This is a genomic window from Gardnerella sp. c12Ub_1 (assembly GCF_055804375.1).
Window position 1 is genome coordinate 922,741 of sequence record NZ_JANUZC010000001.1, and the last position, 115,343, is coordinate 1,038,083.

General features: G+C 44.9%; 76 protein-coding genes, 3 rRNA genes, 1 other RNA gene and 1 riboswitch (2 of these 81 only partly in view). Of the genes, 21 read left to right on the top strand and 59 right to left on the bottom strand.

The window, feature by feature from the left end; all coding sequences use genetic code 11:
* Positions 1–932, bottom strand: partial view of a GntP family permease gene (locus tag NYP65_RS03585; protein WP_004132249.1) — the 5' portion only. Its footprint begins 409 nt before the window's first position; 932 of the gene's 1,341 nt are visible here — the first part of the coding sequence; it begins with the start codon at positions 930–932; the stop codon falls past the left edge of the window.
* Positions 933–1,113: 181 nt separating this feature from the next.
* Complete coding sequence (locus NYP65_RS03590) at positions 1,114–1,641, bottom strand: gluconokinase (protein WP_004132207.1); 528 nt, start codon at positions 1,639–1,641, stop codon at positions 1,114–1,116.
* A 161-nt stretch (positions 1,642–1,802) separates the two neighbouring features.
* Between NYP65_RS03590 and NYP65_RS03595 the strand changes: the two genes are divergently transcribed.
* Positions 1,803–2,543 carry a FadR/GntR family transcriptional regulator gene (locus tag NYP65_RS03595; protein WP_473410621.1) on the top strand — a complete coding sequence of 247 codons (741 nt, stop codon included), beginning with the start codon at positions 1,803–1,805 and terminating at the stop codon, positions 2,541–2,543.
* A 57-nt stretch (positions 2,544–2,600) separates the two neighbouring features.
* On the opposite strand, the gene NYP65_RS03600 is transcribed toward NYP65_RS03595, so the two are convergent.
* From NYP65_RS03600 to NYP65_RS03640, 9 genes are all read right to left on the bottom strand, one after another.
* Entirely contained in the window at positions 2,601–3,461 is an 861-nt protein-coding gene (locus NYP65_RS03600) for an HD domain-containing protein (protein ID WP_415694893.1), read from the bottom strand.
* 133 nt (positions 3,462–3,594) lie between these two features.
* On the bottom strand, positions 3,595–6,093 hold the full coding sequence (locus tag NYP65_RS03605; RefSeq protein WP_102705147.1) for a KUP/HAK/KT family potassium transporter: 2,499 nt from the start codon (positions 6,091–6,093) through the stop codon (positions 3,595–3,597).
* 200 nt (positions 6,094–6,293) lie between these two features.
* A complete protein-coding gene (locus NYP65_RS03610; protein ID WP_473410622.1) occupies positions 6,294–7,274 on the bottom strand; it encodes a TatD family hydrolase in 981 nt (326 codons plus the stop codon).
* A gap of 54 nt (positions 7,275–7,328) precedes the next feature.
* The gene (locus NYP65_RS03615) at positions 7,329–9,125 is read right to left on the bottom strand and encodes an ABC transporter ATP-binding protein (protein WP_473410623.1); all 1,797 of its coding nucleotides are present in this window, start codon (positions 9,123–9,125) and stop codon (positions 7,329–7,331) included.
* A 1-nt stretch (position 9,126) separates the two neighbouring features.
* The gene (locus tag NYP65_RS03620; RefSeq protein WP_473410624.1) at positions 9,127–10,953 is read right to left on the bottom strand and encodes an ABC transporter ATP-binding protein; all 1,827 of its coding nucleotides are present in this window, start codon (positions 10,951–10,953) and stop codon (positions 9,127–9,129) included.
* A 242-nt stretch (positions 10,954–11,195) separates the two neighbouring features.
* A complete protein-coding gene (locus NYP65_RS03625; RefSeq protein WP_473410625.1) occupies positions 11,196–12,944 on the bottom strand; it encodes an ABC transporter family substrate-binding protein in 1,749 nt (582 codons plus the stop codon).
* A 325-nt stretch (positions 12,945–13,269) separates the two neighbouring features.
* Positions 13,270–15,165: an ABC transporter ATP-binding protein gene (locus tag NYP65_RS03630; protein ID WP_016795340.1), complete on the bottom strand. Its 1,896-nt coding sequence runs from the start codon at positions 15,163–15,165 to the stop codon at positions 13,270–13,272.
* A gap of 19 nt (positions 15,166–15,184) precedes the next feature.
* Complete coding sequence (locus NYP65_RS03635) at positions 15,185–16,132, bottom strand: ABC transporter permease (protein WP_004132192.1); 948 nt, start codon at positions 16,130–16,132, stop codon at positions 15,185–15,187.
* Between the two features lie 26 nt (positions 16,133–16,158).
* Positions 16,159–17,142, bottom strand: coding sequence for an ABC transporter permease (locus NYP65_RS03640; protein WP_415694886.1), 984 nt, complete (start codon positions 17,140–17,142; stop codon positions 16,159–16,161).
* Between the two features lie 485 nt (positions 17,143–17,627).
* Here NYP65_RS03640 and NYP65_RS03645 point away from each other — a divergent pair, with 485 nt between their 5' ends.
* Complete coding sequence (locus tag NYP65_RS03645) at positions 17,628–19,070, top strand: C1 family peptidase (RefSeq protein ID WP_473410626.1); 1,443 nt, start codon at positions 17,628–17,630, stop codon at positions 19,068–19,070.
* 971 nt (positions 19,071–20,041) lie between these two features.
* Here NYP65_RS03645 and metG read toward each other — a convergent pair.
* The gene (gene metG, locus NYP65_RS03650) at positions 20,042–21,907 is read right to left on the bottom strand and encodes a methionine--tRNA ligase (RefSeq protein WP_020757829.1); all 1,866 of its coding nucleotides are present in this window, start codon (positions 21,905–21,907) and stop codon (positions 20,042–20,044) included.
* Between the two features lie 383 nt (positions 21,908–22,290).
* Here metG and NYP65_RS03655 point away from each other — a divergent pair, with 383 nt between their 5' ends.
* Entirely contained in the window at positions 22,291–23,052 is a 762-nt protein-coding gene (locus NYP65_RS03655; protein ID WP_128832168.1) for a hypothetical protein, read from the top strand.
* Positions 23,042–23,320, top strand: coding sequence for a variant leucine-rich repeat-containing protein (locus tag NYP65_RS03660; protein WP_020757442.1), 279 nt, complete (start codon positions 23,042–23,044; stop codon positions 23,318–23,320). Before NYP65_RS03655 ends, NYP65_RS03660 begins: the two co-directional genes overlap by 11 nt.
* A gap of 88 nt (positions 23,321–23,408) precedes the next feature.
* Here NYP65_RS03660 and rsmI read toward each other — a convergent pair whose 3' ends face one another.
* Positions 23,409–24,314, bottom strand: coding sequence for a 16S rRNA (cytidine(1402)-2'-O)-methyltransferase (gene rsmI, locus NYP65_RS03665; protein WP_020757443.1), 906 nt, complete (start codon positions 24,312–24,314; stop codon positions 23,409–23,411).
* A 185-nt stretch (positions 24,315–24,499) separates the two neighbouring features.
* On the opposite strand from rsmI, the gene NYP65_RS03670 reads away from it, so the two are divergent.
* Complete coding sequence (locus tag NYP65_RS03670; RefSeq protein ID WP_473410627.1) at positions 24,500–25,342, top strand: alpha/beta hydrolase; 843 nt, start codon at positions 24,500–24,502, stop codon at positions 25,340–25,342.
* A 172-nt stretch (positions 25,343–25,514) separates the two neighbouring features.
* Here the strand turns inward: NYP65_RS03670 and NYP65_RS03675 are convergent, their stop codons facing one another.
* From NYP65_RS03675 to NYP65_RS03705, 7 genes are all read right to left on the bottom strand, one after another.
* Complete coding sequence (locus NYP65_RS03675; protein ID WP_473410628.1) at positions 25,515–27,032, bottom strand: formate--tetrahydrofolate ligase; 1,518 nt, start codon at positions 27,030–27,032, stop codon at positions 25,515–25,517.
* Positions 27,033–27,219: 187 nt separating this feature from the next.
* A complete protein-coding gene (locus NYP65_RS03680; RefSeq protein ID WP_473410629.1) occupies positions 27,220–28,827 on the bottom strand; it encodes a C69 family dipeptidase in 1,608 nt (535 codons plus the stop codon).
* A gap of 194 nt (positions 28,828–29,021) precedes the next feature.
* Positions 29,022–29,573, bottom strand: a complete 552-nt coding sequence (locus NYP65_RS03685) for a YbhB/YbcL family Raf kinase inhibitor-like protein (protein ID WP_004574553.1) — start codon at positions 29,571–29,573, stop codon at positions 29,022–29,024.
* A gap of 537 nt (positions 29,574–30,110) precedes the next feature.
* Positions 30,111–31,310 carry a DNA polymerase III subunit delta' gene (locus NYP65_RS03690; protein ID WP_473410630.1) on the bottom strand — a complete coding sequence of 400 codons (1,200 nt, stop codon included), beginning with the start codon at positions 31,308–31,310 and terminating at the stop codon, positions 30,111–30,113.
* A 26-nt stretch (positions 31,311–31,336) separates the two neighbouring features.
* Positions 31,337–32,053, bottom strand: coding sequence for a dTMP kinase (gene tmk, locus NYP65_RS03695; protein ID WP_415704775.1), 717 nt, complete (start codon positions 32,051–32,053; stop codon positions 31,337–31,339).
* A 21-nt stretch (positions 32,054–32,074) separates the two neighbouring features.
* Positions 32,075–34,969 carry a type I DNA topoisomerase gene (gene topA, locus NYP65_RS03700; RefSeq protein ID WP_421781984.1) on the bottom strand — a complete coding sequence of 965 codons (2,895 nt, stop codon included), beginning with the start codon at positions 34,967–34,969 and terminating at the stop codon, positions 32,075–32,077.
* A gap of 192 nt (positions 34,970–35,161) precedes the next feature.
* Positions 35,162–35,806 carry a phosphatase PAP2 family protein gene (locus tag NYP65_RS03705; RefSeq protein ID WP_473410631.1) on the bottom strand — a complete coding sequence of 215 codons (645 nt, stop codon included), beginning with the start codon at positions 35,804–35,806 and terminating at the stop codon, positions 35,162–35,164.
* Here NYP65_RS03705 and NYP65_RS03710 point away from each other — a divergent pair.
* A complete protein-coding gene (locus NYP65_RS03710) occupies positions 35,793–36,200 on the top strand; it encodes a hypothetical protein (RefSeq protein ID WP_415694878.1) in 408 nt (135 codons plus the stop codon). The genes NYP65_RS03705 and NYP65_RS03710 overlap by 14 nt on opposite strands.
* A 285-nt stretch (positions 36,201–36,485) precedes the next feature.
* Here the strand turns inward: NYP65_RS03710 and NYP65_RS03715 are convergent, their stop codons facing one another.
* The 5 genes from NYP65_RS03715 to NYP65_RS03735 form a co-directional block, all read right to left on the bottom strand.
* A complete protein-coding gene (locus NYP65_RS03715; RefSeq protein ID WP_473410632.1) occupies positions 36,486–38,222 on the bottom strand; it encodes a cellulosome anchor protein in 1,737 nt (578 codons plus the stop codon).
* Between the two features lie 215 nt (positions 38,223–38,437).
* Positions 38,438–39,982 (bottom strand): CAP domain-containing protein, encoded by a 1,545-nt coding sequence (locus tag NYP65_RS03720; RefSeq protein WP_421781980.1) that lies wholly within the window; start codon positions 39,980–39,982, stop codon positions 38,438–38,440.
* Positions 39,983–40,469: 487 nt separating this feature from the next.
* Entirely contained in the window at positions 40,470–41,639 is a 1,170-nt protein-coding gene (locus NYP65_RS03725) for a hypothetical protein (protein ID WP_415697346.1), read from the bottom strand.
* 910 nt (positions 41,640–42,549) lie between these two features.
* Positions 42,550–42,646, bottom strand: an RNA gene (gene ffs / locus NYP65_RS03730) — signal recognition particle sRNA small type.
* A gap of 110 nt (positions 42,647–42,756) precedes the next feature.
* Complete coding sequence (locus NYP65_RS03735; protein WP_421781976.1) at positions 42,757–43,899, bottom strand: inositol-3-phosphate synthase; 1,143 nt, start codon at positions 43,897–43,899, stop codon at positions 42,757–42,759.
* 206 nt (positions 43,900–44,105) lie between these two features.
* Between NYP65_RS03735 and NYP65_RS03740 the strand changes: the two genes are divergently transcribed.
* Entirely contained in the window at positions 44,106–46,475 is a 2,370-nt protein-coding gene (locus NYP65_RS03740; RefSeq protein WP_421781974.1) for a transglycosylase domain-containing protein, read from the top strand.
* A gap of 123 nt (positions 46,476–46,598) precedes the next feature.
* Here the strand turns inward: NYP65_RS03740 and NYP65_RS03745 are convergent, their stop codons facing one another.
* The 10 genes from NYP65_RS03745 to NYP65_RS03790 form a co-directional block, all read right to left on the bottom strand.
* Positions 46,599–47,291 (bottom strand): HAD family hydrolase, encoded by a 693-nt coding sequence (locus NYP65_RS03745; RefSeq protein WP_421782259.1) that lies wholly within the window; start codon positions 47,289–47,291, stop codon positions 46,599–46,601.
* A gap of 262 nt (positions 47,292–47,553) precedes the next feature.
* A complete protein-coding gene (locus NYP65_RS03750; RefSeq protein WP_101889821.1) occupies positions 47,554–48,162 on the bottom strand; it encodes a heat shock protein transcriptional repressor HspR in 609 nt (202 codons plus the stop codon).
* Positions 48,163–48,252: 90 nt separating this feature from the next.
* Positions 48,253–49,296, bottom strand: a complete 1,044-nt coding sequence (locus NYP65_RS03755; RefSeq protein ID WP_473410633.1) for a DnaJ C-terminal domain-containing protein — start codon at positions 49,294–49,296, stop codon at positions 48,253–48,255.
* Between the two features lie 221 nt (positions 49,297–49,517).
* Complete coding sequence (gene grpE / locus NYP65_RS03760) at positions 49,518–50,357, bottom strand: nucleotide exchange factor GrpE (RefSeq protein ID WP_473410634.1); 840 nt, start codon at positions 50,355–50,357, stop codon at positions 49,518–49,520.
* Entirely contained in the window at positions 50,357–52,240 is a 1,884-nt protein-coding gene (gene dnaK / locus NYP65_RS03765; RefSeq protein WP_473410635.1) for a molecular chaperone DnaK, read from the bottom strand. The genes grpE and dnaK overlap by 1 nt, the downstream gene beginning before the upstream one ends.
* Positions 52,241–53,216: 976 nt before the next feature.
* Positions 53,217–60,458, bottom strand: coding sequence for a peptidase (locus tag NYP65_RS03770; RefSeq protein WP_473410636.1), 7,242 nt, complete (start codon positions 60,456–60,458; stop codon positions 53,217–53,219).
* 628 nt (positions 60,459–61,086) lie between these two features.
* Entirely contained in the window at positions 61,087–63,876 is a 2,790-nt protein-coding gene (locus tag NYP65_RS03775; RefSeq protein WP_473410637.1) for a glycoside hydrolase family 31 protein, read from the bottom strand.
* 69 nt (positions 63,877–63,945) lie between these two features.
* A complete protein-coding gene (locus NYP65_RS03780; RefSeq protein ID WP_004113800.1) occupies positions 63,946–64,779 on the bottom strand; it encodes a carbohydrate ABC transporter permease in 834 nt (277 codons plus the stop codon).
* Complete coding sequence (locus NYP65_RS03785) at positions 64,776–65,711, bottom strand: carbohydrate ABC transporter permease (RefSeq protein ID WP_016798349.1); 936 nt, start codon at positions 65,709–65,711, stop codon at positions 64,776–64,778. Before NYP65_RS03785 ends, NYP65_RS03780 begins: the two co-directional genes overlap by 4 nt.
* A 70-nt stretch (positions 65,712–65,781) precedes the next feature.
* Positions 65,782–67,170 (bottom strand): extracellular solute-binding protein, encoded by a 1,389-nt coding sequence (locus NYP65_RS03790; protein ID WP_004133338.1) that lies wholly within the window; start codon positions 67,168–67,170, stop codon positions 65,782–65,784.
* A 257-nt stretch (positions 67,171–67,427) separates the two neighbouring features.
* Here NYP65_RS03790 and NYP65_RS03795 point away from each other — a divergent pair, with 257 nt between their 5' ends.
* Positions 67,428–68,444: a LacI family DNA-binding transcriptional regulator gene (locus NYP65_RS03795; RefSeq protein ID WP_415704768.1), complete on the top strand. Its 1,017-nt coding sequence runs from the start codon at positions 67,428–67,430 to the stop codon at positions 68,442–68,444.
* Here NYP65_RS03795 and NYP65_RS03800 read toward each other — a convergent pair.
* Both NYP65_RS03800 and NYP65_RS03805 read right to left on the bottom strand, forming a co-directional pair.
* Positions 68,428–69,201, bottom strand: a complete 774-nt coding sequence (locus tag NYP65_RS03800; RefSeq protein WP_415704767.1) for a TraX family protein — start codon at positions 69,199–69,201, stop codon at positions 68,428–68,430. The genes NYP65_RS03795 and NYP65_RS03800 overlap by 17 nt on opposite strands.
* Before the next feature lie 247 nt (positions 69,202–69,448).
* Positions 69,449–71,164 carry an alpha-amylase family glycosyl hydrolase gene (locus NYP65_RS03805; RefSeq protein ID WP_473410638.1) on the bottom strand — a complete coding sequence of 572 codons (1,716 nt, stop codon included), beginning with the start codon at positions 71,162–71,164 and terminating at the stop codon, positions 69,449–69,451.
* Between the two features lie 628 nt (positions 71,165–71,792).
* On the opposite strand from NYP65_RS03805, the gene NYP65_RS03810 reads away from it, so the two are divergent.
* The 6 genes from NYP65_RS03810 to malQ all read left to right on the top strand — a co-directional run bounded on the left by NYP65_RS03810 (position 71,793) and on the right by malQ (position 82,583).
* Positions 71,793–73,022, top strand: coding sequence for an extracellular solute-binding protein (locus NYP65_RS03810; protein WP_016798848.1), 1,230 nt, complete (start codon positions 71,793–71,795; stop codon positions 73,020–73,022).
* Between the two features lie 158 nt (positions 73,023–73,180).
* Complete coding sequence (locus NYP65_RS03815) at positions 73,181–74,584, top strand: carbohydrate ABC transporter permease (RefSeq protein ID WP_004131369.1); 1,404 nt, start codon at positions 73,181–73,183, stop codon at positions 74,582–74,584.
* The gene (locus NYP65_RS03820; RefSeq protein ID WP_004131368.1) at positions 74,581–75,501 is read left to right on the top strand and encodes a sugar ABC transporter permease; all 921 of its coding nucleotides are present in this window, start codon (positions 74,581–74,583) and stop codon (positions 75,499–75,501) included. The genes NYP65_RS03815 and NYP65_RS03820 overlap by 4 nt, the downstream gene beginning before the upstream one ends.
* 113 nt (positions 75,502–75,614) lie before the next feature.
* Positions 75,615–77,612: a type I pullulanase gene (gene pulA / locus NYP65_RS03825; protein WP_415688321.1), complete on the top strand. Its 1,998-nt coding sequence runs from the start codon at positions 75,615–75,617 to the stop codon at positions 77,610–77,612.
* A gap of 419 nt (positions 77,613–78,031) precedes the next feature.
* Positions 78,032–80,074: a zinc ribbon domain-containing protein gene (locus NYP65_RS03830; RefSeq protein WP_473410639.1), complete on the top strand. Its 2,043-nt coding sequence runs from the start codon at positions 78,032–78,034 to the stop codon at positions 80,072–80,074.
* Positions 80,075–80,318: 244 nt separating this feature from the next.
* Positions 80,319–82,583, top strand: a complete 2,265-nt coding sequence (malQ, locus tag NYP65_RS03835; protein ID WP_473410640.1) for a 4-alpha-glucanotransferase — start codon at positions 80,319–80,321, stop codon at positions 82,581–82,583.
* A gap of 216 nt (positions 82,584–82,799) precedes the next feature.
* Here malQ and NYP65_RS03840 read toward each other — a convergent pair whose 3' ends face one another.
* The 3 genes from NYP65_RS03840 to NYP65_RS03850 all read right to left on the bottom strand — a co-directional run bounded on the left by NYP65_RS03840 (position 82,800) and on the right by NYP65_RS03850 (position 85,260).
* On the bottom strand, positions 82,800–83,414 hold the full coding sequence (locus NYP65_RS03840) for a DUF624 domain-containing protein (protein WP_427898195.1): 615 nt from the start codon (positions 83,412–83,414) through the stop codon (positions 82,800–82,802).
* A 161-nt stretch (positions 83,415–83,575) separates the two neighbouring features.
* Positions 83,576–84,409 carry a carbohydrate ABC transporter permease gene (locus NYP65_RS03845; protein WP_004131359.1) on the bottom strand — a complete coding sequence of 278 codons (834 nt, stop codon included), beginning with the start codon at positions 84,407–84,409 and terminating at the stop codon, positions 83,576–83,578.
* Positions 84,406–85,260, bottom strand: a complete 855-nt coding sequence (locus NYP65_RS03850) for a carbohydrate ABC transporter permease (protein ID WP_016805905.1) — start codon at positions 85,258–85,260, stop codon at positions 84,406–84,408. Before NYP65_RS03850 ends, NYP65_RS03845 begins: the two co-directional genes overlap by 4 nt.
* A 344-nt stretch (positions 85,261–85,604) precedes the next feature.
* On the opposite strand from NYP65_RS03850, the gene NYP65_RS03855 reads away from it, so the two are divergent.
* Entirely contained in the window at positions 85,605–86,624 is a 1,020-nt protein-coding gene (locus tag NYP65_RS03855; RefSeq protein ID WP_016805907.1) for a LacI family DNA-binding transcriptional regulator, read from the top strand.
* 267 nt (positions 86,625–86,891) lie between these two features.
* On the opposite strand, the gene NYP65_RS03860 is transcribed toward NYP65_RS03855, so the two are convergent.
* Both NYP65_RS03860 and NYP65_RS03865 read right to left on the bottom strand, forming a co-directional pair.
* On the bottom strand, positions 86,892–88,235 hold the full coding sequence (locus NYP65_RS03860) for an ABC transporter substrate-binding protein (protein ID WP_115761992.1): 1,344 nt from the start codon (positions 88,233–88,235) through the stop codon (positions 86,892–86,894).
* Between the two features lie 152 nt (positions 88,236–88,387).
* Positions 88,388–89,146, bottom strand: a complete 759-nt coding sequence (locus tag NYP65_RS03865; protein WP_415704761.1) for a histidine phosphatase family protein — start codon at positions 89,144–89,146, stop codon at positions 88,388–88,390.
* A gap of 183 nt (positions 89,147–89,329) precedes the next feature.
* On the opposite strand from NYP65_RS03865, the gene NYP65_RS03870 reads away from it, so the two are divergent.
* Positions 89,330–90,154 (top strand): nitroreductase family protein, encoded by an 825-nt coding sequence (locus NYP65_RS03870; RefSeq protein WP_473410642.1) that lies wholly within the window; start codon positions 89,330–89,332, stop codon positions 90,152–90,154.
* Positions 90,155–90,210: 56 nt separating this feature from the next.
* Here NYP65_RS03870 and NYP65_RS03875 read toward each other — a convergent pair whose 3' ends face one another.
* The gene (locus NYP65_RS03875) at positions 90,211–90,477 is read right to left on the bottom strand and encodes a hypothetical protein (protein WP_016797389.1); all 267 of its coding nucleotides are present in this window, start codon (positions 90,475–90,477) and stop codon (positions 90,211–90,213) included.
* A gap of 622 nt (positions 90,478–91,099) precedes the next feature.
* Here NYP65_RS03875 and NYP65_RS03880 point away from each other — a divergent pair.
* Entirely contained in the window at positions 91,100–92,626 is a 1,527-nt protein-coding gene (locus NYP65_RS03880; protein WP_473410643.1) for an aminotransferase class I/II-fold pyridoxal phosphate-dependent enzyme, read from the top strand.
* Between the two features lie 144 nt (positions 92,627–92,770).
* Here NYP65_RS03880 and NYP65_RS03885 read toward each other — a convergent pair whose 3' ends face one another.
* The 6 genes from NYP65_RS03885 to NYP65_RS03910 all read right to left on the bottom strand — a co-directional run bounded on the left by NYP65_RS03885 (position 92,771) and on the right by NYP65_RS03910 (position 98,683).
* A complete protein-coding gene (locus tag NYP65_RS03885; protein ID WP_004131343.1) occupies positions 92,771–93,826 on the bottom strand; it encodes a LacI family DNA-binding transcriptional regulator in 1,056 nt (351 codons plus the stop codon).
* Between the two features lie 29 nt (positions 93,827–93,855).
* On the bottom strand, positions 93,856–95,235 hold the full coding sequence (locus tag NYP65_RS03890; protein ID WP_004131341.1) for a glycoside hydrolase family 13 protein: 1,380 nt from the start codon (positions 95,233–95,235) through the stop codon (positions 93,856–93,858).
* Between the two features lie 32 nt (positions 95,236–95,267).
* Positions 95,268–96,089, bottom strand: a complete 822-nt coding sequence (locus tag NYP65_RS03895; protein WP_004112888.1) for a carbohydrate ABC transporter permease — start codon at positions 96,087–96,089, stop codon at positions 95,268–95,270.
* Positions 96,089–96,994 carry a carbohydrate ABC transporter permease gene (locus NYP65_RS03900; RefSeq protein ID WP_004118115.1) on the bottom strand — a complete coding sequence of 302 codons (906 nt, stop codon included), beginning with the start codon at positions 96,992–96,994 and terminating at the stop codon, positions 96,089–96,091. Before NYP65_RS03900 ends, NYP65_RS03895 begins: the two co-directional genes overlap by 1 nt.
* An 84-nt stretch (positions 96,995–97,078) precedes the next feature.
* Positions 97,079–98,350, bottom strand: coding sequence for an ABC transporter substrate-binding protein (locus NYP65_RS03905; RefSeq protein WP_004131339.1), 1,272 nt, complete (start codon positions 98,348–98,350; stop codon positions 97,079–97,081).
* A gap of 207 nt (positions 98,351–98,557) precedes the next feature.
* Complete coding sequence (locus NYP65_RS03910; protein WP_020758047.1) at positions 98,558–98,683, bottom strand: hypothetical protein; 126 nt, start codon at positions 98,681–98,683, stop codon at positions 98,558–98,560.
* 290 nt (positions 98,684–98,973) lie between these two features.
* Between NYP65_RS03910 and NYP65_RS03915 the strand changes: the two genes are divergently transcribed.
* The 4 genes from NYP65_RS03915 to NYP65_RS03930 all read left to right on the top strand — a co-directional run bounded on the left by NYP65_RS03915 (position 98,974) and on the right by NYP65_RS03930 (position 102,861).
* Entirely contained in the window at positions 98,974–100,242 is a 1,269-nt protein-coding gene (locus NYP65_RS03915) for an MFS transporter (RefSeq protein ID WP_032819544.1), read from the top strand.
* Positions 100,243–100,499: 257 nt separating this feature from the next.
* Positions 100,500–101,171 (top strand): response regulator transcription factor, encoded by a 672-nt coding sequence (locus tag NYP65_RS03920; RefSeq protein WP_115761996.1) that lies wholly within the window; start codon positions 100,500–100,502, stop codon positions 101,169–101,171.
* Positions 101,168–102,328, top strand: coding sequence for a hypothetical protein (locus NYP65_RS03925; protein WP_060785710.1), 1,161 nt, complete (start codon positions 101,168–101,170; stop codon positions 102,326–102,328). Before NYP65_RS03920 ends, NYP65_RS03925 begins: the two co-directional genes overlap by 4 nt.
* 161 nt (positions 102,329–102,489) lie before the next feature.
* Positions 102,490–102,861, top strand: coding sequence for a hypothetical protein (locus tag NYP65_RS03930; protein WP_115761997.1), 372 nt, complete (start codon positions 102,490–102,492; stop codon positions 102,859–102,861).
* Between the two features lie 181 nt (positions 102,862–103,042).
* On the opposite strand, the gene NYP65_RS03935 is transcribed toward NYP65_RS03930, so the two are convergent.
* The 10 genes from NYP65_RS03935 to NYP65_RS03980 all read right to left on the bottom strand — a co-directional run.
* Positions 103,043–103,444: a transcriptional regulator gene (locus tag NYP65_RS03935; RefSeq protein WP_004131321.1), complete on the bottom strand. Its 402-nt coding sequence runs from the start codon at positions 103,442–103,444 to the stop codon at positions 103,043–103,045.
* Between the two features lie 117 nt (positions 103,445–103,561).
* Positions 103,562–104,086 (bottom strand): hypothetical protein, encoded by a 525-nt coding sequence (locus NYP65_RS03940; protein ID WP_115761998.1) that lies wholly within the window; start codon positions 104,084–104,086, stop codon positions 103,562–103,564.
* A 27-nt stretch (positions 104,087–104,113) separates the two neighbouring features.
* Positions 104,114–105,325 (bottom strand): ABC transporter permease, encoded by a 1,212-nt coding sequence (locus NYP65_RS03945; RefSeq protein ID WP_101896702.1) that lies wholly within the window; start codon positions 105,323–105,325, stop codon positions 104,114–104,116.
* The gene (locus NYP65_RS03950) at positions 105,309–106,019 is read right to left on the bottom strand and encodes an ABC transporter ATP-binding protein (protein WP_004131316.1); all 711 of its coding nucleotides are present in this window, start codon (positions 106,017–106,019) and stop codon (positions 105,309–105,311) included. The genes NYP65_RS03945 and NYP65_RS03950 overlap by 17 nt, the downstream gene beginning before the upstream one ends.
* On the bottom strand, positions 106,016–106,918 hold the full coding sequence (locus NYP65_RS03955; RefSeq protein ID WP_101889842.1) for an efflux RND transporter periplasmic adaptor subunit: 903 nt from the start codon (positions 106,916–106,918) through the stop codon (positions 106,016–106,018). Before NYP65_RS03955 ends, NYP65_RS03950 begins: the two co-directional genes overlap by 4 nt.
* Positions 106,919–107,602: 684 nt before the next feature.
* Positions 107,603–109,300 (bottom strand): bifunctional hydroxymethylpyrimidine kinase/phosphomethylpyrimidine kinase, encoded by a 1,698-nt coding sequence (locus NYP65_RS03960; protein ID WP_415702257.1) that lies wholly within the window; start codon positions 109,298–109,300, stop codon positions 107,603–107,605.
* Positions 109,301–109,305: 5 nt separating this feature from the next.
* A complete protein-coding gene (thiM, locus tag NYP65_RS03965; protein WP_473410644.1) occupies positions 109,306–110,823 on the bottom strand; it encodes a hydroxyethylthiazole kinase in 1,518 nt (505 codons plus the stop codon).
* Positions 110,812–110,903, bottom strand: a riboswitch (TPP riboswitch). (Overlaps the previous gene by 12 nt.)
* A 96-nt stretch (positions 110,904–110,999) precedes the next feature.
* A 5S ribosomal RNA gene (gene rrf / locus NYP65_RS03970) occupies positions 111,000–111,116 on the bottom strand.
* Positions 111,117–111,283: 167 nt separating this feature from the next.
* Positions 111,284–114,341, bottom strand: a 23S ribosomal RNA gene (locus NYP65_RS03975).
* Positions 114,342–114,716: 375 nt separating this feature from the next.
* Positions 114,717–115,343 (bottom strand): 16S ribosomal RNA (locus NYP65_RS03980); it runs 901 nt beyond the window's last position.
* Together the 16S, 23S and 5S rRNA genes form the textbook arrangement of a ribosomal RNA operon.

Below are 115,343 nucleotides of genomic sequence, written 5' to 3' on the forward strand. Positions count from 1 at the left end.
GCAGCAACTATCAACAAGATACTTGCAATTGAGGAGAACGAAAGACCTACCAGAGAATTCAATGTATCTCTACTCCATTTTGCGCGAATAGCAAATAATATCATCGCAAAAATAGTAGTGATTGTAAGAGCTTCAAGTGGTGTTCCAATCCATGCGATTACACTACCAAATGTAGATTTTGATTGCCCCGTAATATCAACAACACTGGCTGCAAGCATAAGAATTACTGGAAGTAAAATTACGCTAGACGCTTCCGCGAATGTAGGACGATTTTGTGGCTTATCTTCCTTCTTATTGTCTTCTTCTTGCTTAGCTTGAATAGGAACCATTTTTACCATCCAATGAACCATTAGAGGCCCTGCGATTGCTACAGTTGGTATGGCGATAATCAAACCAAAAGCCAAAGTCAATCCAATGTTTGCATGCAAAGCATCAATAGCAACAAGTGGTCCAGGATGTGGCGGTACAAAAGCATGCAAAGCCGATAAGCCTGCGAGCGCTGGTATGCCGAGAGCAATTACTGGCATTTTTGTACGACGCGCAACAAGAAGAATAATTGGTATAAGTATCACTACACCAACTTCAAAGAACAGTGGAATTCCAACAATAAATGCGCTCAGAGCCATGGCCCATGGAAGCTTATGTTCTGGAGCTTTCTTCAGTATGGTGTCACAAATCACGTCTGCTCCACCTGAACGTGTAAGAAGAATTCCAATAATTCCGCCTAAAGCAATGAGTAATCCAACTCCTGATGCTGTGGAACCAACTCCATTAGTAAAGCTTGTAAGACTTTTATCATATGGAACTCCTGCAATGATTGCAGTTGCAATCGAACCAATCATTAACGATAGGAAAGGATGTACTTTTACCACTGCAATAAGTACGACAATAAGCGCTATACCTAATATTGCCGCAAGAATTAACCCACTCATAAATCCTCCATGATTTTGTGAATTGTTTTAATTATTGTGATGCTTTGTTTATAATTCCTTGTGATCTTTTGTTTACGATCAATGCGCTAACAACTTTGTTATTTGCGTTAGTAATTTTTGAATGTATATTTTTGTGCTGCTTTACAATTGTTATGCTTTACAATTGCGACTATTTTTACATTTACAATTGTTTTTGCAGCTGCGATTGTTCATATGTTTTCACTGCTTTGATAGCTCTATGAACCATATCTTCAACAGAACCTTCAATCGATATAACGGTTCCGTTTTCTTCTTTACCTAGAGGCTCCAAAATTGCGAACTGACTTGGCAATAAAGATGGTGGCATAAAGTGTCCTTTACGATCTTTTAGCCTCTGCGCTATTAACTCATGGCTTCCGTTTAAATGCAAGAAGTACACGTTTAGATTTTTAGAAAGAACTTCGCGATATGACCGTTTTAATGCAGAGCTTGAAACAACTGTGTTTTCTCCAAGACTTTCACGCGCAACCATCCATTTGTTAATAAGATCCAACCAAGGCCAACGATCTTCATCTGTTAGCGCAATTCCTGCGGACATTTTATCTATATTAGCTTTTGGATGAAAATCATCACCTTCTGCCAGAGTGTAACCAAGTTGATCACGAATTGCCTCAGAAACAGTAGACTTGCCGCAACCAGCAACGCCCATCACTACAATGTGAATCGCCATAATAGCTCCTTTGTTATTGACAACACTATAAGAATACCACACAAAGACTCTTTGTCAAAGAATTAAGAGTCTTTAATGTGTTATTTTTTGAGCATAACTATATTTTCATTTTCTATTTGCTAGGATGAAACCATAAATATACATAAAACTGCGAGGCAAATATGGTGTCTAATACCACACAAAGTCAAATTTCTAGTGACTTAGTGACCGAAAACGCTCCTTTACATCTATCTATATCAGATTCTCTCGCAGATGAAATAGTAAATAACAAATGGGAGCCAAAAACTAATCGAAAACTAGAAGATATTCAAAAACAATATAGAATATCTAGAACAGTAGCTCGAGAAGCAACAAGACTATTAGCATCTTTGGGTTGCGTACAATTTCAACGCGGAACAGGCGTAATAGCTTGCAATCCAGAAAATTGGGACGATTTAAATACACGAGTAATCACATGGAAACTACATTCACCATACAGAGAAAATGAACTACGAGCATTAACAGAACTTCGTCTTGTTGTAGAACCTGCCGCAGCAGCTGGATGTGCATTACGCGGAGATGTAGAAATACGCTATAAATTGGGCGTAATTGGTCACGATATGGTAAAAGCGGTAGAAGAAAATAGACTGGCAGATTTTCATGAATTAGATATCCAGTTCCATACTCTTTTGCTTGCAAATAGCGGTAACCCGATTTTTGCAAAACTTAGTTCAATAGTCGAAAGCGTATTACGAGGCAGAGTTGAACTTAATCTTTATCCACAAAAACCAAACAAAGAAGCGATATTAAACCATAAAAAGGTAACACAGGCAATTATGGAAGGTGACGCAGCTGCAGCAAGCGCTGCTATGCACGATATTGTAGCCGAAGTAAACACTGCACTTGGATTAGCGGCTTTATAGCCATAAAAGCAAAGCTTAATCAACCTTGCTTAATCAACCTTGCTTAATCAACCTTGCTTAATCAACCTTAAGCCCAAAGAAATCTGCAAGCTTGCAAACACTCGGCCTGCCGTATTTATTAACCAAGCACATCCATCGCTTTGCGTTCTCTTCACCAAAGCGCGCAGCCTTACGCCTATACGTATCTACAGTTAAAAATCGCGGCGGAATCGACTTACTGTTGTATTTATCAGCAACCATCACAATTTCTTGCTCAACTGTACGCGGAACATAATCGCCAGCAGGAAGCGGCAAATTTTGCGCAACAACTTGCTCGCGAGTTAGTCCAACGCCCGTATGATTACGCGCAAATTGCGCAGTATCTTCGCTAAAGCCGTTATCAATCAAATAGTTGTAGCCGCGCAAACCGTGCAAAATATAATTCGGCCCGTCAAACTCCAACTTGCCATTCGCTGCTTTTGAACCGTCTTTAGCTAAAACAAAATACGTTCCAATATCGTGCAACAATCCGCCAGCAAACGCCGCATACTCGTCTACATAATCTTTCGGCGCGATTCCGCCACTAACTTTAGGAAGCTCAAGCAGATTTGCGTCAATCAACTTTTTAAGACACGACTTTGCTAAATCACACCTGTTTTTTAAATCTTCATTGATTTTAGACATTTGACTAAGCATAATTTGCTCAACATCTGCTTGCGACTTATCCGCAAAATCAGCAAAATCCGCAAAATTCTCAAAATCATTATTCAAATTAAGCTGCTTAAAAGCCAACATCTGATTTTGGTGTCTTGCGATCATCCAAGAAATCGTAGCAATAACAACACAATGGCAATGAATAAGATTATAAGCGTCTTCGCTAGGCGAGGCAGCGCGATGCAACTTTTCAATCGTATTAAAATCAGGAATATTTGCAAGCATAACAATCGCACTCCTTAAATCCCATCAATCACAAAACGGCCGTTATTGCAAGCAAGCACACAAGCAAACATAAGCACATGCGCAAGCCAACGCAAACGGCCGATTAGCAATAAAGCAATAATATGGATTTTAGCTATTTTTTAACTGCTTTAATCTGACCAGTATCTATTCTAGCGATTTTGCCAGTATTAGATATTTTAGTCTCCTTATTTTCGGACTTGCTTCCAGACTTATTTTCAGACTTTACTTCTGCAGAAACATTCGCTGCAGCAATATCTCTAGCGTTCATAATCGCAGTTTGCTCGGCATCAACCGAAGCTTGTGCAGCAACATCGTTGCCTTGCAAAGACTGAACAGCTCTAGAAGAAGCAACCTCTTCTCGCTTTAATCGAGGAGGTCTACGAGTGGAAACAAACAACGGCTGAACTTCTACAACAGGATTATACGGAGCTAAGCCAAACCACTTAACTGGCGTTCCAGCAATATGGCGAATCGCATACTTCATTTTTAGCGACAATGCGCCACGCAAAGAAATATTCGACTCCGGCATTAACGCCTTGTGCAAAAGAACGTAACGAATTGGGCCAATATCTGGATCCGCATCTACCTTAGGATACACAGACTGCTGCTGCGGAAGCTCGCCCGTGTGCGACAAATCGTGCATAATTTGATGCAAATATGCAGGAATCGAAGGAGAAACCTTAAATCCAAGCTTGATTTTAACGCGGAACAAATAATCCGTTCCAAAATTCTCCACGCAATATTCGCGAGTAAACGGAGCATCATCCGTTTCTACAGAAACAGCCCACCACGCGCGAGCGCGCTTAGGATGATCCGCAAAAATCGAGAAGAAAATGCCAGTATCTAGGCGCTTCATCTCCTTATCGGAAGTCAAATAAACAATGTTATCTGCAAAATAAGGGATTCTAAAATCACTGTGCAACTTATCTAGAACAGGCAAAAAGTCCTTAGGCTTCATGTGCAATCGCTGCGAGCGCTCAATCTTAGTGCCATCTTTCCAAGTGAGCATAATAATCAAAATCGAAGCGCCAAGAAGCATGGTAAACCAGCCGCCGTGCATAAACTTTGCCATAGATGCTATAAAGAACAAAATCTCAATAATCAGGAAGACTACAGCAAATACTAAAGCGCCAAGCTTCTTATTTTGATACCACATGTGAACCGTAAGAAGTATTGTTGTTGCAATCATGGTAAGCGTAAGCGCAAGACCGTACGCTCCAGATATATGCTCAGAATCCTTAAACACAGCCAAAACTGTAAGAGTTGCAAGACAGAGCACAAAATTAACAACAGGAATATAAAGCTGGCCGCGAGTTCGCGCAGGGTATCGCACTTGAAGATGAGGCATCCAGTTAAGGCTGGTAGCTTCCGAAACCATAGTAAAAGCACCAGTAATCAAAGCCTGGGATGCAATAATGCCCGCTGTTACAGAAAGCACAACAGCAACGTAGCGCAAGTTTGGGCCAAGCATCTGGAAGAACGGGTTTAAGCCTTCTATAGACCACAATGCTTTATTGTTTTGATGCTGAAGCATCCAACTGCCTTGACCGAAGTAGTTTAGAATAAGCGCAACTTTAATAAACGGCCACGTAACATAAACGTTTCCGCGACCAACGTGACCCATATCGGAGTACAAAGCTTCCGCACCAGTTGTAGAAAGGAAGATAATGCCCATTAAGGCCATTCCTTGCATATTGTGCGAGCTAAACAAGAACTTTAGGCCGTAAATTGGGTTCAAAGCTTCAAAAATCGCCAGATTCTCGCCAATATTCATGATTCCAACAAGCGCTAGGAATCCGAACCAAATCATAACGACTATGCCGAAAACTTTTCCAATTCTTTCGGTTCCGCGCTGTTGAACAGAAAACAGAATCACAATAATAATTACCGTGATCATTAAAGAAAGATTGTCGTTTTCTAAGAAGATAGGCCTAAACGCAGATATTGTGCGCAAGCCTTCCACTGCGGAAGATATTGAAACTGCTGGAGTTAGAACAGAATCCGCAAGGAACGCTGCGCCACCAATCATTGCTGGAATCGCAAGCCATGCGCCTTTTCGCCTAATAAGCGAGTAGAGAGCAAAAATTCCGCCTTCGCCCTTGTTGTCTGTTCGCATTGCAACAAATACGTATTTTACTGTTGTGATTAGCGTAATTGACCAAAACACAAGGGAAAGCATGCCATAAACCGCTTCGCGACTAATGTTTTGTAATCCGCCTTGACCTGCCAAGAATGTTTGAGCAGTGTACAAAGGAGACGTTCCAATATCTCCATAAACAACGCCCAATGCCACAATTGACATACCCAAAGTAAATTTATCGGAGCTGGTTTGTATCTTTGCCCACCATCTTCCAAGCGGGCCTCTAACCGCACTATCCGCAAGCTTTTCGGCCTCTTTAACCTCTTTAGCCTGCTGATACGCCAACGCCTCTCGTTCTTCGCGAGTGGTGGTTTTCTGAGAAACTTTTGGCGCTTTTGTAAAAGAAGCGGCCTTTAGAATCGCCTCTTTAGGGTTCGTTACTCCCTTAGCAGCCTTCTCAGACTCCTTCGCCCCGTTGCGAAGATCCTTAGCGTTATCGTTAGATAGCGCTGAAACGCGTGACTTAGTCATGCTTGATTTTTCCTCCAAAAAGTAAGACCTCTTCTTTGCAATAATCTGCCATAATAAGAAGTCGCATACGGTCTTACTGCTTACAGTTTTATTTATTTGTACCTAAATATTGTATACAACAACAGATATATAAAGCAAAATAAGCGTAGAATCCTTGGAAAATAAGGCTTAATCAAAGAAAGAATATAAGACTAAATCGTCTAAAAACCGTAGATTTCTTTCGTTGTTTTTAAGGTTGATTCTGCTACTTCCTTCAAAGAACAGTCAAGCACATTTGCTAACGACTCAAGAGTGTAAGGCACCATATAAGGCGCGTTAGGCCGCCCGCGGTAAGGCATTGGAGTAAGGTACGGAGCATCCGTTTCAACAGTTATGTGGTCTTTTCCAATGATTCGCGCAGATTCTTGCAAATCCTCGTTACCCTTATAGCTAATCGTTCCAGAAAAGCTGGCGTACCATCCGTTTTCTTTTAGCACTTGAGCTAAGTCTTTTCCGCCAGAATAGCTGTGGAAAACTGTGCGCTCTGGCGCTCCGTCTTTTAGCAAAATTTCTACAACATCGCTATGCGCATCTCTATCGTGAATTTGAAGCGGCAAATTAAGCTCTTTTGCAAGCGCTATATGCGCGCGGAACGAGTCACGTTGGTAAATTCTTGCGCGTTCGCCTGTGCGGAAATAGTCTAATCCTGTCTCTCCAATCGCCACTACTTCTTTTGGATGCTCCATTACTAGCGAGCGCAAGCGTTGCATTGCTTCGTCAAATGGAATATCGTGATACGGCTTATAAACTACTGGCAAGCCGTCTGGCCCTTCTGCTCCTCTATGGCCATGTAAAGGCGCTTCGTTTGGGTGAATCGCTATTGCAGCACGTACGCAATCCGCGTGATCTGCCGCAAAGTCTATTGTTGATTGCCAATCTGGGTATTCGCATCCAACTTCAATCATTTTGAAAACGCCTGATGCTTTTGCACTATTTACTAAATCGCTTGCGCTAGGCTCAGCTATTAAATCTCGACCTTTTTGCTCTAATTCTTGATTAAGATTTTTTGCAAAATCCACTACGCTTAGCATATGCGTGTGGTCGTCTGCAATTGTTATGCCTTCTTTAATTAGATTCTGCCATATTTCAGACTGCTCTGTTAAAGAAGGCGCCCAATTGTGCTCGCGATGATGCTTACTCATGATTTACAAGTGTAGTCGCATATTTAACGCGACTTACAATGTGACTTTTTGCGCTTATTGAATCGCCGCACTAATCGCAGCGTATTGCGATTCCACAAGCCTGTAATACGCACCTTTTTGCGCCATAAGTTGCTCATGGCTTCCGCGCTCCACGATTTGCCCATGGTCAATCACGCAAATCAAATCCGCATTCTCGATTGTAGAAAGCCTGTGTGCAATCACAAAAGAAGTGCGATTTTTAAGCAATTGAGCTAATCCTGCTTGCAAAGCTTCTTCTGTACGCGTATCTATATTGCTTGTTGCTTCGTCTAGGATTAAAATTCGCGGGTCTGCTAAAAGAACGCGCGCAAACGATATAAGCTGCCTTTGTCCTGCAGAAAGAGTGGCTCCTCGCTCCTCAATTTCCGTATCGTAGCCATTAGGCAATTCTTCAATAAACTCGTGAGCGTTAACTACTCGAGCCGCAGCCTCAATCTCTTCGTCCGTTGCGTCAAGCTTGCCGTATCGAATGTTTTCTTTAACAGTTCCGCTAAATATAAAGCTATCTTGAAGCATAACTCCCATTTGCTTTCGCAAAGATGCTAACGTTATTGAACGCACATCGTAGCCATCAATGGTGATTGAGCCTTCGGAAACGTCGTAGAATCTAGAAAGCAGGCTTACAAGCGTTGTTTTACCTGCTCCAGTAGGGCCTACAAGCGCAACCGTTGTTCCAGGCTCAACATGCAAGTCAACTAAATTCAAAATCGGCTTTCCACCCTCTTCGTAGCGAAAAACAACATCGTTTACGTCAACCTTGCCTTTAATCTGCGGCAATTCTTTTGCATCTGGCTTATCTACAATATTTGGCTTAATGCTTAGAGTCTCAAAAATACGCTCCAAATACACTGAGCATGTTACAAGTTGCGTGTAGAAGTTACCAATGTTTACAACTGGCTCCCAAAAAGTGCTCGAATACCACACAAATGCTATAAGCGTACCCGTGCTTATGTTCATACTGCTTGCGTTTGTTATGCCAACATAGTAGAGCAGCGAAATTGCTGCACTTTCAATAATCGAAGCTCCTGGCCAAAGAAGCATTTGCACTCTAACGTTTCGCATCCACGCTTTTCTAACTCCCGACTGCTGATCTTGGAATGTAGCGTATTGTTCTGATTCGCGCGCAAAAGTCTGAGTGGTTTTTACGCCTGCGATTGATTCGTGCAAATATGCGTTAAGATTGCTTTGCTTATTCGACAATTTTTTAGACGCTTTTCGTTGCAAAATCTGTAAAGTGCGAGTCCAGATTATAAAAACTGGGAATAATACAAGACTCCACAACGCCATTCGCCAATCTATAGAAAACATTGCGATTAACGTAATGATTAGCACAAAAACATCGGAAAATACGTTGATTAAACCAGACGAAAGCGTGTCGGAAAGCGTATTAATGTAATTTACTATGCGAATCAAAATCTTGCCGTGTGGGCGCGAATCGAAGTAATCAAACGATAACGATTGCACGTGCGTAAAAATATCGCGACGCATATCTTTAATTACCATTTGACCAAGTCGCGTAATAGCAAGCGTTCTGTAGGCTAGCCCAAGCTCATACAGCACAATAAGCACGCCAAACAATGCAATAAGCGCGTACAAATAAGAAACGTTTTTATTAGGCAAAACTACGTCTATAAGTGTTTTTGTAATCATTGGAGTTACTGTCATAATGCAGCTTCCGCTAATAACAACTAAAACTATTTTGACTAATTGCCATGCGTACGGCTTTATGTATTTGCGAACGCGCATAAGCTCGTGTAAATTTACGTGCTCTTCTTGGCTTTCGTCTTCTCTATAAGTGTTGCGCTGCGCCATTCTACTCCCCCTTAGCCTCGTGTGAATCTTCAAATCCCAAAGCTTTGCCTGTTTGCATACCAAGCTGCTTTTTATAGATTTCCCAATATCTTCCATGCGACGCAACAAGCTGCTCATGCGTTCCGCGCTCTACAATTTTGCCGTGATCTAGCACAACAATCATGTCTGCGTCTTTAACAGATGAGATTCTGTGCGCAATTGTGATTACTGTTCGCAAGCCGTCTAGCTTTTTTAGCTCTTTTTGAATATGCTCCTCAGTTTCCATGTCTACTGCAGAAGTTGTATCGTCCATAATCAATATTGCAGGATTGTTTGCTAGCGCGCGAGCAAGACTTAAGCGCTGCTTTTGACCGCCCGAAAGGCCAACTCCTCGTTCTCCTACAACAGTTTCGTAGCCTTCTGGCATGCTCATAATAAAATCGTCTGCATCTGCGATTCTTGCCATACGCCTAATCGTGCTATCTAATTCTTTGCAATTTTCCTCGTTTTGAGGCAAACCAAAGCCAATATTTCCTGCAATCGTATCGGAAAACAGGAATGTTTCTTGCGCAACTATGCTAACTTGATTTCTAACAATTTCTAGAGGCCATTCGCGCACGTCTTTTCCATCAATTAAAACGCGGCCGCGCGTAGGATCATAGAATCTTGCTATAAGACTTACAAGCGTTGACTTTCCAGACCCTGTTTCTCCTAAGATTCCAAGCTTTGTGCCTGCTGGAACATCTAAATCAATATCGCTTAAAATTGGCGAATCAAGATCGTCTGGGAACGCAAAATCAACGTGTTCAAAAGTTACGCGCCCCTTAACTTTAACGTTTTTTGCAGATGTAGATGGCAAATCAATATGCGATTCTTGCGTAAGAAGCTTACGAATATTTACGCATCCTGCGTTGAATCGCTGCCAATCATTAATAAGCCACCCAACCATTCTTACTGGCATGTGGAGCATCCAAAGAAAACTGTTAAACGTTACAAACGCGCCTAAAGTCATGCTTCCATTAAGCACAAGCCATCCGCCAAATCCTACTGTTACAAGCTCCAGCGCAAAGCCCATACCGTCCAGCCATGGCATGTATTTTTGCGTGTTTTTTGCAAGCGTAATATTGCGATTAAAGTAGTCTTCGTTGCAATCGTCGAATTTCTTTGTTTCAAAAGGTTCGCGAACAAAAGCTTTTACAACGCGATTGCCTTCAATGTTTTCTTCTACCATTGAATTCATGCGCGCAAACGATTCGCGAATCGCAAGGAACTTCGGCCTAGCATTCTTGCCCATAAGCTTTGCAAGCCAGAACAAAAATGGCGTAATCGCCATAAGCGCTAGAGCTAGCTGCCATTGGATTGAAAACATTATAATTAGCGCAAACACAAACATCACTACGCAATCCAGCGCCATATAAGATACCCAGCTTAAAATGTGGCGAATCGCATCCGTATCCGAAGTCATGCGGCTCATAATGTCGCCTGTGCGCGTGTGATTAAAGTACGTAAAGTCAAGTGAATGTAGCTTCTCGTATTCGTCGCTTACAAGGCGATACACGGCGTTTTGGCCGAATCTTTCCATTTGAAGCTGGTAAATATATCTTGAACCTACGCGAACAATCATCATTGCAACCATTAGCACGCATACGTTAAGAAGCAAGTCATGCTGTTTTCCAATAATGACTTTGTCTACAATAAAGCCAGAAAGCAGAGGCATTGTCATTGCCATTGTGTCGTTGATAGTAAAAAGAACTAGCGATACGCCTACTCTCCACATATCTGGCTTACAATATTGTAAAACCCAGCGCACATTGCTCGCGTCTTTGCGTTTACTTGGATTTACATACATGCGCTAGATTCTCCCTTATTTTTGACTTTGCGATTTATTTTTTTTATTAAGTTTTATTAAGTTTATACTATTTTTCTGAGTTTATTTTTGCGCGACTATTTTTGCGCGATTATTTGCTGCGGATTACACGCACGCGACTACGCGCAAAAGCATGTGGCGTGCAGCCCAAAGACCACACGCCACATGCTATAAGTTAAGCAATCAGCTTAGTAAACTTGCGCGAGTTATCGCTACAAATTTACTCACTTCTGCCAACCAATGTTTTCAACAAAAACGTTAGCATATCCAGCAGGACCGCCGTTAGCGAAGCCCTTCTTGTATGCCTGATAGGTTGGAGGAGCAGAAACTGGGAGTGTACCATACTCGGCGAAAGCCATGGACTCACCCTTGTTGGCCAATGCAGTCTGTTCCTTGTAATCGTAGGTCTTGCCAATCTTGGCTAGAACGGCATCAATCTTCTTGCTGCCAGTGCCAGTAAAGTTGGAATCGCTCTTAGAATCGTATACCTGGGAAGCGGATGCCAAGAAGCTCAATGGAGATTGGGAAACCCAAGCCATTGGAAGAACCTGGAAGTCGAAGGAAGCAACAGCCTTAGAGAACTTAGATGCAGGCTTGTTTACAGTCTTGCACTTCATTCCAGCCTTCTTCATCATGGCCTGGAATGCGTTAGCAAGAGCTGCCTGAGTGGAGTCATCGCCGAAGAAGGTAAATGTGAACTGAACGGTCTTACCATTCTTAGCGTAGTAACCGTCTTTGCCCATCTTGTAGCCAGCGGCCTCAAGAGTCTTCTTAGCGTTTTCTACGTTGAACTTACCATCAGCTGGGAGGTTGTTCTTGTAGCCAGCCTGGAACATGGAGAGAAGCTCCGAACCTGGCTGCTCGCTCTTCCAGTTCATACCCTGGAACTGAATCTTGTTGTAGGTGGCAACGTCGAATGCCTGGACAACGGCCTTACGCACGGCCTTGTCTTTGAATGCGCCAGCCTTTGCGTTTAAGTTAATAACACGAATCTTGGTGCTGTAGCCGTAACGGAGCTGAGCGCCCTTAACGCTACGAGCAGCCTTAACCTTATCCTTGGTGGAGATGGAATCCACGGAATCGATTTCGCCGTTCTGGAAGGCGTTCATTGCAGCGGTATCTTCCATACGCTTTACAACAACCTTGTCAAGCTTTGCCTTCTTGCCCCACCACTTTGGATTGCGCACGAAAACAACCTGATCTTCGGTTGCGGACTGAATCTCGAATGGACCTGCGCCCCACTCGTTGTGAGGATTACCTACCCAACCCTGGTTGAATACGGTTGGATCGGTTGCCTTTGGATGAACCAATGGAGCGAAAAGCAATTCCCAAGTTGCGCATGGCTTATTGTACTTAACGATTACTTGCTTAGGATTTGCGCCCTGCTCAACGGACTCAATGCAATCATAGCCTTCGTGAGATGGAACGGAGTATGCTTCGTTCTTGCCATTCATAACTTCCCAAGTGGCCTTGAAAGCAGTGTAATCAATGTCTGTGCCATCGTTCCACTTAGCCTTTGGGTTCAAATCGTACTGAACTACGAGTGGCTTGTCGCTAACCTTCTTAACAGAAGTAATGTAATCAGGGTTGTACTTAACCTTCTCGCCCTTAACGGTATCGTAATAAGGAAGCGATGGCTGGTAGAAGCCCCACAAAGTAGCCATGTAAGCAGTGTTACCATCGTTGGAAGCGTAGTTCCAGTTTGGACCCATGTCGGAAAGCGAGAACGTGTAAGTACCGCCATCCTTAACATTGTCACGAGGTTGTGGATTGTCGTAACGCTTGTCAACCTTAGGCATTGGAAGAGCGCCAGTGTAGGAAGTATCTACACCTGCGGCTGGCTCTTCGGTCATTCCGCCCTTAGCTTTATCTGCCGTAGTGGCGGTTGTACCACCACAAGCGCCGAGCAGCATTGCAACAGAAAGTGCAGCTGCGGCGAATACAGTTAATTTACCTGCATTAGTTTTTTTCATGATTCCTCTCATTCCCCAGAAATGATGTCCACTTTCTGGTATGTGTGTAGAGTATATCTAATCTTTTGACATTTTGTGTTACGACTTTTTTAACAAATGCTGAATTTAAACTTTTGTTACTTAAGATTTAATCCAGAAAAAAGAAAATTAAACACAGAAAACCGCAAAACAGAAAATTTTTTAGTTTATTTTGATTAAAAAACAAAATATATTACTTTTTTTAGAATTTATGCGCCTGTAACAAAAAATCGCGTGTGTCTTGCATAACACACGCGATCAAACTTGCCCTAAACAAAAGTTTAGGCGTATTCACAAAAGATTAGAATCAGACGCTTGCAACGTCATCAAACGAATCTTCTTCGTTGAGAATAATACGCTTGCGATTCTTCTCAATAACAGGATCTGGAATTGGCACAGCGCTAATCAAAGCCTTAGTGTACGGATGCTTAGGATTATCGAATACCTCATCCGTTTCGCCAGATTCAACAATGCGTCCGTGGTACATAACAGCAATTCGGCTAGAAATATGACGAACAACCGCCATGTTGTGAGCCACAAACAAGTAGGCAACGCCCAGCTTATCTTGCAAATCTTCAAGCAAGTTGATAATTCCAGCCTGAATAGAAACATCCAAAGCCGAAACAGGCTCATCAAGAAGAAGAAGCTTAGGGTTTACAGCCAAAGCGCGAGCAATAGCAATACGCTGACGCTGACCACCAGAGAACTGCGTTGGGAAGCGATCAACCTGATCTGGATTCAGCTCAACAAGCTGCATAAGCTCCGCAATACGCTGACGAATCTCTTCCTTCGACTTCTTTTGAACATGAAGAGGCTCTGCCAAAATATCGTAAACAAGCATACGAGGATCAAGAGAGCTCATAGGATCCTGGAACACGTATTGAATCTTAGAACGAAGCTCGCGACGCTGCTCTTTAGTCAACTTATCGTTAAGCTCGGTGCCGAAGACGGTAATAGAGCCAGCTTCTGGCTTCTTTAAGCTCATGATTTCCATCAAAGTAGTTGACTTACCAGAACCAGATTCGCCAACAAGAGCCACAGTTTCGCCTTCGCGAATCTCAAGGTCAATGCCATCAACAGCGCGAACTTCGCCAACCTTGCGTCGCAAGAAACCGCCACCTGTAATTGGGAATGTTTTAACTAAGCCCTTAACATCCAAAACAACCTTGCGATCCTCGCGAGGAATGCCTTCAAACATTGGCTTAATCGTTTTTTCGGTTTCTGCATGAAGCATCGCGCGAACAGTTTCGCTTTCTGCCTCAAGGCCCATCATATCGCTGGTATCTCCACTCTTTTCTTCTGCAATCAACATATCCATTGTTGGCTTAGAGATTGGAGTTAAGCGGCGAGTACGCTTTTGATCAACGCGCGGAACAGCGCCAAGCAAGCCGATTGTGTATGGCTGAGTTGGGTGAGCAAAAATCTCCTCAACGCTATTATGCTCAACCAAATGACCCGCATACATAACAATAACTTCGTCTGCAACGCCAGCAATAACGCCCAAATCGTGAGTAATGAAGATCATTGCGGCGCCAGTTTCTTTCTGAGCCTTCTTCAAAACATCCAAAACCTGAGCCTGAATCGTAACATCCAAAGCGGTAGTAGGCTCATCAGCAATAATAATATCTGGGTTATTCGCGATTGCCATTGCAATCATAACGCGCTGACGCATGCCACCAGAAAACTCATGAGGGAACGCCTTTAAGCGCTCAGCTGGCTTAGTAATACCAACCAAGTTAAGAAGCTCAATAGAGCGATCACGAATCTGATCTTCGGTCATATTTGGATTATGAATAACCAAAGCTTCCTTAAGCTGATCTCCAATAGAGAACACTGGAGTTAAAGCAGAAAGAGGATCCTGGAACACCATTGCAATGTTCTTACCGCGAATCTTACTCATCTCTGCATCAGACTTTGTTAAAAGCTCTTCGCCCTTATAAACAACAGAACCCTTAACAGAAGCATTCTTATCTAGCAAGCCCATAACAGCCAAAGAAGTAACAGACTTACCAGATCCAGATTCGCCAACAATACCAATTGTTTTGCCGCGATACAAATCAAAGTTCATATTGCGAACAGCGTGAACTGTACCAGCTTCCGAAGCAAAGCTAATTTGCAAGTTGCGTACAGAAAGAAGTGGTTCGTTGTTCTGATTTTCCATTGCAAAGTCTTCCTTATTTGCGTTATTACCCATATCAGTCATGTTTAAACCTCCACAAGCCTTACTCGGCCTTACCAACAGACCTAGAATATGGATCAATCGCATCGCGCAAGCCATCTCCAATAAGCTGAACGGAGAAAGTCAAAACAACCAAAACCGCAGAAGGAACCAAAAGAACCCAAGGAGATGTCATAACGCTACTTTGACCAACGTTAAGAAGAGTACCCAAAGAAGTATCTGGAGCCTTAATACCAAGACCCAAGAAGCTCAATGCTGTTTCGCCATTGATTGCGCCGATAACACCAAGAACCGTGTTAATAATCAAAACGGAACCAAGATTTGGAACAAGATGGCGAACAATAATGCGGAACGAAGAAACGCCTTCAAACTTAGCGGCACGCACATATTCGCGTTCGCGCAAGCTCAAAGTCAAAGTTCTAAGCGTACGAGCGTAACCAATCCAGCCAAAGGAAGTCATGCCAAATGCAAGCCACAACCAATCGTTGCCGCCAGTAGCAGAGCTAACAATCAAAGCAATAAGCAAGAAGGATGGAACAATCAAAAGCATGTCTAGAAGCCACATGCCAACCTGCTCAAACCAACCTTCAAAGTAAGAGATAGCAGTACCAACCAAAGCAGCAATAATCGTAATCGAAATGGAGCTTACAATACCAATAGAAAGCGAGCGACCAAGTCCGCGAACAACCATTGCATACATGTCTGATCCGCCAGGCGTTGTGCCAAGCCAATGTTCGGCGCTAGGAGGAGTTGCAAGAGCTGTAAAATCAGGCTCGTCGTAACCCCACTTGCTAATCTTAGATCCAAACAAAGCAAGAAGAATCAAGAGAACAAGTAAAACTAAGCCAACAACAGCGGATGGACGCCTAAAGAAGCGGCGCGTATAAAGCGTTATTTTGCCTGTGCGCTTAAAATTACCCCAAGAATTAGCAGTTGCCTTCTTATCAGCAGCAGACTCTTGAGCCTTTGAAGATACATCTTTTTTACTCATATCAATACACCTACACTATTGCGCAATTAGCTCAAACGAATACGAGGATCAAGCCAAGCGGAGAAGATATCTGCCAACAAGGCCCCGGCCAAAGTACACACGGCTCCGAACGCAGCAATAGCAACAGAACCATTAATGTCGTTATTAGAAATAGTTTGTACGAAGTAGCTACCCAAACCGTTAATTGCAAACACGGTTTCGGTAATCACAGCGCCCGTAAACACGCCTGCAATAGAGAAGGCAACGTCTACGGCAGTAGGAATCAAAGAAGTACGCAAAGCGTGACGACGAATAGCCACATTTAGAGGCAAACCCTTAGCGCGAGCAGTACGAACGTAATCAGCATTCATAGTGTCGAGCAAATAGGTGCGCTGCGTAAGATGGTAGCCAACCATGCCAGGAACAGTCATAACAATTGTTGGCAAAATCAAATGTTGCAAGAAGTCAAGAATAAAAGCAACAGGATTAGAACCCTGGTAGGAATGTAATCCAGTAACAAAGAATAAACGAGAACCAGCAGCGTTGTTAATGCTAATCGCAGCTAAAACAATAAGTAATCCAAACACGGCGGCTGGAACAACAAGCAAGAACGTAGCAATAGAGTTAAGAACCCTGTCTTGCCACTTATATTGGCGAATAGCAGTATAAACGCCAACGCTAACGCCTAAAACAATGCCAAGAACAGTTGCGCAAGTAACCAGCTGCACCGATGCGCCGATTCGCGCTGCAATCGCAGGACCAACAGGTGCTTGTTCTGGGCTTAATCCCCAATCCCAACGAGTAAGAACACCAGTAATCCAACGCAAATACCTTGTAATAACTGGAGTTTGGTCATTAATGTTTGCCAAATCCAAAGAACGGTTAATTGAAGGAATTGGTGGATGCGGATGCCTAGACATATAGTTCGATCTCGGATCCATAAATGCACTTGCCAAGAAATACGTCATGGATACGGATACAAACAGCATCACAACATAATTCAGGCATCGTTTAACGATGTATCGTATCATTGTGACTCTTTTCTACGTCTAAACATTGTTACCTCCATCTGGTAACTGCAAACTTACGCTTGCACACTGCCATCATTTAATCACTAATTAAAAAGGCAAATCATAAGCGTTTAAGGCACACTTAAGCAAGCCCTAATAATTTGGACGTGTAATTAGTATATTTTTAGCTAACCTATGTACATTGCTTAAAATAAACATGTAATAACACGTAATAAATAGTAATCTTAACCAAAATTAATACATAAAATTAGCAAAATATCAAAATATTTAACGAAATTACTTAAAATTTACGAAAATTAGTCGCGCAAATCGCCATAAACGCATAAAAATAGCATGTTTTACATAAACGAAACGCGAAAACTCACGAAAACTAGCGAACACTCACAAACACTCGCGAACAATTGGAGCCGCGCAAAACGCGACTCGTGCATTGAGCAAGCTACAATAACGCTTATTCACTGTTTTTAACAAAATAAAGGAGATATATGTCTGAAAACGTAAAAGCCGTTACACTAAACGACGTGCGCGAATATTCTAAGCATTTTAACGAACAGCGCGCAAATCGAGTAGCAGCAAACGCTTCGGTATCGAGCGGCGTTCTTAAAGCAGCAACAAGCTACCAGGGTCAGCGCGAGCTTCCACGCGAATTTTCTGTAGAACTAAAGCAAGGAACAATAACAAACCAACAGCATTCTGGACGTTGCTGGATGTTTGCATCGCTTAACACTTTGCGCTACGAGCTTATGCATAAGTGGAATCTAGAAGACTTTGAGTTTTCCGAAAGCTACTTGTTCTTCTGGGACAAGATTGAAAAAGCAAACGCATACTTGGAAAACGTTTTGGCGACTTTAGATGAGACATTAGATAGCCGAATTTTTGAGAGCATTAACTACGGTCCGATTGACGACGGCGGATGGTGGCAAATGTTCGTTAACTTGGTAAACAAGTACGGACTTATGCCAAAGAGCGCATACCCAGATTCGCAAAACGCTACCGATTCCGAAGCATTCGTGCAATACATTAATAGCAAGCTTCGCGAGTTTGCATGCGAATTGCGCGAGGCACACAAGAATGGCACTTCTATGGAAGAGTTGCGAAAAATGAAGATTCGCGACTTGGAAACCGTATACCGCATGACTGCAATCGCACTAGGCGAGCCACCAGAGCGTTTTGACTTCTTTGCGCGCACTAAAGATGACGACGACAAGAAGGACGATAAAAAGAGCGGCGAAAATAGTGAATCTAAGGGCGGCGAAAAGAAGGACGATAAGCCAAAGAGCGGCAAAGACGATCGCCCAATGATTTGCGAATACGGCATTACACCCCTCGAGTTTGCAAAGAAGTACGTGCCGGTAGACGTAAACGACTTTGTAAGCTTGTGCAACTCCCCAATGGAACGCACTCCGTTCAACAAGCTCTACCAACTCAAGTACACAACAAACGTTGCGGAGACTAAGGAAATGGAGTTTGCAAACGTTGCGCTAGAAGTGTTCCGCAAAGCCGCTGTGGATCAGCTAAAAGACGGACACCCAATTTGGTTCGCTTGCGATTGCACGCAATTCTCGCTAAGGCAAGAGGGCTTCTTTGACCCAGCAGTTGTGCGCGTAGACGAGCTATTCGATGTAGAGTTTACATTCGACAAAGCTAAAGGTTTGGAGTATATGGATTGCCCAGGCAACCACGCAATGACCTTTACTGGCGTAAATCTTAACAAAGATGGCGAGCCAGACCGCTGGAAGATTGAAAACAGCTGGGGCAAAGATAACGGCGAAGACGGATACTACGTTGGATCCGCTCAGTGGTTTGACCGCTACGTTACCGAAATCATTATTAACAAGAAGTATCTTGATGAAGCAACGCGAGCCATACTGGATCAAGAGCCTGTAATGCTTGACCCATGGACGCCACTTACAAAGCGCTGCCGCTAAACTTTATTTAGCACACGCTGATTTACAAACGTAGATTGCATTCGCAAATTACAAATGCAATCTGCGTTTTTTGTTTTATTCGCTTCCATATTTGGGGTTGTGCGCTTCCCTATTTGGTGTGTAGGAGGGCTGCGAATCGACTTGCATGGGCGCTTTGACTGAGCTTGAAATTGCATAACGCATTTCAAGCTCCTTCAAAGCGTGATTTGGCTCAAATGTAAAGTCCACTGGACTTTACATGCCAAATCAGCCGAACGGCTACTAATAGCCGTGAGGAATAGCGTAGCGCGCGAATGCACTTCGATTCGCTGAGCCGCTCAAGGCAGAAGCACTGCTTCTGCGCGGCGAAGACGTTCGCGCGCTTAGACCGCGCGAACGATTGCCTGCCTGAATACAATTCCTTACCTGGTATTGCGCGAGGTTTGAGTATTTCTCTCCTCGCAAATCCCGTCGCTACGCTCCTCTTTTATTGCTCGTAGAGAAATACATCAAACCTTCTGAATGTCTAGAACTTTTGCGTGGTTTTTATCACCGAGATTCTCGATTTTTCTTCTTCATTCGATGAATCACCATCAAAGATGCTGAGGTTCATCTCATTCAGTGCGAAAAATCTCGAATCTCCACCTAGCTTTGCGTAATCATGTAGTGCGTTTGTAGCTGATTCACAGAGTTTTGAGCAACATTTTCGGGAAGTGTGAGTAAGCAGCAAGAGCTTGAAAAAGATAAAAAGAAGCCCGGTGGGAAAGAGAAAACCCACCGGGGCAGAGAGAAAGAGAGAAGAAGGTTTCAGTTATGGGGTTCGCGAACGAACCTCACTGATGGAAGAACCATCAGCAATATTCATTATAACCACATTTTTCTCGCAAAACACGCATATAAACTAAAAATTTCCTGAAAATTTTTTCGTATTCCTGGCAGTATGCCAATTTTTTGTTACATACGTCACTATGCCTTAAAATTTTCCGCTAAAATCACTCAGATTCCAACGATTTTTTAGCTGCAGCCAATCTTTCTTCGTCAGCTTTACGACGAGCAGCAAGAGCAGACTCAAAACGCTCAAGCTCCTCATCAATCGCCTCTTTAGGAATCTTGGCAAAAATCGGAGTTGGCTTAGCAACAGGAGTACCAGTAACCAACGGCTCACTTTCCCATGGATGAACAGTTTTTCCAAGCTCATAGTCGCCAGTAATAATCGGGTACTTAAAATCTGGATTATCTAAGTCGCTCACCTCTTCGATTCTTGGAAGCGGCGAGAACACTCCCGTTCCACCAAGAGCTTCCCAAACTTTTTGCGCAGAATGAGGCAAGAATGGAGCAAGCAAATGATTAGCGTCCGAAACAGCTTGTGCAGCAACATGCAAAACCGTTCCAAGACGAGACTCGTCATCCTTAATCTTCCAAGGCTCCGTAGCAGAAATATACTTGTTGATATCCGACACAACGCGCATAGCCTCATTAAGAGCATTCTTTTGATGATGACGCTCAATCAAACCACCAACAATCTCAAAAGCATTAGAAGTTTGATCCAAAAGCGCACGGTCCATATCTGTCATTGAATTTTCATCCAACGGCGGAATCTCTCCAAAATTCTTATTAATCAAATTTGCAACACGATTAACAAGATTGCCCCAACTTGCTGCAAGCTCCTCGTTATTGTGACGAACGAACTCTGCCCAAGTAAAGTCGGCGTCAGAATTTTCTGGACCCGCAACGGAAATGTAGTAGCGCACAGCATCCACTGGGTAGCGCGCCAAAATGTCTTTAACATAAATCACGATTCCGCGCGAAGAGCTGAACTTCTTGCCTTCCATGGTCATAAACTCGGAAGCAACAACCTGCTCTGGCATGTTAAGTGGGCCATAAACGCCAGCCTCGCCACCTTTAGAGCCAGCGCCGTTATACGCAAGCATCTCTGAAGGCCAAATTTGAGAATGGAAAGTAATGTTATCTTTGCCCATAAAGTAGTAGCCAGGAGACTTAGGATCGCACCACCAATCGCGCCAAGCGTCTGGCTTGCCCTGCCTACGCGCCCACTCAATGGATGCAGACAAGTAGCCAATAACGGCGTCAAACCACACGTACAAGCGCTTATTTGGGTTATCAATCCAGCCTTCTACAGGAACTGGAATGCCCCAATCAATGTCTCGCGTAATTGCTCGAGGCTTAACTTCCTTAAACAGACCAATTGAGAAGTTAATAACATTTGTACGCCAACCATCCCTGGAATTAAGCCACTCCAAGTTTGCGTTTGCTAAAGCAGGCAAATCGAGGAAGTAATGCTCTGTTTCTTCAAATCGCGGAGTTTCGCCGTTAATCTTAGAAACAGGATTAATAAGCTCGTCTGGGTCTAGCTCGTTCCCGCAAGCATCGCACTGATCGCCTCGCGCGCCGTCCGCTCCACAAATCGGGCAAGTGCCCTCAATATAGCGGTCTGGAAGAGTGCGGCCTGTAGAAGGCGAAATCGCAACCTTTTGAGTCCCCTTGTAAATATAACCATTCTTAAGGCACTGGCGGAACATCTCTTGAACAACATGCTCATGATTTGCCGTTGTTGTGCGCGTAAATAAATCATAGCTTAAGCCTAAATCGCACAAATCTTTAGTAATCACGCGATTATATCGGTTTGCAAGCTCTTGCGCACTCACGCCCTCTTTATCTGCCTCAACCAAAATCGGCGTGCCGTGTTCGTCTGTTCCAGAAACCATAAGCACGCTGTTTCCCTTCATGCGCTCGTAACGCGCGTATACGTCGGAAGGTACACCAAATCCTGCAACGTGACCAATATGACGAGGGCCATTTGCGTAAGGCCATGCAACATTCACCAAAATATGACTCATAGCCAAATATTATCTTGTTCAGCGAGGACACATTAAATAATACACAGAAAAATCACACTAAAAAATCGCTATAAAAATCACATAGCAAAGTAGATAAATCAAGAATAATCACGTGTAATCAATCACAACTACACACAATCGCAAGCCACATTTAATCACATATGATTTAGTCACATATAGTCACATTTTTTTATGTAAAAAACTAAAAATCCACTTTTCCACAATTACAAAAAATCGAGTAGACAAAAAAGTAAAACACGATATTGTGTATAAAACTTAGAAAATTAAAACCTAGAGCAGCAGAACACTACAGAATTACAGCACTAAAACATTACAGCACTAAAGAGTTGGCACATTAAGCACATTACACAGAAAGGAGAAACATGAGCACTTCAACGTTGAACAAAAAACGCACAATACACAATGACGAAAAAAATAAAAAAGCAATAAAAGACTACAAAAGACGCAAAGAATACAAAACTCGCGAAGAATACGAAGACTACAAAAACTACAAAGACTACAAAGACTACAAAAACGAAGAGATGATTTTATTTTCGGAAAAACAAAACGAGGAGCTGCCTATTCTTATAGACACAAAACACCTACCAGGGCCACTAAGCATGAAGAAACTGTGCAATTTTGGAGCATTCAACAACGTTTCAATACGCACTGGATTTACGCAATCTACCGCAAAAACCCCAGAAGGACGATGCAACGTGCTAAAAAATCTGCTTCCAAACGGAACGGTGGCATGCGCATTTACAGCATCTTGGATTTGGCTTGGCGGAAAAATCCCAAACATACTAGAGATAATATCCAAAAGTCATTATCGAATAAAGCCGTACGATCACCGACTACAAGTGTTTAGAAGAAAACTAATGAAAAAAGAACAAAGGGTGATTAAAGACTTGCACGTAACTTCTCCAGCGCGAACTATTTGCGACATTGCACTAACGCCATCAAAAAACATTTACGAAGAAATAAGAAGAGTAGATACTGTGTGCGAATTGGCGCAAAAATACAACACCAGTTTTAAAGATTGCGAAAAAATCATAGACAGCAATCCTTATTTTCCAGGAGCTGCGAAGGCAAAAGAGTGGATTAAATACATAATAGACAAGGACAATATTCTTTATGACTATTAGAGAAAATATTAAGAATTATAAAGCGAGCGCAATGCCGCCAAAACCGCCAATTGTGCTCACTGCGCAAGTCGCGTGCTGTGAAAACACAAGCAAAGACGTGCTATGGCATATTGCTAAGAACGTGCCTGAATTAAGAAAATGGGTTGTTGCAAACCCAGTCGCGGACGCAAAAATGCTGGAATACATATCTCAGCAAGGAGGGCCAGGCGTTAAACAAAGTCTAGATGTGCTTTTAGAAGCATACGAATATGCAAAAAATGGGGATTAATTGCTGCTTAATTTTCCACATTTGCACATTTTTTGCTTTTATTGATACAACTTTTGCACATTTGCACATTTTTTGCTTAATTTCCTATTTAGTTGTCCACATTTTCCTTGATTTTTAAGCAAGCTGCATAAACTTCTTTACGATTAGCAAAAGAGCCGTCTGAAAGAGGATTTTGTGAAACAACTCGAGTTATAGCATCTTTGATTCGCAAGCCCTCGTTTTGTGAAAGATCGCAAGCCATTTTAGCAAGCTGATCCACGCTTAAATCGACGCTTTGTTGCGCAACATCACTTTCGCTAGCGCCCGAAAGTACAAGCACAATCTCGCCACGAGGAGGATCATTTTCTACGCTTTTTGCAATCTGCTCAATAGTTCCACGACGCACTTCTTCAAAATCCTTAGTAAGCTCGCGGCACAACGCCATTTTGCGATCTGCTCCAAAAACTGCAAGAAGAGCTGCCATTGACTCCGCAATCCTGTGCGGCGCCTCGTAAAACACGATTGTTCGCCTCTCTAAAAGAAGCGAGCGCAAATGCTGCATGCGCTCCCCCGACTTGCGCGGCAAAAAGCCTTCGTAGCAAAAACGGTCTGTTGGCAGGCCAGAAAGCGCCAAAGCATCCAACACGGCACTCGGTCCAGGCGCGCAAGTAACAGGCAAATCGCGCTCTATTGCGCGGCGAACAATCGCAAGCCCTGGGTCGTTAATCGTAGGCATGCCAGCGTCGGAAACAACAAGAACAGTGCTGCCTTGCTCAACCTTGTCTAGTAAACCATCTGCCTTATTGCGCTCATTGTGATCGTGATACGCAACAACTTGCCCAGAAACGTGCACGCCAAGGCGATTTGCAAGGTCGTAAAGCCTACGCGTATCTTCTGCTGCAACAATATCCGCAGTTTCTAGAAGATTAATTAAGCGCGCAGAAGCATCTCCCATATTTCCAATCGGAGTGGCCGCAAGAACAACTTTTCCTAAATTATCTTCTTCACTGCTCATCTTAAATCTCCTTATAAAACCTCTTAAGACTCTACACGAATTTATAAAATAACGCACATAATGCACACTAAAAATAAGATATTTGATTAGAATTATGCTTAAGTTTATGCTTAGTAATGCTTAAGTTTATGCTCAGTAATTATGCTTAACATAAATTGCAATCGCGCAAAACGAAAAGAGATACCATGAAGATTATAGAACGCCAAATTAAAGGCATTGATGGCAGTAACGCGCTTCTAACTGCATACGTTTTAGACGATAATTTAGATAGCGAAGGAGATCAAACGCGACCAGCAGTGCTGATTTTGCCAGGCGGCGGATTCTTGCGCGTTTCTAATCGAGAAGCAGAGCCTATTGCTATGAAGTTTGCTGCCGCTGGATTCCACGCTTTTGTTTTGCGATACTCGCTTGTGCCTAGCGCGCACCCTACTCAGCTTTTGGAAGCCGCAGAAGCGATGAGCTTAATTCGCGAAAACGCAAAAGAATGGCATGTAGATGCGCAAAAAGTGGCGATTATTGGATTCTCTGCAGGCGGCCATGTTGCAGCAAATCTTGCCACTAGCGTTAGCGACGATGTTGAAGAAGCAAATGGATATAACGCAAATAGCGTTCGCCCAAACGCTCTTATGCTTGCTTACCCTGTGATTTCTGCTGGCGAATACGCGCATAAGCCAACTTTCGACCGTCTTTTTGGAGACGTAGATTCCAGCACTCGCGCGCAACTCGTGGAGCAGCTTTCGCTTGAAAATCACGTTGATTCTAAGACTCCACCTGTGTTCGTTTGGCAAACGATTACAGACCAGACGGTTCCAGTTCAAAACTCGATTATGTTTATTAATGCTTGCGTTAAAGCTGGCGTAAGCGTGGAAGCACATTTGTTCCCTAAGGGTCCGCATGGCTTGGCTTTGGCGGTTAAAGAAACAGCTAAGCGCGATGAAAATGGCGCAGTGCTGCCTGAGTTTGTTCAGCCAGAAGTTCAGCAATGGATTGATCTTGCTTGCGATTGGCTGAATCGCACTTTTGCATAATCTAACTTCGATGCGCGCTTAGACCGCGCAAACGATTACCTGCCATGTAGTGCGTTTGTACCTAATTTACGGCGTGTCGCGATACAAACACACTACACAAACACACAAAACTGTAGTGTGTTTGTATTTGATTTTGATGTTTTTTGATACAAACGCACTACAGAAATTTTAATCACACGATTTTTGGCATAGGAGTTGTTAGTGAAGCTGTAAGGTTGACTTGCACAACCCCAGCTCCAGCATGAACTTCTACTTTTTTAAGCGTTACAGTGCGAGAATCCGCAGGCGCGTGATCGTCATCTGTCATGGTTGCTGGCGACTTTACAGCAACAAGAGCTAAGCTATCAAAATCAACACCAGCCTTATTGCACAAATCCTGCGCTTCCTTCAACGAATCAGCAAAACCTGCTTTGTCGATTACGCGCTCAACAGGCACACCATACGCCTCGGAGCAAAGCAGATTAATACGCTCGCGAAGCGACTTTCCGCGGCGGCTTTGCGGAACTTTCGTTTCAGCATCCGCAGTGATTACAGACACAAAATCGTCTAGCTGATCTGCCAATCCATCTCCGCCGTCTCGGAAAAGATTGCCAACAATCGGCTTACGGAATCCCAAAGTCTTAGCCTGCTCAAGCAAATCTGGAACCTGCCCATCTTCACCTTCCCACAAATTAATAAGAGGGAACGTAGGAATATTAAGCGACTCAAGGCGCGAAACGTGGAACGGGTAACGCCATGCAAGAGTTTCGTCATCTTGCCAAGTAGTTGCTCGAGTAACAACAACCGCAGCAGCAGGCCACTTTGCGCCAAACTCGCGAGCAGCAATATCTAGCCACTTTTGCGCACCAGCATCCGTTCCATACCCTGCCTCCACAACAACAACATCGTGTAGCGCGCAAGCCATCTCAACGCTCACAAGGCTTGGAATACCAAGCGAAACGTTGGCAAATGGCCCGCAATGAACGTAAATCGGAGAACCATTAATCGTCTCAGTTTTTGCAGGCTTTACAGCATCTGCAAGAATATTTGTGATTCGCCACAAGTCAACAAAATCACCAAATTTAACAGGATTCCCGTCTTTTGTACCAGCAATCATTGCAGCAACGCGATTTGCAATCTCTTCCATGCTTCTAGAAAGCACTACGATTTGCATAAGCTCACAAGTTGGCGTTAACACAACGCGCTCCGCAACCGTGCCCTTGCCAAAGTCAACAGCAATACTACGCAAAGACCTTGAAGGCACTTCGCTTACACGTGGCACTAAAATCGTGTCTAAAATACCCTCGTCAATCGCCTTTTCTGCAAAAGAAACAAGCAAATTTTGCGCGCATTCAATAGCCGCCATTTCTCCGCACAATCCCCAGTCAATCAACTCTGGGTGCGAAAGCGAGGACTTTCCGCCGCCGCTAGCGCCGCCTTTTGAACCAGCTGCAGTAATGCCCATGCTTGGCTGCCTCAAAACAGCCGCAGCATCTACTCCACGTTCGCGCAACGCGTCTACAAGCGCAATAGTGGTGGTTGTTTTGCCCTCTCCTCTAGAAGCCTTAAGAGGAGTATCAGCTGTAACGAGCAACACTTTACCGTGCTTTTTTTGCTCGCTTGGATTCTTCTTTAGATAATCCATAAATCCAAAAGCGTCGATTTTTTTAACCAATCCAAATTGTGCAGTAAACGAATCAAGAATGCTCATATTCCCCACTTTCATAAGCGAAAAGCCTAGTTGATGCCGATAGTGTTCAATAACAGACGTTCAATAATAAAACGCGCATAGCTAATGTAAATGAACAATTTTTATACTATACGATTGCATAGGCGTGGTATAGCAATATTACATTAAAACTATGCGCGTTATTAGTAACGTCTATAACGGCTTGCGATTAGTGATCGGAGCGATTAAAACCATTCTTCATACGCATGCTAGTTATGTACAGAACTGTATCGAGCAAAGAATCGGTTTCTTTCTTCAACTTTGCAGCCATATCTTCGTTTGCTTTAGCCAAAGTCGCGCGCACTTTGTCGTTACGAAGCTCTGCAATAATAGCTTCAGGATCGCGAACTAAATCATCGCAATCATCGCCTTCATCACCTTCGCGCTCTGGCTCGTAATCAGCCAAATCAACGCCAAGAAGCTCTGCTACAGCAGCATCCGTAGCCTTAACCATTGCGTGACCAAGCGAACCAACAACTTCTTGGTAGCGCTCAATTGCATTTGCAGTGTCGTTAAATGCGGCATCCGCAAGAGCTGCAATAATGCGATTTTCCCAATAGAAGTTTTCGCTTGTTACGCGAGTAGTTGTATCTTCCAAATACTTTGGAGTTTCGTTTACATTTGCGTAGAACGGAACTAAAGCATTAAACGGGTTAGAGCCATACGCCATCCACTGAATTGCGCGCATTGGCTCTGGCATGTAAGGGCGGATTTGCATAACAGCAAGCTGGCTTTGGCGATTAATGCCGATTGGGCGGAAAAGATGACGCGTATGCTCATCGCCAAGCTTGCCGTAAGGATCGTACTCGGTTCCCTGATAGTGCGAGCTAAGCACATACTTAACGTCTTCAACAGTCACTTTGCGCTCAGGCTGACGCGCCCACGGAATGTCGTTGCTATCTGGCTTATGATCCGCGTCTTTACCATCCCACACTTCGTCATACGGATTCAAGAAACGCTCCATAAACCATGCACGAGGCGTGTTATACACGTGGTCCGCATCTGAATGGGATCCAAAAGCATCTCGAGGATTAAACGGCGAAGCGTTTTCCACCGCCAAATCCAAGTGATTTTCTTCAATAAACTCAAGCAAATCAGCCGAGCACATGTGCTCTTCTTGATTTCCCAAAGCGTCTTCCAAATCAAACTCATCAATTCCAAGCTGGTTTGGCATAACAACATACGCCTCGTCTGGCACGCGCTTAGCAATCCAGTGGTGTCCGCCAACAGTTTCCATCCACCAAATCTCGTTTACATCCGAGAACGCAACGCCGTTCATCTCGTAAGTGCCGTACTTTTCTAGCAACGCACCCAAACGCTCAACGCCTTCGCGAGCGCTACGAATATAAGGCAAAACAAGCGTTAAGAAGTCTTCTTCGCCAATTCCGCCAGGCACTTCTGGCTTATAATCAGCGTCGCCTTCTTTGCCTTGCGCTTTTTGAAGCTCCACCATTGGGTCTGCGCCCAGCACGCGCTCGTTGGATGTAAGCGTTTCGGTAGCGCTCATTGCCACGTTTGCTTCGTTAACGCCAGCTTCTCCCCAAATTCCTTCGCGCAAGTCTGCGTTTGGAACGCTTGTGTATTGCATTGGATTATCTGGAAGCTCTACTGTTACGTGGCTAAGCACAGACTTATAAACACGAGGCTGGTCTTGTGGCTTTACTACCACTAAGCGCTTTGGGTTAAACTCTCCATTTGCGGAGTCTTCGTTACGCGCAATAAGCGTGGAGCCGTCGTAGCTCGCTTTGCGTCCTACTAAAATTGTTGTGCATGCCATATTTGCATCCTCATTTTTCTAATTTTTGATTATTTTGGTTATTTGATTATTTTAGATAATTTTGTTTGTTTTGCTTAGTTTTGCTTAGTTTTGACTATTTTACACACGCGCATCTAGTCGTAAGCTGCTTGCGACTTGCCAGCGCGAAGTCATATAAATCCTAAACCTAAACTCTAAACTCTAAATCTTAAGCTCTAAGCTTTTCCTCGCAAATATAATCCGTTAACGTCTACATACGAATCATAATGCCTGATTTCATTCATCATTTCGTTAAGGTAAAAGCCCTCTTTAAGATTTGCAAGAGGCTTTTGCGTGCCGAACACTTCTAGCATGTAGTCGTGATCCTTGTCTGGCGGCTGCGGGCCATTGTAGCGCATTGTAATCGCAGGGTCCGTGCATCCCACAAATCGGCTAGCTTGCGAGTTTCGCCCTTGTACAACTTCTGGAATCATGGTTGGCATTGTGCGAGAAAAGTCTTGCGGAATTTGCAAAGCGCGCGAGTCGTTAAAGTCAAACATAAGCGCTTCCACTGGAACATTTGCTACAACCCAATGAATCCACTGGAATCCGCACACTGGTATAGCGTCGTCGTCTACAAATCGCCAATGCAAGTAGTGCACAAAATCAGGCAACTTGTCTACATAAAATGGAAAAGATACGACTGGAACGCCGTTAATCTTGTTTTCTTCCGGCGCAGCTTTTGCAAAGTTGTCTGGAATAGTGGTGAAATCTGTAGAAATATTCATAATTTAAGTATCTACTACCGCTGTGACTATACGAAATAATTCATTTTTACACAAATGCACTTCCGCACTTTGTACCATATTTGACCTAAATCACGTACAAAAAGCGGAGTTATTTTCCGCACTTTGTACCAAATTTGACCTAAAAATGGTACAAAACCCGGAATTATTTTCCGCACTTTGTACCAAAATCCACACAAATTTGGTACAAAACCCGGAAAATCGTTCGAGCGCGGTTACGCCAAGCTAGGTAGAGATTCGAGATTTTTTGCAGCGGATGAAGCGAACCTCAGCGCCGAAGGTGGTGATTCGCTGAAGTAGCAAGAAAAATCGAGAATCTCGGCGATAAAAGCTACGCAAAAGTCCTAGATATCCAGAAGGTTTGATGTATTTCTCTACGAGCAATAAATAGCGCCGTACTAAAACCTAAAACCTTAGAATATTAACGTTCATAAACTATACGCAAAAGTGCGCGTCACTTGCGAGGAGAGAAATACTCAAACCTCGCGCAACACCAAATAGGAGAATCACTCGCGCGCGTTAAAGCGAGCAGAAAAGCGCTTCAAAAACAAGCGTTGCGTTTCCATTGCCAGCAAGCCGCTTTTTTGCCACCGCAAGCGCATCAAGGCATTTAAGCGCGCGCTCTGCTGTAATTTTTTTAGAAAGCTGCATAATCTCTGCTTTAAATTCTTGATTCACAAGCGGCGTTTGTAATTGCGCATTGTTTAGCACAACAAGCACATCTCTATAAATGCTGCAAATCGCGTCTATTGCGCGGTTTAGAACATCTCTGCTTACGCGAGTCACTTTGCGCTTAACGTCGTCTTTTTTGCCAATCGCATTGTATGCGCTACGAATTTTAGGCGGAATTTTATCTGTTGGCTTAATGCCATTTATGCGCAAAAACTCGCTTTGCTCTTCTTCCACGCACTTTTGCACTTCGTCTTCTGCCTGCGCTTTAGCATCTTCGATTAGCGTTTGCGCAAGCATAATCGCATCTATTGCGCTGCTAATGCGCAAAACGCTAGCAACAAGCTCTTCCCGCCCGCTTCTAGCACGCTCGCTTGTAGCATAAAGCATTGCCAAATCAACGTTTCCTTGCGCTATGCGAGCCACATTTTCCGCTGTTTTTGCATCCACGTTAGAGCGTTTTTGCACGTATTCTTGCACATCTTGGTCGTTTGGTTGCACCAAATTCACTATTTGAGACCTAGACCTAATTGTTGGCAAAACATCTGCTGCACTTGCTGCGCAAAGAATCCAGATTGTGCGAGGTGCTGGCTCTTCGATTTCTTTTAGCAAAACGTTTGTTGTGCGCTCAAGCATGCGCCCAACGTCTTCGATTATTATGATTCGCCACGGTGCAACACTTGGCATTTGCTCCGACATGGACACTATTTCGCGCACTTCGTCAATGCTTACTGTAACTTTGTCTGTGCTTAAAATGTTTACGTCTGGGCTTGTTCCAGCCAATACTTCACTTGCGATTTTATCTGGATTTATTTGAGTATTTATTTGAGCATTTATTTGAGTTGCGGAATTTTCGGCAGTACGGTTGCTGGCGACTTTTCCGCGCGATTGCAATGCTGCTGCAAACGCTCTTGCCACTTTTGCGCACCCAAATCCAGCTGCACCGCAAATAAGCCACGATTGCGCGATTTTGCTTGAATCGCCTTGCGCTACTTTTTTAAGACGCTCAACAACTTGCGATTGACCAACTACCGATTCCCAAACGTCCATTGCTAAAATCCTAGAGTCCTAAAGTCCTAAAATCCTTGATTTTCTGGCGATTCTGACGATTTTTCGCAACAGTAACGCACGCCAGCATTATCCATCAACTCGCACACGTCTTTAGCAATCAACTTCGATAAATCGCAAGCTGGCAAAGTGGCGTCTAAAACGCAAAATCTTTGCGCGTTTTGTTTAGCAAGATCCAAAAACGATTCACGCGTGCGCTTCGCAAAATCAAGCCCTGCACTTTCCATGCGATCCGCCTGCCCATGCAATCGCACAGCAGCGTCCTTCTCGCTCATATCTAGCAAATACGTGCGATTTGGCCAAAGGCAATTAGACGCCCACTCGCTTAAATCGCGCACATCTTGCATAGTGAGCTCGCGCCCACCCGATTGGTATGCTAGCGAAGAATCAATGTAGCGATCCGTTATAACCACCGCACCGCGCTGCAATGCTGGAATAATGATTTGCGCAGCGTGTTGAGCGCGATCCGCCGCAAAAAGCAGAGCTTCGGCGCGCGCACAAATCGAATCTCCGTGCAAAAGAATATCTCGCAACTGTTTTCCCAATTGCGTGCCGCCAGGCTCTCTCGTAACAACAACCTCAAGCCCACGCGCTTGCAAAAAATCACGCAAAGCTTCGACCTGCGTGGTTTTCCCAACGCCGTCTATACCTTCAAAAGATATAAAAAGCCCCTTAAGACCTTTGTTTAAGCCGCTAATCCCGCTTTTTTTAAGACATATAGCCATTTTCGCATACCTCTTACGGGTTTACTCGGATTTAGTCGTAGACTTTTTTACAGTAGACTTTTTAGCTGCCGTTTTTTTAGCTGCTGTTTTTTTAGTCGTAGTCTTTTTAGCAGCAGTCTTCTTAGCGGCCGCTCGCTTGCGCTTTACAGGCCCTGCCGCTCGCTTTTGCGCCAAAAGCTCAAACGCAACTTGCGGCTCAATCGACTCAGGCGTGTACTGCTTTGGCAGCGTGCGATTCGTAACGCCGTCCGTAATATAAGCTCCGTAGAAGCCGTCTTTAATCACCACTGGCTTGCCGCTTTCTGGGTCTTCTCCAAGCTCCCTAAGCGGCGGTTTTGCAGCTCCACGCGTGCGCTTGCCGTACTTTGGTTGCGCAAACAGCTCTTTAGCTTCGTCTAAAGTCACGCTAAAAATCGCGTCTTCGCTTGCAAGCGAGCGATTATCTGGCTTAGAATCCGCAGCCGAATCGCCAGAATCCGCGCGCTCGTAAGTCTTAGTCAAATAAGGTCCGTATCGCCCATTATTCGCCTCAATCTTCGCGCGCTTTACTTCGCCTTGCTCGTCAACTTCTTCTACAACGCCAACTAATCGCGGCAAATTCAAAAGTTTCAAAGCATCTTGCAAAGTTATTGTTGCAGGGTCCATAGTTTTGAACAAAGACGCCATTTTTGGCTTATTTTGAGCAGACTTTTTAGACTTTGCAGAAGACTTTGCAGAAGACTTTGCGCCAGTTTTAGCAGAATCGTCGGCTGCTTGCGACTTATCCTCGCCCGAAGCCTCATCCGCAGCCTCAACAAGCGCAACATACGCGCCAAAACGCCCGTTCCTAACTTCTACACTTCCGCCAGTTTGCGGATCTGTTCCCAAAACGCGCGGGCCGTCGGAGTTGTTTTCAATCAAATCTCTAGCAACCTGCTCGCTCAACTCGTCTGGAGCCAAAGTGCTTGGAATCGAAGCTCTACGCGCATTGCCCTCTTCGTCTAGATTCTTAGTATCTTCCAAATACGGGCCGTATCTGCCTACGCGCACGTGCAATCCGCCGCCAATATCAATCGTGTTGATTTCTCGAGCGTCAATCTCTCCAAGCTGATCAACTTGCTTTTGCAATCCTTCGTGCATTGCAAAGTCGCTAGCAACCGCAGAATCGCCAGCAGCCGCCGCATCATCTCCAAAGTAAAACTTGTAAAGCCAATCCTTACCAGCTTCCTCCCCATGCGCAATGCGGTCCAAACCATTTTCCATGTCTGCCGTAAACGCATAGTCAACGTAAGTTGGGAAATTAGATTCCAAAAGCTTAATAACAGCAAAAGCAAGCCAACTTGGAATCAACGCGCGCCCACGCTCATACACATATCCGCGGTCAATAATCGTAGAAATAATGCTAGCGTAAGTAGACGGCCTACCAATCTCCTTAGCTTCCAGCGTTTTAACTAAAGACGCTTCCGTATAGCGCGCTGGCGGCTGAGTTTCGTGACCATCCGCGCTGACTTGCAAAGCTTTAAGAACATCGCCATTAGCCATAGCAGGCAAAGCCTTAGATTGCTCGTCTTCGCTGAATCCGCCAAACACCTTCATAAATCCAGCAAACTCAATCACGGTTCCAGAAGCCTGGAAATTAGCCGTTCCAAAGCTGCCAGCCGAAGCGTCCAGCTTAACTGTAGCCGTAAAACCAGTAGCATCCGCCATTTGAGATGCAAGCGTGCGCTGCCAAATAAGCGTGTAAAGCTTAAGCTGATCGGCAGGCAGAACGCCAGCCAAATCCGCAGGATTCCTAAACGTAGATCCAGCAGGACGAATACACTCGTGCGCTTCTTGAGCGCCTGCAGAAGTCGTAGCATACTGTTTTGGAGAATCCGCTAAATACTCGTCTCCAAAATTAGACTTAACGCAATCTCGAGCCGCAAAAATCGCCTCTTTAGAAAGCGTTACAGAATCCGTACGCATGTAGGTTATATAACCGTTTTCGTACAAAGATTGAGCCGCGCGCATAGTTTGGCGAGAGCTCATCGACAAGCGGTTTCCAGCAGTCTGTTGAAGAGTAGACGTTGTAAACGGAGGCAACGGGCGGCGGCGATACGGCTTAGTGTCCATTGAGTTTACAACAAAATCAGCCGTGCCAAGGCTTTGTGCAATCGCGCAAGCGTCTGCCTCGCTTAAATAGTGCGCTAAAGCAGATTCGCCCTTAGCTTTTTGAAGCTCACCAAGCGAGTTAAAGTCTTTAGAACCAGCCAAACGCGCTCCGTTTAGAGCCGTCATTCGCGCTTGGAAATCAACGCCGTTTGCGCTTAAATCCGCGCAAACATCCCAATAGCTCGCTTTTCTAAACGCCATTCGCTCGCGCTCGCGCTCAACAATCAAACGCGTTGCAACCGATTGCACTCGACCAGCCGAAAGCCCTGGCCCAACTTTACGCCACAAAACTGGCGAAAGCTCGTAGCCGTACAATCTATCCAACACGCGGCGAGTCTCTTGCGCGTCAACCATGTGGTTGTCAACATCTCGCGTGTTAGCAAGCGAAGCTTGAATCGCGGGCTTTGTAATCTCGTGAAACACCATGCGCTTTACTGGCACTTTTGGCTTAAGTGCTTGCACAAGATGCCAAGCAATCGCTTCTCCTTCGCGGTCCTCATCAGTTGCGAGGAATAATTCGCCAGACTTTGCCAGCGCAGCTTTTAAGTCCGAAACCGTTTTCTTTTTATCCGCTCCAACAACGTAGTACGGCTCAAAACCATTGTTTACATCTACGCCAAACTTGCCAAAATCCGCCTTTTTAGCGGCTGGCACCTGGCTTGGCTGTGCTAAATCGCGAATATGGCCTACAGACGCCATAACCGTGTATCCGCTTCCAAGATATCCGCCTATTTTACGCGCTTTAGTGGGAGACTCCACAATGACAAGCTTGTTCTGCTCTGTCATACTCTCTCCTTTCATTCAGATGCATTCTATATGCAATTCCGCGCTTTTATTACTAAAATCCACGCCAACTCTAACGCAATACGCGTTGCAAATTCTGCAAAATCAACAAAATCAAACTTTGCGAGATATCAGCATATACTCCTATATATACCACTTTACTTATTTTTTATTCAATTTTACTTATTTTTTTATTTAATTAGACGATAGAATCTTCAACAAATCGCTTTCATTAGGCTTAATTTGCTCATCGCTTTTTGCTGGAGATGCTGGAGACGTTGAAGATGCAGGAGGCGTTGGAGGCGCGCCGACTAATCCGAGTCTACTTAAAGGAGCAGCCGCGCATTGCTTAATAACCATTAAAACGCCGAACGTTATACTACACGCGCCAGCAACAGCCCAATATGTTAAAACGTGCGAAACGCCAATCGCCCATTTTGCGCCCAGCTCAATGCCTGGCATGATTTGATAAAACATGTATGCAAAATACGCTATGCAAACAACGCCCATCGTGATCATTGCGGTTCCAACAATTTGCACGCTTATAGACGACTTTCTGCGCCCAGGCAAATCCATTGCAGAACCGCGCGTAAAAGCCATTACAGCACAAGAGATTGCGCCCACTATTAGTACCGACATTACAACGTCTGCAGGCCTATGCCAGCGACCTCCCATAAGTGCCACAGCAAGCAAAAACGTTATTAACGCAGCTCCAGCCGCAGCCCAAGCTCTAAACGCGCGAGACGCCGCGCAAACAAGTATTGCGCAAGCAGCCGCCATTAAAAGAGTGTGGCCAGAAGGTGCGGAATTTTTTGCAAGAGTAGCAATGTTTACAAGCATTTGCCTAGGAAGAACGCGTTTTAACGGCTCCGCAGCAAGCGATAGCGCGAATATTGCGCAGCATTGCGCAAGCAGCAACCATCGTTTTCTTATGATTGATATTATTAATGCCGCAACGCAAATTAGTGCAGATAAAACTATAACGATTATGGAACTTCTAAGCGGCGCTAAAATTGCGGCGAATGTTGGCGGAATGGCACTATATCCAAAAGTGCTGATTACCATTTCTTCGTACGATTGGCCGATTGGTGTTCTAACAGCTAGAAGCCACACAAGAGCAGCAGATGCAGCAAAAATCAATGCGAATATAGCGCATAACACGATTGTTGATATTCTAGGGCGATTCATCAATGGATCGAGCTTAGAAATATCTTGGTTAGCTGCGCTGCTTTGAGAGTTTTGGCTATTTTGGATATTTTCGCTAATATCGCTAATCTGGCTGCCTTCTAATAGACTCATACCAAGCATTTTATCAAACAACACTCCATGCGCTCCATAGCGCTATTCCTCACGACTATTAAGCCGTGAGGAATAGCACGCTCTAAGCGCACAGACAGGTCATGTCGCTCGCGCGGATTAGCCGCGCTCACGTCTTCGCCGCGCGTAAAGTCCACTGGACTTTACGCTTAAGCGGCTCAGCGCTTTGAAGGAGCTTGAAATGCGTTATGCAATTTCAAGCTCAGTCAAAGCGCCGAGCGTCTACAGCGTCGAAGTTGTAATCAAATGTAAAGTCACTTGGCGTTGCGTTTGAATCAGAATCATTAGCTGGAGCTTCATCAAAACTTGGCGAGAAATCGAAATCAGACGAAGTACCAGTCTCATCCGAAGGAGTCACGTCAAAGCTTGGCGTGAAATCGAAGTCCGAAGGAGTATCCTCACTTGGCGTCACATCAAAACTTGGCGAGAAATCAAAGTCAGACGAAGTACCAGTCTCATCCGAAGGTGTCACATCAAAGCTTGGAGTGAAGTCAAAATCAGAAGGAGTATAAGTATCCTCAGACGGAGTCACATCAAACGAAGGAGTGAAGTCGAAATCAGACGGAGTCTCATCCGAAGGTGTCACATCAAAGCTTGGAGAGAAGTCAAAGTCAGACGGAGTATAAGTATCCTCAGAAGGCGTCACATCAAAACTTGGCGTAAAGTCAAAATCAGAAGGAGTATAAGTATCCTCAGAAGGCGTCACATCAAAACTTGGCGTAACGTCGAATGAAGGCGTAACGTCATGCTCAACACCTGGCTCCTCCGAAGGCGTCACGTCCGAAGCGTCAGACGCAGCAATCGCGGCGCCACGTGAAATATCTCCAACGCTCTCGCCCTCTTTATCAACATTTATTGTGGTCCATCCAAGCTGCCTTCCGTTCTCACCTACAAGCAAAAGCGTATATAAGCCGTGGCAGCCTTCTGGAATTGAAACATCAAAGGCCAGATCGTCATTATTAGGATCGCCTGAATAGTCCTTAGCAATAAGGATATCGTCATCTTTATAACTTGACGAAGTCAGCAGCACTGGTTTCTCGCCGTACGCATCCCCAAAATCGTCTACACTGCCCTTATAGAGGTATGCGCGAGATAGAACCAAAAGAGGATCACTTATAATCTTGTTCATATCTGCGTTAGGATATATTCTTCTTGTTTTAATCCTAACATAGCTAGGCATTCCAGCTTCTGCACCAATGCTTTTATCTAAGACTAAGTTGCCTTTTAAGTTTGGATCAACGTCACTCAACGACGCAGGTGCTGGAGCATGCGGATAGGAATCGTCTCTAGAGACTACTGGCGAAAAGTTATCTAAGTACGAAAGATCATAATTGCCAAACTTAGATTTTGTAGGAGTTGGGTCTACAAAACTATTTGACTTTGGATTTTGCATGCCATTCGTAACATTATTTAAACCATAATGAGCACTGTAATTCCTAATAGAAAAGCGCATAGCCTCTGCAAGATCTTTGTATGCTTTCTTCAACTCTTCTTGGCTTTTAGCTGCATCAATACGCTTCCAGTGTTTTTCAAGCAAATACGAATCTTCGCCATCTTCCTTAGTAAAAGAATGAAAATGATATTCGTATCTTCTAATTTCCTCTTTTATTGAATTAAGAAGCTTTTCGCTAGCAGCATCAAGCTTGCCAGTTTTACTTGCCATTCGCGTATTGTTAGACGCCATTAACATGTCGTAATACAGCTGAAATGCAAACTTTCCCTCTCCCAATGGATTCTTATCCACATTGCCATGCTTATAGATAAGACCAACGCCATCCGTTGTGCCATAAAGCTTTGCAAGATTAACATTCGTGCTTCTTTGAACGCTTGCGTACGAGTCAGCAAACGCAGGCGCGCCCGCAATAAAGCAAGGAGCTGCCATCGAAAGGCCTGCTACCACTAACGCAATCTTTTTTGCGACTAAAGTTTTATTTTTCATAACATTCTTCCTTTTTCTTACTTACGATTTTTGCTACGACGATGCGTTTGCGCTCCGACCTGCCTTTACGCGCTACGCTTTAAGCGAAAAGACATGTCATCGTTCGCGCGGTCTAAGCGCGCTAACGTCTTCGCCGCGCGTAAAGTCCACTGGACTTTACACTTAAGCGGCTCAGCGCTTTGAAGGAGCTTGAAATGCGTTATGCAATTTCAAGCTCAGTCAAAGCGCCGAGCGTCTACAGCGTCGAAGTTGTAATCAAACGTAAAGTCACTTGGCGTTACATTTGAATCAGCGTTTGAATCAGAATCACTAGCTGGCGCTTCATCAAAACTTGGCGTGAAATCAAAATCAGAAGGAGTATAAGTATCCTCACTTGGCGTTACGTCAAAGCTTGGCGTGAAGTCAAAGTCAGAAGGAGTATCCTCAGATGGCGTCACATCGAATGAAGGAGTGAAGTCAAAGTCCGAAGGAGTATAAGTATCCTCGCTTGGCGTCACGTCGAAGCTTGGCGTGAAGTCAAAGTCCGAAGGGGTCACATCCTCAGAAGGCGTAACATCAAAGCTTGGAGTGAAGTCAAAATCAGAAGGAGTATAAGTATCCTCACTTGGCGTCACATCAAAACTTGGAGTGAAGTCAAAATCAGACGGAGTCTCCTCAGACGGCGTCACATCGAAGCTTGGCGTGAAGTCGAAGTCCGAAGGCGTAACATCAGGCGTCACGTCAGGCGTCACATCAGACGGCGTCACATCAGAAGGAGTCTCCTCCGAAGGAACAGGCGCAGGCTCAGGCTCAGGCGTAACATCACTTGGCGTCACGTCCGAAGGCGTCTCCTCGCTTGGCGTCACATCATAAGGCTGCCCATTAATGTATGCATTAATAAGCTTTTGGTACTCGTCCAGCGTAAATGGCACCTCACCTGCTTTAGCTTCCCAAGATATAACAGTGCCGTACTCGTCGCTAATGTTTCCGCTAGTAAGACCCATTGCCGTAAGCGCTGGATGTATAAAGTTTAGGTAGTGGCCAACCTCAAGATAATGCTTCGATCTTATTTCTTTATCAGACACGCCCTTAGCTATAAAGTCATCGTACTTGGCTTTTTCGTCAGTAACCCACAGTTTCATTGCGCCAGTCATGGTATCCGTGGTGGTTCCGCCGTCGTAGATTCCGCTATCGTATGGACCCCAAGCCAAATTCTCAAAAGTCTTATAGTGTCTTGCATGGTCAAAAACATTGGCAGAATAGAACGCGTCATTTATTGCTACTGCCGTCGTATAAAGACTTACGCCAAGAGGATTAAGCCCACGACTCTTGCGATACTCGTTAATCGCGCGCATATACGATATTGAATTATTCAAGCGCGTAATGTAATCAGGGGATTCTTCGCCGCTATTAAGCTTTACTTTTGAATCGTACCAGTCTGGCTTTTCTGTACGACCATACAATATTTCAAGAGCTTTAGCTGCATCATCGCGCTGAGCTTGCGTAAGGGATTGATTATTCATTACGCTTCTAAAAAGATCACCAGCAGTGCTTTTTGCGCTGGTGCTATCGTAACTGGTTGCTGGGTGCGCGTAGCTAGATACTGTTACATCGCTAGCAAAAGCGGTGTTTGCAGTAGCTCCAAACATAGAAACCGCTGAACCAGCCAAAATTGCGGCTACGGTTGCAGCGGTGAATTTTTTAGAAAATGAACTGAAAGAGTTATTAGAAAATGAATTGAAAGCCATTTTTTCGGCAGATTTTGGAGTTTGCTTTTTCATGGATTTTCTCTTTTACTATAGGGGTTTACTATAGGTTTTTGCTATAAGACCTTCGCTATAAGACCTTCGCTATAGGACCTTCGCTATAGGCTTTTACTATAGGCCTTTGCTACAGGGACAAATAACAAAAAAGCTTTCGGCTTTGAATGCCCCTAGTAGCAAACAAAACCGAAAGCAACACGCTCAACACCTAAAACACACTATCTAACGTTAAAACTCCAAGAAGAAAGAAAATTAATAGCAAATCAGAGTTTAAGCAATTAGTAAGCACGCAATTGGCATATCAGCAAGGCGCTTCCCTACAAAACCCCTTACCAACCGTTGAGCGCAAGTATAAACGCTCTTAAATTTCGAGCCGAGGGTATTTATCTAGCTGCGCAATTAGCAACGCGATTAATAATGCGATAAAGCGATTTAAGAAATTATGCGCATCAATCGCAATGCTTAAACTACGCAGCTAGACAAATTTAGTTTTTACGCTTTTAGCTTAGTGACGAGCCTTGCGAACAGCAGCACCCATGCCAGCAAGCATAGTGGCAGCCAAAGCGGTCAAAGTTACGCCAACACCAGTACCAGGCAACTTCTTACCGCCATCCTTCTTCTTCTCAACCACAGTGGTCTTAGCACCAGCAGCGGCGCCATTGGCACCAGCCTGACCTGGCTTAGCAGCACCTGGCTTGCCAGCCTGGCCTGGCTTTACAGAACCTGGGGTAACGTGAGAAACACCTGGCTGGTAGTTAGCAGCAAGTGGCTCTAAGTCATCTGGCAAAGCGTAGCCAGCAACCAATCCGGCGTCCTTAGCCTTAGCAGCCTTGAATGCACCCTTGTAAGCAGCCCAAGCCTTCTTAGCACCAGTAAAGGCCTTAGTAAACTCGGTCTTAGCATCGTTGAAAGCCTTAACAGCGTCGGCCAAATCTTCCTTAGCGTCCTTAACAGCCTTCTCAAGCTGAGCAAGCTCAACCCTATCAGCCTTGGTAAGCTCGTCATGAGCAGTCTTGAAACTTGCAAGAGCAGCATTTGCGCCATCAAGCTTGGCCTGAGCAGCCTTGACTTCAGCGTATGCAGCATCGTACTTGGCGTAAGCCTTCTCGAGATTGCCGTTAGCTTCGTCGAAATCAGCGCTGGTCTTTAGCAAAGCAGCCTTAAGAGTGGACACAGCTACTTCAACTTTTTCTTCTGGCTTGTAGTTGGTAAGAGCATCCTGAGCCTTCTTAAGAGTAGCCTTAGCAGTCTCTACATTCTCAGCAGCCTTAGCAGCATCAGCGGCTGTAGTCGTAACAGCAGTCTGCGCATCCAAGAACTTCTGTGCTGTATCGCGCTCAGTATCATTCATTGATTCGTCTTTTTTAACGTAAGTCTTGCCTTGATCCTTGGTTTCAACGCCCTTAGTTGGAGCAGACTTCTTAGCAGCTTCCCAAGCATTGGAAGCCTTCGTAGCAGCATCATCAGCAGCAGTCTTAGCTTCCTCAGCCTTCTTAAGACCCTCTTCAGCGGTCTTAACAGCAGCCTGCTTCTCCTCGAGAGGAGTAAGCTTCTTTTCAGCTTCCTTCTTAGGAGCTTCAGTCTTGTCAGCAGCGAATGCTGGGGTTGCCATTGCGAAGCCAGCAAGCAAAGTTGCGCCAGCAGCGAAAGCGGCGATAGCCTTCTTATTCATCATTTTATTTCCTTTCTTCTTCTCCCCCACTCGCAAAGCGAACAAATCGCAATGCGGCGAGGAAAACATAAAACGCGCATCCGCGCATTCCACCAACGGTTATCCACCGTGTGATGTTGCTATTAACATACCCCCCCCCCGTTTGAAAAAGTCAAGCACCAGCCACACATGCTAAACCGAAAAAAATGATGATATACACAAACTAATCCGCAATAAAGGCTACATTGCCGTAAAATTTGTGGATAAACAACACTTAAACCGTAAAAATACGCATTTCAAGGTTTTTGAAGAATTTTCCCAGCTTTTTTTAAGGAAAGACTTTCCGCGCGTGTCGCCTCGCTTGCGCTGCCTAAGCAAAAAGGTAGGTCGTGTCGTAAATCAAATACAATCGCACTACTGTTTTGTTTGTTTGTGTAGTGCGTTTGTATCAAAAAACACCGAAATTCAGTACAAACGCACTACAAAAAATGAACAAAGCATTGAACAAAAGTCAACATAAACAACAAAAAAGCCCTCTCCGTGGTCCGCATGTAAAATACATTAAGCGTGGAGAGGTTCTGTTAAGACGATTTTCCCATGGAATTTTTCAAGAGTCAATATAGACACGACATATTTTAAGTACAAACACACTACAGTTTTGCGTGTTTATGTAGTGCGTTTGTATTAAAAAACACCAAAATTCGGTACAAACGCACTACAGGACTACGCCAAACTAGGCAGAGATTCGAGATTTTTCGCAGCGAATGAAGCGTATCGTTAGCGCGGTCTAAGCGCGCGAACGTCTTCGCCACGCAGAAGCAGTGCTTCTGCCTTGAGTGGCTCAGCGAATCGAGGTGATTTCTCGCGCATTATGCAGCTCGAAATCGTCGATTCGCGCTACGCTCTAAGCTCGAATGCAAGTCGTCGCGCAGAATACAGAAAACCCCCGCGCACCCACCAGAGGCCACTTACCCTTGCTGCATTCCTGCCCTGGGGGGATTGGGTGACGTAGTGCCACGCGGAGGCTCTACCTATATTACACGATTTTGGCTACAAGTCGAGCGCAAGTCGCAAGCAACCGACGAAAAGCCAAGCGAATGCCGAAATCAAATCTCAAACAACCGCAACATTAGACGCACCACTAGGCGCGCCACACGCTTTTGCCGCTCTTCTTTGCATCCTCAACATCTGCATTAAGCTGCGACTCGTCTGCCTCAACGTCTCCATTAATATAGCGCTCAACGAGTTCGCGCGCCTCGCTATCTTCGTGCTGAACAGCTGGCGACTTCATAAAGTAAGAGCTAGGAGCCAAAATCGGCCCCGAAAGCTTGCGATCCAGCGCAATCTTCGCAGCGCGCACAGCATCTATAACAATGCCTGCGGAATTAGGCGAATCCCACACCTCAAGCTTGTACTCCAAGCTAAGCGGAACATCGCCAAAAGTGGTGCCCTCCAAGCGCACAAACGCAAACTTGCGGTCGTCAAGCCAAGCAACATAGTCCGAAGGACCAATGTGCACGTTGTGGTCATCCATATCGTGCGGAACAATCGAAGTAACCGCGCGCGTCTTAGAAATCTTCTTCGACTCAAGCCTAGAGCGCTGCAACATGTTCATAAAGTCCATGTTTCCGCCAACATTAAGCTGGTAAGTGCGGTCCAAACGCACTCCTCTATCTTCAAAAAGTCGCGCCATAACGCGGTGCGTAATCGTAGCACCAACCTGGCTTTTAATATCGTCGCCAATAATCGGAACTCCTGCATCGCGGAATTTTTGCGCCCAAACTGGGTCGGAAGCAATAAAAACAGGAAGGCAATTTACAAACGCGCATCCAGCTTCCATAGCTGCCGTAGCATACGCCTTGTCTGCCTGCTCGGAGCCAACTGGCAAGTAAGACACAAGCACGTCTACATGCAAATCGCGCAAAACTTCGGCAACATTTACAGGCTCTTCTTTAGATTCGTCAATCATTTGCTTGTAGTAGTCGCCCAAGCCATCGTAAGTAGGGCCGCGCTGCACTGTAACGCCAAGATTAGGCACGTCTGCAAAGCGAATCGTGTTGTTTTGCGAAGCATAAATCGCCTCGCTTAAGTCATGACCAACTTTTAACGAGTCAACATCGAAAGCGGCTACAAACTCAATGTCTCGCACGCGATATTGCCCAAAAACAGCATGCATTAATCCTGGAATTTTATCGCCATCATTGGCATTCTTGTAGTATTCAACGCCCTGAACTAACGACGAAGCACAATTGCCAACACCGGCAATGGCAACGCGGATACTCATATAAACTCCTTAACAAAAATCATCGGCACAAAAACGCCGCACTAATACACTTTTATAATACTAGCTTTTACAAATATTACATACGATATTGCATATGATTGAAACGATATTACATATGATTACATATGGCTAAAATTCCTCATTACGCATGATTACGCACGATTACATATGGTTAAAATTCCTCGCCAAGCGCTAACTTGGATTGTATGGTTGCAAATAGTAATGGACGAAATTCGCACTCTTCTAGCCAAAGGCGCACTATAAGAAGCGCGGGCGATGGCACTGGAGCTGGCGCTGGCGCTGGCGCGCGCACAAGGCGACCACACAACCGCTCATACAATCAACAATACAATCGCAGAAGCCACAGAAGAATCCAAAAAAACTTTAGAACAAAACATCCGATTATTTTTTGGGCGCTAATCGTAATTTTTACGCCAATAATCCTTGGAATTTTAACGGTTGCGTGGATGTACGTAACAACAGACATTCCGCAGCCAGACAAAATCGCAATGGCGGATAAAACAAAGGTTTACTACGCGGATGGAAAAACGGAAATCGGCAGCTTTGCAGAGCAAAATCGCGAAATCATAAATTGCTCCGTTCTAAAACCATATGTTGGAAACGCAATAATCGCAAGCGAAAACAGGTCATTCTACAAAGACGGCGGAATTGATCTTAAGGGAATTGGGCGCGCAATAATCCACAACGTAACGTCTAAAGGCAGATGGGGCGGCTCTACGATTACGCAACAATACGCGGAACGCTACTATCTTGGCGAAACAAAAACGTATTTAGGCAAGCTGCACGAGGCCATTCTTGCGCTAAAAATCGCGCAAACACAAGACAAAAACACCGTGCTGTGCAATTACATGAACACGATTTATCTGGGCCGCGGAGCGTACGGAATCCAGGCGGCAGCAAAAGCGTACTTTGGCGTGGAAGCGAAGGATCTTACGCTATCTCAAGCGGCAATGCTGGCTGGAATAATCCCTGCGCCAAGCAGCTGGGATCCTGCAATCATGCCTAAAGAGGCGAATATGCGATTCAAGCGCGTGCTAAGAATCATGCTTAAAGACAAGTACATTACAAGCGAAGAATACAAAAACGCAAAAATGCCGCAAACCATTAATCAAACCAAGCAAAACATGTACGCAGGGCCGCAAGGATACCTTTTGCAAATGGTTCGCAGCGAGCTTACAAGCGGCGGCGCGTTTACAAAAGAAGACCTAGACACAGGCGGATACCGCATTATTACAACAATCGACAAAGCTAAGCAGGATTTAATGTTTAACGTTGCAAGCCCGACTGCTGGCGCGCGCGGAATTACGCCGCAAGGAGTGCAAACGGGCGCAATGAGCGTAAATCCTAAAGATGGGTCGATTATATCTGTGTATGCAGGCGACGACTACCTTTCTAAGCCGCTAAATAACGCCACTCAAGCGCTTTACGAGCCTGGAAGTACAATGAAGCCGTTTGCGCTGATTGGCGCGATTCAGGCTGGAACAAACCTAAACACGCTGTTTAATGGAAATACAGGGCTAAAGTTTAAGGGAATCGACAAGCCAGTAAACAACTTTGCAAACACAAATTGGGGAATAATCAACCTTTATAAAGCAACAGCAAACTCTGTGAACACGCCATTTATGGCTTTGCAAGAAAAGCTTGGGCAAAAAGGCGTGGCAAATACGGCTGTTATGGCTGGTCTAAACGCGCAGCGCGTTAACGGCAAGAATCCGTTTACTGTTCTTGGAAACGACCCCGTGCATATTAGTGAGATTGCGCGCGCGTATTCGACGATTGCAAACCAGGGGCGCAGGCCAGATTTGCACATTGTTTCTAGCGTTAAGAACCCAGACGGCAAAGAGTTTTATAGGGCGCCGACCGTTGGAAAACAGGTGTTTGCGGCGGCAGACATGGCGCTTGCTATTAAGGCCATGCAAGGCGTTGTACAATACGGTACTTCGCCAGAGGTTAGAGGCGTTGGAAAGCCGATTGCTGGAAAGTCGGGAACCGCTAACGATGCTTCGGCGTGTAGTTTTGTTGGATTTACGCCAAGCGTTTTGACCGTGTTTGCTATTTGGAATCCAGATGCGCAAGGAAATCCTTTGCCTGTGCCAACTTTCCGCGGATACCCTGGAGGAATCGGATATTCGGCGCATTTGTTTACGCGATACATGCGCGCGGCTCTGGCTGGAACGGCTGCGGAAAAGTTCCCAGAGGCTAAAGATAACGGCAAAATTGGAGGTGTTGACGGCACTTGGGGGCTTGGCGGAAGCAAGCACGAATTTGCGGACGACGATAGCGGCGAAAATAAAGAAGATAGCAAAGATAAAGATAAAGATAAGGCAGATAGTGCAAGTGGCGCAAGTGGCGCTAATAAGGAAGATAGTTCTAGTAGTGAAGATCGTGCGAATGGCGCAAATGGGTCGAATGGGTCTGGCGAGAATGGGCCGAATAACGGGAACGGCTCGGCTGGCGGCGGCACTACTAGTGGCGGAAGCGCAGGCGATGGGTCTGGCGCGGCATCATCTTCTGGAGAAAGCGGAACTACACAAACGCAAAGTGGCGGCGATTAAGCTGTATTTTCCCGAGAATATACGTAAATTGGGTCAAATTTGGTACAAAGTGCGGAGTTATGTTCCGCTTTTTGTACGTGATTTAGGCCAAATATGGTACAAAATCGGGAAAATCCGTATTAGTTACTGAGCAATGCGATCAATAACGTAGCGCTCAAGCGCTTGCGGCGTAAGGTCTTTGTAGCCGTCTAAGTCTGCAAACTGCGGCCCGCCGCTAACGTCTAAGTTAGAATACGCTCTTTGCGCAAGAGTGGTCGCGCCAGAAGCTGCAGCCGACTTTAGCCCTGCAAACGAATCCTCAATCGCAATGCAATACTTCATGTTTTGCGCGCTAATGCCAAGCAATCTACCTGCAGCTAAATACGGCTCTGGGCTTGGCTTTGTAGGGTATCCGTCGTCTCCACAAACAAAACCAGCGAAGGCACCTTTAGGCGCATGATCCACAATGTTTTCAACAAGTCGCCTTGGCGAATTGCTCACTAAAATCGAAGGGATTTTTGCGTCGGCAAGCTTTTGCAAAAGATCTAGAACGTCTGGCACCCATGGAACTTCCACGCTTTCGCGCTCGGCGACATAGTCCACCATTGCGTTGCCAATCTCTTCAACGCCCATCTTTGTTCCGCGCGCAATCATAGCTTGCGCAACATCTTTTAACGAGCCGCCCGAGTATTGCCACGCAAGCTCTTCGCTCCACTCGCCCCCATGTTCTTTTGCGATTTTAATCTCGGATTCATGCCAATACGGCTCGGAGTCGATTAGCGTGCCGTCCATATCCCAAAAAACTGCTGCCAGCTTGCGATTTTCCGCAGCTGCCATCTCAATTGCCGATTTTTCTGCAGCTAACTCTGTCAATGCATTTTCCTCGGTTGCGCTCGTTGCCATTAATCCCCTTTATATTCTTATACACTTATGCACTTATACACTTAAGTGCTACTTAGATTACGCACTTATCCACTTATGCACTTATTAGCGCATATGATTTTGCGATTATCCACATATCCACCATCTATTTAAGCATTTGACTAGTATTTAGAAAAATCTAAACTAATGTTTATATAGGCACTTGTTAGCGTAGTCGCTATAGACCAAACGCGCGCCACAAAACAATCGACTTATCGTCTTCTAAATCATTGCTTGCATAATCATTGTATTGCGAATAGCCATTCGCGCCTCTTGCATAAGAAGACGGCAACTCGCGCTGAGGCACACGAATATCTCGACGCCAATCCTTTGCACGCTGCGAGCGCTGAACTTCCACAATATTCCCGTCTGCACTCGCTGCAAAAATGTTTCGCTCCGCACTCGCCGCCTCATCCACCAAGCGCCTCACTTGCCTTTTAAGCTGGCGATTTTCTTCTTGAAGCTCCAAAATCCGCATTATTCCAGCAAGATTCACGCCGTTTTCTTGACTCAGCTTTTGCGTTTGCACAAGCCTATCTATGTCTCTAAGCGAGTATCTTCTGGCTCCGCCTTCTGTGCGCTGCGGCATAATCAAGCGCAATCTATCGTATTGCCTAAGCGTTTGCGGATGCGTGTCGGTTAGGTTGGCTACGTGACTCACGGTAAAAATCGGCATGTCGATTTTAAAGCCCACTTCGTCCGCGCCGTCAAGCGTTGCATTTCCGCGCACTAGCGCCACTGCACACATCTCATACAGCGCCCTAATTTGACGATCCAACCTAGCCATTACTTTCCTTTCTACACGCAAACGCTATTCCCACGAGCAATTGCTACGACTACGAGCAATCGCACACGCAAAACGCTAAGCGATTTGTTGCTATGCGCGCAAATCCTTCACTTCTTGCTCGTAATCTTCGCCACACGCCTTTTCAAACTCTTTTGCAGCATGTTTTACCGCCATTCCTGGCTTTTTGGGAACATGTATTTGCGCAATTCCAACAAACGCGCCGTTTTTACCTGGTACGCCTGCTCCCTCTACACGTATTCTGCTGCCGCCCGAAGTTCCAGATGGCACCTTAAACACAATCGGTTCATCATCTACGTTTTTAAGCGTGACTTTTGCTCCATGCACAGCTTCGCTTAAAGTGAGCGGCAAAGTGGCCACTAAATCGCATCCTTCAATCGAGAATTGCTCCGACTTTTCCACTTGCACTTGCAAGTACATGTCTCCAGAAGCGCCGCCAAACTTTCCTGGCTTTCCCTTTGACTTTAGGCGGATTTTTTGCCCATCTTTTACGCCTGCAGGAATATGAGTTTTGAACGATTCTCCGCCCGATCGAAGCGAAACAGTAGCGCCTTTGAACGCCTGCTTAAAGGTTAGTTTTATAGCCGTTGTAATGTCTTCGCCGCGTTCAGGCGTGTTTTGTGGAGCAGATTGGGCAGATTGAGCATACTGGCCATACTGGCCGTAGTCTGCACCGCCAAATCCTGCGGATGATTGCGCTCCAGCGCCGCCCGTAAACATGGAGAATATGTTTCCCATGTCTGGACCCGCGCCGCCCGTGGAAAATCGCACGCGTGAGCCGCCGCCCATTGGCGATCCGCCAAACATTGATGAGAAAATGTCGCTGAATCCGCTTGCGTCGAATCCGCCTGCGCCCGTTCCGCCAGCGAATCTTGCTCCGCCTGCGCCGAATTGGCGAATCGCATCGTAGCGAGCGCGCATCTGCTTATCTTTCAAAACGTCGTACGCTTCCGACACGTCTTTGAATTTTTCTTCTGCTTCTTTAGTTTTGTTTAAGTCTGGGTGATATTTTCTAGCGAGTTTTCTGTACGCTTTTGTAATTGTGGCTTCGTCGGCATCTTTGGAGACTCCGAGAACCTTGTAAAAATCTTTGGCTAGCCATTCATTCTCAGCCATTTAAGCTCCTTTTTCTTTGAGCCACTGGCATTTATCTAAACAACTTATATCTAAATAACCTACTCGCGCTGACTGTTTAGAATCTAAACCGACAACACGAGTAGGCATGGGATTTGCAAGTAGACGTTTGATTGCAGCGAGTGAGCTAAACAATCCAAACAAGCGCTGACATTAGCGATGTTTCACGCATTGTTTCACGATGTTTCATTCTGCGCACACTGCTATGCATTGCTTGGAGACGCCACTACGACTCTCGCCGCGCGTATAACGCGATCGCCAATCCTGTAGCCAGACTCCACAACAACATCAACCGTTTCCTTCGTAGCATTTGCATCTGGCTTGTGTAGAATCGCATCGTGCTTTGTTGGGTCAAAGTCTTCGCCCTTTTCGCCAAACTTTTCTACGCCAAACTTTTCAAACGCCTTGTCTAATTTTGCGGCCACGGCTTTGAACGAATCGTCCATTGCGCCGTGTTCGCGAATCCTATCAATGTCGTCTAAAGCTGGCAATAAAGCCGTAAGCACGTCTGTTATTCCATGCTGCCTGAACCGATCTTGCTCCTTGGCTGCGCGATTGCGGAAGTTAATGAACTCTGCTCGCTCGCGTTGCAACGCTTCCAAATACTCCGCCGCCTCTTTTTTGGCTTTGCCAAGAGGCGTTAAGGAATCTTCTTCGCTGCTTTGAGTATCTGCAGAATTGTTATTTTCTTTAGATTTACGCGCGTTAGATTCATCTGCGGTTGCTTGCGACTTTTCCGCGTCGGCGTCTGCGCTAGCGGCCGCGTCTTGCGTTGCACAATCCGCAGCACAATCCGCCGCCGTATCACTCGCCGCATCACTCGCCGCGTCATTCACCGACGCATCGCTAGCAGCTGCAGCGTGCTTCGCTTCGTGCTTTGCTTCATGAGCTTCCTCATGCGCTGCACCCTGCGCCGCCGCGCCATCTGCAGCGCTATAGGCCGCATTATCGGCCGCGCTAGCAGACGCCGCACGCGAATCACCAGCATCCGAAGGCACGTCTTCCAAACCACTCAAGTAGTCGTTGGCGTTAAACTCGGACATTACTTATTATCCTTATCGTCCTTGTCGTCGTCCACCACTTCGGCGTCAACCACGTCGTCATCTTTAGAGGCACCTGCATTTGCATCAGATGCAGCACCAGCAGCACCAGCCTGAGCACCAGCAGCACCCTGCTGAGCGTAAAGCTGCTGACCAATCTTTTGCGCAGACGTCATAAGCTCGCTTTGTGCGCTCTTAATCTTCTCAAGGTCATCACCCTTCAAAGCTTCCTTCAAAGCATTCACCTTGTCAGTAACTTCCTTAGAGATTTCGTCGGAGAGCTTATCCTTATTGTCGTTCACAAGCTTTTCAGTCTGGTAAGCAAAGGATTCTGCCTGGTTGCGAGTATCCGCTTCTTCCTTGCGCTTCTTATCTTCTGCTTCGTGAGCTTCCGCTTCCTTAACCATGCGGTCAATCTCGTCCTTTGGCAAACCAGAACCGCCCGTAATCGTCATGGACTGTTCCTTGCCTGTGCCCTTATCTTTAGCAGAAACGTGCACAATGCCGTTAGCATCAATGTCGAAAGTCACTTCGATTTGTGGAACGCCACGAGGAGCTGGAGCAATACCCGTCAACTCAAAAGTGCCAAGAGGCTTGTTATCGCGCGCAAACTCACGTTCGCCCTGATAAACCTGAATCAAAACGGATGGCTGATTGTCTTCTGCAGTAGAGAACACTTCGGATCGCTTAGTTGGGATTGCGGTGTTACGCTCAATAAGCTTTGTCATAATTCCGCCCTTGGTTTCAATGCCCAAAGAAAGTGGAGTTACATCAATAAGCAGAACGTCTTTACGGTCTCCCTTAATAACGCCCGACTGCACAGCTGCACCAACAGCCACAACCTCATCTGGATTCACGGACTGGTTCGCTTCCTTACCACCCGTAAGCTCCTTTACAAGTTCCTTGACGGCTGGCATACGAGTAGAACCACCAACAAGCACCACGTGATCAATCTGGCTTACGGAGATGCCAGCGTCGGAAAGCACGTTGTTAAATGGCGTACGGCAGCGACCGAGCAAGTCGGAAGTCATTTCCTCAAAGTGAGCACGAGTCAAAGTCTCATCCAAATGCACTGGAGTGCCGTCAGGAGTCATTGCCAAGTACTGCATAGAAATTGAGGTAGATGTTGAAGAGCTAAGCTCCTTCTTTGCCTGCTCAGCAGCCTCCTTCAAGCGCTGCAAAGCAATCTTATCCTTGCTCAAATCAACGCCGTACTTGTTCTTAACTTCGCCAACAAGCCAGTCAATAATCTTCTGATCCCAGTCATCGCCACCCAAGTGGTTATCGCCATTAGTGGCCTGCACCTGGATTGTGGAGAAGCCGTCGTCATCCTTACCAATCTCAAGAAGCGACACATCGAAAGTACCGCCGCCCAAGTCGAATACCAAAATGCGCTCATCTTCCTTGCCTTTTTCAAGGCCATAAGCCAATGCTGCAGCAGTTGGTTCGTTAATAATACGCAGCACGTTCAAGCCTGCAATCTTACCTGCATCCTTAGTTGCCTGACGCTGAGCATCGTTGAAGTATGCTGGGCATGTAATAACGGCATCGGTTACTGGCTCGCCAAGGTAGGCTTCAGCATCGCGCTTCAACTTCATCAAAACCTGAGCGGAAATCTCCTGAGGAGTCCACTTCTTGCCATCAATCTCAACAGACCAATCCGTACCCATATGGCGCTTTACGGAGCTAATCGTGCGGTCAACGTTAGTAACAGCCTGACGCTTAGCGACTTCGCCAACCAAGATTTCTCCCGACTTGCTGAAAGCCACCACGGACGGTGTTGTACGCGCACCTTCTGCGTTAACAATAACTGTTGGGCTGCCGCCTTCAAGCGTTGCAATGCAGGAGTTCGTTGTTCCTAAATCAATACCTACTGCGCGTCCCATAATATCTCCTAGCTATCTTATCTATGTACCTTTTAATCTATGTACTCAAATTCTTGACAGCCAGCCTTGCGACTAGCCGCTTTTTCTTTTTACAAAACTTGAGTCTAACACACTCAAGTTATTAAAGTCAAGCATTTTTGCGCGCGTTTCGCAAAAACTTAATACTCCCCCACTCAAGTTTTTAACCTATTTACATAAATTACGCCGAGCACGGTAGAGATTCGAGATTTTTCTTGTAGTGCGTTTGTATCAAAAAACACCAAAATTCAGTACAATCACACTACAGTTTTGCGTGTTTATGTAGTGCGTTTGTATGACGACACGCCGTAAATCAGGTACAATCGCACTACATAGGTTGCATGGATTACGCCAAATTGGGTAGAGATTCGAGATTTTTCGCCGCTAGCGAGGCGAGCCTCAGCGTCGCTAGATGGTGACTCGCCGAGAGAGCAAGAAAAATCGAGAATCTCGGTGATGAAAGATACGCAAAAGTTCTAGGCATTCAGAAGGTTTGATGTATTTCTCTACGAGCAATAAATAGCGCCAACCTGAAGCCTTAGAATATTAACGTTCATAAGATATCCGTAAAGGTGTTTCGCTCGCGCGGATTAGCCGCGCTCACGTCTTCGCCGCCGTAGAAGCACACTGTGCTTCTACGCTAAGCGGCTCAGCGCGCCAAATTGCCTTCGCGCGCTACGCTCTTTAGCGCTCAGGCAGGTTGGCGCGCCTGCGAGGAGAGAAATACTCAAACCTCGCGCAATACCAAATAAGAGATATCGCTCGCGCGTTACAGCGCGCTCACGTCTTCGCCGCGCAGAAGCAGTGCTTCTGCTTTAAGCGGCTCAGCGCTCCGAATTGCCTTTTCGCGCTACGCTTTAAGCGAAAAGGCAGGTCGGAGCGCAAGCCATTTTGTGCGTTCACACTATAAAACAAAATGTGAACGCTTTTTTAAGGAACGCTACTAGAGCGCAAACTTTTATCTACTTGAGTGCTTACGGCGCTTAGCAGACACTCCAAGTCCCGCCAGCCCAACAAACACAGCAGCAAACGCGCTTAACGTTGCTGAATCAACGCCAGTTTGCACTCCCATGTTTCCGCGCAAGTTGCTACCCTTGTTTGCCTTTGCAGCATTAAGAGCCGCACGAGCTGCACGAAGTCGCATAGTCGCAGCTTCAACCTGCTCGCGAGTGGCATTAGGATCAGCAAGCACGCGGCGAGCGTTTTCTAGAGCATCATTAAACTCCTTAATCACGCTTGCGTCTACAAGTGCACCCTTCGTGCCCTTAGCGCCATTCGCCGCGCCAGCAGCGCCCGCGCCATTGGCAACATCCGCAAGAGCACCATTCACTTCGGCTTGCAACATAGACTTATCAACCGCGTTCGCGTTATTTGCATTATCCGCGCCATTGTTGCCATTGTTGTTGCCGTCGGAATCGTCATCACTACCCGAACCAAGCGAGTTGTATAAGTCGATCATCTTCTGCTTTATGCGTTGTAACTTTCTAAGCGCTTCGTCAACCTGGGCCTGCGTAGCGTTTGGATTATTAAGCACAGCATTCGCATCGTTCAGCGCCTTGTTGTACTCAGCTATATCCTTGCTATCTGCAATCAAGAACGGAATCGACTTGCGGAATTCAGGGTCATTGTCCTTCTCTTGGTAGAGCTTGTCCTTATCCGTCTTGTAGCCATCCGTAAGCTTAGACTTAGCATCCTGGAGCTTCTTCAAAGCATCATCAACCTGCTTCTGCGTAGCATTCTTATCGCCAAGAACCTTATTCGCATCCTCAAGCGCCTTCTTATAGGCCTCAAGATCCTTCTTAGATGCGTCATCACCCTTAGCTTGAGCGTTTACGTACTCAGGCGTCTTGGTGAAGTCGCCATCTTTATCCGCTTCAGACTTCAGCTTAGAAGGATCAGTCTTGTAGCCGTCAGTAATATTCTTCTTGGCGGCTTTCAAGGCGTCTAGAGCCTTATCAAGCTCCTGTTGGGTTGGAGCCTTTTCGCCTGCTGGGAGATCAGTCTTTGGCTTGCCAGTAGTACGGTCAAACTTATCAAGGAGATTCTTGGCATCGCCAAGAGCTTTCTTGTAGGCCGCCATATCTGCATTGTCTTTGCCGTCTTCACCCTTCTTAGCATCGGCATTCTTGAACTCAGGCGTATTCTCAAACGTGGTATCACGCTGGTCGTCGTCGCCGTCCTTAGACTTGTCGACTTCTTTTTGAAGCTCAACAGGATTGGTCTTGTAGTTGGCAAGAATCTTGTCTTTGATTTTCTTAAGAGCCTCTTTAGCCTCGTCAACTTCCTTCTGAGTTGGCAGCTGGTCCTTTGGAACGTCAACTTCCTGGCCATCCTTCGTGACCTTACCATCGTTCTTGTCGATGAGTTCCTTAGCCTTAGCCAAAGCTTGCTTATAGGCAGTTAGATCCTCAGGTTCTTTGCCATCCTTAGTCTTGCCTTGAAGGTTTTTATACTCGGTTGTGTTCTCGAAAGTAGGATTCTTAGCTGTACCCTGCTCATCCTTATCGTCAACTTCCTTCTGCAAGTCATCAACTTTGGTCTTGAAGTTGTCGTCGATGTCCTTCTTTGCCTGCTTCAAAGCATCAAGAGCATCATCGACCTGCTTCTGAGTTGGACGATCTTCTGGCTTCGCGTTTGGATCTGGGTGATTCACCTTGTTGAGGAGTTCCTGCGCAGCCTTAAGCTTTTCGTTGTAAGCTTCCAGCTTCTTGGTTGCGGAGTCATTACCAGTTTTATCTTCTTCCGTCTTTGCCTTTTCAAGTGCGTTCTTGTACGCCACCGACGCCTCGAATGGAGGTGTTACAGGCTTGCCATCTTGATCCTTATCGCCTACTTCACGTTCAAGCTTAATTGCATCAGTCTTGTACTTCTTAGCAATATTGTCTTGAGCGTCTTTCAGCTGTTTAAGCAGAGCGTTTACATCTTTTTGAGTTGCTTTTTTCTTCCAATCTTCATCATTAAGCTTTTCGGTAACTTTCTTGAGAATATTGTCAAAGCCTGTGTCTTTTCCATCTTCACCTAAGGCTTGTGTGGCACCTTGGTCACCAGCAGTCTTCTTAGCAACAGCATTTAGATACTCAGGCGTCTTCTTGAAGTCACCATCTGCAAAGTCTTTAGCAGAAGTCAACGGCTCAAGATTCGTCTTGTAGTTATCAGTAATTTGCTTCTTAGCTGCTTTAAGAGCGTCAAGCGCCTCGTTAATCTGCTGCTGCGTTGGATGTGAGCTGTTCTTAGCATCCGGATCTGTAGGATTAGCAGCCTTTACAAGGTCGCGCGCTTTCTTTAGAGCTGCGTTGTAAGCAGTAACATCTGTGTTTTCCACACCGTTACTTGTCTTAGCTTTAGCATTCTTGAACTCCGGCGTATTCTCGAAGTCGTTTTCAGTAACAGCAGGAGCACCCTCCGCAGTAGACTTATTAATTTCTGTCTCAAGATCAGTAGTAACAGTCTTATACTTCTCAACCTCAGTACGTGCTTTATCAAGAGCATCAAGCGCATTGTTGATGTCTGTTTGAGTTGGCTTTGCGTCTTGCGGCGTATCTTTATCATCATGCTTCTTCAAAAGCTCTTGAGCTTTTGTCAAAGCTTCATCGTAAGCCTTCTTAGCCGCTTTGGCATCATCATTTTTCTTAGTATCAGGCTTGCCATCAGCAGTTAAGAAGTGAGGATCAGACGCATTGCGATACGCGTCAGAAGTTTGCGTGCCTTCTGTAGCTGCAGGGCCATCTGTAGAGCCGTGCTTGTCAACACTCTCCTTGAGCTTGGCGGTATCGGTGTTGTACTTGTCAAGCTCTTTGCGAGCATCGTCAAGCTTCTTCAACGCATCATTGACTTCCTTCTGCGTTGCATCAGGTTTCTTGAGCAATTCCTTTGCGGCATTAAGAGCATCACCATAGGCATCTACAGCTGCCTTAGCAGCAGTATTCTTAGCAGTATCATCAGTTCCGTCAGCTTGCTTGAAAGCAGGTTGATTTGCATTCTTGAATGCAGGCGTCTGCTTGGTATTGTCATGCTCGTTAACAGACTTAAGAAGCTCGTCGGTCTTGGTGGCGAACTTATCCAACGCCTTCGCCGCGTCGTTCATTTCCTGAAGGATACTGTCAACATCCCTGTTCAGTGGCTCACCGTTCTTGTGCGCCTGAATGTCTTTCAGGTAGTCCTTACTATTAAGGTCGCCATCTTTCTTCGGGATATTGCTATCAGGAATATCCTGGCCATTTGCTCGATCCTTCGGAAGCGTGTTAGTAAGCGCCTTGTGCAGCTTTTCTGCTGCATCATCATAAGCCTTCTTAGCTTTCTTAGCAGCTTCTACCTCTGCTTGTTCTTCTTGGGTTGGGTTTTGCTTTTCGGCAAGTTCTTTCAAATTCGCGTAGGCTGGGCTGTGTTGTATTGCAAAGTCATTAAGCGCAGCAGCCGAAAGTCTGCTGGTGTCGGTTGCGTAGGTGTCAATAATCTTGCGAGCAGCGATTAGCTGCTCTTTAACCGCATCAACCTTTTTCTGATCTACGGTGCTCCCAGGCTTATTTAATTCATCCATCAAGTCTTTTGCAGCGTGATAAGCGTCGTTATAGGCTTTGAAGTCTTTCTTAGCCTGCTCGTCGCCTGCTTGCGCTTTATCAAACGCGTTGAAGTAGGCTGGCATCAAATAACCGCTGAAGTTGTCCGCAATAGCTTTACCAAGATCGGTTTTATCGGTAGAGTATTTGTCGGCATGAAGTGCTGCTTCAGCGTCTTCAAGCGCTTTCTTAGCGTCCTCAACGTCTTTCTTGGTAGCGTTTTTGTCTGCGAGGACGTCTTTAGCTTTCTTTAGCGCGTTGTCATAATTTGTGACAGCTTGCTGAGCAGCAGGATCGTTAGTCTTAGCCTTAGCGTTCTTGTAGAACACACTTTGCTTGGTAGCATCGTTTGGATCAGGATTATCGAAGCTCTTTTGCACCGCAGCGGCAAGAGGAGCCTTGTCGGTTGCGTTGGCATCAAGCGCTGCCTTAGCTTTCTTAAGATCATCAATAGCCTTGTTTACTTCTTTTTGAGAAGCGTTTGGATCCTTGGAGACCTTATCTGCTTCTGCTACAGCGTCGTCGTAGGCTTTGCGCTCTGTCTCGTTAGAGTTCTGGTAAGTTGGGTCGGCGGTCTTAAGCTTCTCGTCGCCTTGCTTAGACGCATCGCCCGTGTTCACCTTACCATGCTGAGCGATGGCATTATTCAACTCATCCTTGTTGGTGGTAAAGTCGTTAAGCTTTTCGCGCGCAGCATCAAGCTTAGCCTTAGCGTCGTCAACAGCCTTCTGCGTGGCGTTCTTGTCTTCCTTTACCTTATTAGCTTCCTCAAGAGCCTTGTCGTAATCTTCCTTGGCTTTCTTGGCAGCCTCATTCTTCTTAGCATCAGGCTTTCCATCGTCGGTCTGGAATGCTTGATCAGTAACGTTCTTATACCTGTCAGTAGTTACAGTGCCAGGTTTTTCAGCAGTAGCGCCTTCGGCAGCCTTACCATTAGCATCAATCGAGGCGTTCAGCTTATCCTTGTTGGTGTCAGCACCATCAAGCTCGGCGCGTGCCTTGTTAAGGTTAATCGTAGCGTTATCGATTTGCGCCTTCTGCTCTTCGGTAAGGTCTTTTTCTTGCTTGTCCTTAACAGTTGCAAGCAAGTCTGTTGCAGTCTTTAATGCCTTTTCATACGCATCTTTCTTATCAGCAGACGCGTTGTAGTACTTAGCCTCGGTTGGAGTCTTCTTATCGTCAGCAAGCTTGTGCTCGTCAATCGACTTAGAAAGGTCATCCTTCTTATGATTCGTCTGCGGCACAAAGATAACGTTAATTGCTTTTGCTGTATTGCCTGGATTGCGGCCTTGCTCCAGATAAACATGCTTATAGTATGTCATTGCATACGGCTCAACAAACAGGCGCGCCTTGAAAATCTTGCCCTTTTTAGCAGCCACCGTTACAGAGCCAGCCTCTGTATCCCATGAATACGAACCAGCATCTGATAAATTATCACCGAGGTCTACGTCAGAATTAGAAACTTTCTGATTCCCAGACCAATAAGCGCCACCCATATTGCCAAGCGTAAGCTCGCCCGTTGGCTCTTCATTTTGCAACGCATAGTTCATGTGCGACTTGCGCGAATGATTACTTGTACCTTCATAGGCAAGCGTCTCGCCGCCTGTAAGGTCGCGCAAACCAGACTTTGGATCCTTTGGTTTAGCTTTCAGCAAACCAAGAATCTTTGTTGTATCAAATTCTTCTGCTTTAGTTGGATCGTAACGGTAGATAATAGTGGTCTTCTGATCATTACTCCAAGAAATACCTTCGTCGGTATCGCGACCATCAATCTTAGTCTTAGTCCAAGTAACGTCGTAATCCTTGCGGATGTCTGGAAGCTTGGTGAGCTTGCTCTCTTTTACATTAGATGTAAACTCAGCAACTGACTTGTCAGTCTTGATCTTAACGGTAATCTTGTTTTCCGCCTGACCATTAGAGATACCCTTATTAGCATCACCAGATGCAGTAAGATCGCCAGTAAGGTACGAAAGCGAAATCTGATCTGTGCTGGTAAGACCAAGCTCTTTATTGCCTTTATTAGCTTCAAAAATAGCTGTTTTAATTCGGTCAAGTTCGGCATTGGAGTAGCCAAGTGGATTAGCAACAAAGACTGCCTTATCGCCAGTTGGAACAGTAACATCCTTTTCTTCAAGCTTCTTCAACACAAGATCGCGCAAAGGAATCTTAGGAGCGTCCGCAGCATCCACTCCGTCGAAGTTGATTACAGCTTCGCCCTTATCGTTGAAGGTAACCTTGTCTTGCGGCACATGATTTAGCTGAGCAAGCTTCTTTGCGATTTCTTCCTTAACTTCAGTCGAAACATTAGTCGGGTCCTCAACAATCGGCTTTTCGATACGCGTGTCATAGCGCGCAACGGTAAGGGCGAGCGCCTCGGACTTGTAGCCGAGGTCAGAGACCAGGTAGGTCTTGAGGTTATTCACGCCCGTCACATATGTTGTTGGCTCGCCCGTCTTTGAAGTTACCTTGTTAATAACGGTAGCTAACTGATTAGCATCATAAGCATTCTGGTCTGTAATAATTACCTTGTTTTCAGCAGTATCTGGCGTCTGAACAAATGCGCCATTCTCTCCAGTGCGTCCACCCACGCCTCTAGATGTACTTGCAGCTGTAATTTGATCGCGAATTGATTTTTTACCAGTTGCTTCTGTAGGAGCATCTAAGGCAGCCTTTAGCTTATCTTGAATTTGTTGTGCGGTAAGTTCTTCGTTATACTTCAGCACAATTGAGCCAGCTGTTTTAGGTGGAATAAGTGTTGCTGCACGAACAATGTTTGTTTTGTACAGCACTACTGTTTTACCGTCTTTATCTGTACCGTACACATAAATGCAACGGTTTGCAGAGTAGCTTTCTCCACTCTTAAGATTGCCATCTCTATAAAGCTTGGTCATGGTAAGCGTAGCTGTACCATCAGTGTCTACTTTAAATTCGTATGTACCTGAATATGGCTGATGCTCGTTTACAGCAGCAGCATCGGAATAATATTCAAGGAACTTTCTACTTTTAGTATTATCAACAGTATTACCATCAGATGGGAAAATTGCTACTTTGGTAATGGTGCTACCGTCAGAAGGTTTTGCAAATTTAAAGGTAACGGATTGGTTTTGCCCCTTTTCAATGTACACATTGTCGGAAGAGCCCCATGCGTACATGTTTGGGAGCGTGTCTTTTTTATCTTGTGAAAGTTCGATTGTGCTGTTAACTTTTGGAGCTGGCGCAGGGTCAGCTTCACGCACCTGGCCATAATTTGGGCCAGCTGAAGCTTCTGCAGGAGTGTTACTTGCTGCATAAGTGCTAGCTTTCGAAGTAGTGTTATCAGGTGCTGGAGTGCTATCTGTAGTCTTCTTATTAGCCTCATCAGCCTGCTGCTCTTCATCAGACTTCTGCTTTTCATCAGACTTCTTAGCAGTTAAATCCTGCGCATTTGCAGACGTAGAAGTATCAACAGGCGTAGAAGTAGTATCCGCCGCCATTGCAGGAGTTGCGCCAAAAGCAATCGCCGCGCCAGCAATCACGCCAGCAGCTCCAGCAGAAAGAGCGGCCACCTTACGCATGTCAACAGCCTTTGTAACACCATTGTTGGTTGCAGAATCAAATGCATTCTTTGCAATCTTGTTTGCGTGCTTACCAGATTTTGTAGTCATTTTCCTCTTCTTTCTATTAGAACAAATAGTCAAAAAGTTTTGAACGCTCTAACCATGAGTGACAAAAAGTCATAAGCTCTAAAGGTAGTTATTTAATTTTCAATAGCGTGCAACTATAAAGAAGCAGCAATCTTTAACAAGTCATTATAACATTTAGAGAATATTTTTGACACTACATAAACAAATGTTTATAGCTCTTGGGGGTACATACCCCCCCCCCCCCAGGCCTTTTATTTCAAGGGTTTTTGCGAGATGATTTTTTAGAAAACACTTGCGATTTTAACACGCCAGACGCCATTTTTAGCTTAATTATCTAAACATTTGTATATAAGACAACTCGCATTTCTAGACCCTCTGTAGCGCGCTTATGAATTCGCCGCAAGCATCAACTTTTTCCGCATTTTGTACGTAATTTAGGTCAAATTTGGTACAAAGTGCGGAAGTTTTCTCCGCTTTTTGTACGTGATTTAGGCCAAATATGGTACAAAGTGCGGAGGGTTTTTCCCGAGTTTGTACGTGTTTTAGGTCAAAAATACGGAGTTGTTTTCCGCTTTTTGTACCATTTTTGGTCAAATTTGGTACAAAAAGCGGAAAATCGTTCGAGCGTCAAAGCTCAGTTAAAGCTCTGTCAAAGCGCGCTGCGAATTAAAATCTCCTCAAGCGCGCGCTTAACCGAATCAGGCAGCGTGCACTTCCATTGCGCCCACTTAGCAACCTCTGGATGCTGCGGCGCATGCGCGTTAGTCAAGTCAACGCTTTGCTGGTAGCGGTCAAAATCGCTCTCGCTAGTGTACTCAAGCGCGCAAAGTTCACTTATAGCACTCGCGCTGCCATCAGCTTGGCGAATCGCATCAAAAGCAATCTCCTTGCCGCGGTACGGCATTTGCGCTTGTAAAAGCAACCTGTAGCAATCGCCAATCTTAGGGTCTTGCGCAATGCACAGTCCGCCATCAACAATCACGCGCACGCAATCGCCAACAGGCACATCGCGCACAGAAACAGTAAGGCTTAAGTCGCCCTCTTCGCCTTCATATAAAACTTCTACAGCTTTAGATTCAAGCTGATTTTCCCCAACAAAAACGCGAACACGCGAAAAGTCTGGGCAAGCAACGCCCTTAAACACAACGCTCCAATCGCGATTGGAAGGCAGCGAAGAAACGGCACTAGCGCATCCTTTTGCTGCATCAATCACAAACTGTGTAGATCCATTGCCATCTCGCCAAATCAACTCCATGCGCGTATCGGCAGTTTTCCCAGCGCACGCGTCTTCAAAGCGGCCATTATCTTCACGCATAACAAACTCGCCGCAATCCCCTGGGAATGCAAGAATGCGCAAAGATCGCGGATTTTCAACGCTATTAACATGCGCCGCAGCCTGCTCGCTACTTGCACAATCCGCTTCACTCGGCAAAACTTGCATTGGCACAATAGCCCCAGCGCGCGCAAACGCTGGCACGCGGTCGATTCCTCGCCAAACCTCAAATCTGCGACCCGCACCGCCGCGCGAAACGTAGCGCCTTCCGTCAAAGAAATCGTACCAATCGCCTTCTGGAAGCCAAACGGCAGTGCACCCGCGCTCAACTTGCGCGCATCCCTTGCTAACGATTGGCGCAACAACAAGCTGGCTGCCAAAACGGTACTCGTTCGGCATCTCGTACGCTGCAAGCGTTTCTGGCGACTGCCAATACATTGGCTCTACAATCGGCCTGCCGCAAACCGCCGCGCGATAGTTCATCGTATACAAATAAGGCAGCATTTGCGCGCGAAGTCGCAGCATTTTAACCATCGCATTTCGCGTCTCGGCAGGGAAGTTCCACGGCTCCTTGCCTGCAAACGGCGAGCAGCTGGAGTGAAGTCGATTAATCGGGCTAAACGCTCCGAACGCATACCAGCGCGCCTCCAGCTCATCGCATCGCACACCAAGCATGTGTCCGCCAATATCGTGGCTCCACCAGCCGTAGCCAATGTTGGAGGCCGTAGAAGTAAAGTAAGTTTGAAAAGCCAGCGAATCCCACGTTGTTACGCTATCTCCCGAAAATCCCACTGGGTAGCGGTGCGAGCCTGGCCCCGCATAGCGCGAGAACGTAAGCGGCCACGCGCCGCCGCGCCCCGAATCCTGGTAATGCACGTGGTTAAGCATCCAAAGCGGATCCAAGCCAGCCTGCTTTGTAACTCCGCCCTGCTGCCAATCAATCCACCAGAACCCAACGCCCTCGTTCTCCATGCGCCGATGCATGTTTAGGTATGCTCGCAAAAAGCGCGGATTTGTAAGGTCAAACTCAACTGCCTTGCCGCTTGCAGGGTCAATTCCCATATCGCTCGCAACTTGCGCATAGTCTTCTTCAAACGCGCGCACGCCGTCTCGCGGATGCAAATTAAGCGTTACAGTAAGCCCTTCGCTGGCAAGTTGGCGCAAAAACGCGCGATGATCTGGGAACAAATCGCGGTTCCACGTGTAGCCAGTCCATCCCGAACCGTACTTTGGGTCAACATCCGTTACGTGCCAATCCATATCGATTACGGCAGTAGAAAACGGTATGCCTTCGCGCTTAAATCGGCTCATCAGCTGCAAATATTCGTCTTGACTGTACCTGTAGTACCTGCTCCACCAGTTGCTTAGCGCGAATCGCGGAAGAAGCGGCTGCGCGCCCGTAAGCTTGTAAAAGTCGCGAATTGCGCCTATATAGTTGTGACCGTAGCCAAAGAAGTATAAGTCTTTAGAGTTTGATTTAGGTGATTCGGCAGATTCGCCAAGCCCACTGCCATTCGCCTTTGCGCGCGGCTCCACCCATGCCCCGTATGGGTTTTCTTTTCCATCAACAGCAGCCGCGTACGCGATTTGTGCCGAGCGCGAATCGTCTAACACGGCCCACCCATCGCGAGATATTACGCCCATTCCAAGCTTTACAGCACCATCCGCCTCGTCCACTGTTCGCGCCGTGCCGAGCAAATTGCCGTGGCATTCGTCGCCGTAATGCCATGTGTTGAATTGCGAGCCTGGCACTCCGCGCACAACAATGCTCAAGCCCTCTTTACTAAACGGCTGCTGGTTGTACGTAATCAACAGTTTTTCGGTTTCGACTTCTATCCAGCCATTTTCCAAGTTTTTTACACTATATTTTGGATTAGAAGATTTTTGATTAAAAGCGCGCGATGCTTCATCTTCGGTTGCTTGCGACTTTTCCGCGGCAAACTGCGTGCCAGCCTCGAAGTTTCGTCTTACAACTGTTTGCGTAGGCGCGTCTACAAATTCGCCGTTTTCGCTCCACTCAAGGCGCACAAGCGAATCCGTGATTAACGTGATTCGCCAATTTTTGCCGCTTATAACCTGCGATTCTTTTGCCTTAGACAGCGGATTTTTAGCGTAATCGTAAAAAATGTGCGCGTCTTTAACACCGCGTGCGTCTTGTAAAGTCATTCGGTTTGCCCTTTTCTACTTGCAACATCTACTTGCAACATCTACTTGCGACTTCTCTACTTACCACTTCTACTTGCCACTACCAGTTGAAATTCCAGCAATAAACTGTTTTTGGAACACCAAGTACACTACTACTACAGGAATAATAGCAAGCGATGCCGCAGCAAACAAACCGCCGTAGTCAGTTCCAAATCTTCCGCTAAACGTCTTCAATCCAACTGCAAGAAGCTGCTTTTTCTCGTCTGTAATCATAAGGAATGGCCACAAATAGTCTTCCCAATTCCACAAGAACGTAAATATCGCGAGCGCAGCAATAGTATTGTGGCTCATTGGCAGAATTATTCTGTGGAATATTCTAGAATCCGAAGCTCCATCTAGTTTTGCTGCTTCAATCAATTCGTCGGATATTCCGCTTATTGATTGTCGGAATAAGAAGATTCCAAATGCGCTTATTAAGCCTGGAACTATAAGCGCGCGATACGTGTCTTGCCAACCAAAGCTAGTCATCATGTCGTATTGAGGAATAATTGTTACTGCCCACGGTACCATCATCGTGCTTATTACTATTCCAAAAAGCAGATTTCTGCCACGGAATCTCATTTTTGCAAACACATATCCAAGAACGGCACTCGTGTAAATGGCTATTACCGTTTTAACTACCGATATAAACAATGAGTTAAAGAATAGCCTCAAAAAGTCGAATTTCTCTTGAATCCCAACGTAATTCCCAAACGTACTCGGCTTTGGGAACAACCCACCATCTATGCGCACAATGTCGCTGTTTGGAGCAAAGGAAGATACAAACATCCAAATAAATGGCACGATTGTTAAGAAAGACAATAAGAATAGGAATATTGTTAGAAACCATCCAATAATGCTCTTTTTAAGATTTTGTTTTTTCATACTAACTCACTATCCTTAGACGCTTTAAACATTATGAATGTTAGGATTCCAGTGATTATAAACAGAATGACGCTCATTGCAGATGCGATTCCAAAGTTATACTTTTGGAACGCTTGATCAAAAATCAGATAGCTGATTGTGTACGTTGATGTTCCTGGGCCGCCATTGGTCATAACAAGAATCTGAACATACGCTTGAATATAGCCAATCATAGATGTGATTACTATAAAAAGTGTTGTTGGCTTTAGCAATGGAACTGTTATTCTAAAGAATTTTTGCACGCTATTAGCGCCGTCGATTTCCGCCGCTTCGTAAACATCTTTTGGCAAATTCATTAATCCAGCCAAATAAAGCACCGTTGCGTAACCAAAATCTTTCCAAATTGTCATTATTATGATTGCTGGCATAGCCCAAGTGGAACTGTGCAACCAGTTGATATTTAAGCCTGTAACCCTATCGATCATGCCAAACTGCGGGTCAAACATCCACATCCACACAAAGCTCACTGCCACCAACGGCGTAATTGTTGGCATGTAGAAAAGACCTCGCAGAGTATCTTTGCACTTAACAAGCTTGGAGCTTAACAACATTGCAAAACCAATGCCAAGAATAACGCGGAATACAACAGATACAAACGTAAAGATTGCAGTGTTTGCAATGGACTTCCAGAATAACTTATCTACTAAAATCTGCTTAAAATTATCCAGCCCAACCCAATTGTATGTTCCAACAAGCGGATTCCATTCATGGAAGCTGCCTGCAAAAGCCTTATATATTGGATAGGCAAGAAAAATCACAAAATAAACAATCAGAAACACTACTGCTATATTCCGAAAGGAGAAGGTTCGAGAAAGAGCAGTGCTTATTTTTAACATACCACCATTATGTTTTCTCATTTTGCTCAAATGAGAATCCTGATTAACTTGTTCCATGATTTTCCTTGCCTTACCTACTGAGCACAGTGATTACGATTTACAACTAGCTAACTAGTCTGCTTTGTTTTTACTTGTGCTCTTTGAAGAACTCATACTTACTTTCTGCAGACGTAAACTTAGAATTCTTCATATCTTTGACCATTGTTGCCTGAGCCTCTTTGATTGCATCATCAATAGACTCACCATTTTGCATAACGTTCTGGAAAGCAGCCTTGCTACTTGTTTCCACGGTAGAAGGCGTGATTCCTGGCCAGATTAGGCGATTTGCACGCGGCTGAATCGCAGCCATTACTGGAGCCTTTAGAATCTCAGGATCGTTTTGCAAAGACTTCTTTGCTGGGAACGAGTTCAAATGCTTTACTGCCGAGCGAATAAACGCGTCGTTAGCAAGAATGAACTTAATAAAGTCTTGAGCAACCTCTTGCTGCTCTTTCGACTGATGCGCGTTAATTCCTGGAGTGGATTCTCCATTGTAGCGATCGTACGCAAATGGCTTTTCTTTTGTGAATGTTGGAGTTGGGAAGACTCCATATTCAATATTTGGGTACTTTTCTTTTAGCACACCTTCGAGCCATCCCCAGGCATAAACCATTCCAGATTGGCCGTTTCCAAAGCTTTGCGTGTAATCCGTGCCAAAGTCAGTAGAAATAACCTTGTCTTTGTCGTACAAATTCTTCAAGAACTTCATGTTTTCACGCGTGACTTTGTTGTCAAAATTAGGCTTCTTGCCACTTTCATCAAAAGCAAGTTCACCACGCTGATAGTTCAATCCTTGATTGATTGCAGCATAAGCATCGCCATTCACGTTGAATCCAGCCTGTTCCATCTTGGAACCATTCCACTTAGTGAGTTTCTTTGCCACTTCGCGCAACTCATCCCAAGTCGTAGGAATGTCTGCCTGAGTTAAACCAGCTTCCTTCCAAAGCTTCTTATTGTAGTAGATGTTTCCCGTGTTGATTACAGAATCAATGTACTTTACATTACCTTTAGCATCTTCATGCGCACTCGCCGTTGCGTAATCCGATTCCATAGCAGCTTTGTCAATCTTGTAGTCAGCAGCGTATGGGCGAATAAGCTCATCTTTGGAATTGTGAATATTAAACAAAGCTGGGCCTTTTGTTCCTTTTAGAGCAAGTGGAAGCTTTGTCCAATAATCATCCCAGGCAACGTTCTTAGTCTTAAACTTCACATTTGGATAAATCTTTTGATAATCCTTAATCATTTCGTAAATTGGATCGGTGGATGCATCTCCCCAGCTCCAATACTCGAGTTGGATTGGCTTTCCTTGATTTACTAAATGATTCGGGTCATACTTTAAAGCTTGACCCATAACAGCTAGGCCTTTGTCTTTCTTTGTATCGGTTACTCCTGCTGCACCACTATTCCCACATGCGGCAAGCGTAGAAATCATTCCTAAAACTGCTATGCAGGATATGCATATTTTTTTAATTTTCATTACTACTCCACTTCCTCGTGAAATTGATGGGTAACTTTATAATATTGCTTTACGTTTAGCTCGGTCAAACATTAAAAATGTAAATGTAAAGGTTTTCATTTTGAATCCTTAATACTAGGCTATTTTTGCATGAATAAATACTTTTTAGGCGGCGTGTCTAAAAATGTAAACCTTTTCATTTATGATAACTGGAAGCAGGGTGATTACAAGAGATGCGGTTAAAACGCTGCAGCTAAAACGCTTAAAAGGGGTGCGACTTGTCAAAAACTAGTATTTGCGATGTAGCAACACTGGCAGGAGTGTCGATTGCAACCGTCTCCAGAACATTCGCGCATCCAGAAAAAGTCTCCGCATCTACACGCGCCAAAGTCATGCGCGCAGCCGAACAAATGGATTTCACTGTTTCTAGAACCGCTGGAGAGCTTAAAACAGGCAAATCGTATCGCATAACGCTGCTAATCGGAAGCAGTAAAATCGAATGGTTTAGCGCAGCAATTATAGAAGGATTAAATAGCGTACTTAACAAAAACGGCTACGACCTTGTAATACACCTTTTAGAGGGAGTTGAACAAAGGAAAAACTTCTTTAAAGAGCTGCCTTTACGCGCAAACACAGACGCAATAATCGTATCGTCATTTGACATAAGCAGCAACGAGGCCGAACAATTACAACGCATAAACGTACCAATTGTTGGAATAAACTGCACAGCTTCTAAAGTGCTTTCTGCATCAATCGGAATCGACGATGCTCTGGGTATAAAACTTGCGATTCGACACTTAGCAACATTAGGGCATAAGCGTCTTTTATACGTGTATGAGCATTTTTGTTCATCTTTCCGCTTTAGCTCGTCAAGAAGAATAACAAGCTTTGAAAACGTGTGCAACAATATTGACGGAATGCAAGGGAAAGTACTGCCAATAGACATAAAAGATGACCCTATAGATGCCACTCTTTCTGAACTTTTTACACAAGAAAATCCGCCTACTGCAATATGCTTCCACCAGGATTCAACAGCAATGCCCTTTCTGTTTAGATTGCAAAAACTAGGAATTCGCGTGCCTGAAGATTTATCGATTATAGGATTCGACAATGGCACTTATGCAAAAGAGGCTGGATTAACCACAATCCGTCAAAATCCTAAAACAATGGCAGAACAAGCTGGGAACATTGCGATATCTCTTATAGAAGGTAAAGCTGTAGCGCGAAGACATCTTACAGCTCCAGTGCAACTTATTATAAGAAATTCTACGGCTGCACCTAAAGCAGAATCGTGAACACGCTTGCGATTACAAGCATAAGCGGATACCACGCATACATAAGCCAGCGGAATTGCTTAGTTTGCTTAGGGCCGTCGCCGTACGGACTGCGATAGTGCAGCACAGCCACACCAACGCCAGGCGCCAAAAGCGACATAGCGCCGAAAGCGCCTGCAATCAGCTCCATGCGAATCTCGTGGTTTTCTAGGAATCTAAAGATAAGAACAAATCCTAAAAGTAAAGCTCCGCCCCAAAAAATATTCTGCCTAAAGCCGACTTTGCCGAAAAGATTCCACAATATTCCTGCAACCAGGATTACTACGATTGACGCCACTTTTTGCGCGCCCTTAAAACGCGCGCGAACCATGTCGATTCCCGAAAGCACAAAAAGCGCAATAACAAGCCCAAACACTGGATTTTGCGAGCGCATATCGAAAGCGCAGCCAAAGGTTGTAAAGTCGTACGGAACCTCGCAAATAAGAGCCAGCACAAGCAGACGGAGCGTGTAAAGGTTGAGGTTATGCGTGTTTTGATAGCCGCGAACAAGCAGCCACGCGTACCACGGCAGGGCCGACCAGCTTATAACTTCGCACACTACGGCAGCGGTGAGGCTCCACATGTTGGAGTTGGAAAGGCCGCCAAAAAGGTGCGGAATCACGGTTGTGCCGAACGCGCTGAGCATCATCATTACAGCGCCGAGCAGCTTGAACTTTTTGAGCGTAATCCCCATTTTTATGTTCTTATCTGCGCGGATCTTTGGTTTTAGCGCGTCCATAATTCACCTCTTGCTAGCATGCGTGGCGTTAAGTGCGTATAACGTTAAGTGCGTATAGCTTTTGCCATCATTGCATAATCATTGCATAATCATTGCAATTGTATCAAACCCTAACTTAAATCTATGTGGCACGAAATCTATGTAGTGCATTTGTACCGAAAAACACCAAAATCAAATACAATCGCACTACAGTTCTGCGTGTTTATGTAGTGCGTTTGTATTAAAAAACACCAAACGATGAAACGGATTATAAAACAAACAGGGCAAAGGATTGCCCGCCGAGTTTAAGCGCGGAAGAATCGCAAGCAACCGCCCCAATCGAAAGCCGCGGCTGCAAAATCGCCTCTGGCGTAAGCCCTGCAAGCGCACTAAGCGCAATCGTCTCCTCGTTTAATCCAGGATTCATAACAACAATGATTCGTTCTGTAGAGGATTCGCCATTAGACCCATCCGACTCATCCGACACAGCCGCGCATCGCTCGTACGCAAAACTGCGACCATCCACAGGCGCGTGCAACACTCGCCAAGTAGCATCCGCGTGCAACGCCGCGCACTCGTGACGCAAAGAAATCAGCGCGCGCACCCAGTTAAGCAGCGAATCGCCATCCTGCTCCTGCCTCAAAACCGTTGGAATTTCGCCACTTTGCACGGCCTGCTTGCGCGAGTTTGCGCAAGTCCTTCCATCCGCGCGCGCTTCAACAGGCAAATACAACTTCGACTTTGCGGCCGTGGAGAATCCAAAATTCTTAGAATCATCCCACTGCATTGGCGTACGCGTACCCGTGCGCGCATAACCGCCCTCTTTTGTAGGAATATCGCGATATTTCATGCCGATTTCGTCGCCGTAATAAACAAACGGCACACCTGGCATTGTAAGAATCATGACAAACGCAATCCGCCTTTCGCGCTCGCTTAATCGCGGAGCCAGGCGTGGAGTATCATGATTGCACGTTATAAAGCTAAAATAACCCTCGTTGCAAGTGGCCTCATACTGTGGGCAATAATCGTCTAAAAATGGGCAAATACTGCCACCGCCGCGCGCATTAAAGTAGCTGTGGTCGTGCTCGGGATTGCTGTCTAGCGCATTATCCACATCGCGAGCCAAGCGCGCGTAACCGTTAGGATTCCCATCCCAGCGCCAATTCAAATAGAAGTCCATGTCGAACCCAGCAGTCAGCGCCTGACGAGGCCTGCCCCACTCCGAAACAAAAGCAGCCTGCGGATACTCGGCTTTTACAGCGCCCAGCATTTCTTGCCATGCGCGAATCGTGTTGTCTTTGCCAAGGCTTCCAGGGCCATTGTTGTCGTCGTTTTTTACAAGCGAATCCGCCATGTCTACGCGGAATCCGTCTGCGCCAAGCGAAAGCCAGAATCGCATAACATCAACCATTGCAGCGCGCGTTTGAGCCGCCTCCGCGGAATCTGGCGCGGATTGCCACGCGCGATCCCTTTGCGCAAAGCCGTAATTTAGCGCTGGCTGGCATTTAAAGAAGTTAAGAATATACGTTGCATCTCGCTCACTTTCGCCGCCAATAAACGGCATGGAATAGCCACTGAACGCGCTGTCTGTCCATATATATCGCTTGCTAAACTCGTTTTCTTGCGCGCGCGAGCTTTGCTTAAACCACTCGTGCTCTTCGCTTGTGTGACCTGGAACAAGGTCTAGCAAAATGTGCATTCCGCGATTATGCGCTTCGCTAAAAAGACGTTGCAAATCCTCGTTTGTGCCGTAGCGCGCTGCCACTTTTTTGTAGTCGCGCACGTCGTAGCCTGCATCCTTAAATGGCGAATCGTAGCAAGGATTTAGCCAAATCGCGTTGCAACCAAGCGATTTTACGTAGTCGAGTTTTTCGATTATGCCTGGAATGTCGCCGATTCCGTCGCCGTTTGAATCGTAGAAGCTTTGTGGGTAGATTTCGTAGAATACGGCGTCGCGCAGCCATTGCGCATGTTCGTTTTGCATATTTCCCCCGTTTTGTTGGTTTTGTTGGCGTGACTTATCTTTTATTTTACTATTAACATTCTTGCTTTTCCCGGGTTTTGTACCAGATTTGACCTAAATCACGTACATTCTCGGGCGCGACGACCTGCCTGAGTGCTTAAAGCGTAGCGCGAAGGCAGGTTGTCGTTCGCGCAGATTAACTGCGCTCACGTCTTCGCCGCCGTAGAAGCACACCGTGCTTCTACGCTAAGCGGCTCAGCGAGTCGAGGTGATTTCTCGCGCATTATGCAGCTCGAAATCGTCGACTCGCACGCGGTCTAAGCGCGCGAACGTCTTCGCCGCGCGAGCGACATGACCTGTCTTCGCGTCAAACAATCAATAATAAAATTCCGATAAATTTACTGATTTACAAAATAAAATATAACTTTTTATCAAAAATAAACAACTTTAGCGGAAATTTTTCCAATAGCGCGCAACATGATTTGCCAACTACAATATATACGTGTATACTACACATTGCTTATAAACAGATTTCAACAACAAATGTGACGCTGCAAAAACGCAGAGAAACGTCGAAGTTGCGTCACATGAAATTTGTTACTATGCCACCAAAGAACATGCCAAGCTGGCATGATATAGGAGGTCAAGGATGACGAATATGAAGAAAGTGCTGGGCGCAGGCCTCGCAATCGCCACTATGTTTGGATTTGCTGCATGCGGTTCTAGCACCAACGCTGGCTCCAGCAGCAAGTCGAACCCAGTAAAGCTCACCGTATGGTCTTCTTCCGAAGATCAGAAGGCTGGCGGCTGGATTCAGGCTATGGAGAAAGCCTTCCAGAAGGATCACCCAGAAGTTACTTTTAAGAACGCTGTTGTTGCACCACCAGATGCTGCTAAGACAGTTAAGCAGGATGCTAAGGCCGCTGCCGATGTTTACCTGTTCCCTAACGATCAGCTCGGCGACTTGGTAAAGGCAAACGCAATTGGCGAGTTGAGCGACGATGCTGCAAAGCAGGTTAAGGGAGACAACGATGAGACCATCATCCAGTCTGTAACCGCTCAAGATGGCAAGCTTTATGGCGTTCCATACATGGGCAACACTTGGTTCATGTACTACGATAAGTCCAAGTTCTCCGACGAAGACGTTAAGTCCCTCGATAAGATGCTCGAAAAGGGCAAGGTTGCTTTCGATATTAGCAACGCTTGGTACCTTCCAGGCTTCTACCTTGATGGCAACATGACCCTCTTCGGCGAGAAGAGCAACGATGGCAAGGCCGGCATCAAGATTGGTGATAAGGCTGCCGAAATCACTAAGTATGTTGCAAAGCTCATTCAGAACAAGAACTTTGTAATGGATGGCGACGGCGCTGGCTTGTCTGGCATTAAGAACCACACTGTTGACGCTTACTTCTCTGGCTCTTGGGATGCTGGCGACGTAAAGAAGGCTTTGGGCGACAACTACGCTGCTGCTCAGCTTCCAAAGTTTAAGTCCGAAGATGGCGAGCACCAGATGAAGTCCTTCGCTGGCTCTAAGGCTGTTGCTTACAACCCTAACTCCAAGGCTCCAGAGATGGCCGCTAAGTTCGCTGCATTCCTCGGTTCTAAGGAATCCCAGGAGCAGATGTACAAGCTTCACGGCGACATCCCAGTTGCTAAGGCTTTGAGCGATCTCGTTAAGGATAACCCAGCCGCTGTTGCTCAGATGAACACCATTGCTAAGACTTCTGTCTTGCAGCCAACCGTTCCAGAAATGGGTGCCTTCTGGGATCCAATGAAGACCTTCGGTACTGCATTGGCCAACAAGGAAGTCAACGACGGCAACGCCGCTGCAAAGATTGCAGACTTCCAGAAGGGCTTTGAGGAAGCTCTTAAGAAGTAAGTATTAACTTACAAACTATTTTCTAAATATTATTTTCTTTTACAAGAATTTAAATTTAGAAAAACACGGCAAGGACGCCCCGCTCCCCTAAGAATAGTAAATCGGGGCGGGGCGTTCTTTGCTTGTATAAGCCCCACAATTTTACGGAAAGGCATGTCATGACTGGCACGACATCCACCAAGCGAGGGAAGCGAAAGAAGGCACCTTCTGCCGATGAATTTGTGGCCCCTTCGCAATACTCACTACAGGAGGCTGCAAAGCACGCAGACGCACTGTCTTGGGTTTCGATAATTATCTTTGGTTTTGGTAACTTCGTTCGCAAACAGTACGTGAAAGGTCTCGTATTTCTTCTATGCGAGGCTGGAGTTCTTGCCTTCTTGGCCACAACTGGTGCGGAATATTTACCAAAATTCGGTACACTCGGCACTAGAAAACAAGGCAGAGTAAAGATTAACGGCTTCTGGCATTACGTTGCTGGAGATAATTCTGTTGAGATTTTGCTGTATGGCGTTATGAGCATTGCAGCAATCATTGTTTTAGTTTATTTAGCTACTTTGGCTTTGCGTAGCGCATACAAGGCTCAATCTTTTGTAAAGCGCGGAGAAAAGCCTATAACCTTTGTAAAAGATGTTGAGTCTTTGCTAGATCGCCACGCACACGTTGGTTTTATGACTCTTCCAACCGCTGGAATTGTTCTGTTTACGGTATTGCCATTAGCATTCATGATTTCAATGGCGTTTACAAATTACGACCGTGATCACACGCTCCTGTTCCACTGGGTTGGCTTAGACAACTTTGTTAAGATTCTTGGAAACACAACTGGAACCATTAATGCTGGAATCTTCTTCGATGTTTTGATTTGGACCCTTGTTTGGGCCTTCTTCGCTACATTCTTGAACTTCTTCTTTGGCATGTTTATGGCAATGATTATTAACAGGCGCACTACTCGCCTTAAGAGCTTGTGGCGCATCTGCTTCTCGCTTACAATCGCAGTTCCACAGTTTGTGTCTTTGCTTGTTATGCACAGCATGCTGCAAAGAGATGGCGCTATTAACCGTCTTCTCATCTCTTCTGGATGGATTCATTCCCCACTGCCATTCTTCCAGGACGCTACATGGGCAAGGGTTACCGTTATTCTCATCAACCTTTGGGTTGGTATTCCTTACACAATCATGCAAATCACTGGTATTTTGCAAAATGTTCCAGCAGAGCTTTACGAAGCAGCAGAACTTGATGGCGCAAGCTGGTGGCAGCGCTTTATGAACGTTACTATGCCATACATCTTCTTTGTTATGACTCCATACTTAATTACAACGTTCACTGGCAATGTTAACAACTTCAACGTTATTTACCTCTTGTCTGGCGGCGAGCCAACACCAATCGGCTCTTCGGCAGGTAAGACTGATTTGCTCATCACATGGCTGTACAAGCTTACGGTTGATAAAGATAACTACAGCATGGGCGCGGTAATCGGCATTATGACATTCATTGTGCTTGCGATTGTTGCTTTGATAACATACCGCAACTCTGGCTCCTACAAGAATGAGGAGGGATTCCGGTGAGTAATAAGAAGGATCTTATGCAAAGCGAACAAACTGTGCATAGTACACGCAGCGTTCCATTCTGGCGCGATCAGCGCGTGCGCCGCATAATCGGAGATATCATCACTCATATCTTCCTGATTATTATGTCTATTATTTGGCTCGCGCCAATCGTATGGGTGTTCTTGGAAAGCTTTAACCAAAACACCGCTCCATACCAGACAACGTTCTTCCCAACTAAGTACACGTTTAACAACTACATTCAGCTGTTTACTGAGCGAGAAGTTCTTGACTTCCCACGAATGTTCTTGAACACCTTGATTGTGTCTATTTTCGTGTGCATTATCTCTCTGTTCTTCGTGCTTGTAGTAGCGTTCTGCATGTCTCGCTTGCGTTTCCGCGGTCGTAAGACATTCATGAATATTGCTTTGATTCTTGGCATGTTCCCAGGAATCATGGCAGTTATCGCTATCTACTTCATTTTGAAGGCTTTTGGATTAACGAATGGCTCTGTTGTTCTTATCTCCTTGATTATCGTATACTCTGCCGGTAGCGGCATGGGCTTCTACGTTATGAAGGGCTACATGGATACGATTCCAAAGTCTTTGGACGAGGCCGCCTACTTGGATGGTTGCACAACTTGGCAAGTATTCTATAAGATTATTCTTCCAATATGCAAGCCTATGATTGTGTTCCAGGCTATTGTTAGCTTCTTGGGTCCATGGCTTGACTTCGTTCTTGTTAAGACGATTGCTCGTACTCAAGATAATTACACTGTGGCTTTGGGCTTGTACCAAATGTTGCAGAGAGAATACATTAATCACTGGTTCGCACGATTCTCCGCTGGAGCTGTGTGCGTTTCCATTCCAATCGCAATCCTGTTCATTGTTATGCAACGATTCTACGAAGAGTCGATGTCTGGCTCTGTTAAGGGATAGTAAGCTCTGCATTAATTGTAGAGTTTGGTGAAATATGGGGGTCGAGCGTTAAAAGCGTTTCGGCCTTCGTATTTTATGCTAAATAATTTAATAAAATACAAAAGGATATATTCATGACGTTCCCACCTTCAACACAATGGCCAGTTTATTCGGGGCAGCTCGGATTCTCGCTTAACGAAAGATCGACCACATTTACGCTTTGGGCGCCAACAGCATCGAGCGTAACACTGCGACTTTTTGAAACAGGAAACAACAGCGAACCTTTTAAAACACGTGATTTGAAGCCATTGCGCGACGGAGCATGGAGAACGTCAATCTTGCAAAGACTAGATGGCGTTTACTACGACTTTCTTGTGACTTTTGCAGATGGAAAAGTGAATCGCACAAGCGACCCTTGGGGTGTTGCTAGCGGCGTAAATGGCGAGCGCAGCCTTGTTATTGACGAAGATCGCGTGGCTCCTGCAGGGTGGCACAAAGACAAATCGCCAGAATTTGTGCGCCATGCAACTGTTGTGTGGGAGATGCACGTTGAAGACTTTAGCAGCAATGCAAATGGCGGATTTAAGCCAGAACACCGCGGTCAGTATCTTGCTTTTACAGATTCGCATACAACTTTAGATTCAGATAGCAACTTCCCTACTGGAATCGACTATCTTAAAAAACTTGGCGTAACTCACGTTCAACTAATGCCAATCTACGATTTTGCGACTGTGGATGAGGTTGCGATTTCGTCTGCACGCAAAGATGGAAAAAGTGTTGATTCGCTTTACAATTGGGGCTACGATCCTCACGCGTACAACGTGCCAGAAGGCGCGTATTCCAGCAACCCATATGACGGAACGGCAAGAATCCGCGAGTGCAAGGCAATGATTGGCGCTTTGCACAAGAATGGCATGCGCGTAGTGATGGATGTTGTTTATAACCACATGTTTGAAGCAGCATCGAACGCGTTTGAAAGCGTTGCTCCTGGCTACTTCTGCAGACGTAAAGAAGATGGCGGATTTGCAAACGGATCGGGCTGCGGCAACGAAATGGCTTCCAACCACCCAATGTTTAGGCGTTTTATGATTGAGTCTATTTTGCATTGGGCGCGCTGCTACCATGTGGATGGTTTTAGGTTTGACCTTATGGGCTTAACGGATGCGCAAACTTTGAATATGATTCGTGCCGAACTAGATAAGCTTGATGGCGGCAAAGATATTCTTATGTATGGCGAGCCGTGGGGTGCGGATGCTGCAGCTGTTGGCGATGACTGCCCTATGGGAGATAAAGCTGGGCGCGACTTCCTTGATTCTAGAATCGGCTGGTTTAGTGATGAGTCTCGTGACACGATTAAGGGCAATGTTATGGATCATCGAGACCGCGGCTATGTAAATAGCAACGAGTTCTGGACGGCAGATCCTGTGCGCAATGCGTTTAATGGCTGGCGTGGTATGCCTTGTGCTGGTAAGAGTGTTGGCCAGATTGTGCAGTATGTTTCTGCTCACGACGATTTGACTTTGTGGGATAAGCTGTGCATTTCTATGCGCGACAATGCGTCTAACTGCGATTTTGACGCAAGCGATCCAAACAGCGTTGCAGACATCTTCAGCGCTAACATTCTTAGCGCTGGCATAATTTTGTGCTCCGCTGGAATGCCATTTATGCTTGGCGGCGAAGAGTTTGGCCGCACTAAGCATGGTTGCGATAACTCCTATAATCGCGGAGTTGCTATGAACCAGCTTGATTGGTCTAGAGCTAAGCGATTCCAACCGCTTGTAGACTGGTATAGCGCGCTTATAAAACTTCGCGCTAAGAATGCGGAGTTTTACGATGCTCAGCACACTCGTCTTAATGCATCCGATAATTCTGTTCTTGCGGAGCAAATTGAAAGCGACTTGATTGTGTGCGCTAATCCTATGAAAGATGCGTCTGCAACGGTTGATTTGCCTGAGCCTTGCGCAAGCCGCAAAAAATGGCGCTGTGTGCTGGACTCCAGCGAGTACTTTGATAGATGGATTGGCAGCGCTTCCGGCAGCCGCGCATCAATGCTTTGCGACGATAATGGCGATCCGCGCGCGGTTCATATTCCGCCGCGTACATTCGTTGTGTTAAGCAACAAGCGCGCTTGATTGCTCGAGTTTTTTTAGCGCTCGAATCGCATTTTATCCCGATTTTGTTCCCTTATTCTTGTGATTTGGAAACAAAGTCGGGATTATTTTTGGGTTTATAGTTAAATACTAATATTTTCAAATACTTAGCCGAATATTTGGTCGAATACTAATATTTCAAGGCAAAACCTTGTAATTTCCTTAATTGTTCCTTATAACTTGCCAAAATGTGCGAATTATTCCTGCTGTTCTGCTAGAATCATTTTTAGACTTTATACCCCCCTTGCGTATATTCGCGATGGTGGAGAGGAGAAAGTTCAGTAACAAGACAGAGACGCTATTAAAGCACACATTGCATGGCAGCGCTTTGATCTTACAACTTGATAATTAAACAAATATCCCCACCCCCAAACCTAAATGATTTGAAGAATGAGGTAAATATGAACGCTAAGATTGCAGCCGCTATCTCTTTGGGAGCAAGCTCTTTGGCTCTTATTGGAAGCATAAGCATTGCAAACGCAGCAAACGCTGCCACGACTACAACCGATACGTCCAATCATCCAGCAGCACGTGTTGAAAGCATATCCGACACTGGTTTTAATGCTGTTAGCAATGTTGTAACTATAGATCCGCAAAGCTCTACACCACAAACCGTTAACTCGCCTGTTGCTGGTAATGAATCTGGAAAGACTCAGGCAGATCAAACTCAAAACGCTGCTGCTGGCCAACCACAGCAAGATCAGACTCAAGGCAATCCTGGTGCTGTTGCTGACGCTGCAAGTCAAGCAGGCGGTAGCCAGACAAGCTCCGACCCTAGCGCAAGCGCACAAGGCAAAACTAGCGAAAAGAAAGAAGATCAGGGCTCCGAAGGCAGCACTGTTGCACAAGATAACGGCAAGGATTCTAAAACACCGCCTGCAGAGGTGCAAGAGAAGTTTGCTACAGCAAACCAATCTATGCTTGAAGCCCAAAAAATATACAATTCAGCAAACGAAGAAGTAAAAAAGGCTCAAGAAGAAGCTGATGAAGCTATTCAGAGCGTAAATAGCGCAATAGAAAAGAAAACACAAGCTGTAGCTGGAATCGAAAAAGCAAAAAAAGATATAACTGCTAGAACTCAAGAGCTTAAAGACGCTCAAGGTGAAAATAGAAAAACTATTGAAGAAAATTTGCAAAATTCAAGGCAGGATTTAGAAAGAACAGCTAAAGACGCTTCAAATGCTATGAGCCAGATTGAAGCAGCTGCTAAAAAAGTAAAAGATGCTCAGAAAAAAATTCAAGATGCAGAATCCAAGGTTGACGATGCAACAGGTAAAATCTCAGAAATGAGTAATACTGTTAGGAATATTCTTACAGATCTTAGAAGTAAGTATCCAGATAATTTTGGCCAATACGGAGCCTCAGAAGTTCCATTCACAATAATACAAAGGGGACTCACTAAATATCTGCAAGACTTAGGTACTGCCACTATCAATCTTAACAACCGCAAAGAATCGCTTGCTGCAGCTGCTAAGAAAGCAGAGGAAGCACTTAGCTCTAGTCTCCCATCTGCCGACGAGCCTGATGCAAAGCAGCCACAAGAGCAAGTTCCACCAAAGCAGGAACAGCAGGCTGCTCCAGCTCCTGCACCATCAGAGCCAGAGCAGCAAGAGCAGAATCAAGCTCCAGCGCCGAACGCTCCACAAGGGAATCAGCAGACTCCACAGGCTAATCCACAAAATCCTGCAGAGCCAGAGAAACAAACTACTCCTACTCCTCCAGTGCCTCCAGCGGCTTCAAATCCACAGGATCAGAAGCCAGAAAACGGTGCAAAGCCAGAAAACAAAGCGCAAGATAGCGATAGCTCTGCTCAAGGAGACTTTGCAGGAAGCACCGCTAAGCAAAATGGCGGCAATTTGAATGTTGTTCCAGGCGCAGGCTCTATGGAAGCAGCTCCTTCTGCTCCAGAACCAAAAGAGCCAGCTCCATCTGTTCCAGAGGCAAAGGAATCGGCGCCTGCTCCTGTTGAGCCACAGTCTGCACCTAAGCACAGTGCTGCTCCAGCAAATCAAACGGAGCCTGCGCATACCGCAAAAGCTGCAGAAGAACTCGTAGAAAACGCTACTGCTATGTCGCAAGCAACCGCACAGACTCCTGCACGCACGCATCGTGCTGCAGCTCCTGCAGCCCCTGCATCTGCTGCTACTGCCGCTACTCCTGCAGCAAGCTCCGCAAACGCAACAAAGAGCGAAGAGTCCAAGAACACATCTACCGATTCCGCAAAAGATGAAAGCCAGAAGGAATCCGAAGACTCCAAGAACGAAGACTCCAAGAGCGAAGACGCAAAGAGCAGCGATAAGAGCGCTCAGGCATCTGGCGCAAACAACGGTGAGCACGCCGCAGGCAACAACACAACGCTAATCGCAGCTGTTGCTGGCAGCATCACTGCTGGAATCGCAGCAATCGGCGCTGGTTGGCACTTTATGCGAATCCGTCGCAAGTAAGTAGCAACTAGCAGCAAACATGCGCGAATAATCGCAAATAACAAAACCGCAGTTAGCATTTAGCTTTCTGCGGTTTTTGTTAAATACCACAAAAATCGCCAATATTGCAAACGATATCAATACTTAATATAATGGTTAGCTAGAGCGTGCCTCAATCCAGCGATGTGTTGAGAACCGCACCCTTTAGCATCGTTTGCAATCAATTCGATGCTCGTACATGTGCCACGATTAACAAAGGAGCATCATGAGCACAACAAACAATGGCACAACTAATGGCAAAACAAAGGCTGCCACGACTGTGCCCGTAGAAGAAAGCGCAGAAAGGCTTGCTCGTCCACTAGTTAAACTTGCAAAAGCATGCGGAGTCGCAACTTTCTACATAGACCAACTAGGTGACTATACGGAAATTACGGACGAAGCGCTTGTAGGCGTTCTAGACGCGCTGGGCTACCCTGCAACCACAAGCGAAAACATTGAAAACTCACTAAAACGCGTTCAAGAAAAGCACGATAGCGAGCTGCTGCCGCCAACCGTGGTATGCTTTATTGGCGCAAAAACGATTGTTCCTATTCATGCTGAAGAAGTCACAAGCAGCCCAGAAAAAATACATATAACACTTACGCTAGAAGATGGGTCGGAATACGAAGAGCCTCTTAACAACTTTGAAACAAGCGAAGAAGACGGATTAACTCTTGAACTTCCGCAAGACTTGCCAATGGGATACCACACTCTTCTTGCAAAAGTAGAAGATAAAAATGGCAAAACTGTTGCGCACGCGCAATCAACTTTGATTTGCGCACCAGCAAAAATACCACTTCCGCAAAGCGTTCAAGAACGGCATCGTTGGGGATACATGACTCAGCTTTATTCCGTTCGCTCAAAGGAATCTTGGGGCGTTGGCGATTATGGCGATTTGCGCAGACTGCTTAAAGACGCTGGCAGCATTGGCAAAGCCGACTTTATGCTTATAAACCCAATTCATGCGTGCGCACCAGTAGCACCTTTGGAGCCTTCTCCTTACTTGCCAGAATCGCGCAGGTTCTTAAACGTTACATACATTCGTCCGCAAGATATTCCAGAATATGCGCATCTTAGCGATAGCCAGCGCAAAGAGGTGGAGATTTTGCACGAGGGTGTGGAAGCGCTTAACAACAATCCAAATCCAATGGATATTAACGCCGCGTGGAACGCAAAACTTCCAGCCTTAAAGCTTATTTTTAAGCAGCCTAGAAGCGCCGAGCGCGAGCAGGATTTCGCAGACTTTAAGGCGCGCTCTGGAGAAGATTTAGACGCTTTTGCTACTTGGTGCGTAGCCTTTGAAGTTTGGGGTGCTCCTTGGGGAGATAATCTTTGGTTTGATACAACCGGCAAAGGCACGCCTCAGATCGACATGCTTAGACGCGAGCACGCTGATTTGCTTGAGTTCCACCGCTGGCTGCAATGGATTGCAGATGAGCAAGTTGCCGCTGCTCACGCCGAAGCTAAGGCTGCAGGAATGGCGATTGGTCTTATGCAAGACATGGCTGTTGGCGTGCACGGATACGGCGCAGACGTATGGTGGAGCCCAGAGCGCTTTGCTAACGGCGTTAGTGTTGGCGCGCCTCCAGACTTCTACAACCAGCAGGGTCAGGATTGGGGCCAGCCGCCATTTGACCCTAATTACTTAGACGAGACTGGCTACATTGCCTACCGAGACATGGTTCACAACGTGTTCTTGCACGCTGGCGCAGTTCGCATTGACCACGTGCTTGGTCTTTTCCGATTGTGGTGGATTCCGCGCGGCCAAGGCGCAAAGAACGGTGCTTACGTTTACTACAATGTGGACGCAATGCTTGCAGTTCTTAGCATTGAGGCCACTCGCGCAGGCGGATTGGTGATTGGCGAAGACCTTGGCACTGTTCCAGCGTACGTTTCTAAGGTGCTTGCTTCGCACGGCATTCTTGGAACTGTTGTTGAATGGTTTACGCACAATGACGAAGCCGAAAAAGCGGCTAAAAAGGCTGGAAAGAAGGAAATCATATTTGCAGATCCTTCTACATACCGCGAATACGCTTTGGCATCTGTTACTACTCACGACATGCCTCCTACAGCAGGCTATCTTGCGTTTGAGCATGTTAAGATTCGCGAAGAGCTGCACTTGCTTACCGATTCCGTAGAAAGCTTCCAAAAGGCTGCTAGCGCAGAGCGAGACGCCATGATGAAGATGCTTTTGGATGGCGGATGGATTAGCAAGGATGCTGCCGAACACGTTGAAGACCATGTGCAAGAGATCGTAGAGGCCATGCACGCGATTATGCGCACTTCCCCATCTTTGCTTTTGCAAGTGGCGCTTGTTGATGCAGTTGGAGAGAAGCGTTCGCAAAATCAGCCTGGAACCAGTACTGAGTATCCAAATTGGCGTATTCCTCTTGCAGATAAAGATGGAAACGTTGTTCATACAGGCGACGTTTTTAAGTCTCAACGCGTACTCAATATGGCCGCCATTATGCGAGGCGAAAAAATTAGCTAACAAGCACAAATAACTGTAAAATTACCACCAAAAAATGTAAAAAGAAAGGTTAAAAATACTTGCAAACACTTGAATCAAGAGTATAATAAATATTGATTGTTACTCATGTAGTAACTTCTTTCTCTCTCGCATAGCGCGTAGGTCGCCTGTAGACACGGCTTACGCGCTATGTTTTTGATGTCCTAAGTGAGGCGAGCATCTATGGCGATGTTCGCCTCACTGCGTATTAGCCGCAACATACTTAGCAAACACGCGCTCCAAAAGCGGCGTGTGAAGCATAATCAAAGACCCCCACCCAAGCAAAATCAACAGCGGTAATCCTTGCAAAAAATACTTTAGCGATAGATACACAAGCGCAAAGAACACGCAATCAAGCAAAAACATTATAAGCGTTGTGCTAGCGTAGCTAACGCCAAAAATCAGCGAATTAATAAGAGTTCTGCCAATCGAGTTTTCAAAGCGCGCTTGCAATGCAAACACCCACTGCGCAACCAGAATCCACAATATGCTAATCGCAAACTTTATTATTAAAAGCGGAGTAAGTTGCAAAAAAATCCAAGACCATATAATTACAACTAAAAGTGGCCCTAAAATAGCCCAAATAATAGTGGCTTTAACAAAATTATTCTTAAAAGACTTAAAGTAGATTGCTGTTGTGTGTGCCTCGCCACGCTCAATCCGTCTAGCTGTCTCATGAGCGGCCGTAATAGACGCTCCAACCGTTACAAGCGGAATACTGGTAATAATCATTAGAACAGTAAGCCAGACCGCATCTGCAAACGATTCCATTCCTTGAGCGAACTTAGAATCGGGGCTTCCAAAAGAGATCATTACAACTACTCCCGTCTAATTAAGCAAACTTAAACAAATCTAAAATAACAATACACTATAAGATACGCTTAAACACAAAGATACTCTTAAACACGCATGATGGTGGCTGCAAACACTTGCAACCACCATCATGCGTGCCGAGATTCGAAGGAGAAAAAACCTCAGCCCTTTACCGCACCTGCCATAACACCTTTAATTATGTACTTCTGGCAGATTAGGTAGAAGACTATTATTGGAACAATTGCCATAACCAGGCAGCCCATCATTGCACCCATTTCAACAGAGCCATAGCCGCCCTTCAAATATTGAACTGCAATAGAAACCGTCTTGTACTTGTTCAAATCCAAAGTGAGGTATGGAAGAAGGAAGTCGTTCCAAATCCACATTGTTTGCAAGATAGAAACGGATATAATTGCAGGCCTCATAATCGGCACAATAATCTGGAAGAATATGCGTGGCACAGAAGCGCCATCAATCATTGCAGACTCTTCCAACTCTTGAGGAATGCCCTTTACAACGCCTGTGAAAATAAACACAGCCAAACCTGCGCCGAATCCAAGGTAGATTATCCACAATCCCCAAGGGGTATTCAATCCAAGCTTTGTAGTGATGTTGGAAAGAGTGAACATAACCATTTGGAATGGCACAATCATGTTGAACAAGAACAACACGTAAAGCAGCTTTGCAGCCCAATTGTTTACGCGCACAATCCACCATGCGCACATCGAAGTGCAAAGCAGAATCAAAGCCACAGCGCCAATCGTTACAACAATTGTCCACCAGAAGCTCATCAACAAATTCGTGCGGTTAATGCCAAGAACGTAGTTATCAAAACCAATAAACGACTTTGGAGTAAGCGAAAATGGCTCGCTAGCAATATACACCTTTGACTTAAAGGAGTTCATAAACACTAACGCGATTGGGAAAATCCACAGCAAACTCACTACAGCAAAAAGCGTGGTCCAAAGCGCAGGATGCTTAGTCTTCTCGTTCATGCTGCCACCTCCTTAGAAGTTGTCAACCTGTTCTGAATCAAGGCAATAACGGCAACAATAATGAAGAATATAACTGCCTTAGCTTGACCAACACCTTCGCCATTAATTCTTCCATAGAATGTGTTGAAGATGTTCAATGCCAACATCTCCGATTTTCTGGAAGGAGCACCATTAGTCAACGCCAAGTTCTGATCAAATAGCTTGAATCCGTTTGTAACCGTTAAGAACGTGCAAACCGTAATAGACGGCATCATAAGCGGAATTGTAATCTTAAACAGCGTTTGCGTTGGGCTTGCACCATCAACGGCGGCGGCCTCAATAACATCTCCTGGAAGCGCTTGCAAGCCAGCAATGTAAATAATCATCATGTAGCCGATTTGCTGCCAGCATATCAAAAGAACCATGCCCCAGAATCCGTATGTTGCAGAATATGTAATAGCGCGGCCAAAGTAGCCCAAGATGCCATTAAGCACTACCTGCCAAACGTAGCCCAGAACAATGCCACCAATCAAATTCGGCATAAAGAATACCGTACGGAATAGGTTGGAGCCTTTGAACTTTTTTGTAAGCATATAAGCGATTGCGAATGCAATAACATTAATAACAATTGTTGTTACAACCGTAAAAGCCGTTGTAAATACTAACGAATGAAGGAAGTGCGGGTCGCGCAAAGCCTTGCGATAATTGCGGATTCCAACAAACTTTCCGTCAGTAACAGTATGGAACTTAGTAAAGCTAAGATACACGCCCATTACAAATGGCACTAAGAAGCCAATTACAAATGCAGCAAACGTTGGCAGAGCGAATAACGCCCACCATTTGCGTATCGCTTTTCCACTCATATTAATCATGATTCGTCACTTTCTCCTCCTTGAGTACGCGCCTGTGCGAGCGGCCGCGCTCGAACCAATACTTTTATCTTACTACATGCAACCACAATGTCAAACGTTGTCATTTTTTGCATGTCGCCACTTAAGAAGGCAAAAATCAAATGTGAAAAAAATCCCTATTTTTGGCGATTTTACGGCAAAACCTGCTATTATTGTTCGTATTGCAAACGTTTGTGTAATGAGCGCAAATAAGCACGTGAAAATTCTCATATGCAACACTGCTCATATACTAGCGTTGCATATGTTTTAACAATATTAATGAAGATATTGAGTAAACATTTTGCTGTGCGAATAAAGGAGTTCAAATGCCAGCTAATATTCAAGACGTGGCCGATCAGGCGCATGTATCTGTATCTACTGTTTCTAGATCTTTTACACGCCCAAACTTGGTTTCCGCAGCAACGCGCAACAAAGTATTAGCTATTGCCGAAAAACTAAACTTTTCAATATCTAGATCTGCAGCAGCACTAAAATCTGGCAGAACACTAAGAGTTGCACTGCTTCTTAGCGACAGCATTCGACTATGGTTTAGCGCATCGATTATACAAGGCCTAAATCAAGTTCTTCACCCAGCTGGCTACGACCTTTCAATCTTCCAAATATCCAGCAGCCAAGAGCGCGCAGAGTTCTTTAGCATGCTGCCAACTCGCAGAAACGCAGACGCTGTAATCGTTTGCTCCTTCGACGTAAACAAATCGGAAGTAGCTTCTCTAAAGGCCACTGGCGTGCCAGTCTTAGGTATAAACTGCTTAAATCCTATGGATTGCGATTTTGACGCAACGATTAACATAGACGACGATCAAGGCGCGCGACTTATGGCACGTCATCTTATTGGGCTAGGCCACAAAAACATTGCTTACATTCGCACAAACCGCGATATTTCACTGCATTTTAGCGTTTTGCAGCGCTACCACTCTTTTATTGACGAATGCAAAATCAACGGCATTACGCCTACAGAAATCGTTGCCCCCGAAGGATTAGACAGAATAAGCTCAATCGTCTCTTCGCTTTTAAGCAATGTAAATGTTCCTACGGCGATTGCTTGCCAAGAAGACGGCATAGCAATTCCGCTTATGTTCCAGCTTTCTAGAAGCGGATACAGTACTCCTGGAGACGTTTCGATTATTGGCTTTGACGATAGTTTTTACGCTAGAGAAACAGGGCTTACGACTATTCGTCAAGACCCTGCAGAAATGGCAGTAGACGCAGCAAAAATAACTTTGTCTCTGATTAATGGCGATTATTTAAGCGAAGAATGCAAATATATTACCATTCCAGCACAGCTTATAGTTAGATCGAGCACAAGTCAGCTTGAAAACAATTAAGACAATTCTAAACTTAAGACTATTAAACTAAGGTCATTCTTCCAATAAAGCTATATCTAACTAAAGTCATATCTAAATAAAGCTATATCTCACTAAATCCACATCTAACTAAAGATAATTCTTAAAATAAAAAGAGCCTCAAACCATTAGGCTTGAAGCTCTTTTACTTGTCACTAATGCACTGTGCTAATGCAATTACAAAAATGACATATATTAAATTATGAATTTAATAATCCAGTTTTAACCCAATTCTTAGGATTAATCGGATTAATCCTGATCTTCGTGAGCTTGAGCAACTTCCTTAGCCCAATTGTCAACGAAGGCGCTCTTAACCTTATCCCACTTGCCAGTGCCCTGAGCATACTCAAGCAAAGCGGAGCCAAGATCGTTCTTCCAGTTGTCAGATGGCATCATAGTGAAGTTCCAGCTTACAGGAGTCTTGCCAGACTGAGCATCTTCAACAGCAGCAGCAGTCAAAGGATTCTCAGACTTCATATCTGCAAAGCTCTTGAATGGAGTGGTGAAGCCCATCTTCTTAGACATAGCTTCCTTACCGTAATCAGAGGTAAGAACCCACTTCAAGAAGTCCTTGGTTGCCTTCTTGTTTGCATCCGAAGTCTTCTCGTTAATGCACCAGTAATTCTCGGAGCCAGTAGCCAAGCCTTGCTTCTCTTCGCCCTTAGCACCAATGTAGATTGGGAGCATGCCAAGGTCTTCGGCCTTCATGCCAGCCTTCTGCAAGTCGGTCCAAGCCCAAGTACCATTCTGATAGAACACAGCCTTACCAAGAGAGAACTCGGAGTTTGCATCCTCGCCAGTCTTAGAGCTGAGCTGAGTTGCAGGAGTTGTGGAATCAGTAATGTAAAGATCAAAGATCTTCTTGTAGCCATCAAGGAACGTGCCCTTAATCTTTGCTGGCTGCTTGGTAACCTTGTCTGCCTTGAACTCGTAGTACAGAGGAATGTTTGCAAGGTGAGTCTTAAAGCGCCAATCAGAGCTGGAATCGAAGCCAGCAGAAGTGAATGCGCCATCAACGCCAAGATCACCCTTACGAGCCTGAATGTCGTCTGCAACAGCCTTGAGCTTATCGAAGGAATTAATCTCTTCAGCAGACTTTACCTTAGCATCCTTAAGCTCCGTGTACTTCTTTAACAAAGCCTTGTTGTAAATCAAGCCGTAAGTTTCCATTGCGTATGGAACGCCAACAACCTTGTCTCCATCCTTAAGAGCAATATCCTTGTTTTGAAGCTGCTTGTAAAGCTCGGTATCCTTAAGATCTGCAGTGTAATCCTTCCAGCTTGCGTAGCCAACAGGACCATTCACCTGGAACAGTGTAGGCGCTTCGTTGCCCTTGCTGATTTCGCTCTTAAGGGACTGCTCGTAAGTGCCAGAAGCAGCGTTCTGAACCTTTACAGGAATGCCAGTCTTCTTGGTGTATTCCTTAGCAACTTCCTTCCACTGATCAGCAGATTCTGGCTTAAAGTTAAGGAAGTAAACCTTGCCCTTATCGGAAGAATCCGAAGAACTGGAACCGCATGCAGCGAGCGCACCGAATGCCATTGCGGAGCAAGCTACAAGCGCAATTGTTGACTTAATTGTACGATTCATCATCGAACCTTTCTCCTATGCCGTCGGCCTACCTTTTGGCCGCCGCACCCCTAGGTGCCCTTTCGACATTTTTTATTATGCCTCAAATGCAAAAATATTGCAAACGATAGCAGCGTTGATATGGTGGCGTGTCGTATATCTAAAGCAAGCAAAAATCAGCAATTCCAGCGAACGATTACACGATCGCCCTTATAAGTTCCAAGAGCGCTGTAATGCGCGGTGTCTAGTCGAAGTAAGCGCGCGTAAGAAGCGTCAACACCAAGCCATCTGGTTGCTAAAATCCTAAGAATGTGCGCGTGAGCTACAATAATCACATCCTTGCCGCTTTTAAGTTTTGGCAAAACAGAGTCGATTATTTTTTGAGTACGATTAGAAACTTCTTGTAAAGATTCGCCATTAGTACGCACGACTTTTACTATTTCGCCACTTGGAAGAACCTCTTGGCAAGAATCCGACATAAAATCTGGAAGAGCTTTAGGGCCATCCTTCCAAACATCCCACGACTCAACACCGCTTAGAGCGGACACATCTTTTCGAGTGCGCCCCTCTGCGCAGCCGTAATCCCACTCGGCAGCGTATTCTAGCGGCGTGCAATGCGAAAATCCTGCCAACTGAGCCGTTTGCTGAGCGCGAATAAGCGGGCTTACAAACTGGCAATCCTCGCTGAAACCGTTTGGAAAAGCTTGACGAATCCTGGCGCCTGCGCTTATAGCTTGATTGCGGCCAACTTGCGTTAGTGGAATATCGGTGCGGCCCGTGTGCTGTCCAGATTCACTCCAAGCAGTTTGACCGTGGCGCAAAAGAACAAGTCTGCCCTCGGGAGCTCCGCCACAAGTTGCTGGAACGTCTTGAATCTCGTACGAATCTGCGCTAAATAAACCACCATTAACGTCAACGTCAATACTGTTCAGCATAAATCCACTCCGCCTTAAGCACCGCCAACAAGTCGAAAATCTGCGCTTGGTGCCTTAGCGCAAACCTAAACCCATTACATACAAGCTGGCTCCACTGCCATGTTCGCTCGCTTTTATAACACTTTTATAACACTTTTACATGCCAATTTCTAATTGGTATTTCGTTGCCATTAATATAAAAACATGACGTCAACTCAAAGCAACGAGCAAAACAATACGCAAAACAACGCACAAAATGCATATGCAAATCAAACTATTCAAACGCTTCTTAATCGCAGATCTATACGCGCTTTCAAAAATGAGCCAATTAGCGAAGATATTGTAAAAACGTTGGAAGCAGCAGCACAGCGCGCAGCCTGCAGTCAGTTTTTGAACGACTGGTCTGCAATCAAAATCACTAGCAAAGATCTTAAACAAAAACTTTCTAAACTTGGAAATCAAACTTACATAGCAACAGCGCCACTTTTGTACGTTTTTATTATTGACCAGAGCAGGAACGCTGCTATAGCGCGCAAAAATGGCATTGACACAGAAAGCAGCGATTTGACTCTTAAAACAGGCTACAGATTCTCTCAATCGCAAAACGACGCTGTTCTTGCACTACACGCAATGGAAACAGCCGCGGAATCGCTTGGACTCGGTTGCGTAATTCTTGGTTCAATTTTGAACAATATTCCAGATTTAATTGAACTTTTGAAGTTGCCAAAATACACGTATCCAGTTCTTGGGCTTGCAATTGGCAAGCCAGACCAAGAGCCAGAATTAAAGCCGCGCATGGATTCAAGCATGCAATTCTTTGAAAACGAATACCCTAGCAGAGATGATGTTTTGATTGAAAAACTTGCAGACTTCGACGAAAGAGTGCATAAATACTACGATTTGCGTAATGCAGATAGGCCAGTGGACGCGTTCAGTGCGCAAATCACAAAGCTTGCTGTAGATTCTGGAGCTAAAAACCACAGTTGCGAATCGCAGCTTAATGCGCAAGGATTTACTTTTAAGTACTGATTTAGTGATTTACTGCATTACTGAATTTTTAGCGTTAATTACTTAGCATTAATTACTTAGCGAATACGCGGTTTATATCCGCGTTTTCTAGACTTGGGTTTTGTTGTTTCAAACCGCGAGCGCATATCGCAATACTTACGAATCGCAGGATTTGAATGCGTTAAATGCCAACTTCCGCAATAATCGCATTTATAAACCCACAGCTTTGCTCCGCGTTCCGTAAAACTTTTATCCGCTGCAATAAGAGCCTGCCCTTTGTTGGCGTACATGATTTTTTGAGTAGATTCACATCTGCGCGGAGTAAAGAAATACATGTAACCCATAGTATCACCGCAACAAACTGCGATGATTCGCAACTTTATGTAGTGCGATTGTACCGAATTTGCGGCGTGTCATGTCGCTCGCGCAGATTAGCTGCGCTCACGTCTTCGCTTGCGTTGAAAGCACACTGTGCTTTCAACTTTGAGCAAGCTCAGCGCTCTATTCCTCACGGCTATTAGTAGCCGTTCGGCTGATTTGGCTTAAACATAAAGTCCACTGGACTTTATGTTTAAGCCAAATCACGCTTTGAAGGAGCTTGAAACGCGTTATGCAATTTCAAGCTCAGTCAAAGCGCTTTTCGCGCTACGCTTTAAGCACGAAGGCAGGTCGGAGCGCACTACAAAGCTGCTGCTTTCGCAAACAATCTCATGTAACTAAATCAAAATAAGTTCAATTTAATGTCTTTTTAGTTCAATTCTTAATTATTGCTCAGCCAGAATTTGGTCAAAATTCAAAATTAATTCAATTTTAGGCTTGCAAAATGAGTTTTGGCGCGTAAAATTGTCTTTTAATCGCCTCAAAGTTCAATTTATAGCTTCTATTTTGAACTTTGTTGCCAGTTTGTTCAATTTAAGAATGCTTATTTTATGAGCTTCTATAAAATGGCATAAAGAAAGACGGATTATGGCACAAAATTTTGCAAACGACCTTAAAAAGGCCATGAAAATCAAAGAATACAAGCAGATTGACGTAATCGAGCTTGCAGCAAAAAGTGGCCATAAGCTTGGCAAAAGCCAATTAAGCCAGTATTTAAGCGGTAAAACTGAGCCGCGCAAAGACGTGCGAGATATGCTTGCACAAATTCTTGGAATTAGCTGCGACGGAATCAAAGGCGGTCATTCGTGCTCAAAAGTCGCGCAAAACTGCCAGTCTGCAGAAGAATCACAATTAAATCAGCCACAGCTTACAGAAGAACAACTTTCCCAAACACTCAAACATAGATCTTTCAACAAATCCACCAAACTTGAGCACGTGCTTTACGATGTTCGCGGCCCAGTTGTTGAAGAAGCAAACCGTATGGAAGCAAACGGAACGCATATTCTAAAGCTCAACATTGGGAATCCTGCTCCTTTTGGTTTCCGCGCTCCAGACGAAGTAATTTACGACATGCAGCAGCAGCTTATTGACTGCGAAGGCTACTCGGATAGTCGCGGACTTTTCTCCGCGCGCAAGGCGATTATGCAATACGATCAGCTTAAGGGCATTCCAGGCGTACAAATGGAAGATATTTACACTGGAAACGGCGTTTCCGAGCTGATTAACCTTTCTATGCAAGCACTGCTTGATTGCGGCGACGAGATTCTTATTCCAAGCCCAGACTATCCGCTGTGGACTGCGTGCGCTAGCCTGGCTGGCGGCACTCCTGTGCACTACATGTGTGATGAAAAGTCGCATTGGTACCCAGATATTGCCGATATTCGCTCTAAAATCACGCCTCGTACTAAAGCAATCGTGATTATTAACCCGAATAATCCTACGGGCGTGCTGTATAGTCGCGAAGTTTTGGAAGAGATTGTTAAGGTTGCGCGCGAGTTTAATTTGATTATTTTTGCAGACGAGATTTACGACCGTCTTGTTATGGACGGCAAGAAGCATATTTCGATTGCTTCTCTTGCTCCAGACGTGTTCTGCGTAACTTTTAGCGGACTTTCTAAGTCGCATATGATTGCTGGCTTCCGTATTGGTTGGATGAGTCTTTCGGGAGATAAGTCCAAGGCTCGCGACTACATTATGGGTCTTAACATGCTGTCTAATATGCGCTTGTGCTCGAACGTTCCTGCACAGTCAATTATTCAGACTGCTTTGGGCGGATACCAAAGTGTTGAAAAGTATTTGGAGCCAGGCGGACGCGTGTACGAGCAGCGCGAGTACTGCTATAACGCGCTTCAGGAGATGGACGGCGTAAGCGTTGAGCGGCCAGACGCTGCTTTCTACATGTTTGTAAAGCTCGATCCTGCTCGCTACAACATTCACGACGACGAGCAGTTTGCGCTTGATTTGCTGCGCGATCAGAAGTTGCTGATTGTGCATGGAAAAGGCTTTAATTGGCAGACTCCAGGCTACTTCCGCGTAGTCTACTTGCCGCGCTTGCAAACGCTTCGCGACGCAATGAGTAAACTCTCCAGCTTCCTCTCCTACTATCGCCAGTAGAATCATAATTTTTACATAAACAAAAAATATGACTATTTCTGGCACTATTCCAGAAATTATGAATATAGTGCCACGCTAAAAAACTTAACGTAGCACTATATTTTTCATAGGAGGAAGGAATCAAAGTATTTACTAAGCAACCTGTTATCTTATAGATGCTACTGGGCCAATCGACTCACGCAGCAGCACAGTAATAGGTAGACATACGTGACGGGATGATGCGCGTTCATACCCAGCATTCAAAGTTTCTACTATATATTCAGCAGCTAAACGTCCTTTAGCTGTAACAGGCTGTTTAACTGTTGTCAACGGTGGATTACTACATGCAGACTCATCTATATCATCAAATCCTGTAACAGAAATATCGCGTGGAATTTGCAAACCAGACTGTCTAGCAGCGTCCATTACTCCAAACGCAATAACATCACTAAAACAGATGAATGCAGTTGGTAATACAGAATTATTTTGTTTTATTTGCGCAAAAGCTTCTTCTCCTCCAGTACGAGTACATGGCACTTCAATAACATTTTTCTTATCGACCAGTGGAGCTATTCCATTCTCTTCTAAAGCAGAAATCACACCATCAATACGGCGACGAATTGTTCCATGCCAAGAAAGATACCCATCATCATTGCCTGATTCTGGAGAAATCACCACAAAATTGCGATGACCCAATGAAATAAGATGCTCAGTTAATTCTTTCATAGCGCGCGACTCATCAATATTGATACTCGGAGCCTGGCTATGTACTTCACTGTCAACAATCACAAATGGCTTTCCTTGCTGCATAAGAGCTTCAACTTCACCACGGTCTTCTTCTAAACCAGTCACTATAAAACCGTCAACTGCAGCATAAGGAATTGCTTTTAACATAGAATTACGAAGTGGAGGCACTAAAAGAAGCGTCAATCCCTCTCGCTCACAGATTTGCCCAATACCCTGAATAAATTCCGAATAGTATGGATTTTCTAGCACTCGACCTAATTGCTGCGGTAGTAACAATCCCAAACTATTTGTCTTTTGAGTTCTCAGCATATAAGCAACAGGATTACGCACATATCCTAGTTCCTTTGCAACTGAAAATATGTGTTCTACAGTTTCTGACGATAAGCGATCAGGAGTATTATACGCAAAGGAGACAGCAGATTTAGAGACACGCGCTGCATCAGCAATATCCTGCATTGTAATTTTCTTTCCCATGCTTCACACTTCTTACTTCTACATTATTTTTACTGTTGAGCCTGCAATACGATCATAGAACTATCTTTATTAGGGCACCAACTATCTCCAACAGTTACACCATTTATAATTCGCCAATTATGATTTTGCAATTGTTGAGGTAGCTTCGATGAATTATACTCTAATAAATTACTACGTGAAATAATCATCAAAAGAGATTCTTCCTTATGCTCTCGCGAAATAATGACAGTATCTCCATCAACAGCGTAACAACTTTGCGTACCCCTTCGCAACGCAATATGGTCACGCCGCAATGCATTTAATTGAACAATTGTACGGAATATTTCAGCATTTGTATCAAGACTATCCCACTGCATACCAGAACGGCACCCTGGATCATTATCGCCAACCATACCAAGCTCATCACCGTAATAAATCATCGGAGCGCCTTCGCAGGCAAACATGCAACAGTAGGCAGTTATGCAATCCTCAGTATTATTTTGATGCGCAGTTAAAACACGCTCAGTATCGTGGCTACCCAACAAATTCATCATCCCATGGTGATATCCATACGGTATGCGCTCCTGCAAACGGTTAATACCGTTAACAAAATCGTATGCATTGAACCGCTTCGTTGCAGTAAAACCTAAAACTAAATCACGCAGAGTATAATTCATTGTGCTATCGGTAGTGTCTCCTTGCAGCCATTGAGCAGGGTCTCTCCATTCTTCAGCTATCAAACATAATTCTGAATTTTTTGCTTTAACAACTTGCCTAAAATCCTGCCAAAATTCTGGATAAATAAAATATGGAACGTCAAGACGATAACCGTCGATACCTTGATCAATCCAATATCTCGCAACATTAAAATGATGCTCACGCACCTTTGGATTAAACACATTCCACTTCGGTAGATATTCACAACCAGAACAGGTTTTATAATTAGGTACAGGCAATGACTTAACTGGAAAGTTTTTCACTGAAAAATAATTAACATATTCTGAATTCTCTTCATTTTTAACAACATCTTGAAACATCCAATGAGTTTTACCACAATGATTTAAAACTGCATCTAGTACTATACGTATATTCCGCTTATGCGCTTCATCTACCAATGTATGGAAATCTTCAAGAGTTCCTAAAAGTGGATCGATTTTAAAATAATCGTTTGCATCATAACGATGATTTGTTGCAGCAGAAAAAATTGGATTCAAATAGAGCGCATTGCAACCTAAATCATGAATATAATCAAGTTTTTCTGTAATTCCAGCAATATTACCACCTAAGAAATTCTCACGCGTAGGCTCAGCATCCCATGAGTCAAGCGGCACATGACCTTCAGTTAGCATACCGTAGCCTTCACAACGATAGAAACGATCAGGAAAAATCTGATAAAATCTTGCATCAGGTAACCACTGTGGTATAGACATAATAAACCCCATCCTTAATTTTTCTACAATTTCTAATCTTTCATACCAGTATTGGCAATTCCTCTAACAAGCGCACGTTGGAAGAAAAGGAACACAATAATACTTGGTATTGTTGCAGTCAAAGTTCCTGCCATCAAATAATTCCAAGAGGTTCCGTAACGCCCTACGAAGGATGCTAAACCAATCTGAATTGTACGAGTTTCATCCGTATTCGTAACTAATAACGGCCAAAGGAAATCATTCCACGCAAAGAGAAAACTAAAAATACCAAGCGTCGCAAACGCTGGAGACGACAATGGAACGATTACTTTGAAGAATATTCCAAACCTGCCACAACCGTCAATGCGCGCTGCCTCATCAAGCTCTCGAGGAATTGTTGCAAAATATTGGCGAAGTAAAATAATGCCAAACACATCTGCAAGTCTAGGAACAATCAAAGCATACAGCGTATCGACCCATCCCAAATTAGCGACTATCTCATAAGACGGAATAACAATCACAAAATTAGGAATCATCAATGCAGAAAGCAGCAGAATGAATATTGTTTTCTTCAAAGGAAATTCTAAGCGCGCAAAAGCGTAGGCGGCAAAGGCATCAAATATTAAATGTCCTACAACAATTCCTACCGTCATCAATAGCGTATTCCAATAATATTGCGCAAACGGTGCCGCTTGCCACGCGTGAATATAGTTTTCCCAATGCCATGATGTAGGAAAAATTGAAGTATTCGTGTATGTTTCAGCACGCATTTGCAAAGAAGTAGTGAACATCCACAAAAATGGAATGATTACTGTTGCCGAACCTAAAATCAGAATCGCATGACGCGCCAAACGCGACCATAATGATGATTTCATTATTCTTCTCCTTGTGCTCCAGAAACTTTCCATTGAATCATCGTCACGCCTAGCACTAGCGCAAGCGTAATGAACGCTATTGCTGTTCCATAGCCAAAATCACCGAGCTTGAACGCATCACGATACATCATCATGCCAAGCACTTCCGTACCTCCGCGAGGACCGCCACCAGTGAGCATGTATGCAAGGTCGAAGGATTGGAAGCTCGTTACTAATGCCTGAACTACTACAAAAAACGTCATTGGAGATAGCAATGGGAAAGTAATCTTCCATAATTTTTGCCACCCAGTAGCTCCATCTAATGCAGCCGCTTCATACACGCTTTTTGGCAATGCTTGTAACGCAGTTAAATACAAAATAGCGTTAAAACCAATATTTTTCCACACGGTCAAAAGAATTAATGCAATAAGCGCAAGCCAACGATTTTGTAACCAATCTGGTCCGTGTATATTGAATTTCATCAACACACTGTTCACGAATCCAGAAGGATCGAGCATATATTTCCACACAATGGCTGCAGCCACAGAAGATGTAACCACTGGAAGGAAGTAAATACTACGATAAATACTCCTACCTCGTATAGGCGCATCAAGCAAAAGCGCGAGCAACAATCCAGTCAGCACACTTAATACACATACACCAGCAGCATAAATAACCGTTACCATTAAGCTATTGAAAAACTCAGGATCTTGGAAAAGACGAACATAGTTTCCCAAGCCAATAAATTTCTTTTCTGGAGAGAATCCATCCCACGATGTTAGTGAAATATATACAGCAGACAACACAGGGTACAGCACGAAACCACCAATAATAAGCACTGCTGGCAACAAGAATACCGCAGCACATATTACTTGATCTTTCTGGTAGTGCCTGTGCGCAGACTTGAGAAAATGACGTTTTTTCATTACATACTCCTTGATGCAAAGAACTCCGATAGCTGAGTCAACTTCATTTCCTTTGACCCAGCTATCGGCACAGTATTTATGCAATCAGCCTTTGGCAATCACGTCGTTTACTGCCTTTTCAGCATTCGCAAGCGCTTCGTCAACACTCTGCTCTCCAGCGAAAGCCTTCTCCACAGCCTTTGCAAATTCAAAGGAAATCTTTGGATACAATGGCGTATTTGGACGCGTATGAGCAATCTCCATTTGTTCCACAAACGGAATTAAACGAGGCTGTTCCTTCTTAACCCAATCCAAATACTTATCAGACTTTGCAACACTCTTCGTTACAGGAAGCATGCCAGTCTTTTGCGACCACTTGATCACCTGTTCTGGCTGCAAGAACCAGTTCAAGAATTCGCCAGCAGCCTTGGCACGAGCGTCAGAATTATGGAAGACGATTGCTTGTTCACCACCGAGATTAGTCGCTTCCTTGCCATCCTTTGGATGAGGAGCTTTCGCTACACCGAAATCAAATGGTGGATCTGGCGCCCAGATGCCAACCATCCAGCTACCTTCCTGAGCAGAACCACCCTTGCCCTTTTCAAATTCGCCCCACTTAGCATATGGGCTCACGCCGCTCTTTATAAGATCCATCCAGAAGTTCATAGCCTTCTTGCCTTCTGGCGTATTGAATGCAGCCTTAGAATTATCCTTTGTCAAGAATTCGCCGCCAGCTTGCCACAAGTTGACCTGGAAGTTCCAAGTTAAACCTTCGCCGTTATCTCCTGCTTGAGTAAGCAAATCATACCCTGGCTTGCCTGTCTTTTCCTTGATTGTCTCGGCAACTTTCTTCAACTCATCCCATGTTTGTGGTGGTTTGTTAGGATCTAACCCAGCTGCTTTATAAACGTCCTTGTTGTACATGTACGCAAGATTATTGGCAGTAACTGGCACAGAAACTTGTTTGCCGTCAATATGACCATAGTCAATCAATGCAGGAGTCACATCATCGAGCGTTTTCGAGCTGATAACCTTAGAAAGATCAGTCAAATTGCCCATTTTTGCAATCTGTGGCACCCATACCAAATCACTTATAGAAATATCTGGCAAACTCTTCGACGAAGCCGATGCACGAAGCTTCGTCATAAAATCAGAATTCGGAACGCTCGCAGTCTTAATCTTAATATTTTTATGCGAAGCATTAAAATCCTTCACCATTGCATCAAAGGTATCGGCATTAGCGCCATCCCAATAATGCCAAATGGTAAGCTGTGTTGAGCCATTAGCGTCGGATGATTTTGCACTACCACACGCACCTGCGCTAATAATCATTGCAGCAGCACCGATTAATGCACATATTTTTGTAAGTTTCTTCATTGTAACCTTCTTTTTATCTGCATATGTTAACTTGCACTCATTTTGCATTTAGAAAATGGGTGACGAACTATTCTCTAAAGCATCAGAAAACAAACTAGTAATTTTTTTATTCTTTGTTGTATGACTACATAACAAGCAAACAGTTTTTTAATTGCCGCAAACACTGGCTCATATAAATCTACATGTCATGTTCACACAGACACCAAATCAAAAATGCACGCTTGTTTCTACCTCCTCCCCTCCAACTCCGAAGACATTATCTTTAAATGCCCACTGTTTGTCATCAAGCAATGCCTTAAATTGGAACTTTTTACCTTTAGGTATTCTTTCCATTTCAGTCTCCTTTGAACTGCAATGCTAAACTCTTGTAAATCAATTTACTACATTGTTAAACAAACGTCAATCCCTTAAAATAATTACACGTTATCTACTTGCCGCGCTTGCAAACGCTTCGCGACGCAATGGGCAAACTTTCTAACTTCCTCTCCTACTATCGCCAGTAGCCGCAACCCCTGCCTATAACACTCATTTCACTCACAGTCCATAAAAAGGTGTATATCAAGAGGCATATATCATTCAGAATATGAAAGACATTCATAACATGAAAGAAAAAAGAGAAGGAAATGAACGCTTCGGCACGGATTCGCACAACTCTTATTATTGCCGTTTTATCGCTTAATGCTTTTCTTTTAACAAGCTGTAGATTTGGCGTGAGTCTATATCTTTTAATGCATGTTGACTTATCTCACGCAGCGCTTAACGCGGTATCAGTAGCGCTTATGACCTGCATAGCAGCACCGCTTGGCGGAATTATTGCAGATAAATATCCACCAACTAAATTGTTTATAGCGCTAACGTTCTGCTTTGCCTTGTTGTGCACTGGATATGGTTTTGCTTTAGTAGCACAGCATAATCTTATTACTATTATGGTTACGCTACTTGGCATAATATTCGGGTTCTTTACTGCATTTTCTTCACCTAATCAAAAAGTATTGATGGCGTATAGTGTACCAACTGGCGAAAAAACCAAGTTTTTAGCAAGCATGCGCATGTGGATTAATCTCAGCAGGCTTGCCGCACCTGCGATTACTGGCATATTTGTTGATATATGCAATCCTCTCATTTTCTTTACGAGCATTGCTATTGTGATGATACTAGCGGCGCTACCTCTGCTGTTAGTTAATCTAAACCAGCAAGCACAAAATAGCGCAAACAATACGAAAACAGGAACAGGAAGCAATAAAACCGCTGGTTTTGCAGCTTCTCTACACTATATGAAATCTACACCATGGTTAATAGTCTTAGGAGTAGCATCAGCATTACAATCTGGATCATGGCTTGCCGCATTCAGACTAATGGGAGCACACCATTGTCTCACACTTTTTCATTCGGCATCCACGTGGGGAACAATAGTCAGCATATTTAACATTGGCATGATTGTAGGTTCAGTATTATGCAAATATATTGTGCTTCATTATGAGATTTTATACTCTATTTTATTACCTGGATTCCTCTCTATTCCTTTACTTATTTTCGCACTTAATAATTGGATTGCTCTTTTTCTTTGCTCTGCTTTCATTGCAGGTATTATTTTTGACGCCACTATTGTCTATGGGCAAACAGCTCTTCTCGACGGCATACCAACACGCATTCTCGGCGCGACTACTACTTTTACTTCCATTATGGAGCAATGCGGCATTATCGTAGGGTATGCAAGCGTACTAGCATGGGGAAATCTAAATTCATCATTATTCATAATGATTGCAGCTGGCGTAATACTTGTTTCAACAGGTATAGCCTTATGGATTATTCAAACTCGTAAACAAACATACCCATCAATGCTTACCAAAGATTATTGGACACCATCAACATGGGTAAAAAGAAGCATATAACAAGCCATTTAGCGCGACAGCGCAATAAAGCTATACAAATGCACACGGCATTATTCACTCAGCCATTGCCAAGCCTCAACCACATTGCTTTGAATCACTAAGCTTTAAGCGAACTTATTCGCTGCGGAGTAACTCCCCTAGGCTCTCAGCACCTACCTTCATAAGATTCCCTTTGTAAAGGTTTTCCTAGACAAGATATTCATCATACAAATTCAAGTATTATTATTACTTAAATAATGCTTTTCTAAAGGAGCAATATGATAGCAAAGCATATTACTGTTGGCATTGTTGATGATGATTGTTTTTGTCTACACGGCCTAAAAACATATATTGAACAGGTTGTTCCGTCCTGCAATATTTGCTGGTTGTCAACATGTGCCGATCAAGCAATTCAGTTTTGTCAAAATCGATGCCCAGACGTGCTGCTAATTGACATGTATATGTCTGGGGTTTCGGGAATTAAAATATTATACGAATTGCGAAGAAGACACTCGCTCCCAATAATAATTGCTATAACTTCATTTCCTATCAACGATTATGCATTAAAAGCATCGGCAGCAGGCGCGCAAGGCATTGTTGGGAAAAACCACCCAGAAACTATTTGCGCTATGCTTAGCAGTATTATCCAAGGCGCGTTCAAGCCGCAAATAATAGGCAATCTTCATTTTGACGACACGATGACAGCATTTCAACGTTTGCAAAATAAGCCAAAAAAGGGACGCCTTGCTTTAACGGATCATGAGACTGAAATTGTAAAGTTGTGCAGTAAAGGAATGACTAATGCGCAAATCGCTAAACGTTTATTTGTTGAAACTTGTACTGTGGAAACTATCCTTCGTCGCGTGTTCAAAAAGTTGAATGTGACGAATCGTTCACAACTTATTACCACATGGCTGCATGATGAATATTTAGGAAATGATACACAATGATTATTTTCTTAATGCGTCGTTTGCGAGAAAAGCTTATTGACAATAAAACATTTTTACTATTGGGATGTTTGTCGAGCGCAATGGATGCATATATTTACTCAAATAGCGACAATGGCACAATACAACTTGTTATAGTTTACATGATTCTTGCTGCTATGAATCTGTTCCTTTGCTTGCTCCCGCATTTTATGAGCATGTGCTATATTTTTGTGCACCTCAGCATTCTTGTTATTCCTAGTCTGAATCTCCCACCAGTAACTTTCGGGCTCATCATATCATTTGTTTTTATTTCATATTTATATCCGATTCAATTTACACTACCTTTATTCTTAGTAATAGATGCATTACACTACGTTGCATACCGATACCTATCAACTTTGTCTTTCAAGTATCTTATTGCTTACCTTTTAATAAATATATTTTGCGTTTGCACTGGTATTATTTTGCGCATTTATCACCAAAAAATGGTTCTTTATGAAAAAGATAGGCAAACAATTAATAATCTTAATTTGGCTGTGCGAATGCACGATAAATTAACTAATAAGATTGCAGATATTGCACTACAAAGTAAAATAGCATTACTTGACAAGTCTATTTCTAAAAAGCAACGAGAAGCTATTGAAGAAATAAATGATTTGGCAGATCAGGCTTTTGAAGAAGGTCATAATATTATCGACATTCTACGTGGAAATACTGCTAAGCATGATGCTCGAAGCGAGTTCATTCAGCGCATTGAAGATACGCTACAAATGAACGACTCAATCAATGAATCATGTGGATTAAAAGGAAGATCCATATGCAATATATCTAGTAACGATATTCCTGAAGACATTAGCGATGAAATCATCTGTGAAGTTATTGAATTAATCGAAGAACTATATTTGAACATTCGAAAATATGCTTCTTTAGTTTATTACATCAGAATTTCGATACGCGAAAAACAAATTGTTATAAAACAGTTCAATGTTCGATTTTTGGGCAAGAAAAGTAAAGATGTGATTCGCGCAGTATCTCAAAAAGGGCTTCTGCTTCATCGCGATACCCTAAAGCATTTAGGCGGTTCACTTTATTTTCGAGCCTTTGGCAAGTATTGGGAATGTAATGCAGTTATCCCTTTCAAAAATGAACATAACCGTATAAATAGTATACTTTACTGATTCAGTTTAAAAGATTAATGAATCTTGAGTAGTTTTAATTAGTAATTATTTGTAAAGGTTTTCATATACAAGATATTGTTTACCTTTTAGCGCGACATTAATTTATAAATTGTAAAGGTTTTATATACACAATTATTTTCTTGTATTAGAAGGAGAAGAATATGAGTAATTTAGAAGATACAAAAGCACAAATTCCGTCCGTATTTTGGACAATAGCCAATGGCGTATTTCTTGCTAGCGGAATTGCGCTGATTGTAATGCGTAATGATTATCTATGGGGAGTGCCTCAAATTATCGCTGGATTATTTGGTCTTGCAACCATATTTCTCATTAAAAAACCGTGGTGCGCGCAACTATATTTTATCGTATCCTCACTAGCTGTAATAGCAAATGGACTTATGGAAATATTCGGCATGATCCACGGATCTGGATACGGTTATGTTCCGCTGATTATTGGCATAATCGTGCTTTTATTTATAGGCCTTGATAAGGATGAAAGTTCAAAAGCTCTTGGAATTGCCAAGAATAAATAAAAGCATTAGACTACGAATTTTAATATAAAAACATATCACAATTTTCAAAGGCCAAGCTATAGCAATGTATCCTACGACTTGGCCTTTGATTATTTATCTGTTAATGATTTGTTTTGCATAGAGTTTATATGTTACTGAGTGATTGACTTGCGCATAGCCCCAACCACATTGCATTAAGTTACTAAGCTTTAAGCGAACTTATTCGCTGCGGAGTAACTCCCGTAAGCTCTGCAACATCACGAACCGTCAATCCCTGATTCCTTAATAAGCGGACCGTTTCACGCATAAGCATAGACGCTTCTTCTTGAGTTTTTATAGCTGCAGATTTTGCATCTAACATGCGCTGAAGCATAAGCTCATCTTGCTCACTAAGTTTCGGAGTTACTTTCACGCCATTGACTTTAACATTTAAAGTTGCAGCAGCGTCTTTTACCATTGCTGCAACCTGATCAAGTCTACGTACTTGAGTAAATAATCCTGGTATTTCTGACACTTCTATAGCCCACCAGCCATCGCATCTGCGAGCTATAGCGGTCACCATTTGTAAACAAGTCGTTGCATCATCATGCTCAGTAGCACTCATTGATTAAGTCTTTTCTCCAACTCTTTTCGCTTCACACACATAAGTATATGCCTATTTATCAATTAAGTAAATAGGCATTGCATACAAAATCAGCACAATGAAGTTATACAAATGCAATTACATCACAGGACAATTAGTTTGCACATCCTGTTGGAATCCTGACGGATCTCCTAGTTTTGCTTTACGCATGTGCTCTTTGAAAAAGTTTCTCGTTGCATCATCACAACGGTCTGGACCCATAAACGGCATGCTAGGCACTTTTTCGAGCTCACGCAAAGCTTTACTTGCCGCTTGTTCATCACTAGCATACGTGTCTAGCCATTGCCGCTCCCAAGCACACTGATAATAATTAGATGCTTGTGTATCGCCATATCCACTCTGGAACTGAGCGTCTTTTTCTTCTCCAACCAAGTTTGCAGGAGCTTTATATTTTTCAGGCCAACTAAGCTTTGCAACGGACTCCTGATATTCCTTCTCTATATGAGCAAAATCAACAGTCTCTCTAGGTGAACTATTTTGCGAGCGCGCGCCACCCATACCGCTCGCATTATTGTTGCCTACTCCTCCACACGCATTAAACATAAGAATCGCACTAAGCACACCAACAATAAGAGTTGCTTTACCAATAGTATGATTATTCATTATTCCTTCTTTCTTATTTTTTGAAAATTAACGCAATGCTAATGCTGGCTGTAAACGCGATGCTTTTATTGCCGGCACCACACTTCCAGCAAGTGCTGTTATAAAAGCCGCAATAACAGCTCCAATAGCAGCTTCATATGGGTAAACTGGCGGACTAACTGGACTTGATGCATCCCAAAAACTTGATGCTATAGACACAAGACCAAAAGAAACAGCGACGGCAGCAATCGAAACTATTAGTGCTAAAATAATCGCACTGCCTAACACGAGTGAAGCAATCGACCATCTAGTAGCACCCAAGGCTCTACGTATAAGCAGTTCATGTGTGCGCTGTTCCAACGATGCTAAACCAATATTGATTAAACCTAACGCGGAAACAAAAAGCAATAATGCTGCTACGATAGCAAAACTTAATTGCAATACTGTTATCACATTCTCGTAATTATCACTATTATCATGTCTTCTAATTTCGTTTACTTGCCCACCACAACAGTCATAAAGAGCATCTGAAACATAAGATTTAATTGATTTTTGAGAACGATTTTCTTTATTTAACCAGTAGATTGAGCCTTGAGCTTCTTTTTGAGAATATTCCCAAAGAGTTGGAGCATAACGTAACAAGCCTAGAATATTCACGTATACTTTTGCCGAGTCTACGCCATCATTCACAACTCCAACAATCCTTATAGGACTCATTCGTGTTGTTTTGCGAGAAGTAATAAATGCTACTTCACCAATCTTGTATCTTTTGTTAGCAGATTGGTTTACTACCATTTCTAATGCGTTGTTTTTAGCGCTATTACTAAACCATCTTCCACTTACAATAGGTAAGTTATAAACTTTGTTGTATCCTGCCGTAGTGTAAACAGCATCAACATATTGAAGATTGCTGGTCTTATATTCTTCGCTTATTTTTACACTCTTCGAGGCTGGCATAGAAGCGCTAAACAGTAGTCCAGTGTTTGGTTGTAGCATAACGTTAGCGTTACGATTTGCGGATTCAATGCGATTTAAGAATTTGTTAAATACTGAATATTCGTCAAAATTTTGTGCTGAAAAAGTAATCTCGTATGTTGGTCTACGACCGTTTAGCTGTTCGTTAGTTGCAATAAGATAGTCCTTACCAACCGTGCCGATAAGCACTGACGCAATAACGGCAATGATGCCAATAAACATTGAAAAACCTGTGAGGAAGGATCTCATAGGAGACAGGCGCAAATCTTTAAGCAGCATAATCATAAAGAACACCGCCTTCCATAGTAAAAATGTGAGAGCAAGAACGAGCCACTTTCATATCATGAGTGACTAATAGTAATGTTGTTCCAGATTCTTGAACACGATCATGCAACACTTGAAGCACTTTTTCTCCCGTACTACTATCGAGCGCGCCAGTTGGCTCATCGCAAATAAGTAATTCGGGATTAGTAACTAAGGCACGCGCTATCGCGACTCTCTGCTGTTCACCGCCTGATAGCCTTCCAGGGTATTCGTTTAGTTTATCTTGCAATCCAACAGCACATAATGCTTCTTCTATCGTTTTTCTTCTTGTCTGCTTGCTTTGTTGTAGTCCTGCGTATAAAAGCGGCAACTCAACATTTTCTCTAATGCTTAAATGCTTAATAAGCGAATAGTTTTGAAAAACAAAACCAATATTTCTAGCGCGCATATGCGATACTGTACTATCACTACACTTTTGGATTGACTTGCCAGAATAATAGTATTTTCCAGTAAAATTTTTATTCAAAAATCCAATAATAGAAATAAGACTCGTTTTGCCAGATCCAGACCTGCCAACTACCGCATATGTTTCACCTTGGTTAAGTAGCATAGAAACAGAGTTGACAGTGGTAAGCCATTCGCCATTGCCTAGTTTTACACGCGCTGACACGTCTTGTAATTCAACCAGTGGAACAGGATTGTTCTCCATAATCATTGCACTCCTGGAATGAGATCAGGAGAAACACCTGCTACAACATCACCCTCATGCAAACCAGACGTAATTTCAATATTAGCGCCGTCACTGATTCCAAGACCAACTTCTTTACGCTCCCATTTATCGCCTTTCTTGTATGAGACTAAACCTTTTTGGACTCTTCCAGCAACCGCACTAACAGGCAGAGTTAGAACCGATTGTTTATGCTTGCCATTAAAAACAAGAGTCGCATTTTGGCCTGATTCTACTTCTGTGCTTTTATCTATTAAACACGTTAAAACTTTTGACGATACACTGGGTGTACTTTGCGCACTCGACTCATCTGTTTGAGTTGAATCAGCATTATCATTCTTGCTACTACCCGAGGCTGCAACATCTGTAGAAGTTCCACCGCTTTGTACTATTTGCAAACAATTGGTTGGCCCAACACCATCTTCAACTTGGAAGCGACCTTTAACATCTGCAATATCTGCAGAACGAAGTAAAGCTTTTGCGTTAAGACTTATTGAAAAACCTTCATATTTAAGAGTGAATAGCGGGAAAGATTTAGGCATGTCCGCAGATGATTCAGCTACTGACACAACTTTAGCGTCTACGGGAGCAATAACTTTGTTACCAGCATTGTAGCCTAAAATACTTCCAGCTTTTACAGCACTTCCTGCTTTTACCGATGGAGAAAAATTCCCTCTACTTACAGCAGTGATAACAAAGGTAGACGATTGTTCTATTGTTGCTTTACCCGACACAACTTGTGTTAAAGGCTGTTTTTTGACTGAAATAAGTGGAACTGAATCATGTGATGCCTGCTGTTGACTATCATCAACTGCTCTACCAGCGCACGCAGTAAGCAAACACGCCGGCAGAGCAGCCAACAAGAATACTTTCGTAAACTTACGCATAACACAAAGCTCCTTACTCACCAAACTCGTAAACGCATAGAATGCGTTGAAACGAGCCTCTCAAACTAATCCAAAATAAATAAAGTGCTTGATAATGCTACGATTAACGCTTTTCTGATTACCACTTTATTTAGAATTTCAGCTTTTGCTTAATAGCTTATAATCGCCGTAAAGAGTTTGCATCATACTAAATGATGATTTTTATTTATGATTCTTGAAGCTTGCGTAATACCAGAGAATAATCTATTTTGCATAGAGTTTATACGTTACTGAGTGATTGACTTGCTCAGAGATCTAATATCACTCTATTAAATCACCGCTTAAGGCTATCCTCGTTAAGCAAAAAATCGAATAGATCCATAACCGCAATGCACACACTTCTATCTGATATTTTCCAAAGTACTTTGGGTTTTGCAAGATAGGAAGATAATAAGATAGAAAAAATAGGAAGATAGTGCTAGCGAATTTAGGTAACTTTTTACTACTCACGATTTAAGTCTTAAGCAAATCGCCTGCACATTTGCGCTACTCAGAAAATCAACAATAACAGACATAGCACAGTAATAGACATGCGTATTACAAAAATGCGCTGACGCTTTGACACGTCTTCAAATCTTCTAGATTTTGTTAATAAAGACGAAGTCAACGCATCAGCGCTATCAAGTTATCAAGCTATCAAACCATCTACCTCAATGCTCTATGAGCTTGATTAAAGAATTCATACTCGTAAATGCATGAAGTCATATATGCTTGAGCAGCAAGAATTCGAGCCTGTGGGCCAGCTTCTTCAAAAGCTCTCTCAACAAATTTAACCGCCATTCTTACACCTGACTCAAAATCATGAGAAGAATACATTGAAATCCAATCATGATATGGGTTTTCAGGAGTATTATTTTTGACTAAAATTTGCCCCACTTCTTCATAAAGCCAATAGCATGGCAATATGGATGCAGCTCCAATCACGTAGTCTTCTGCCATTGTAGAAGCAAGTAAGTGATTTACGTAAGCTAATGTTACTGGCGAGCAAGGCGCATCAATGCTTATATTTCTGCTTCCAAGCCAATCTCTGTGCAACTGCGATTCCGCTTCTATGCACATAGCTGCGCCCGTAGCCCAATGCACTCTAGCCTCATTATCTGGCGTTTTAGCTCCAACAGCAGCTAGCGCGCGCGAATAACGCTTCAAGTATTCAGAATCTTGACTTATGTAGAAAGCAAACAAGTCAGAGTCAAGCGTTCCATTGCCTAAAGCCTCAATAAATGGCATTTTCATAATGTTGTTATCAACATCTGCACTAGCATCCCATAACGCTTGAGTCCAAGGACCACACGGCTCCACATTTGGCTTTCTAGCCTTGCTATGAGCTTTTATGACTACGCTTTGCGGAGTTAATCCATCTAAGCCATTCGCTTGCATATGCTCCCAAGGAGTTGACGAAGAATCTAATTCCAAACGATAATTACGAGCCGCATGGTTCACAGGCCCATGACCTTTTCCAACATGCAAATCTTTACCGCAAGCAATAGCTTCGTTAAGCCATCTTGACGACCACGCTAAAGCATTCGCTACAGTACTGTAATCGCTTAGCTTCTTTCCTTCTCGCAACGCTAATCCTATGCGCGTAGCGAGCGAGGAAGATAGCGAGCAGCCAGTGCCATGCGTTGTTGTTGTATCAACTCTAGGGCAAGGAACGTGCACTCTGTGACCATCTGGGAACACAACAGTATTTCCAGCATCTTCGCTTGTTAAGTGGCCACCTTTAACAATAACAATAGTATTGTTTTTTGCACTCCACTCGCTTGCTTGAGCATAAGCTTCTTCAAAATTGGATGCAGGCTGTTTATCGCATAATACTGCGAGTTCAGGTATGTTTGGCGTAATAACATCCGCAAGAGGCGCAAACTCGCGCATTGCATCTTCTGCAGACTTTTCAAGCAGCCTATCTCCCGAAGTTGCTACCATAACTGGATCTAACACAACAACAGGAACAGGATGATTTTTAAGCCAATTTTGAACTAGGCTAATATATGATTTGTCTCCAAGCATGCCGATTTTTACAGCATCAATAGTTACGTCATCAAATACTGCTTCTAGTTGCGCTTGCAAAAAGTCGGTTGGAGGAGTATAAACTTCGCGCACACCGCAAGTGTTTTGAGCAACCAAATTAGTTGTTACACACATTCCAAATCCATGTGATGCCGTGATTGACTTTAGATCAGCTTGGATTCCAGCTCCGCCTGTTGGATCAGTTCCAGCAATACTTAGTACGCGTGGAATAATCGGGTCTTCTAAAGATGGCAAAGAAGATGGCCTTAGGCTTGAATCATATAATTTAGAAATTGATTGCAAAGGTGCTTGAGCTTGCGAAAATTGATTATTCATTATTTTTATTCCTTCGTAATAGCATCGCGTAATTTGCGCGCTTCTTCGCAAGGATTTTGCGCAAGCATTAGAGCAGATACTACGCATAAACCATCTATTGAAGTGCTTTTAATAGGGAATACCGTATTTTCGTTAACGCCGCCAATTCCGAGCGTACTAATGCCGAGTTCTTTAGCGCGTTTAGCAATCTTTTCTACTCCTTCAACACCTAAAGCAGGAGCAGCGTCTGGCTTAGTGGCAGTAGGCCAAATCGGACCTATTCCAATAACATCAGGCAATGCCACATTTTCTTTAGCACATTCGTTATAAACGTAATCTAACTGTTCTAACTTTTCTATAGAAAGCCCAACCATCCATTCTGCAGGAATAGACTTACGCGCTTCAATATAAGGCGTATCTGTTTGCCCAACATGCAAGTTGAGTCCTAAGCTTTTAGCGCAATCTATACGATCGTCAACAAAAATCGGCACGTTTCCGCAACCATTAGCAAGCATTTTGTCTCGAAAGCTTTGAGCTTTATTATTAAAAGTTTCGCTATTTGCGTACTTATCGCGCAATTGAACTACGCTTGCTCCGCCTTTAACGCAATCAACTGCAATATCTTCTTCTGCTCGATTGCTCATCTTTGGGTCTGTTATAAAGTATAAAGACCAATCAACAGGGTCGAGTTCAAATTCAATATTCGCTAGTTTCAGCATCTCGTCTGCGCTCAAATCCATAAGCGCATCCATCCATAATGTTCTAAATGTACCTGGCGATGTTGAGCGTTGTGCTGCCCAAGTTCCTGCTGCAGCAGCGTGCACGTGAGCGGCAACTGTTGCTGCAAAAGGTCGATTTCGATTTGCTCCAACGTATGCTGCCACCAATGCGCCAAGAGAGCAGCCCGTTCCGACTACTTTCGTCATTATCTCGTGACCGCCCGAGACTCGTGCCGAGCATCCGTGACCATAAATAGCGTCTTTTTCGCCAGAAATAGCCACTACCGAGCCATAAAGTTTAACTAGCTTCTTAGCTGCTGCAACTGCCGAATCAACCGAATCTCCAGCATCTACTCCCTTACCGCCGCTTTCTTCTCCAGCTAAACCTAAGATTTCGGAAGCGTTTGCACGAATTACAGTAGGATGACTTTTAACGATTTCGCGCGCGTATTGCGTGCGTGGAGCTAAACCGCCAACTGCAACTGGGTCAAGAACCCATGGAGTGTGTGCTTTTACAGCTCCGCGAATTGCAGCATCCATAGATTCTTTGTCTACTGGCCTGTAGGTTCCAATGTTTACTAATACACCAGATGCGATTTGAGCAAATACTTCAGCTTCTTCTGCGTCTACGACCATTGCTGGCGATGCTCCAGCAGCTAGCAGAACGTTTGCAGTTATTTCTTGAACAACATTATTCGTTACGCAATGTGTTAGCGGATTTTTTGCGCGTAAAGCTTCGATGCATTCACGTACATCTTGCATGAATTGCTTGCAACGAGCATTAGTTGAGAATTCACTATTTTTAGAGCACGACACAGTAGTCATGATTTTCCCTTCGCTAGTACTAACTAGATCAGGTTCAACGGGTATAATCTCAGCGCTTATGCGCACCCCGAACCCATATTTGACTATATATGTTCGTTATGACGTTATTTACGCGCGACGACTTGGTTTTAAGTAATAAAAAAGCGGGGAGTCGAAACTCCCCGCTAGAAAGAATAATGCGGCAGCGTGTTAGTCTCCCACACCCTATCGAGTGCAGTACCCTCACCGTGTCAGGCCTTAGCTTCCGGGTTCGGAATGGGACCGGGCGTCTCACCTGAGCCATGACCACCGCAAAACTAGATTATACACTCGCATTAAGCGAGTGGCAAGCTGGCGGTTTGGGAACCGGACATGAACGCGAGCAAACAGAAGAAACAATCATCAAAATCAACAACTTAACCATAATCATGATCGCTTAACACTCCCTAATGTTAAGAGAATTAAACGATAAGCAATACAAGTAGTATCACAATCGCCCATTAGTACTGGTCAGCTCCACCCCTTACAGGGCTTCCACATCCAGCCTATCAACCACGTGTTCTACATGGGGGCTCACACACAAAGTGCAAGGAATGCTAATCTTGGAGCAGGCTTCCCGCTTAGATGCTTTCAGCGGTTATCCCTTCCAAACGTAGCTAACCGGCAGCGCCACTGGCGTGACGACCGGCATACCAGAGGTTCGTCCACCCAGGTCCTCTCGTACTATGGGCAGGTCTCCTCAACATTCCAACGAGCGCAGAGGATAGAGACCAAACTGTCTCACGACGTTCTGAACCCAGCTCGCGTGCCGCTTTAATCGGCGAACAGCCGAACCCTTGGGACCTGCTCCAGCCCCAGGATGCGACGAGCCGACATCGAGGTGCCAAACCATCCCGTCGATATGGACTCTTGGGAATGATCAGCCTGTTATCCCCGGGGTACCTTTTATCCGTTGAGCGATGCCACGTCCGTACGCCGGCACCGGATCACTATCTCCGACTTTCGTCCCTGCTCGACCCGTCAGTCTCACAGTCAAGCCCGCTTGTGCGATTACACTCAAAACCCGATTGCCAACCGGGCTGAGCGGACCATTGAGCGCCTCCGTTACTCTTTAGGAGGCAACCGCCCCAGTTAAACTACCCGCCAGGCACTGTCCCTAACACGGATAACGTGTCGAGGTTAGACGCCAGATATGGAAAGAGCGGTATTTCACTTGTTGACTCCACGCAAGCTAGCGCCCGCGCTTCACAGCCTCCCGCCTATGCTACACGATCCACACCTAACGACAATACCAAGGTATAGTAAAGGTCCCGGGGTCTTTTCGTCCTTCTGCGCTTAACGAGCATCTTTACTCGTACTGCAATTTCGCCGGGCTCCTGGCCGAGACAGTGGGGAAGTCGTTACGCCATTCGTGCAGGTCGGAACTTACCCGACAAGGAATTTCGCTACCTTAGGATGGTTATAGTTACCACCGCCGTTTACCGGGGCTTAAATTCACCGCTTCGCCAAAGCTAACGGATCCTCTTAACCTTCCGGCACCGGGCAGGCGTCAGAGCGTATACAGCGGCTTACGCCTTCGCACGCTCCTGTGTTTTTGGTAAACAGTCGCTACCCCCTAGCTTGTGCCACCCCCAACAGCTCCGCTTGTAAAAAACATCACCATCAGGGGTCTCCCTTATGCCGAAGGCACGGGAGTAATTTGCCGAGTTCCTTGGCCAGGATTCGCCCGATCGCTTCGGTATACTCTACCAGACCACCAGTGTCGGTTTAGGGTACGAGCGGAATCACACCTCACGTTGAAGCTTTTCTCGGCAAGCAGGATCACCGGAATCAGCCATACGGCCTACCCATCACGCCTCAGCTTAAACATCCCCCGGATTTACCTAGGAGACAGCCCACACGCTTAGCCACGGAAAACCACCTCCGCAGCCGGCTACCTACCCGCGTCACTCCCACGCTAACCTACTACCGATACGCTCCCAACACTAAACCAGAAGAAAACCCCGAAAGGCAATCAACCAGAATAACGAAGGTTAGTACTCTCAGATTCAGTTCGAACGGTGTAACACCGGTACGGGAATATCAACCCGTTCATCCATTCGACTACGCCTGTCGGCCTCGCCTTAGGACTCGACTCACCCGGGGACGACGAACGTGGCCCCGGAACCCTTAGTCATTCAGCGGACAGGATTCACACCTGTCTCTCGCTACTCATGTCTGCATTCTCACTCCCGTATAGTCCACGACAAGTTCACACTGCCGCTTCACCCCATACAGGACGCTCTCCTACCCCGCGTGAAAAAATCACGCAGTCGCGTCTTCGGTGGCGTGCTTAAGCCCCGCTACATTGTCGGCGCGGAACCACTAGACCAGTGAGCTGTTACGCACTCTTTCAAGGATGGCTGCTTCTGAGCCAACCTCCTGGCTGTCTATGCGACTCCACATCCTTTCCCACTTAGCACGCGCTTCGGGACCTTAGACGACGATCAGGGCTGTTTCCCTTTTGACGACGGAGCTTATCCCCCGCCGACTCACTGCCATGATAAACCTAACAGGTATTCGGAGTTTGGCTGCTATTAGTACCCGGTATGGGCCCGCAAGCATCCAGTAGCTCTACCCCCTGTAAGCAATAACATGACGCTGCACCTAAATGCATTTCGGAGAGAACCAGCTATCACGGAATTTGATTGGCCTTTCACCCCTAACCCCAAGTCATCCCCCCAGTTTTCAACCTAGGTGGGTTCGGTCCTCCACACGGTCTTACCCGCGCTTCAACCTGCTCAGGGCTAGATCATCCCGCTTCGGGTCCAGGACATGCGACTAAAACGCCTTTTAAAACTCGCTTTCGCTACGGCTCCCCCACCCGGGTTAGCCTCGCCACATACCACTGACTCGCAGACTCATTTTTCGATAGGCACGCCGTCACCCCACAAGAAGGCTCCGACGGATTGTAAGCGCACGGTTTCAGGAACTATTTCACTCCCCTCCCGGGGTGCTTTTCACCTTTCCCTCACGGTACTAGTACACTATCGGTCAGACAGGAATACTTAGGCTTACCCAACGGTCTGGGCAGATTCACGCGGGATTCCACGAGGCCCGCGCTACTTGGGAATAAACATAAAGAGACATCGCACGACCTGCTACGGGGCCATCACCCTCTACGGCTGGGAATTCAATCCCATTCACATAACACGATGTTTTATCACTCTCCTCAACCCCGTCAGAGGCTGAACAGTCAATCCCACGACCCCGAATACGCAACACCTGACGGTTATCACACGTACTCGGTTTAGCCTGATCCGCTTTCGCTCGCCACTACTCACGGAGTATCCTTTCCTGCAGGTACTGAGATGTTTCACTTCCCTGCGTACCCCCCACAAAACTGTGGTGACCACCCATAACAGTGGCCGGGTCTCCCCATTCGGAAATCCTCGGATCAAAGCCCACTCGGCAGCTCCCCGAGGCATATCGCAGCCCGTCACGTCCTTCATCGGTCCTGTCTACCAAGGCATCCACCATACGCCCTTACCAGTGATACACCAGTAAAAAGCCTATCGCTTAACTCTCTAGACAATAAATCATCACACTAAACGATCACAAAACGATCAAGCGACTCCACCAAAATGGAGCCGGTTGAAATTGATAAAAGTAAAAACAAGCAAAACCAAAAATAGTCTCACTATTCTTACTCGCGTCCACTATCCAGTTCTCAAACCACCAAACACCAAGAACACAAGCCAAAAACCAAAAAGCCTCAACCTGTAATCCAAGGGCTAGGACCGCAACCCCAAACAAAAGGGGGGTGGCAATCCGGGAACCCAAAAGCATGCCCAACACACTCACAAAAAAAACGTTAACTATTGTTTTCCACACCAGTAACCACACTCAACTGAGCGTGCACAAAAACTCCGTAGAAAGGAGGTGATCCAGCCGCACCTTCCGGTACGGCTACCTTGTTACGACTTAGTCCCAATCACGAGCCTCACCTTAGACGGCTCCATCCCAAAAGGGTTAGGCCACCGGCTTCGGGTGCTGCCCACTTTCATGACTTGACGGGCGGTGTGTACAAGGCCCGGGAACGCATTCACCGCGACGTTGCTGATTCGCGATTACTAGCGACTCCGCCTTCACGTAGTCGAGTTGCAGACTACGATCCGAACTGAGACCGGTTTTAAGGGATCCGCTCCATGTCACCATGTCGCATCCCGTTGTACCGGCCATTGTAGCATGCGTGAAGCCCTGGACGTAAGGGGCATGATGATCTGACGTCATCCCCACCTTCCTCCGAGTTAACCCCGGCGGTCCCCCGTGAGTTCCCGGCATAACCCGCTGGCAACACAGGGCGAGGGTTGCGCTCGTTGCGGGACTTAACCCAACATCTCACGACACGAGCTGACGACGACCATGCACCACCTGTGAACCTGCCCCGAAGGGAAACCACATCTCTGCAGTCGACAGGCACATGTCAAGCCCAGGTAAGGTTCTTCGCGTTGCATCGAATTAATCCGCATGCTCCGCCGCTTGTGCGGGCCCCCGTCAAT

Excerpts from the sequence above, each read along its gene's own strand:
- NYP65_RS03590 (WP_004132207.1), bottom strand. The coding sequence starts at position 1,641 with ATGGCGATTCACATTGTAGTGATGGGCGTTGCTGGTTGCGGCAAGTCT.
- NYP65_RS03595 (WP_473410621.1), top strand. The coding sequence starts at position 1,803 with ATGGTGTCTAATACCACACAAAGTCAAATTTCTAGTGACTTAGTGACC.
- NYP65_RS03600 (WP_415694893.1), bottom strand. The coding sequence starts at position 3,461 with ATGCTTGCAAATATTCCTGATTTTAATACGATTGAAAAGTTGCATCGC.
- NYP65_RS03605 (WP_102705147.1), bottom strand. The coding sequence starts at position 6,093 with ATGACTAAGTCACGCGTTTCAGCGCTATCTAACGATAACGCTAAGGAT.
- NYP65_RS03610 (WP_473410622.1), bottom strand. The coding sequence starts at position 7,274 with ATGAGTAAGCATCATCGCGAGCACAATTGGGCGCCTTCTTTAACAGAG.
- NYP65_RS03615 (WP_473410623.1), bottom strand. The coding sequence starts at position 9,125 with ATGGCGCAGCGCAACACTTATAGAGAAGACGAAAGCCAAGAAGAGCAC.
- NYP65_RS03620 (WP_473410624.1), bottom strand. The coding sequence starts at position 10,953 with ATGTATGTAAATCCAAGTAAACGCAAAGACGCGAGCAATGTGCGCTGG.
- NYP65_RS03625 (WP_473410625.1), bottom strand. The coding sequence starts at position 12,944 with ATGAAAAAAACTAATGCAGGTAAATTAACTGTATTCGCCGCAGCTGCA.
- NYP65_RS03630 (WP_016795340.1), bottom strand. The coding sequence starts at position 15,165 with ATGACTGATATGGGTAATAACGCAAATAAGGAAGACTTTGCAATGGAA.
- NYP65_RS03635 (WP_004132192.1), bottom strand. The coding sequence starts at position 16,132 with ATGAGTAAAAAAGATGTATCTTCAAAGGCTCAAGAGTCTGCTGCTGAT.
- NYP65_RS03640 (WP_415694886.1), bottom strand. The coding sequence starts at position 17,142 with ATGATACGATACATCGTTAAACGATGCCTGAATTATGTTGTGATGCTG.
- NYP65_RS03645 (WP_473410626.1), top strand. The coding sequence starts at position 17,628 with ATGTCTGAAAACGTAAAAGCCGTTACACTAAACGACGTGCGCGAATAT.
- metG (WP_020757829.1), bottom strand. The coding sequence starts at position 21,907 with ATGAGTCATATTTTGGTGAATGTTGCATGGCCTTACGCAAATGGCCCT.
- NYP65_RS03655 (WP_128832168.1), top strand. The coding sequence starts at position 22,291 with ATGAGCACTTCAACGTTGAACAAAAAACGCACAATACACAATGACGAA.
- NYP65_RS03660 (WP_020757442.1), top strand. The coding sequence starts at position 23,042 with ATGACTATTAGAGAAAATATTAAGAATTATAAAGCGAGCGCAATGCCG.
- rsmI (WP_020757443.1), bottom strand. The coding sequence starts at position 24,314 with ATGAGCAGTGAAGAAGATAATTTAGGAAAAGTTGTTCTTGCGGCCACT.
- NYP65_RS03670 (WP_473410627.1), top strand. The coding sequence starts at position 24,500 with ATGAAGATTATAGAACGCCAAATTAAAGGCATTGATGGCAGTAACGCG.
- NYP65_RS03675 (WP_473410628.1), bottom strand. The coding sequence starts at position 27,032 with ATGAGCATTCTTGATTCGTTTACTGCACAATTTGGATTGGTTAAAAAA.
- NYP65_RS03680 (WP_473410629.1), bottom strand. The coding sequence starts at position 28,827 with ATGGCATGCACAACAATTTTAGTAGGACGCAAAGCGAGCTACGACGGC.
- NYP65_RS03685 (WP_004574553.1), bottom strand. The coding sequence starts at position 29,573 with ATGAATATTTCTACAGATTTCACCACTATTCCAGACAACTTTGCAAAA.
- NYP65_RS03690 (WP_473410630.1), bottom strand. The coding sequence starts at position 31,310 with ATGGACGTTTGGGAATCGGTAGTTGGTCAATCGCAAGTTGTTGAGCGT.
- tmk (WP_415704775.1), bottom strand. The coding sequence starts at position 32,053 with ATGGCTATATGTCTTAAAAAAAGCGGGATTAGCGGCTTAAACAAAGGT.
- topA (WP_421781984.1), bottom strand. The coding sequence starts at position 34,969 with ATGACAGAGCAGAACAAGCTTGTCATTGTGGAGTCTCCCACTAAAGCG.
- NYP65_RS03710 (WP_415694878.1), top strand. The coding sequence starts at position 35,793 with ATGTTTACAAGCATTTGCCTAGGAAGAACGCGTTTTAACGGCTCCGCA.
- NYP65_RS03705 (WP_473410631.1), bottom strand. The coding sequence starts at position 35,806 with ATGCTTGTAAACATTGCTACTCTTGCAAAAAATTCCGCACCTTCTGGC.
- NYP65_RS03715 (WP_473410632.1), bottom strand. The coding sequence starts at position 38,222 with ATGAAAAATAAAACTTTAGTCGCAAAAAAGATTGCGTTAGTGGTAGCA.
- NYP65_RS03720 (WP_421781980.1), bottom strand. The coding sequence starts at position 39,982 with ATGAAAAAGCAAACTCCAAAATCTGCCGAAAAAATGGCTTTCAATTCA.
- NYP65_RS03725 (WP_415697346.1), bottom strand. The coding sequence starts at position 41,639 with ATGATGAATAAGAAGGCTATCGCCGCTTTCGCTGCTGGCGCAACTTTG.
- NYP65_RS03735 (WP_421781976.1), bottom strand. The coding sequence starts at position 43,899 with ATGAGTATCCGCGTTGCCATTGCCGGTGTTGGCAATTGTGCTTCGTCG.
- NYP65_RS03740 (WP_421781974.1), top strand. The coding sequence starts at position 44,106 with ATGGTTGCAAATAGTAATGGACGAAATTCGCACTCTTCTAGCCAAAGG.
- NYP65_RS03745 (WP_421782259.1), bottom strand. The coding sequence starts at position 47,291 with ATGGCAGCTGCGGAAAATCGCAAGCTGGCAGCAGTTTTTTGGGATATG.
- NYP65_RS03750 (WP_101889821.1), bottom strand. The coding sequence starts at position 48,162 with ATGGCTAGGTTGGATCGTCAAATTAGGGCGCTGTATGAGATGTGTGCA.
- NYP65_RS03755 (WP_473410633.1), bottom strand. The coding sequence starts at position 49,296 with ATGGCTGAGAATGAATGGCTAGCCAAAGATTTTTACAAGGTTCTCGGA.
- grpE (WP_473410634.1), bottom strand. The coding sequence starts at position 50,357 with ATGTCCGAGTTTAACGCCAACGACTACTTGAGTGGTTTGGAAGACGTG.
- dnaK (WP_473410635.1), bottom strand. The coding sequence starts at position 52,240 with ATGGGACGCGCAGTAGGTATTGATTTAGGAACAACGAACTCCTGCATT.
- NYP65_RS03770 (WP_473410636.1), bottom strand. The coding sequence starts at position 60,458 with ATGACTACAAAATCTGGTAAGCACGCAAACAAGATTGCAAAGAATGCA.
- NYP65_RS03775 (WP_473410637.1), bottom strand. The coding sequence starts at position 63,876 with ATGACTTTACAAGACGCACGCGGTGTTAAAGACGCGCACATTTTTTAC.
- NYP65_RS03780 (WP_004113800.1), bottom strand. The coding sequence starts at position 64,779 with ATGAAAAAACAAAATCTTAAAAAGAGCATTATTGGATGGTTTCTAACA.
- NYP65_RS03785 (WP_016798349.1), bottom strand. The coding sequence starts at position 65,711 with ATGGAACAAGTTAATCAGGATTCTCATTTGAGCAAAATGAGAAAACAT.
- NYP65_RS03790 (WP_004133338.1), bottom strand. The coding sequence starts at position 67,170 with ATGAAAATTAAAAAAATATGCATATCCTGCATAGCAGTTTTAGGAATG.
- NYP65_RS03800 (WP_415704767.1), bottom strand. The coding sequence starts at position 69,201 with ATGGACGCGCTAAAACCAAAGATCCGCGCAGATAAGAACATAAAAATG.
- NYP65_RS03805 (WP_473410638.1), bottom strand. The coding sequence starts at position 71,164 with ATGCAAAACGAACATGCGCAATGGCTGCGCGACGCCGTATTCTACGAA.
- NYP65_RS03810 (WP_016798848.1), top strand. The coding sequence starts at position 71,793 with ATGACGAATATGAAGAAAGTGCTGGGCGCAGGCCTCGCAATCGCCACT.
- NYP65_RS03815 (WP_004131369.1), top strand. The coding sequence starts at position 73,181 with ATGACTGGCACGACATCCACCAAGCGAGGGAAGCGAAAGAAGGCACCT.
- pulA (WP_415688321.1), top strand. The coding sequence starts at position 75,615 with ATGACGTTCCCACCTTCAACACAATGGCCAGTTTATTCGGGGCAGCTC.
- NYP65_RS03830 (WP_473410639.1), top strand. The coding sequence starts at position 78,032 with ATGAACGCTAAGATTGCAGCCGCTATCTCTTTGGGAGCAAGCTCTTTG.
- malQ (WP_473410640.1), top strand. The coding sequence starts at position 80,319 with ATGAGCACAACAAACAATGGCACAACTAATGGCAAAACAAAGGCTGCC.
- NYP65_RS03840 (WP_427898195.1), bottom strand. The coding sequence starts at position 83,414 with ATGATCTCTTTTGGAAGCCCCGATTCTAAGTTCGCTCAAGGAATGGAA.
- NYP65_RS03845 (WP_004131359.1), bottom strand. The coding sequence starts at position 84,409 with ATGAACGAGAAGACTAAGCATCCTGCGCTTTGGACCACGCTTTTTGCT.
- NYP65_RS03850 (WP_016805905.1), bottom strand. The coding sequence starts at position 85,260 with ATGATTAATATGAGTGGAAAAGCGATACGCAAATGGTGGGCGTTATTC.
- NYP65_RS03855 (WP_016805907.1), top strand. The coding sequence starts at position 85,605 with ATGCCAGCTAATATTCAAGACGTGGCCGATCAGGCGCATGTATCTGTA.
- NYP65_RS03860 (WP_115761992.1), bottom strand. The coding sequence starts at position 88,235 with ATGATGAATCGTACAATTAAGTCAACAATTGCGCTTGTAGCTTGCTCC.
- NYP65_RS03865 (WP_415704761.1), bottom strand. The coding sequence starts at position 89,146 with ATGCTGAACAGTATTGACGTTGACGTTAATGGTGGTTTATTTAGCGCA.
- NYP65_RS03870 (WP_473410642.1), top strand. The coding sequence starts at position 89,330 with ATGACGTCAACTCAAAGCAACGAGCAAAACAATACGCAAAACAACGCA.
- NYP65_RS03875 (WP_016797389.1), bottom strand. The coding sequence starts at position 90,477 with ATGGGTTACATGTATTTCTTTACTCCGCGCAGATGTGAATCTACTCAA.
- NYP65_RS03880 (WP_473410643.1), top strand. The coding sequence starts at position 91,100 with ATGGCACAAAATTTTGCAAACGACCTTAAAAAGGCCATGAAAATCAAA.
- NYP65_RS03885 (WP_004131343.1), bottom strand. The coding sequence starts at position 93,826 with ATGGGAAAGAAAATTACAATGCAGGATATTGCTGATGCAGCGCGTGTC.
- NYP65_RS03890 (WP_004131341.1), bottom strand. The coding sequence starts at position 95,235 with ATGTCTATACCACAGTGGTTACCTGATGCAAGATTTTATCAGATTTTT.
- NYP65_RS03895 (WP_004112888.1), bottom strand. The coding sequence starts at position 96,089 with ATGAAATCATCATTATGGTCGCGTTTGGCGCGTCATGCGATTCTGATT.
- NYP65_RS03900 (WP_004118115.1), bottom strand. The coding sequence starts at position 96,994 with ATGAAAAAACGTCATTTTCTCAAGTCTGCGCACAGGCACTACCAGAAA.
- NYP65_RS03905 (WP_004131339.1), bottom strand. The coding sequence starts at position 98,350 with ATGAAGAAACTTACAAAAATATGTGCATTAATCGGTGCTGCTGCAATG.
- NYP65_RS03910 (WP_020758047.1), bottom strand. The coding sequence starts at position 98,683 with ATGGAAAGAATACCTAAAGGTAAAAAGTTCCAATTTAAGGCATTGCTT.
- NYP65_RS03915 (WP_032819544.1), top strand. The coding sequence starts at position 98,974 with ATGAACGCTTCGGCACGGATTCGCACAACTCTTATTATTGCCGTTTTA.
- NYP65_RS03920 (WP_115761996.1), top strand. The coding sequence starts at position 100,500 with ATGATAGCAAAGCATATTACTGTTGGCATTGTTGATGATGATTGTTTT.
- NYP65_RS03925 (WP_060785710.1), top strand. The coding sequence starts at position 101,168 with ATGATTATTTTCTTAATGCGTCGTTTGCGAGAAAAGCTTATTGACAAT.
- NYP65_RS03930 (WP_115761997.1), top strand. The coding sequence starts at position 102,490 with ATGAGTAATTTAGAAGATACAAAAGCACAAATTCCGTCCGTATTTTGG.
- NYP65_RS03935 (WP_004131321.1), bottom strand. The coding sequence starts at position 103,444 with ATGAGTGCTACTGAGCATGATGATGCAACGACTTGTTTACAAATGGTG.
- NYP65_RS03940 (WP_115761998.1), bottom strand. The coding sequence starts at position 104,086 with ATGAATAATCATACTATTGGTAAAGCAACTCTTATTGTTGGTGTGCTT.
- NYP65_RS03945 (WP_101896702.1), bottom strand. The coding sequence starts at position 105,325 with ATGATTATGCTGCTTAAAGATTTGCGCCTGTCTCCTATGAGATCCTTC.
- NYP65_RS03950 (WP_004131316.1), bottom strand. The coding sequence starts at position 106,019 with ATGATTATGGAGAACAATCCTGTTCCACTGGTTGAATTACAAGACGTG.
- NYP65_RS03955 (WP_101889842.1), bottom strand. The coding sequence starts at position 106,918 with ATGCGTAAGTTTACGAAAGTATTCTTGTTGGCTGCTCTGCCGGCGTGT.
- NYP65_RS03960 (WP_415702257.1), bottom strand. The coding sequence starts at position 109,300 with ATGAATAATCAATTTTCGCAAGCTCAAGCACCTTTGCAATCAATTTCT.
- thiM (WP_473410644.1), bottom strand. The coding sequence starts at position 110,823 with ATGACTACTGTGTCGTGCTCTAAAAATAGTGAATTCTCAACTAATGCT.